Origin of the sequence: Nesterenkonia ebinurensis (assembly GCF_008711175.1) — a bacterium.
In the GTDB taxonomy this organism is placed as follows: Bacteria; Actinomycetota; Actinomycetes; order Actinomycetales; family Micrococcaceae; genus Nesterenkonia; species Nesterenkonia ebinurensis.
In genome coordinates this window covers 1-97,766 of record NZ_VWNF01000002.1, presented here as the reverse complement: position 1 = coordinate 97,766, position 97,766 = coordinate 1, and the positions used below count along the sequence as shown (strand labels likewise).

The 97,766-nt window shown below is 63.3% G+C and carries 95 protein-coding genes, 7 tRNA genes, 3 pseudogenes and 1 riboswitch; of the genes and pseudogenes, 31 read left to right on the top strand and 74 right to left on the bottom strand.

The features are described 5' to 3' along the window. Positions 1-326: 326 nt before the first annotated feature. Entirely contained in the window at positions 327-1,406 is a 1,080-nt protein-coding gene (thiL, locus tag F0311_RS01230) for a thiamine-phosphate kinase (protein ID WP_150460147.1), read from the bottom strand. A 50-nt stretch (positions 1,407-1,456) separates the two neighbouring features. Here thiL and F0311_RS01225 point away from each other — a divergent pair, with 50 nt between their 5' ends. The 3 genes from F0311_RS01225 to F0311_RS01215 are packed head-to-tail and all read left to right on the top strand — an operon-like array spanning position 1,457 to position 4,536. After that, complete coding sequence (locus tag F0311_RS01225; RefSeq protein ID WP_191089673.1) at positions 1,457-2,686, top strand: aminotransferase class I/II-fold pyridoxal phosphate-dependent enzyme; 1,230 nt, start codon at positions 1,457-1,459, stop codon at positions 2,684-2,686. A 5-nt stretch (positions 2,687-2,691) separates the two neighbouring features. Then, on the top strand, positions 2,692-3,855 hold the full coding sequence (locus F0311_RS01220; RefSeq protein ID WP_150460145.1) for a trans-sulfuration enzyme family protein: 1,164 nt from the start codon (positions 2,692-2,694) through the stop codon (positions 3,853-3,855). An 18-nt stretch (positions 3,856-3,873) separates the two neighbouring features. Next, on the top strand, positions 3,874-4,536 hold the full coding sequence (locus F0311_RS01215) for an alpha/beta hydrolase (protein ID WP_150460144.1): 663 nt from the start codon (positions 3,874-3,876) through the stop codon (positions 4,534-4,536). Positions 4,537-4,653: 117 nt separating this feature from the next. On the opposite strand, the gene F0311_RS01210 is transcribed toward F0311_RS01215, so the two are convergent. Continuing rightward, positions 4,654-5,625 (bottom strand): phosphotransferase enzyme family protein, encoded by a 972-nt coding sequence (locus tag F0311_RS01210; protein WP_150460143.1) that lies wholly within the window; start codon positions 5,623-5,625, stop codon positions 4,654-4,656. A 209-nt stretch (positions 5,626-5,834) separates the two neighbouring features. On the opposite strand from F0311_RS01210, the gene F0311_RS01205 reads away from it, so the two are divergent. Beyond that, complete coding sequence (locus F0311_RS01205) at positions 5,835-6,590, top strand: phosphotransferase (RefSeq protein ID WP_150460142.1); 756 nt, start codon at positions 5,835-5,837, stop codon at positions 6,588-6,590. Between the two features lie 140 nt (positions 6,591-6,730). Here the strand turns inward: F0311_RS01205 and F0311_RS01200 are convergent, their stop codons facing one another. Both F0311_RS01200 and F0311_RS01195 read right to left on the bottom strand, forming a co-directional pair. Further along, entirely contained in the window at positions 6,731-7,354 is a 624-nt protein-coding gene (locus F0311_RS01200) for a DinB family protein (protein ID WP_150460141.1), read from the bottom strand. A gap of 1 nt (position 7,355) precedes the next feature. After that, entirely contained in the window at positions 7,356-7,967 is a 612-nt protein-coding gene (locus F0311_RS01195; protein ID WP_150460140.1) for a uridine kinase family protein, read from the bottom strand. Between the two features lie 173 nt (positions 7,968-8,140). On the opposite strand from F0311_RS01195, the gene F0311_RS01190 reads away from it, so the two are divergent. The 6 genes and pseudogenes from F0311_RS01190 to F0311_RS01170 all read left to right on the top strand — a co-directional run bounded on the left by F0311_RS01190 (position 8,141) and on the right by F0311_RS01170 (position 11,038). Further along, on the top strand, positions 8,141-8,596 hold the full coding sequence (locus F0311_RS01190) for a GNAT family N-acetyltransferase (RefSeq protein ID WP_150460139.1): 456 nt from the start codon (positions 8,141-8,143) through the stop codon (positions 8,594-8,596). Between the two features lie 69 nt (positions 8,597-8,665). After that, on the top strand, positions 8,666-9,220 hold the full coding sequence (locus F0311_RS01185; RefSeq protein ID WP_150460138.1) for a pyridoxine/pyridoxamine 5'-phosphate oxidase: 555 nt from the start codon (positions 8,666-8,668) through the stop codon (positions 9,218-9,220). 120 nt (positions 9,221-9,340) lie between these two features. Then, entirely contained in the window at positions 9,341-9,766 is a 426-nt protein-coding gene (locus F0311_RS01180) for an NUDIX hydrolase (RefSeq protein ID WP_150460137.1), read from the top strand. 16 nt (positions 9,767-9,782) lie between these two features. Beyond that, positions 9,783-10,035 (top strand): annotated as a pseudogene (locus tag F0311_RS18885) (hypothetical protein); the annotation flags it as partial. A gap of 17 nt (positions 10,036-10,052) precedes the next feature. Further along, the gene (locus tag F0311_RS01175; RefSeq protein ID WP_150460136.1) at positions 10,053-10,445 is read left to right on the top strand and encodes a VOC family protein; all 393 of its coding nucleotides are present in this window, start codon (positions 10,053-10,055) and stop codon (positions 10,443-10,445) included. Positions 10,446-10,474: 29 nt separating this feature from the next. After that, entirely contained in the window at positions 10,475-11,038 is a 564-nt protein-coding gene (locus F0311_RS01170) for a dihydrofolate reductase family protein (protein ID WP_150460135.1), read from the top strand. Between the two features lie 16 nt (positions 11,039-11,054). Here F0311_RS01170 and gap read toward each other — a convergent pair whose 3' ends face one another. From gap to F0311_RS01125, 9 genes are all read right to left on the bottom strand, one after another. After that, positions 11,055-12,062: a type I glyceraldehyde-3-phosphate dehydrogenase gene (gap, locus tag F0311_RS01165; protein ID WP_150460134.1), complete on the bottom strand. Its 1,008-nt coding sequence runs from the start codon at positions 12,060-12,062 to the stop codon at positions 11,055-11,057. Positions 12,063-12,128: 66 nt separating this feature from the next. Next, the gene (locus F0311_RS01160; protein ID WP_150460133.1) at positions 12,129-13,172 is read right to left on the bottom strand and encodes an NAD(P)-dependent alcohol dehydrogenase; all 1,044 of its coding nucleotides are present in this window, start codon (positions 13,170-13,172) and stop codon (positions 12,129-12,131) included. Positions 13,173-13,540: 368 nt separating this feature from the next. Continuing rightward, complete coding sequence (locus F0311_RS01155; RefSeq protein ID WP_150460132.1) at positions 13,541-14,941, bottom strand: Nramp family divalent metal transporter; 1,401 nt, start codon at positions 14,939-14,941, stop codon at positions 13,541-13,543. A 93-nt stretch (positions 14,942-15,034) separates the two neighbouring features. Next, the gene (locus F0311_RS01150; RefSeq protein WP_150460131.1) at positions 15,035-15,388 is read right to left on the bottom strand and encodes a hypothetical protein; all 354 of its coding nucleotides are present in this window, start codon (positions 15,386-15,388) and stop codon (positions 15,035-15,037) included. 9 nt (positions 15,389-15,397) lie between these two features. Further along, positions 15,398-16,411 (bottom strand): FAD-dependent monooxygenase, encoded by a 1,014-nt coding sequence (locus F0311_RS01145; RefSeq protein WP_150460130.1) that lies wholly within the window; start codon positions 16,409-16,411, stop codon positions 15,398-15,400. Between the two features lie 113 nt (positions 16,412-16,524). Continuing rightward, a complete protein-coding gene (locus F0311_RS01140) occupies positions 16,525-16,989 on the bottom strand; it encodes a methyltransferase family protein (protein ID WP_150460129.1) in 465 nt (154 codons plus the stop codon). A gap of 7 nt (positions 16,990-16,996) precedes the next feature. Continuing rightward, positions 16,997-17,602: a cation transporter gene (locus F0311_RS01135; protein WP_150460128.1), complete on the bottom strand. Its 606-nt coding sequence runs from the start codon at positions 17,600-17,602 to the stop codon at positions 16,997-16,999. A 62-nt stretch (positions 17,603-17,664) separates the two neighbouring features. After that, complete coding sequence (gene cmtR / locus F0311_RS01130; protein ID WP_150460127.1) at positions 17,665-18,027, bottom strand: Cd(II)/Pb(II)-sensing metalloregulatory transcriptional regulator CmtR; 363 nt, start codon at positions 18,025-18,027, stop codon at positions 17,665-17,667. Between the two features lie 203 nt (positions 18,028-18,230). After that, positions 18,231-19,418, bottom strand: a complete 1,188-nt coding sequence (locus tag F0311_RS01125) for an MFS transporter (protein WP_150460126.1) — start codon at positions 19,416-19,418, stop codon at positions 18,231-18,233. Between the two features lie 271 nt (positions 19,419-19,689). On the opposite strand from F0311_RS01125, the gene F0311_RS01120 reads away from it, so the two are divergent. Together F0311_RS01120 and F0311_RS01115 are read left to right on the top strand one after the other, a co-directional pair. Next, positions 19,690-20,307, top strand: a complete 618-nt coding sequence (locus F0311_RS01120) for a class I SAM-dependent methyltransferase (protein WP_150460125.1) — start codon at positions 19,690-19,692, stop codon at positions 20,305-20,307. A gap of 121 nt (positions 20,308-20,428) precedes the next feature. Continuing rightward, on the top strand, positions 20,429-20,818 hold the full coding sequence (locus F0311_RS01115; RefSeq protein WP_150460124.1) for a nuclear transport factor 2 family protein: 390 nt from the start codon (positions 20,429-20,431) through the stop codon (positions 20,816-20,818). Between the two features lie 22 nt (positions 20,819-20,840). Here F0311_RS01115 and F0311_RS01110 read toward each other — a convergent pair whose 3' ends face one another. The 5 genes from F0311_RS01110 to F0311_RS01090 form a co-directional block, all read right to left on the bottom strand. Then, positions 20,841-21,473: a LysE family translocator gene (locus tag F0311_RS01110; RefSeq protein WP_191089671.1), complete on the bottom strand. Its 633-nt coding sequence runs from the start codon at positions 21,471-21,473 to the stop codon at positions 20,841-20,843. Positions 21,474-21,699: 226 nt separating this feature from the next. Beyond that, positions 21,700-21,996, bottom strand: a complete 297-nt coding sequence (locus tag F0311_RS01105; protein ID WP_223881051.1) for a MazG nucleotide pyrophosphohydrolase domain-containing protein — start codon at positions 21,994-21,996, stop codon at positions 21,700-21,702. Between the two features lie 245 nt (positions 21,997-22,241). Further along, on the bottom strand, positions 22,242-23,267 hold the full coding sequence (locus tag F0311_RS01100) for a nitronate monooxygenase (RefSeq protein WP_150460121.1): 1,026 nt from the start codon (positions 23,265-23,267) through the stop codon (positions 22,242-22,244). Positions 23,268-23,508: 241 nt separating this feature from the next. After that, positions 23,509-24,195 (bottom strand): LysE family translocator, encoded by a 687-nt coding sequence (locus F0311_RS01095; protein WP_150460120.1) that lies wholly within the window; start codon positions 24,193-24,195, stop codon positions 23,509-23,511. Positions 24,196-24,249: 54 nt separating this feature from the next. Next, entirely contained in the window at positions 24,250-25,152 is a 903-nt protein-coding gene (locus F0311_RS01090; protein ID WP_223881050.1) for a DMT family transporter, read from the bottom strand. Between the two features lie 55 nt (positions 25,153-25,207). Between F0311_RS01090 and F0311_RS01085 the strand changes: the two genes are divergently transcribed. Then, a complete protein-coding gene (locus F0311_RS01085; RefSeq protein WP_150460118.1) occupies positions 25,208-26,626 on the top strand; it encodes an aminotransferase-like domain-containing protein in 1,419 nt (472 codons plus the stop codon). 407 nt (positions 26,627-27,033) lie between these two features. Here F0311_RS01085 and F0311_RS01080 read toward each other — a convergent pair whose 3' ends face one another. Then, a complete protein-coding gene (locus F0311_RS01080; protein ID WP_150460117.1) occupies positions 27,034-27,438 on the bottom strand; it encodes a VOC family protein in 405 nt (134 codons plus the stop codon). A 120-nt stretch (positions 27,439-27,558) separates the two neighbouring features. On the opposite strand from F0311_RS01080, the gene F0311_RS01075 reads away from it, so the two are divergent. The 6 genes from F0311_RS01075 (at position 27,559) to F0311_RS01050 (ending at position 33,306) form a co-directional block, all read left to right on the top strand. Further along, on the top strand, positions 27,559-28,542 hold the full coding sequence (locus tag F0311_RS01075; protein ID WP_150460116.1) for a helix-turn-helix transcriptional regulator: 984 nt from the start codon (positions 27,559-27,561) through the stop codon (positions 28,540-28,542). A 173-nt stretch (positions 28,543-28,715) separates the two neighbouring features. Then, a complete protein-coding gene (locus F0311_RS01070) occupies positions 28,716-29,864 on the top strand; it encodes an ATP-binding protein (protein WP_150460115.1) in 1,149 nt (382 codons plus the stop codon). A 164-nt stretch (positions 29,865-30,028) separates the two neighbouring features. After that, the gene (locus F0311_RS01065; RefSeq protein ID WP_191089670.1) at positions 30,029-30,439 is read left to right on the top strand and encodes a hypothetical protein; all 411 of its coding nucleotides are present in this window, start codon (positions 30,029-30,031) and stop codon (positions 30,437-30,439) included. Positions 30,440-30,479: 40 nt separating this feature from the next. Further along, positions 30,480-30,725 carry a hypothetical protein gene (locus tag F0311_RS01060; protein WP_150460114.1) on the top strand — a complete coding sequence of 82 codons (246 nt, stop codon included), beginning with the start codon at positions 30,480-30,482 and terminating at the stop codon, positions 30,723-30,725. Further along, entirely contained in the window at positions 30,722-31,219 is a 498-nt protein-coding gene (locus tag F0311_RS18880) for an NAD(P)/FAD-dependent oxidoreductase (protein ID WP_150460152.1), read from the top strand. The genes F0311_RS01060 and F0311_RS18880 overlap by 4 nt, the downstream gene beginning before the upstream one ends. Before the next feature lie 332 nt (positions 31,220-31,551). Then, positions 31,552-33,306, top strand: coding sequence for an ABC-F family ATP-binding cassette domain-containing protein (locus tag F0311_RS01050; protein ID WP_150460113.1), 1,755 nt, complete (start codon positions 31,552-31,554; stop codon positions 33,304-33,306). 148 nt (positions 33,307-33,454) lie between these two features. Here F0311_RS01050 and F0311_RS01045 read toward each other — a convergent pair. The 4 genes from F0311_RS01045 to F0311_RS01030 form a co-directional block, all read right to left on the bottom strand. Continuing rightward, positions 33,455-33,527 (bottom strand) — tRNA-Glu (locus F0311_RS01045). A 98-nt stretch (positions 33,528-33,625) separates the two neighbouring features. After that, positions 33,626-33,697, bottom strand: a tRNA-Gln gene (locus F0311_RS01040). 66 nt (positions 33,698-33,763) lie between these two features. Further along, on the bottom strand, positions 33,764-35,299 hold the full coding sequence (gltX, locus tag F0311_RS01035; protein ID WP_150460112.1) for a glutamate--tRNA ligase: 1,536 nt from the start codon (positions 35,297-35,299) through the stop codon (positions 33,764-33,766). A gap of 65 nt (positions 35,300-35,364) precedes the next feature. Then, complete coding sequence (locus F0311_RS01030; RefSeq protein ID WP_150460111.1) at positions 35,365-36,138, bottom strand: fumarylacetoacetate hydrolase family protein; 774 nt, start codon at positions 36,136-36,138, stop codon at positions 35,365-35,367. Between the two features lie 78 nt (positions 36,139-36,216). Between F0311_RS01030 and F0311_RS01025 the strand changes: the two genes are divergently transcribed. Beyond that, positions 36,217-37,908 carry a DUF885 domain-containing protein gene (locus tag F0311_RS01025; RefSeq protein WP_150460110.1) on the top strand — a complete coding sequence of 564 codons (1,692 nt, stop codon included), beginning with the start codon at positions 36,217-36,219 and terminating at the stop codon, positions 37,906-37,908. A gap of 1 nt (position 37,909) precedes the next feature. Here the strand turns inward: F0311_RS01025 and F0311_RS01020 are convergent, their stop codons facing one another. Further along, positions 37,910-38,686, bottom strand: coding sequence for an SDR family oxidoreductase (locus F0311_RS01020; protein WP_150460109.1), 777 nt, complete (start codon positions 38,684-38,686; stop codon positions 37,910-37,912). A 139-nt stretch (positions 38,687-38,825) separates the two neighbouring features. Here F0311_RS01020 and F0311_RS01015 point away from each other — a divergent pair, with 139 nt between their 5' ends. Together F0311_RS01015 and F0311_RS18280 are read left to right on the top strand one after the other, a co-directional pair. Next, complete coding sequence (locus F0311_RS01015; protein WP_191089669.1) at positions 38,826-39,728, top strand: helix-turn-helix transcriptional regulator; 903 nt, start codon at positions 38,826-38,828, stop codon at positions 39,726-39,728. Continuing rightward, positions 39,646-40,293 (top strand): Atu4866 domain-containing protein, encoded by a 648-nt coding sequence (locus F0311_RS18280; protein ID WP_223881049.1) that lies wholly within the window; start codon positions 39,646-39,648, stop codon positions 40,291-40,293. Before F0311_RS01015 ends, F0311_RS18280 begins: the two co-directional genes overlap by 83 nt. 3 nt (positions 40,294-40,296) lie before the next feature. On the opposite strand, the gene F0311_RS01005 is transcribed toward F0311_RS18280, so the two are convergent. From F0311_RS01005 to F0311_RS00950, 12 genes are all read right to left on the bottom strand, one after another. Next, a complete protein-coding gene (locus tag F0311_RS01005) occupies positions 40,297-41,373 on the bottom strand; it encodes a branched-chain amino acid aminotransferase (RefSeq protein WP_150460108.1) in 1,077 nt (358 codons plus the stop codon). A 46-nt stretch (positions 41,374-41,419) separates the two neighbouring features. Then, positions 41,420-42,481, bottom strand: coding sequence for a 3-isopropylmalate dehydrogenase (locus tag F0311_RS01000; protein WP_150460107.1), 1,062 nt, complete (start codon positions 42,479-42,481; stop codon positions 41,420-41,422). Positions 42,482-42,584: 103 nt separating this feature from the next. Further along, on the bottom strand, positions 42,585-44,162 hold the full coding sequence (metG, locus tag F0311_RS00995) for a methionine--tRNA ligase (RefSeq protein WP_150460106.1): 1,578 nt from the start codon (positions 44,160-44,162) through the stop codon (positions 42,585-42,587). Positions 44,163-44,175: 13 nt separating this feature from the next. Further along, on the bottom strand, positions 44,176-45,768 hold the full coding sequence (serA, locus tag F0311_RS00990; RefSeq protein WP_150460105.1) for a phosphoglycerate dehydrogenase: 1,593 nt from the start codon (positions 45,766-45,768) through the stop codon (positions 44,176-44,178). 408 nt (positions 45,769-46,176) lie between these two features. Next, positions 46,177-47,202 (bottom strand): ketol-acid reductoisomerase, encoded by a 1,026-nt coding sequence (gene ilvC, locus F0311_RS00985; RefSeq protein ID WP_150460104.1) that lies wholly within the window; start codon positions 47,200-47,202, stop codon positions 46,177-46,179. A gap of 26 nt (positions 47,203-47,228) precedes the next feature. Further along, entirely contained in the window at positions 47,229-47,759 is a 531-nt protein-coding gene (gene ilvN / locus F0311_RS00980) for an acetolactate synthase small subunit (RefSeq protein ID WP_150460103.1), read from the bottom strand. 105 nt (positions 47,760-47,864) lie between these two features. After that, on the bottom strand, positions 47,865-49,688 hold the full coding sequence (locus F0311_RS00975; RefSeq protein ID WP_150460102.1) for an acetolactate synthase large subunit: 1,824 nt from the start codon (positions 49,686-49,688) through the stop codon (positions 47,865-47,867). A 358-nt stretch (positions 49,689-50,046) separates the two neighbouring features. Next, positions 50,047-51,798 carry a dihydroxy-acid dehydratase gene (gene ilvD / locus F0311_RS00970; RefSeq protein ID WP_150460101.1) on the bottom strand — a complete coding sequence of 584 codons (1,752 nt, stop codon included), beginning with the start codon at positions 51,796-51,798 and terminating at the stop codon, positions 50,047-50,049. A 107-nt stretch (positions 51,799-51,905) separates the two neighbouring features. Further along, entirely contained in the window at positions 51,906-52,301 is a 396-nt protein-coding gene (locus F0311_RS00965) for a hypothetical protein (RefSeq protein WP_150460100.1), read from the bottom strand. A gap of 56 nt (positions 52,302-52,357) precedes the next feature. Further along, entirely contained in the window at positions 52,358-52,591 is a 234-nt protein-coding gene (locus F0311_RS18875) for a LuxR C-terminal-related transcriptional regulator (RefSeq protein ID WP_150460099.1), read from the bottom strand. Between the two features lie 15 nt (positions 52,592-52,606). Continuing rightward, positions 52,607-53,134 carry a response regulator gene (locus F0311_RS00955; RefSeq protein WP_150460098.1) on the bottom strand — a complete coding sequence of 176 codons (528 nt, stop codon included), beginning with the start codon at positions 53,132-53,134 and terminating at the stop codon, positions 52,607-52,609. A gap of 4 nt (positions 53,135-53,138) precedes the next feature. Next, positions 53,139-56,747 carry an endo-1,4-beta-xylanase gene (locus tag F0311_RS00950; RefSeq protein ID WP_191089668.1) on the bottom strand — a complete coding sequence of 1,203 codons (3,609 nt, stop codon included), beginning with the start codon at positions 56,745-56,747 and terminating at the stop codon, positions 53,139-53,141. Between the two features lie 465 nt (positions 56,748-57,212). Here F0311_RS00950 and F0311_RS00945 point away from each other — a divergent pair, with 465 nt between their 5' ends. Beyond that, positions 57,213-57,575: a GntR family transcriptional regulator gene (locus F0311_RS00945; protein ID WP_150460096.1), complete on the top strand. Its 363-nt coding sequence runs from the start codon at positions 57,213-57,215 to the stop codon at positions 57,573-57,575. Continuing rightward, positions 57,572-58,588: a DUF1648 domain-containing protein gene (locus tag F0311_RS00940; protein ID WP_150460095.1), complete on the top strand. Its 1,017-nt coding sequence runs from the start codon at positions 57,572-57,574 to the stop codon at positions 58,586-58,588. The genes F0311_RS00945 and F0311_RS00940 overlap by 4 nt, the downstream gene beginning before the upstream one ends. Positions 58,589-58,692: 104 nt before the next feature. Here the strand turns inward: F0311_RS00940 and F0311_RS00935 are convergent, their stop codons facing one another. From F0311_RS00935 to F0311_RS00870, 14 genes are all read right to left on the bottom strand, one after another. Beyond that, positions 58,693-59,328 carry an ANTAR domain-containing response regulator gene (locus F0311_RS00935; protein ID WP_150460094.1) on the bottom strand — a complete coding sequence of 212 codons (636 nt, stop codon included), beginning with the start codon at positions 59,326-59,328 and terminating at the stop codon, positions 58,693-58,695. A 75-nt stretch (positions 59,329-59,403) separates the two neighbouring features. Then, complete coding sequence (locus F0311_RS00930; protein ID WP_223881047.1) at positions 59,404-61,500, bottom strand: DEAD/DEAH box helicase; 2,097 nt, start codon at positions 61,498-61,500, stop codon at positions 59,404-59,406. 181 nt (positions 61,501-61,681) lie between these two features. Further along, positions 61,682-61,764: transfer RNA gene (locus tag F0311_RS00925), tRNA-Leu, on the bottom strand. 132 nt (positions 61,765-61,896) lie between these two features. Beyond that, the gene (gene pyk, locus F0311_RS00920) at positions 61,897-63,429 is read right to left on the bottom strand and encodes a pyruvate kinase (protein WP_150460092.1); all 1,533 of its coding nucleotides are present in this window, start codon (positions 63,427-63,429) and stop codon (positions 61,897-61,899) included. A gap of 156 nt (positions 63,430-63,585) precedes the next feature. Next, a complete protein-coding gene (locus F0311_RS00915) occupies positions 63,586-65,049 on the bottom strand; it encodes a glutamate synthase subunit beta (RefSeq protein WP_150460091.1) in 1,464 nt (487 codons plus the stop codon). Beyond that, a complete protein-coding gene (gene gltB / locus F0311_RS00910) occupies positions 65,042-69,694 on the bottom strand; it encodes a glutamate synthase large subunit (protein WP_150460090.1) in 4,653 nt (1,550 codons plus the stop codon). The genes F0311_RS00915 and gltB overlap by 8 nt, the downstream gene beginning before the upstream one ends. A 209-nt stretch (positions 69,695-69,903) precedes the next feature. Continuing rightward, the gene (lgt, locus tag F0311_RS00905) at positions 69,904-70,962 is read right to left on the bottom strand and encodes a prolipoprotein diacylglyceryl transferase (RefSeq protein WP_191089667.1); all 1,059 of its coding nucleotides are present in this window, start codon (positions 70,960-70,962) and stop codon (positions 69,904-69,906) included. Between the two features lie 13 nt (positions 70,963-70,975). Further along, complete coding sequence (gene trpA / locus F0311_RS00900; protein ID WP_150460088.1) at positions 70,976-71,761, bottom strand: tryptophan synthase subunit alpha; 786 nt, start codon at positions 71,759-71,761, stop codon at positions 70,976-70,978. Further along, a complete protein-coding gene (gene trpB / locus F0311_RS00895; RefSeq protein WP_150460150.1) occupies positions 71,758-72,948 on the bottom strand; it encodes a tryptophan synthase subunit beta in 1,191 nt (396 codons plus the stop codon). Before trpB ends, trpA begins: the two co-directional genes overlap by 4 nt. Before the next feature lie 56 nt (positions 72,949-73,004). Next, positions 73,005-73,895: an indole-3-glycerol phosphate synthase TrpC gene (gene trpC / locus F0311_RS00890; RefSeq protein WP_150460087.1), complete on the bottom strand. Its 891-nt coding sequence runs from the start codon at positions 73,893-73,895 to the stop codon at positions 73,005-73,007. After that, positions 73,896-74,288, bottom strand: a complete 393-nt coding sequence (locus tag F0311_RS00885) for an HGxxPAAW family protein (RefSeq protein WP_150460086.1) — start codon at positions 74,286-74,288, stop codon at positions 73,896-73,898. Between the two features lie 450 nt (positions 74,289-74,738). Next, positions 74,739-75,146 carry a DUF4260 family protein gene (locus tag F0311_RS00880; protein ID WP_150460085.1) on the bottom strand — a complete coding sequence of 136 codons (408 nt, stop codon included), beginning with the start codon at positions 75,144-75,146 and terminating at the stop codon, positions 74,739-74,741. A gap of 37 nt (positions 75,147-75,183) precedes the next feature. Then, entirely contained in the window at positions 75,184-75,822 is a 639-nt protein-coding gene (locus tag F0311_RS00875; RefSeq protein ID WP_150460084.1) for an NAD(P)-dependent oxidoreductase, read from the bottom strand. Between the two features lie 77 nt (positions 75,823-75,899). Then, entirely contained in the window at positions 75,900-76,496 is a 597-nt protein-coding gene (locus F0311_RS00870; protein WP_150460083.1) for a TetR/AcrR family transcriptional regulator, read from the bottom strand. A gap of 105 nt (positions 76,497-76,601) precedes the next feature. Between F0311_RS00870 and F0311_RS00865 the strand changes: the two genes are divergently transcribed. Then, positions 76,602-77,384, top strand: coding sequence for an SDR family NAD(P)-dependent oxidoreductase (locus tag F0311_RS00865; RefSeq protein ID WP_150460082.1), 783 nt, complete (start codon positions 76,602-76,604; stop codon positions 77,382-77,384). Between the two features lie 109 nt (positions 77,385-77,493). Here the strand turns inward: F0311_RS00865 and F0311_RS00860 are convergent, their stop codons facing one another. From F0311_RS00860 to F0311_RS00760, 22 genes and pseudogenes are all read right to left on the bottom strand, one after another. Further along, complete coding sequence (locus F0311_RS00860; RefSeq protein ID WP_150460081.1) at positions 77,494-77,922, bottom strand: type II toxin-antitoxin system VapC family toxin; 429 nt, start codon at positions 77,920-77,922, stop codon at positions 77,494-77,496. Then, on the bottom strand, positions 77,919-78,125 hold the full coding sequence (locus F0311_RS00855) for a hypothetical protein (protein WP_150460080.1): 207 nt from the start codon (positions 78,123-78,125) through the stop codon (positions 77,919-77,921). The genes F0311_RS00860 and F0311_RS00855 overlap by 4 nt, the downstream gene beginning before the upstream one ends. A gap of 59 nt (positions 78,126-78,184) precedes the next feature. Beyond that, positions 78,185-78,505 (bottom strand): NIPSNAP family protein, encoded by a 321-nt coding sequence (locus F0311_RS00850; RefSeq protein ID WP_150460079.1) that lies wholly within the window; start codon positions 78,503-78,505, stop codon positions 78,185-78,187. A gap of 93 nt (positions 78,506-78,598) precedes the next feature. Beyond that, positions 78,599-79,093 (bottom strand): HIT family protein, encoded by a 495-nt coding sequence (locus tag F0311_RS00845; RefSeq protein ID WP_150460078.1) that lies wholly within the window; start codon positions 79,091-79,093, stop codon positions 78,599-78,601. Continuing rightward, a pseudogene (locus F0311_RS00840) lies at positions 79,090-79,403 on the bottom strand (HigA family addiction module antitoxin). The gene F0311_RS00845 and the pseudogene F0311_RS00840 overlap by 4 nt, the downstream one beginning before the upstream one ends. Next, a pseudogene (locus F0311_RS00835) lies at positions 79,390-79,533 on the bottom strand (type II toxin-antitoxin system RelE/ParE family toxin); the annotation flags it as partial. The pseudogenes F0311_RS00835 and F0311_RS00840, both read right to left, overlap by 14 nt. Next, entirely contained in the window at positions 79,493-79,636 is a 144-nt protein-coding gene (locus tag F0311_RS17865) for a hypothetical protein (protein ID WP_191089674.1), read from the bottom strand. The pseudogene F0311_RS00835 and the gene F0311_RS17865, both read right to left, overlap by 41 nt. A 60-nt stretch (positions 79,637-79,696) precedes the next feature. Continuing rightward, positions 79,697-79,987, bottom strand: a complete 291-nt coding sequence (locus F0311_RS18870) for a type II toxin-antitoxin system RelE/ParE family toxin (protein ID WP_150460077.1) — start codon at positions 79,985-79,987, stop codon at positions 79,697-79,699. A gap of 12 nt (positions 79,988-79,999) precedes the next feature. Further along, positions 80,000-80,299, bottom strand: a complete 300-nt coding sequence (locus tag F0311_RS00825) for a hypothetical protein (RefSeq protein WP_150460076.1) — start codon at positions 80,297-80,299, stop codon at positions 80,000-80,002. 211 nt (positions 80,300-80,510) lie between these two features. Continuing rightward, complete coding sequence (locus F0311_RS00820; protein ID WP_150460075.1) at positions 80,511-81,095, bottom strand: Trp biosynthesis-associated membrane protein; 585 nt, start codon at positions 81,093-81,095, stop codon at positions 80,511-80,513. Next, positions 81,095-82,657, bottom strand: a complete 1,563-nt coding sequence (gene trpE, locus F0311_RS00815; RefSeq protein ID WP_150460074.1) for an anthranilate synthase component I — start codon at positions 82,655-82,657, stop codon at positions 81,095-81,097. Before trpE ends, F0311_RS00820 begins: the two co-directional genes overlap by 1 nt. Next, entirely contained in the window at positions 82,657-82,974 is a 318-nt protein-coding gene (hisI, locus tag F0311_RS00810; RefSeq protein WP_150460073.1) for a phosphoribosyl-AMP cyclohydrolase, read from the bottom strand. The genes trpE and hisI overlap by 1 nt, the downstream gene beginning before the upstream one ends. Next, entirely contained in the window at positions 82,971-83,735 is a 765-nt protein-coding gene (hisF, locus tag F0311_RS00805) for an imidazole glycerol phosphate synthase subunit HisF (protein WP_150460072.1), read from the bottom strand. Before hisF ends, hisI begins: the two co-directional genes overlap by 4 nt. Positions 83,736-83,737: 2 nt before the next feature. Further along, positions 83,738-84,610, bottom strand: coding sequence for an ATP phosphoribosyltransferase (gene hisG / locus F0311_RS00800; protein WP_150460149.1), 873 nt, complete (start codon positions 84,608-84,610; stop codon positions 83,738-83,740). A 51-nt stretch (positions 84,611-84,661) separates the two neighbouring features. Then, positions 84,662-84,925, bottom strand: coding sequence for a phosphoribosyl-ATP diphosphatase (locus F0311_RS00795; protein ID WP_150460071.1), 264 nt, complete (start codon positions 84,923-84,925; stop codon positions 84,662-84,664). A gap of 115 nt (positions 84,926-85,040) precedes the next feature. Then, the gene (ribH, locus tag F0311_RS00790; RefSeq protein WP_150460070.1) at positions 85,041-85,538 is read right to left on the bottom strand and encodes a 6,7-dimethyl-8-ribityllumazine synthase; all 498 of its coding nucleotides are present in this window, start codon (positions 85,536-85,538) and stop codon (positions 85,041-85,043) included. Further along, positions 85,535-87,610 carry a 3,4-dihydroxy-2-butanone-4-phosphate synthase gene (ribB, locus tag F0311_RS18765; RefSeq protein WP_150460069.1) on the bottom strand — a complete coding sequence of 692 codons (2,076 nt, stop codon included), beginning with the start codon at positions 87,608-87,610 and terminating at the stop codon, positions 85,535-85,537. Before ribB ends, ribH begins: the two co-directional genes overlap by 4 nt. Next, positions 87,611-88,708 (bottom strand): bifunctional diaminohydroxyphosphoribosylaminopyrimidine deaminase/5-amino-6-(5-phosphoribosylamino)uracil reductase RibD, encoded by a 1,098-nt coding sequence (ribD, locus tag F0311_RS00780; protein WP_223881045.1) that lies wholly within the window; start codon positions 88,706-88,708, stop codon positions 87,611-87,613. It abuts the gene before it with no gap. A gap of 10 nt (positions 88,709-88,718) precedes the next feature. Then, a riboswitch (FMN riboswitch) is annotated at positions 88,719-88,844 on the bottom strand. 2 nt (positions 88,845-88,846) lie between these two features. After that, positions 88,847-88,920 (bottom strand) — tRNA-Gly (locus tag F0311_RS00775). Positions 88,921-88,943: 23 nt separating this feature from the next. After that, positions 88,944-89,015, bottom strand: a tRNA-Val gene (locus F0311_RS00770). Between the two features lie 21 nt (positions 89,016-89,036). Next, positions 89,037-89,107, bottom strand: a tRNA-Cys gene (locus tag F0311_RS00765). Positions 89,108-89,129: 22 nt separating this feature from the next. Next, a tRNA-Gly gene (locus F0311_RS00760) sits at positions 89,130-89,203 on the bottom strand. A gap of 122 nt (positions 89,204-89,325) precedes the next feature. Here F0311_RS00760 and F0311_RS00755 point away from each other — a divergent pair. The 5 genes from F0311_RS00755 to rpe are packed head-to-tail and all read left to right on the top strand — an operon-like array spanning position 89,326 to position 93,967. Further along, positions 89,326-90,168: a PD-(D/E)XK nuclease family protein gene (locus tag F0311_RS00755; RefSeq protein ID WP_150460068.1), complete on the top strand. Its 843-nt coding sequence runs from the start codon at positions 89,326-89,328 to the stop codon at positions 90,166-90,168. A gap of 31 nt (positions 90,169-90,199) precedes the next feature. Continuing rightward, positions 90,200-90,727, top strand: a complete 528-nt coding sequence (gene def, locus F0311_RS00750; protein WP_150460067.1) for a peptide deformylase — start codon at positions 90,200-90,202, stop codon at positions 90,725-90,727. Further along, positions 90,724-91,710, top strand: coding sequence for a methionyl-tRNA formyltransferase (gene fmt, locus F0311_RS00745; protein WP_150460066.1), 987 nt, complete (start codon positions 90,724-90,726; stop codon positions 91,708-91,710). The genes def and fmt overlap by 4 nt, the downstream gene beginning before the upstream one ends. Further along, positions 91,707-93,314, top strand: coding sequence for an RsmB/NOP family class I SAM-dependent RNA methyltransferase (locus F0311_RS00740; RefSeq protein ID WP_223881044.1), 1,608 nt, complete (start codon positions 91,707-91,709; stop codon positions 93,312-93,314). Before fmt ends, F0311_RS00740 begins: the two co-directional genes overlap by 4 nt. Continuing rightward, positions 93,311-93,967 (top strand): ribulose-phosphate 3-epimerase, encoded by a 657-nt coding sequence (gene rpe / locus F0311_RS00735; RefSeq protein WP_150460064.1) that lies wholly within the window; start codon positions 93,311-93,313, stop codon positions 93,965-93,967. Before F0311_RS00740 ends, rpe begins: the two co-directional genes overlap by 4 nt. A 79-nt stretch (positions 93,968-94,046) precedes the next feature. Here the strand turns inward: rpe and F0311_RS00730 are convergent, their stop codons facing one another. Continuing rightward, entirely contained in the window at positions 94,047-95,597 is a 1,551-nt protein-coding gene (locus tag F0311_RS00730) for an HNH endonuclease signature motif containing protein (protein WP_150460063.1), read from the bottom strand. A 247-nt stretch (positions 95,598-95,844) separates the two neighbouring features. On the opposite strand from F0311_RS00730, the gene galE reads away from it, so the two are divergent. Then, positions 95,845-96,795 carry a UDP-glucose 4-epimerase GalE gene (gene galE / locus F0311_RS00725; RefSeq protein ID WP_150460062.1) on the top strand — a complete coding sequence of 317 codons (951 nt, stop codon included), beginning with the start codon at positions 95,845-95,847 and terminating at the stop codon, positions 96,793-96,795. Positions 96,796-96,825: 30 nt separating this feature from the next. Here the strand turns inward: galE and F0311_RS00720 are convergent, their stop codons facing one another. Beyond that, positions 96,826-97,572, bottom strand: a complete 747-nt coding sequence (locus F0311_RS00720) for an ATP-binding protein (protein WP_223881043.1) — start codon at positions 97,570-97,572, stop codon at positions 96,826-96,828. Positions 97,573-97,766 lie beyond the last annotated feature (194 nt).

Genomic DNA, 97,766 nt, shown 5'->3' with positions numbered 1-97,766 from the left:
CAAAACCCTCACCCCCACCGACCTCAACCACCTCGTCGCCGCCAAACGCTTCATCGACGCCCGCAACGTACTACCAGCCACCGACTGGGAAAACGCAGGCTGGACCTTCACCCAACTCGGCCGCAAATACCAGGGCTAATGGCGAGTACTGACGCCTTCCCCACCCTCAATCGGGTCTCCGGTGACGCACGCATGTCGCACCGCCTCTCGGCCGGCTGCACGGGACCCTGACCTCCGGGACCCGCGCGGATCTTCGATCCATGCGGGCCTCGTCAGAGGGGCTGAGGCCTTCACTTCTCAAGACGGCACAGCGCTTGGCTGGCGCCTCATCTCTTGAGGGAGTCCCAGCCTTGGACAGAGGGCTCAGAGGGTACGACGACGCCGGGGCTGTCTCCATCCGGCAGCGCTTCGACTGTGCCCAACACCCGGAACCCTGAAGGCAGATCGGCCTCTGCGGGGAAAGTGACCAGCAGGCCGTAGTCTTCGCCCCCGGTGAGCACCCAGTCGCGGGCCGCTGGCTGGCTCAGCCCGAGGACGCCGGCCACCGGCACCAGCGGCTCAGCCTCGGCGTGCAGCAGGGCCTCATCGAGCCGGATTTGCACCCCTGAGGCCTTGGCCAACCGCCCGGCATCGCGCAGCAGACCATCGCTGAGATCCATCCCGGCAGTCGCCCCGGCGGCGAGCGCCGCAGGCCCGGCAATCAGCGGAGGCTCTGGGCGCTGCTGGGCGCGCAGGCATTCGCGAATGGTCTCGGCATGAACCTGCCCAAGCTGACGCTCTGGCCCCGGGACCGGCTCCGCCCCAGACTGTTCCAGCAGGGCCAGGCCGGCAGCGGCCCGGCCAAGCCTTCCAGCCACCGCCAGCATATTGCCGGCCCGGGCCTCGTCTCTGCGCAGCAGCCGCCCCCCTTGGACAGGTTCACCCACCGCAGGTTCACCCACCGCTGTGATCGTCACCGAGATCGTCTCCCCTGATCCCAGATCACCGCCGGCGATCACACAGCGTTCTGCACCGGGCTGCCTGCAGGCTCTGATCACCCCGCGGTAGAAGTCCCGGACCCAGCTCAGCGGTATCTCCGGCGGCAGGGTCAGACTCACCACCAGTGCGGTGGGCACAGCACCCATGGCGCTGATGTCTGAGAGGTTCTGCGCGGCCGCTTTGGTGCCCACATCCATCGGCCACTCGTGCCCATTCCCCCACCATTGACGACGGAAGTCCTGGCCCTGGCTCATCGTGTCGGTGGTGATCACTGCCTGTCCGCTGCCCACGGTCAGTGCGGCGGCGTCGTCCCCTGGTCCGATCTCCAATCCGGTGCGCCCAGCGTTGAACGGGTCGATCACCTCCCGCACCGCTGCCAGCACCGTGTCTTCCCCGGCCTGTGCCACGGTGCGCCGCTGATCAGTCATAGCGTCATCTTTTCACGGCCCCCCGGGTGATCGGGATTACCATGTGCAGTATGCCTACTCCGCCCTGGGCCCGGTCTGCTGCCGGTGCCAATACCTACGACGCCGCTACCGCCACGGTGCTGCCCACCATCTATGAGCGAACCACCGCAGCTGCGATAGCTCATGGTGGGATCAACCTGGGACAGGGATTTCCGGATGCGGAGGGACCCCAGTGGCTGCGCGATGCCGCGGCGGAGGCGATCAGCACCGATGCCGGGCCCACCAACCAGTACTCCCCCGGGCCGGGCTTCCCGTGGTTCCGAGAGGCGGTGGCCGCCCACCAGGAGAAGTTCTACGGCGTTCAGCTGGATCCTCAGGACCAGGTGCTGCACACCACCGGTGCCACCGAGGCGATCGCAGCCACCATTCTGGCCTTCGCCACCGCGGGCAGTGAGGTGGTGGCCTTCGAGCCGTTCTACGACTCCTACGGGTCCATGGTGGCGCTGGCCGGGGCGGAGCTGAAGACGGTGCCGCTGCGGGCTCCGGACTTCCGGCCGGATTGTGCCGCGCTGAGGGCCGCGGTGAGTGAGCGGACCTCGATGATTCTGGTGAACACCCCGCACAATCCCACTGGGGCGGTGTTCACCGGCGATGAGCTGGCGGAGATTGTGAGCATTGCCGCCGAGGTCGGTGCAGTGGTGATGTCCGATGAGGTGTATGAGCATCTCATGTTGGGAGAGGCAGACGCCCCTGCACACTCCACTATTCTGAGCATCCCCGGTGCTGAGGATGTGGCGGTGGCCGTCGGTTCGGCGGGCAAGTCTTTCAGTGTGACCGGATGGAAGGTGGGGTGGGTGACCGGCAGCCCACAGCTGGTGAATCAGGTGCGCGGGGTCAAGCAGTTCACCACCTTCTGCACCGGCGGGGCCTACCAGTATGCAGTGGCCCAGGGGTTGCAGGATGACCGTGGTTTCTTCGTGCAGAACCAGGCTGAGCTGCGTGCCGGCCGGGACCTGCTGGCGGAGGGCCTGGCTGCTGCCGGACTGCAGGCCTTCACCCCGGATGCCGGGTACTTTGTGCTGGCCGATGTGCGGGGGGTGACAGAGCAGACTGCTTCTGCCTTCGCCGCCGAGCTGGTGGCCCAGGCCGGGGTGGGGGCGATCCCGGTGTCCTCGCTGACCCTGCTGAGCACCCAGGAGAACCACGAGGACGAGCTGAACTATCTGCTGCGGTTCGCCTTCTGCAAACGCCACGATGTGCTGACACGTGCACTCACCCGCCTCAGTGACTGGTTAACCTAGTGGTGATGGCACAGAATCAGCGCACCCGAGTGGTGGCCGCCGGCCGGCCGCATGAGCCCAACTCCCCGGTGAACCCGCCGGTGGATTTCACCTCCACCTATGTTTACCGGCCCAGTGTGGAATACCCCCAGGTCTACGCCCGGGAGGGGATCCCCAGCTTTGAGCCCCTGGAGGGCCTGCTGGCCGAGCTGGAGGGCGGGGCCCACGGGCTGCTGTTCTCCTCGGGGCTCTCGGCGGTCTCTGCAGTGATTAACCAGCTGCCCATCGGCGGGCATCTGATCATCCCGCGTCACGCGTATATGGGGTTCTACTCGATGGCTGCTCAGCTGGCGGCCAAGGGGCATTTCACCCTGCACCGGGTGGATATCGCGGAAACCGAGCAGGTGCTCAGCACGGTGCGTGAGGTGGCGGAGACGGCTCGGGATCAGAGCACGCAGGCGCTGCTGTGGATTGAGTCGCCCACCAATCCGATGCTGGAGGTCGCTGATGTTCCCGCCCTGATCGCCGAAGCCAAGGAGCTGGGCGTTCTCACCGCGGTGGACAATACCTTCGCCACTCCGCTGCGGCAGAACCCGCTGAAGCAGGGGGCTGATGTGGTGGTCCATTCGGTGACCAAGTTCATCTCCGGACATTCGGATGTGATCATGGGTGCGGCGATCACCGCGGACCTGGACCTGAATGCGGCCCTTCATGGTCACCGGAATCTGCACGGCACCATCCCCGGGCCCATGGAGGTGTTCCTAGCGCTGCGCGGGGTCCGCACCCTGGCGGTGCGGCTGGATGCGGCGGAGCGGAATGCGGCGTTCTTGGCCGCCCGCCTTGATCAGCTGAAGGACGACGACGCCGTGTCCCTCACCTCGGTCACCTACCCGGGCCTGCCCAGCCACCCTCAGCACGGCCGGGCCAAGGCCCAGCTGGGCGGCTTCGGGGCGATCATCACCATCGACACCGGCAGCCAGGCTGCGGCCGACACAGTGCTGGAGGGTCTGCGGGTCTGGACCCCGGCTACCAGCCTGGGCGGGGTGGAGTCCCTGGCGGAGCGGCGTCGTCGTCATCCCGGCGAACCGGATACGGTGCCTGAAGGGCTGATCCGTCTCTCGGTGGGCATCGAGGATGCCGAGGATCTCTATCAGGATCTTGCCCAAGCTCTGCGCTCCGCCGCCTCCTGAGCCTCAGACCCTACCTGGATGAGCGCATACGATAGCCCGATGAGGCTCTACATTCCTGGGGCGGGCAGAACCGGGCGTGATGCCTGGCCGAAGCAGTCAGCAGACAACGCGGTCTTCGCCCAGTTTGTACCGCACACCTCCAAAGAGGAGCAGTTGCAGCATCTTGCGCAGATCGCACCTGATGGACCGGTGGATGTGGTGGCACACAGTCTGGGGGCAGAGCGCGCAGTTCTGGCCCTTGGCCGCGGGCTGTTCCAGGCTCGGCGACTCATTCTGCTGGAGCCGGCCCTCTATGACCTGGCCCGTGGTGATGAGCATATTGAGAAGCACATCAGCACGGTGACCCGCGCACACCAGCGGAGTTCGGCCGGAGAGCTCTACGGGTTCTGGGAGATCTTCCGTCCGCTGTTCTTCGGTGGGCCTGCGGATCCGGAGCAGTGGGACCAGGAAAAGGCTCTGGCCGAGCACTTCGCCTCGGTCTCTCCGCCGTGGGGTGACGGGGTGACCGGTGAGATGATCCCTGCGGAGGGCACCATCGTAGCCACCGGCAATTGGAATCCTGAGTACGAGGCGATCGCTGACGCGCTCTCCGCCTTAGGCGCTCGGCACATCCATGTCACAGGCTCACGGCACCGCCCCCAGGACCACCAGTACTTCGAGCAGGCCGTCTTCGGCGGGTGAAAGCTCACGACGCTGTGATGCTGTCAGCGGATCGTGATGACATCGGCAGCATGCCCAGGAGTGCATTCGAAGGTGGCTTCTATGGTGAACAGTGGAGATTCGAGCGTTTCGGCGGTGTCAGGCCACGGACTCATCCGGAAGCGGGTAGCTCTCTGGGGTGGTATGCGCGAGGTTCAGCAGGAAGGCTCGCTGCCGGGAATCTGCCCAGGCGGCGGCGTCGTTGTCCTCCAGCACCCAGGTTCCCTCCTCCCAGAGCATGTGGTCCAGCGCTGCGGACCAGAGTTCCCGCTCTCGGTCTGTGAGCTGGACATGCCGGAGATAGGCCCGGGAGAAGGTCTCCCACTCTGAGTCGGTGAAGAGTCTCCCCGGTGCGCCGTCGCCTTCATTGTGGAACAGCACCAAGGCCAGTGCCAGGTCGAATATCCGAGGCTCAACACCGCCATTGTCCGGGTCAACGAGTACCGGGCCACCCTCGGTGTAGAGGAGGTTATTGGCTTTGAAGTCGCTGCTGACCGCAGTGCGGGGCAGCTCGTCGTCGTGCTTCTTCAGTCCCGGCAGGGATTCCTGCCACCAGCGTCTGCCGAGTTCTCGAATGACCTCAATCGCCTCGGTATCGCCCTGGGAGGACAGAACCCCCTCGAGGGTGCGGCAGTCGGAGACCACCTCCGAGTAATCGGAGTCAGGGTAGCTGTAGGTCCGCATACCCTGGGTGGGGACCTCCACGGCATGCATACGCCCCAGGTAGTCCCCTGCCTGTCGGATCTGGCCCTCGGTGCCGGTGTAGGGCGCGCCGTCAATCCATGGGTAGACCACCCAGTGCTCTCCATGGATCTCCTGCGGGTTCGCCACGTCCAGACCGGCCGGGATCACCACAGCGATGCCAGCGTGATCGAGCGATCTGGTCCATCTCATCAGCGCCTCGGTCCGGCCAGCATCGCCCGGGGTTCGCTTGACCACAATGTCCTCACCTGCGGCGGTCTGAGCACGGTAGACCCGCGCGAATCGGGTCAGTGATTCGGCGTGCATGCCGCTCAGCCGGAAACCTTCAGCCAGTTCTCCAGTGGTTGCCTCAGAATCTGCGGTGTCCATGACTTCACCCTATAAGGCCTGACCACCATCGCCTGGTGATGTTCTTGCAAGGAGGTCTTGGACGGCCTGGGCGAAATCTCCAGGAGCGTCGGTGTTGAACTCGTGGCCGGCCCCGGGAAGAAAAGACGATAAGAGGCTTCATCCGACCAGGGGATGACTCCCAGGGCGGTGGTCAAAGGTCTTTGGGCTTTACCGCCTAGCCTTATGGTATGGAGAATGCTCTGCCCCTGACCGGCGGCAATGCCAGCGGCTGCGTTGTGCAGATCGGGTCCACGGTCCGGAAGCCCTGGACTGCGGGTACAACGAGTGTCCACAGTTTCATCTCCGCGGTCGGCGGGGCAGGGGTCGATGTTCCCGCTGTGCTGGGTCGCGATGATCAGGGCCGTCAGATCATCGAGTTCATACCTGGCCGGCTCGCGATGGAGACCGATCCCTTAGCTCCCTCAGAGCTCGCCCGCGTGGGCACACTGGTCCGAGCGATCCATGATGCCAGCGCCGCTTTCCGGCCTCCCGACCGATCACAGTGGGAGCCCGTCATCCCGGCTCCGGGCGAGGAGCTCATCTGCCACAACGACCTCGCGCCCTGGAACCTGATCATCGGGGATCGTTGGGTGTTCATCGACTGGGATGGGGCTGGACCGAGTACCCGGCTCTGGGATCTGGCCTATGCTGCCCAGACTTTCACGCTCAACGATCCTGATCAGAGAGCAGACGAGGCCGCACTCAACCTGGTGGCCTTTGTCGATGGGTACGGTGCCAGGGCCGAACTGCGCAGGAAACTTCCCCGAACGATGCATCAGCGCGCTTACGCGATGTATGAGCTGCTGAGCTCATCGGTGGACTCCGGGCGCGAACCGTGGAAGTCCATGTACGCCCAGGGCCACGGCGCGCATTGGCAAGCCGTGAGTGAATATGTGAAACGACACCACGAGGTGTGGGCGCAAGCGCTGAGCATACAAGCGTGAACACATGGACATTCACCTGGGCTGAGCCGTCATGCGGCCCAACCTATAGCCTGATGGGCGGAGAGCCCGGCTCAACAGCCCCATGGGCTCCATCGATCCGCTCCGGTGCGGGGAGATTCCGCTCTACCCAGCCGGGTTGCTCACGCACCTTGCCGGATAGCGGCAAGTTCACCTGGCTCGTGCCAGGCGAGGCGCCGCAGCAGCTTGGTCGAGGTCCATAACTCTCCGCCATTGCTCCGGCTCATATTCGGGAGCATGGTTCTGAGGGTCTTCTGCACGTGCTCAGCCGATTCACTAAGTTCAGCAACCAGGGTCTGAGCTCTGGGCTTGGACGGCAGCCCGAGTGAGGGCAGATAGTAGCGACTCTCTGTGTCAGCGATGTGCCAGGCGCGTTCGCAGATTGTGGACCAGCCAGCGAAATGTGCGTCCTGCGGGATGGGCCGGCCAAGGTCCGCCTCGGTGCTCTTCTGGAGAAGATGTAGCAGCTCAGCCCGAGCCTGGGTCAGGATCTCCAATGTACGCTCAACCTCGGCCTCAGTCGCGGGTTCCGTGTCGCGGTCGAAAGCGCCCTCATCTCCTTGGATGCGCTCAACGACGCTGAGTTCGGCCTCCCGCGGAAGAGCCATACTCAACTCCGCCAACGCCTCAGTCTCAGTCAGCCCCTGTCCGCAGAGCCCCCAGAACTCGACGTCGAACACCCAAGCCGCGGTCCCGGAGTCGTAGGCCATAGCGACGCCGCTCTCCACATAGACGTTCACCCGCATCTCACAGCATCCTCCCCGCCGGTCGAGCCCTCACCACAGGTCCCGCCGTAGAGAAGCGAACGTCGGCCTTCTGCGCTGGCGCGAACCTCTCCGCAAAATCTCGCTCGTTCGGTTCCCACACATCAAGCCACAGAGTGTCGTGCATGCGCCCTAATTCTCTGTCCCGCGCCATTCCCCTCTGGACCGCTGTCGACAGATCGATGTCGCACCACACGGTGATATCCAGATGCTCCAGCGCCTCAGGATGAAACAGCCCGATCAGATCAACGACAAGGACATCAGCGTCCGGAAGCGGTTCGGGGTCTCCGAGTGTTCTACAACTCCAGTCGAACCTCCGGAAAGTACCCGGCTGCTGCTCACGAATGGGTTTGAGCACTTCCTCTGTCAGCCGGATTCGCTCCACTCCGGCCCAATCTTGAGAGCGATGATGTGACAGAACTGGGTTCAGAAAGTCATCTCCGCGCACCCGCGCGGCGCCCGGCACCGCTTCGACAAGTCGCCGGGCCAGCGTGGACTTTCCAGAACCGGCGTATCCGGAGATCCCCACCACGATGGGACGGCTGGCGCTCTGCTGCGCTTGCGTGATGTGCTCAACCAGGCTGGTGAACTCCATCCACCGACGCTAACACCTCTTGGCTGGCGATCCCTGCACTCTTGCTCCGGCTGGGCTTCATAATGGGGCGCCGTTGGGAACCAGCCGTCATAATGACATGCTGGAGGGGTGAATGACGAGCATTCTCACACTGCAGCGCAAGGAGCCTCGGACCTGGTGGAGGAGATCTCTTGATGTCCACTGCTGTGAGGTTTGCTTCAGAAGCAGACCTCGATGCGCTCACACACCTCAAGGTGGAGTGGTCTCAGCTGCCAGCGCCCGCTTCGGAAGATGCCCTCTCCGCTCTGAAAGCAGAGCTCGCCCAGTGGCTGATCCCTCAAGGGACAGCGGTCTGTGCGGTGGCAGACACCGGGAACGACCTGGTGGGAATGGCATGGCTGGTGCTCTATCCGCGCACCCCGGATATCGACAGCCTTCACCGCTGGTCCGGGGACATTCAGTCGGTCTACGTGAAGCCCGACTATCGAACACGTGGGCTGGGGGCTGAGTTGGTCAGTCTCCTGGTCCAAGAGGCGCAGCAAAGAGGTGCCAGCCACCTGACCGTCAGCGCCAACGACGCCGCCCTGAACCTTTACGAGAACCTCGGCTTTAAGGCATCGCCGCTAGCTCTCGTACGGCGACTGGACTAGCAGCAGACCATGGCAAGCCCAGAGACATCGGCCCGTGGGCCTCAGCAGAGGGATGCGAAGATGGGTGGCATGGCAGACAGCATTCGTTCGATGCTCCGGGCAGTCCCCTCGCTCACCGGCACTGCACCACCGCTCAATACGAGCGCCCTGCCCGATGATCCGACCACCTTGTTTCTGATGTGGTTTGCAGAGGCTCTCTCCGTTGGCGTAGCAGAACCTCATGCGATGACTCTGTCCACCGTGGACTCGGAAGGTGTTCCCGATGCCCGGACGCTGATTCTCAAGGACCTCAACGAATCGGGCTGGGCATTCGCCAGCACGGGATCCAGCAGGAAGGCTTCACAACTCGATGCGCAACCGGCCGCAGCCCTGAACTTCTGGTGGCAGCCCGTCGCCCGAGCGGTGCGAGTCCGGGGAGAGGTCCGTGTGGCCAGCAGGGAGGAGAACATTGCCGATCTCCGTTCGAGGAGTCCCCAGGCCCAGTCCGACGTGGTTGAGGACGACTGGACTCTGTTCTACGTCCAGCCGGCGCGGGTCGAGTTCTGGCAAGGTTCTCCGGACCGCCGTCACACTAGGATCGTCTACACCGCGAACAACAGCACGTGGACTCGGGAGGTCCTGTGAACTCCGGCTCGATCCCTCATCCTTGTGGGTGGAACGAGAGGCGCGTTCACTCGGCGAGCGTCTTCCCCAGCTACGGCTGCAGCCCCATGACCGGAACATCTCAGCCGGTAAGCTCTCATCATGCCTTCTATCCGGAATATTGCTGTCGCGCTGCCCGCCAAGGATGGACACGTTCTCGTGCAGACGGGCTACGACTCGGTCAAGGGACAGCATTTTTACCGCGCCCTTGGCGGCGGCATTGAGTTCGGCGAGCTCGCCGCCGACGCGGTGCGCCGCGAGTTTCAGGAAGAGCTCGGAGTGGAACTCGATGACGTAGAGCTTCTGGATGTCGCAGAGAATATCTTCGATTATGAGGGCGCTACGGGCCATGAAATCGTCCACGTCTTCGCTGTTGGATCCGCTGCCTTGGCAAACATGCCGCTCGGAGAGACCCGTTCGATCCTCGACGAGCCCGACTCAACGGCTCTGTGGGTTTCCCTCGATTCGCTCCGGCGTGGCGAAGTTCCGCTCTTCCCAGCCGGGTTGCTCAAGCAACTTGTCGAATAACGTCAAGCTCACCAGGCTCGCTTCATCGGAGCAGAGGCACTTGGTAGCGGCCTGGGAGGTCGTCCGAGACGCATCCCGGAGCACACCCCGGCAACCTCCATGGCGTGTCCTCTGGCATTTCCGTAGTTCTGTGTCAACTAATGTCTACGGTCAGTACACCTAGCACCTTGATGGGAGTCACGGTACTCGGGTACGACGATCAGCTCGTTGAGATCGAGGCTATAGCTGCCGTGTCCGAGAGCGTGTCTGCTGATTCTCGGCAGCGCTGAACTGGCAAACTTGTGACATGGCAGGGTTTCATCATATCGAGTTGTGGGTCGCGGATTTCGATGAAGCACGCGCTGAGTGGGGCTGGCTTCTGTCACGGTTGGGCTTCGTCCTTGATACCGAGTGGCCAGGCGGGCAGTCCTGGTCTGCTGGCGGTGCGTATCTCACCCTCACTACATCGCCGAATCTGACAGCGACTGTCCATGATCGTCGACGCCCAGGGGTGAACCATCTCGCATTCAAAGCAGGGGCACCCGCCGAGCTCGATGCTCTCATGACGGATGCGCCCGCACATGGGTGGTCCCCGCTCTACCAGGAGCGTTATCCGCACGCCGGCGGAGAGGCTCACTATGCTGGCTGGCTTGAGAACTCCGCAGGTTTCAAAGCCGAGATGGTCGCTGATGCGTCGTGAATGTCCTAGGCATGGACTAGGCTCGCGCCATGAGCCGGGTCATCTATGAAACTGCCACAAGCTTCGACGGATACATCGCTGATGAGAACAATTCGCTGGACTGGCTATTTACTGTTCCCGGCGGGACCGAGCCCGACCCCGAGCTAGCGCCTCCCCAGGCTTCGATCCAAGTGATGGGGTCCACTACGTATGAGTGGGTTCTGAACCAGCTCAACGCCATCGATGCACCTGACGAATGGGCCAAGGCGTTCGGAAAGACTCCGGTCTTCGTCTTCACCTCTCGCCGTCTCCCCACTCCTGATGGCAGCACCGTCGGCTTCCTCAATGGAAAGATCTCCGATGCGCTGCCACAGCTGAGGGAGGCAGCCGCTGGTGGCGATATCTGGGTGGTTGGCGGTGGTGACCTCGCTGGGCAGTTCATGGATTCCCAGGCGCTAGACCGGCTTGTTTTCACGATAGCCCCGGTGGCGCTCGGCTCAGGGGCGCAGCTGCTCCCCCGTCGAGTCGAATCCGACCGGCTAACTCTCACCTCAGTCAAGCAGATCGGACAGTTCGCCCGGCTCAGCTATGAGGTGTCCTACAAGAACCACTGAAAGCCAGCAGGCTCATCTACAGCTGATTGCCGATGTAGACAGCTGTCTCCACCAGACGTGAGCTGTATCCGTATTCGTTGTCGTACCAGCCGAGGATTTTGACGGTGTTGCCGATGACCTTGGTCAGCGGGGCGTCGAAGATCACGGCATGAGGGTCACCGATGATATCAGTGGAGACAATCGGATCGGTGCTGTAGGCCAGCACTCCGGCCAGCGGTCCCTCAGCGGCCTGCGCAAATGCCTCATTGACGTCTTCTGCACTCACCCCCTCCTTGGACACTGTGACCGTGAGGTCAGTGGCAGAACCAGTGATCGTCGGCACCCGTAGGGCAAACCCGTCAAGCTTGCCGGCTATCTCGGGGATGACAGAACCTATGCCTTTGGCCGCGCCGGTGGAGGTTGGCACGATGTTCACTGCTGCAGCTCGCGCTCGGCGAGCATCCTTGTGCGGAGCATCATGGAGTCGCTGGTCCCCGGTATAGGCATGGATGGTGGTCATCAAGCCCTCGACGATGCCGAACTGCTCATCCAGCACTTTCACCAACGGCGCCAAACAGTTGGTGGTGCAGGAGGCATTGGACACCACGGAATGGCTGGCCGGGTCATATACGGAATCGTTGATGCCAAGAACCAGAGTGGCGTCCATGCCCTTTCCTGGTGCTGAGACGATGACTTTCTTGGCCCCGGCCTCCAGGTGCTTTCCTGCGGTTTCCTTGGTCCGGAAGAAGCCGGTGCACTCCAGAACGATATCCACGCCCAGCTCATCCCAGGGCAGAGTCGCCGGGTCCTTCTCGGCGAGCAGCCTGATGCGGCGATCACCGACAACCAAGTAGTCGTCTTCCAGTGATATCTCGGCCGGGAAGCGCCCCAGCACAGAGTCGTACTTGGTGAGGTTTAGCAGTTGCTCGGGACTGGCGAGATCGTTGATCGCCACCAGCTCGAGATCCTGCCCTTGGTCTTGGATCACCCGGAGAACGCTGCGTCCGACTCGGCCGAAACCGTTGATCACTATTCTCGCCGCCATATGATGCTTCCTTCCGTATCTTTCCGTATCTGACTGTCAAGCACGCTGGGACTGCGCTGGCGAGAACTATGGAACGATCACGGCCCTGCCGCGCAGTTCTCCCGCATGCAGTTTTCTGTAGGCCTCTGGGGCTTGGTCCAGCGTGAAATGCTCAGTGTCGACGCTGATCTGCCCTGTGCGGGCGAGCTCTAGGACTTCCATCAGTTCAGGCCGTGAGCCCCAGTAGGGGGCGCGGACCCTTGAGCCGAATGGCTGCCCCAAGAGGCCGACTGCGGTGTCTACTGAGCCAGCTCCTATCAGCACCAGGTCGGTGCGGGGGCCGCTGAGCGATAAAGCGATCTTCAGGACAGGTTCGTTGGTCACGAAGTCGAAGACGGCGGTGACTGGCTCTGGTCCTACTGCCTCGGCTATGCGTTGAGCAGCGTTGTCGTCCGAGAGGAAAGCGTGATGCGCTCCGACTTCGCGGGCAAAGTCCAGTTTGCTTTCGCTGATGTCCAGGGCGATCACCGTTGCGGAGGTCAGCGTTCTCAGGAGTTGGATAGCCATATGACCGAGTCCGCCGACGCCGATGACCACCGCTGTGCTTCCCGGGACCAAGAGGTCCAAGGATCCGACGATGGAGTGGTAGGGAGTCAGGCCGGCGTCGGTCAGTGCCACGCTCTCCACCGGATCGAGATCACCGAGGGGAATGAGAAGACGCGGATCACTCACGATCATGTATTCCGCCATCGCCCCGTCCGTGCCGAGCCCTGGTGGGTGAATCCCGCGACTGGCAGCGTGCGGACAGTAGTTCTCGACGCCCTGTGCGCAGGCGTGGCATCTTCCGCAGCCCTGAGGGCCATAGACCGCGACGGCCTCCCCGAGTTCAATCCCCTTGGCCCCTTCACCGAGCGCATCAACCACTCCGACGCCTTCGTGACCGAGCGTCATCGGCAATGGGTACCCGAAGGCGGAATACTGGTCCTCACTCAGGCTCATGACGAAGCTGTCCGAGTGGCAGGCCCCGGCGGCTGTGATCCTCAACCGCACTTCCCCAGGCCCAGGTTCAGGTGTGGGCACCTCGCGTACTTCAGGAGGCTGTCCGACCGTAACGTACTGAAGAGCTTTCATCGTTGAATCTCCCAGATGTGGTGAGTGTGCCTCTATCCTGCCACTACTTGCGTATCGATTTCCAGGGCGCGGGGAGCAACTGCTAAGAAGAGGTAACCAGCTCAGCGCCCGTACTGCACTTCATGGACTTCAGTGCGGAGCACACGTCGCTGCTTCTCATCTGCGCATCTCTGGGATCTCCCACTCGTTCGGAGACCATCGTGTCCTCACTGATATCTCTTTCACTGTCACAGGCGACGAATTGGTCGGACTGATCGGTGAGAACGGGTCCGGAAAGTGCAGCGGACATGGCAGCGAAGTGGGCCAGATCGATGACTCGGATGGCTGGTGCAGATCAGCGTTGAGACTGGGCTCCTCATTCTGGATGTTCAGGTGAGGACTGGGATCCCCGCCAGGTCGGCGAAGAACAGGAGAGCGAAGCCGGTGTAGAACACTCCGGCCAGCACCATCATGGTGGTGACCACCTTCCCCGGTGCGAGCTTCTTCGGTAGGTGTTTGTGATTGATGTAAAGAGTCAGCGCCACGAACACCGGGGTGTGAACGGCGGTGACGATCCCGCCGATCCCCAGGATGTCGACAGGGTCCTGCACCACCCACAGCACGGCCAGCGGGGCGGCAGTGACCGCGATGATGACGGCTCCTCGGTACAGGAAGGTGCGGTGACGGAACTTCGCGCGCAGTCCGGACTCGTGGTCGGAGGCTTTCCTCTGGAGCAGCAGGAGCGCATCCGCAAAGGTGCGCGGCCATCCATCCTGATTGGAGAGCACGGTCCCCCACAGTGCCAAGATGACGCAGACGATCAAGAACCAGAACCCAGGAGCGCCCCACACATCGGAGAGGAGAAGGGCAAGGTCTTCTGCGACATCACTGCCCTCAGGCATGATCCCCTCCGGCCGCAGTAACTCTGCGCCCAGCACCAGGAACGAGATGAGCACAACGCCGCCGGTGACCACGCCGATCAACGCCGTCTGGCTCATCATGCGCGTCCAGGACCGCAGTCTGCCGAGGCGATCGTCGTCGCGTTCTGCTTCTGTCTCTGGATCCCACGTCTCGGTGAACTCATCTTTCCCCTCGGCATCAAGGTCGGAGCCACCGAAGCCACGGGCGGCAATCCAGTAGGAGAACCAGAGGATGCCGCCGGAGCCGGCGAGGATGAACCCCAGCCACGGCATGAAGAACTGCCAGTCCATATCGGAGGGCACACGGGGAATCAGCCCAGCTCCGACTTCTTCCAGATTGGGCCCCACCACAATCGCGGTGGTCACGATGCCCGCCATCAGGACACCCCCCACCAGTGCGGTGACCTTCTCCACACCCCCGTAGCGCCCTACCAGCACCAGCACTGCTGAGCCGATCAGGATGATGGTGCCGTAGACGAGGTGGCTCCCCGGCAGCACCACCATGGCCGCGCTGCCGGCCAGCGCGGCGACCCCGGCGATGACCGAGACTCCAGCAGCCAGCCCCGGGACCAGCACCAGCCAGACCGGCCATTTACTGGGGCCGGGAACGTCGTGATAGCCGGTGAGGATGCTCCGCCCGGTGACCACGGTGTAGCGGCCGACTTCGTTGATCAGCACCCACATGAAGGTGATCGCGATCAGCGCTGTCCAGAGCATCTCGTAGCCGTACTGGGAACCCACACGAGGAGTGAACAGCACTGTCCCCGAACCGGTGGATGACACCATCCATACCAAAGCGGGCAGGTACCACCGGAACCGTTGAGGCCCCTTTGGTGATTCAGTGACGTCTTTTCGGATCAGATCCGGCATGGGGTATCAATCCTCGATGCAGGGGGTGGTGCCACTGGCCGTCGATCTCACGTGCCCCTCAGCTTATCAATGCTCGGGGCGGGACAGTGTAGCTTATCTGAGTTTGCTATGAATGCGCTTCCAGAACTCTTCCGAAGACATTTCATCGTCGGGGTTGGCTTCCAGATCCGCCAACCGCTCATCGATAACAGCGGCCTCATACGAGGTGACGACCTTGTCGCCGTTCACCTCATCAAACAGAGCATAAGCCAGCTCTCGCTTCTGCGCGTTGTCCAGCTGCTGGACCCTCTCAAAAGCTCCTGCTCGGCCATGCCTCACTAGTACGCCCCCAACTGGCAGCGAGCGACTTTCACACCAACGCGATAAATGGCCACCTATCAGGAACCAGGTGGAATAGGCTCTGCTGGTACGACGCTGGGCTGCTTCTTGGAGGCTTTCGGCTGCCATAGACCTGTCTCACGGAAGAAGTGTCAATACACGGTTCCTGAACCCCTCTCGCCGGGTCGAGGACATGCGGTGCACCATACGGGAGACTATTTTCATTCCCTGAGTGCGCAGGTGACGCTTCCGTTGGTAGACCTGAAATGCCTTCCCTGGTGGATACTTTGCCAACGCCTCCGCCAGTTCTTGAGCATCCAGCAAAGCTTCGTTGGCACCACGAGCGACGTTCGGGGCCATCGCATGGGCAGCATCCCCGACCAACACCGCATGCTCACGATGGAGCTTTCGGGTGAACCGCGCTTCCCAAAGTTCGTTGACCAATGTTAGCGCCGGATCAGCATGCCTTAGAACTTCATGCAGGGCCTCAGGTGCCTCACTCCATCTGCGGCTCAGCGTCTCAAGAGCAACCTGCCTGGTCTCAAAGTGTTCTTGAGGAACTGTGGCGAACCAATTAATTCCGCCTCCAGGTCTCGGCGTCATGCCGAACAGTCCACCGGCTGCCCAATACCCATCAAGCCCCTCCAGTCTTGGACCAGTCTCAGTAACTCCACGGACGACGGTGACATTGAGCTTTCGCGCATGGGCAGAAGAGCCCCAATAGCTCTTCCGGACCTCACTGTGCACACCATCTGCACCGACAACGATGGTCTCTGCACCTGCCTGCAGCGCTGTAGGACCTGAAACTTCCTCCCGGTGCACGGTGACATGTGAGGGAAGATGCCTCTGGAGCAGGTCGATAAGAGTGGTGTGGGGGACCATCCGCACCTCAGCCAACTTCATCGAGGTCAACAGCGTCCCGTCACCGGAGAAGATTCGTCCCTCCCCCACTGGAATCGACTCCTCGGTGAGATCGGAGAGCACACCTACCTGGTCAAGCACAGCCTGACCATCCGGGTAGATACCGAAGAGTGTGGGAACTCTGCGTTCATCCCACCGTGGTTCGTAGAGATGCACACCCCAATCAGAAGGGAGAAGAGAAGCGATCGTCAGTCCCGCAACACCACCACCGACAACATGAACCGCAACCATAGTCCGAGCCTACAGCTGCCTAGGGCGGCTTCCTTTTGCCTGCAGTAGACATGGCCACAAGCCATCAGCGAGAACAGAGCTGGGGTGCGCTGCGCTTCCATGGCCAGCCGAAGTCATGAGGATTTCACTACCCCAATCCACCTTGGAACACCAGACCGATAGTCCCGGTATGACTGACCGAAGTGTTCCTCCAGGGCGTTCTCCTCTGGTGGTATCTGTACACGGTCTATCCACCCATAGAACAGTGCTGCGGGGAAGACTGATCTCCATGTTCCGCGCCAGAGAGCATGTGCACAGAGCAGTCCGGTCATCCCCAAATACATTGGATTCCTGCTGATCGCATTGGGACCGTCTGTCACCAGCGCAGAAGCCTGCTCCGGGTTCACCGGGTTGACAGTGGTTTCATGCTGGCGAAACCGAGAGATAGATGCTCCCAGCATCCCAGCGGAAGCAACACCCATGATCGCTGCACCGACTCCCCTGAACAGGCGAACCGGCTTCTTCGGAACAAGGAGTTGAGCACCTCCTGCCGCAGCGAGCACCACGGCTGGGGGAATGTGCACCTGCTTGAGATTCATGTCGTTCTTACCTTTCGGTGGTCTCGTTCAGATCGTGAAGAACTTCAGTCGGAGACTCGAGGTCGCCACTCCAGGCTTCTATGCCCTCACGAACAGCAAGAGCAGCGATCACCAGTGCGGCAATAGAATCCGCCCACATCCAGCCCAGCAGACTGTTCAGCAGCAGCCCAAGGAGCACAGCACCGGAGAGGTAAACACATAGCAGCAGCTGCTTGGCATCAGCTTTAACACTGGCAGAGCCGAGTTCCTCTCCGGTCCTGAACTCAAACCATGCAAGAACCGGCATGACGATCAGGCTTAAAGCAGCGATCCCGATCCCGATGGGGCTGTGATCCACTTCCTCCACGCCAGTCAGCGTCAGGATAGCCTCGAACGTCACGTAGGCCGCCAAGAGGAAGAAAGCGACCCCAATGACACGGACGGTGGGCTTCTCCCACTTCTCAGGATCCTTACGGGTAAATTGCCATGCCACTGCTACAGCTGAGAGAACTTCAATCACTGAGTCCAGTCCGAAACCGATCAGTGCGGCTGAACCTGCCGCAGCCCCTGCTCCGATAGCAACAATCGCTTCAATGACGTTATAGGAAATCGTGAAAGCGACGATGAACCGCACTCGTCGGTGAAGCCGAGCTCTTCGCCCAGCAGAGACCTCAGAAGCAGAGGCTTCACTCCGACTCACGCCGGAGAGTCCTGGTCTTCGCAGCAACCCGGAACTGGGCAGGAGGGGTCGACACAAGCTGCGGCCTCATCGACAGCCAAAGTGGTTTCAACCAGGACGTTGAGCGCCTGAGCCAGATGCGCATCGGCGATCTCATACCTTGTCTGGCGCCCCTCTGGTTCAGCGACCACGATCCCGCAGTCCCTCAAACACGCAAGATGATTCGATACATTGGTACGGCTCAGGCCCAGCTCTCGAGCCAAACGCGCAGGGTACCCCGGTGACTCAAGCAAGGACAGCAGAATCCGAGAGCGAGTGGGATCAGCCATCGCACGGCCTAAACGGTTCATGACATCAAGACGAGAAGCAATAGTCAGCACACACTGACTATACATCAATCACTGACTAGTCAGTATCCAGTGCCATATCTAGTCGCAACGCTGAAACTCAGGGAAAACGACTCACATCTACTGCAAACATGCCCTTAACCGTATCCCCATGGCGAAAAACTCATCGCCGAATCAGAACATCCCAGCCGCCTAGTCTTCCGACTCACAGCCCAAGGACTGATACAGCGAGAGTCTCAGGCTCGAAGCGTGCTGTACCTCGCTGCGATCCAGATGCTTCCCAGTGCCAGAGCTAAGACCGGGACCAACAGCACGGCATGTGCACCGATGTGATCGGCTAGCAGTCCTGCCGATGCGCTCCCGACAGAGTGCGATATAAGTGTCACTGCCACTAATGCAGAGTAGCTCCGGGCTAGGTGACCCTTCGGCATCACCTCATCCAGTAAGGACGACTGCAGAATCGACACAGGTGCTCGCATTGCTCCTGCTATGAACATCACGAGGACCAGAAACCAAGGCTGTGCTGCGATCACAAAAATGAGCACTGCGATGATCACAACCATAGACTGCGAAACCAGCAGCTGAGTAGGCCTCTGTCCACGCCACGTGCGTGCACCGAACCCCAGGGCAGCAAGCATCTCACCGAAGGCAAGAGCGCCGAACGCCACTCCGGCCATAGCAGCGACACCAGCTGAGGTCATGACTCCTGGAATGGCAACAGCGGTCACTCCGACAGCGAACCCAAGCAGCCCAGCGGAGACGAGAAGAGTCCACAACCCCGGAGAAAGAGAGAATCTGGGACGCGGCTCTCCTGTCATCGGAGCAGCTTCCCTCTGAATCCCTCTCCGCCCAAGGAACGAAAATATGCCGGTAGCGACAAGGATCAGACCAGCAGCGAGCATCACAGCAATCTCGGCTCCATACAGAAGCATCGAAGCTGATACCAGCAGTGGACCTATGGTCACGGCTCCTCGGAACAATGCGGATAGCAGAGCATAGGACGTTGCGCGAACAGTATCCTCCGAGAACACTTCTGGGAGCCAAGACCTGACTGCCGTAGTGATCGCGGGGACTGAGACTCCAGCTGCTGTAACCACTGCTGCTGTGCTCCACAACGGAGCGTCAAGAGCTCCTAATGCGACAAAGCCAAACAGAGTCAGAGTGCAGGCACTGCCAAGTGTCAGGACAACTTTGTGTGCACCATATCTGTCAATGAGTGGCCCTTGAATGCTGAGCCCCGCAGCGTTACCGGCTCCGAAGAGGCCACTGAGTACACCGGCCGCGCGTAATTCTCCAGTCCAGCCTTGAACGCAGAGCACGATGGCCAGGGAGAGCATCCCCAGCGGCATCGAACTAAGAAAAACAGCCGCAAGACGGGACCGAACATGCGGGGTGCCCAAAATGTGTAAGTAGGCTCGGAACATGGCATACCTCCATGAGTATGCCCACCCACCCGGGAGCCGAACTCCCACACGAGACCCATCTGCCGCACGGCGAGAGCCTACTTATTGAGACTAGCAGGTGCGAGCAATCAGGGGTCAGCTCCCGCGTTAACACCCTCGAGAGAAGACCCGACAAAGGTGTCGATGCATTGCTCTATAGTCATTTCCCAGCCAAGTCCAGCACCTTCGTCGCCAAAACCTGATTGACTATCGGTTCAGAATCCACCAACAATTCAGAAGGCGGCTTCCGAAGGTGACCACTAAGTGCCGGTGGAACCACAACATCCACTACCATCCCCTGCTTCTCGATGTCGTACCCCCACATGCACACTCAGCCCTCGATGTGGGCACAGGCAATGGTCTGCTCGCCGCAGATCTCACCAAGAAGGTTCCAGACGTTGTGGGAATCGACATAGATCAAGATGTCCTAGAGTCGGCTCGCACTGAATGCAGCGATGTTCAGTGGATCCAGGGAGACTTCATGACATACAGCTTTGATCGCACTTTCGACCTCGTAACCTCGGTCTCTACCCTGCACCACCTGCCCGACCTGGAGGACTCTTTGCACCGTCTAGTCGAACTCACATCTCCAGACGGATATATAGCGGTCATCGGGATGGCCCAAGCCACAAGCCTCCGAGAGAAGACAGTTCATCTATTGGGAGCAGTGCAGCATCAATGGTTGTCACGGCGGCGGGGCTATTGGGAGCACACTGCCCCGACCAGCTATCCACCTGCCCACACCTACTCTGAGGTCAAGACGGCTACGCAGAAAGTGCTTCCAGGAGCAGAGTGGAAACAACTGCCGCTGTGGAGGTACTCCCTTATCTGGCACAAACCCTCGAAGAGCCGAGCAGGCAGCACAAAGTAGAAGGTAGCTCTCTTGCTGAAGACCTTCCTGTAGCAGACAGGACCGTCAACACCTGATCGCAGTAGAGGGTTGCCACCAGAGCTACTCTCAGGAGATAGAGGTGCACGTTAGTCTCAATGACATGGATTCACCACACCTTCCAGCAATGGTCCTTCCCAAGTACATGGACGCTTGGATTGCAGGAAGCCCCGAGCGAATTGCTGACCTCCTTACCGAAGATGGTGTCGTCATTGAGTGTTATGGTCCCGTCTATCGCGGTCGAGAGCGTGTCCTGCAATGGGCAGAAACCTGGCTCTGCAACGGTGGAGTAGTCCATTCCTGGGACATCATCTCGTCCTTCGCAACCAACGGACGCGAAGCAACAGAGTGGGTCTTCGACTTCACCTGGCAAGATCGACGTCGCTCTTTCGAAGGCGCAACCATCGCAGAAATTCAGGACGGCAAGATCGCGTCCTTGAGGGAGTACCGGACCACCGGCGAACTCTACGACTGGACAGGCACCTGGGACTGAGCTTTCAGCCCCAGCACATCAGCTAGGCCGCCTCGCGGAAAGCATCGGCGGCGACCCGGATGCTGAGGAACCCCAGTACCGCTCCGGTAGCGGCATCGAGCACGCGGCGGACGGAACGGCGCTGCCACCAGGTGGCTGCCCTATCCACCAACGTCGCAATGATCAGCAGAGGCACCGTGCCCAGGACAGGCAGTGTCATCGTCAGCAGCGCAAGCGCCCAGAAGCTCATCCCCGGAGTCATGAACTGCGGGAAGAGCGCGAGGAAAAACATCAGCACCTGGGGATTGGTGAGATTCGTCAGATAGCCCTGGAGGAACCCACGCCGCCTCACCGCAGCCGACGGCAGTGCAGGCCGCGCATACTGGCCTTTCCACGCCGAGCGCAACGATTGGAAGGCCAGCCATGCCAGATACGCTGCTCCGACCCAACGGATGACCTGCAGCGCGGTCTGCGACTGCGCCACGATGATCCCGAGTCCCACTGCGGCAAGCACGGCCTGCGTGCTTCCAGCCAGGAACACGCCCATTGCGGTAGCAAGCCCTCCGCGCCGCCCGCCCATCAGCGAATTCTTGAGCACCACCGCGGTGTCCGATCCGGGGGTCAGCGCCACGGCAACCGCGATCGCCACAAAACTGAGATACAGGCTCCATTCCATAAGCTCAGTATCCACCAATTCGGTTGGCTTCATGAGCCACTGTTACATCTGTCACTCGTGAGGCCGCCTGTGGAGGACCTTGCATCTTCGACTCAGTTGGCTGCACTTCGACGTGAGAAGGCTGCTTGCGGGTTCGAACATCCACAGATCTCACCACAGATCACACCGTATTGAGGGTGTTGACTTCGGTACGGGATCAGTCCCGCGCCTGAGTCCGACAGACGACTTACGACCATTTCAGCCATTTTTTCTCAACGGCAGCATCCAGATCGACTTCATGGTGACGGGCGAGCAAAAGCAACTGCCCCAGCACATCAGCGAGTTCATCCTGGAATGCTTGTTTCTTCTCCGCCTCAGTAGCACCACGATCACGACCCATCCCATGCAGGTCGATGAACGCCTGGACAAGCTCCCCCACCTCTTCTTGAAGCTTCAACATGAACCACTCGCTGCTGCGCTCGATGCTGTACAACTCGGCATAACGAGAGGAAATCGACTCAAGAGACGCAGAAAGCTCACCCATATGCATTGCTCCACAGTATCCACAACGTCTCTTTGAACAACACAGCACTCACCCTAGATAGGGTCGTGATGTGTTTTTACCTGTCCCAAGACACACCAAACTCTCCACAAAACAGAGCGGTTCAGGCATCGGCGCCCTGGGGGACTCAGTCGTCGGCCACTTCGCTGCCTAGGTGTATGAGGACTGGGCGTTGGTGACACCAGCCCGGAGTCGAGACGCCGGAGGCCGTGAAGCAGCGACGATGCTCACAGGCTTTCTGCCAGCCAGTCGATGACCGAGGCGGCGGAGCCGGTCGGGGCGTTTCGATAGCCGGTTCCTGCCCACAAGTGTAGTCGGTCGGCGTCACCGGCCTTGCCTGCCGCCTGGCGCAGCGTCTTGGTGAGGTGGTGGACCGCAGGGTAGGCCACAGGTGCTGTGGCCTGGTGCCGGTCGATGAACCCATTGCGCAGCGCCCGTGCTGGCCTCCCGGTGAAGGCACAGGTCAGCATCGTCTCAGAAAACAAGGGGTCTCCCAGAGCAGCCCGATGGGTGGCAGATGTTCCTGCTTCATCGGTGCGCAGCAGTAGCGTTCCGAGGGCTGCAGCCTCCGCCCCAGCGTCCAAGATGCGGCAGACTGATTCCGGCCCGTCGATACCTCCGGCGCCGATAACAGGCAGCGGCACTGCTTGGGCAACCAGCTTCACCACAGCGGCAGTGTCGGCTATCTCAGGTATTCGTGTGGGGTCATGGGTGGCGCTGTGGCCACCGGCCCGAGGCCCCTGGACCACCAGACCATTAGCTCCAACCACCTGTGCAGCTCTGGCCTCTTCAACAGTGGTGACGCTGATCAGCACGGTGGTCCCGACCCCCTGGAGACGTGCCACCTCTTCCTGGCCGGGGAGGCCGAAGGTCAGTGAGACCACCGGCACGGGGCGCTCGGTGAGCAGGTCCAGCTTCTGCTGCCAGTGGTCTTCATCGATGACGGGCTCAAGATTGAGTGTGACCCCGTAGGCCTCGGCTTCTGGCTGTAGCTCGGCGGCGTAGGCGTTGAAGGCTTCTCGGTCCACAGGGCAGCCCTCGGGCACAAAAAGGTTCACCCCGAAGTCCACACCGAGGCCTCTTGCGGCCTCTACCTGTTCGCCCAGCGCCTCTGGCGTTTTATATCCCCCAGCCAGGAAAGGGAATGCTCCGGCTTCGGAAACGGTTTCGACCAGGGCCAAGCTGGTTGGCCCACCAGCCATAGGCGCTGCCACCAGGGGCAGCTTAGACCGAAGTAACGTCTGACTTGCCATAGAAAACTCCTTCTATCGGACCGGGGCGGATGCGAAGAACATGCTTAACTCTGATCGAGGAACCTCTGGACTGCGCATTGAGAACTTCCCTGAAAGCCGCATGGACCCAACTGCGGCTGGTAATACTGTCTGCGCTGGAGAGCAATCGCATCCACGGAGCCCCCTCTCGGTAGATGATGACGCCGAAGTTCGCACCCGGAGAACCTTATATACCCCAAAGAAGTGACCCTCTCCCCTGAATCTAGACGTAGACAGGTCCACGAAGTCGCTGGCGCTGGGTTGAGGACTCTGGTGGGTCCAGGAACATCAGAACAGCTCCGAAGACGATGAGCAGGCTTCCAGAGATCCGGTCAATCAGCGTGCGGAAGCGTGCATGACCAAGCATCTTCTTGAACATAACCACCCCGTAGACGAACCCGATCCACCACACCACACCGAGCAGAATGTCGAGCACTCCCAGCAGCAGGATCTGAGCAACGACATTCTGACCTGGTGAGATGAACTGCGGCAGCACTGCGACGAAGAACATGGCAGCCTGCGGGTTCAGTACGTTCGCGGTGAAGGACTTCCAGAACACGTCACCGGTACTCTCGCGTGGTTCTTCTTCATCGAAGTACTCCCGCACCTGCTGAGCAGTTTTTCGGGACCGCCACAGGCTCTGAGCCCCCAGAAAGATCAGATAGGCAGCACCTGCGTACTTGAGGATGGAAAACGCAGTAGCGCTGGCAAGAACCACAGCTGTCACACCTACAGCTGCAGCAACCATGTGCACTGACAACCCAGCCTGGACTCCCAGAGCAGAGACGAAACCACTGCGCCGTGTCGAGGCGGAGTGGCGCATCACCACAAACCAGTCTGGTCCCGGAGTGATGTAAGCGATCATACAGACCCCGAGGAAGACCAAGATCGTCTCAACGCTGAGAAGCATGTTCCCTATGCTTGCACAGTGCCGGAAGCACGATGACGCTCAATGAACGATTTTCTACTTCTTCTCGTTTGGGGAGCTTGGCGTGGTGTTCTTGATGCGTACGTGTACGGCTGAGGCTGCGCAGAGGATCACTGCCAGTCCTCCCATGATGGTCATAGTTGTCAGGGGTTCTCCCAGAATGATGGTTGCCCAGCAGATGCTCATGACGGGTTGAGTGAGTTGGATCTGGCTGACTTGCGCCATCGGACCAATGGCCAGCCCTCGGTACCAAGCGAAGAACCCCAGGAACATGCTGATCACACACAGGTAGAGAAAAGAGGCCCACTGCGACGGCTCAGCCGAAGGTGTTTCCTGATACACGCTGTAGGCGGTCAGAGCTGCCATCAATGGTGCTGAGAGCACTAGTGCCCATGAGACGGTCTGCCAGGCTCCCAACTCGCGGGAGAGCAATCCTCCTTCGGCGTAGCCGAAAGCTGCTGTAAGCACTGCACCGAAGAGCAGAGCATCCGACCAGTGGAAGTTCCCGATGCCGTCTCCGTGAACTCCGGTAAAGATCACTGCTGCGATGGCTCCGAAGGCGGTCAGCATCCAGAAGAGTCGTGGAGGTCTTTCTCTTGTGCGTGCAACTGCCACCACAGCAGTAGCCGCAGGCAACAACGCAATGACTACTGCTCCATGATTCGCAGTGGATGAAGTCAGAGCGAACGAAGTGAACAGAGGGAAGCCGATCACAATGCCGCCAGCAACGATGGCGATCCGGACCCATTGGCGACCCTGCGGCAGCCTCTGCCGGGTGAACAACAGGGCTGCTCCGGCTAAGAGCGCAGCCACCACAGCACGTCCAGCACCAGTAAAGAGGGGACCGAGCCCATCACCGTCAACGGCTACACGAGTCAAGGGGACAGTGAACGAGAAGGCTGCGACTCCGAGCAACCCCCACCAGAGCCCCGACTTCATTGAGGTGTACAGTAACGGTTGAGACGTATTGACGGTAACGTTATTCTTAGTTTTCATGACCCAGGATAGCACTGAGCGTATTCGAGAGAAGCTCCAAGAGCTGGTAAATGGGTCGCATCCTGGGACCAAACTGCCCAGCAACCGAGCCCTGGTGAAGCAGTACGGGGCCAGTCCAGTAACTGTCCAAAAGGCGATGAGTCTTCTGGCAGCACAGGGCATCGTTGAAAGCCGCCCCGGTGTAGGCACATTCGTTCTCAGCTCCCGGAGTCATCGAGGTGCGCCAGCCAATGACTACCGTTGGCAAACCGGAGCATTGAGTTTCTCCCAGAGTCGGCTTCCCAGCTTCTCCACGGCGTTGAAGGCCCCTGGCAACGATGTGATCTCTCTTCACTCTGGATATCCGGCTCCAGAACTCCTACCTACGCAGCTGGTGCGTACAGCTTTCAGTCGGGCAGGCCGCTCCGAGACCTCTACAACACGTTCTCCTTCTGCAGGGTTACCAGAACTTCAAGCATGGTTCGCCAACGAACTGGCGGAGCATGTTCCCACTGATGGTGTTCCACCTACTGCCAGCAACGTGATCATCGTTCCAGGGAGCCAGAGCGGACTGAGCATGATTTTCCGCGCCTTGGTGGGACCAGAGAGACCACTTCTGACGGAGTCTCCGACATATTGGGGTGCCATACTCGCTGCTGCTCACACCAACACGTCTCTAATCCCGCTTCCCAGTGATGCCCACGGCCCAGATCCTGACGAGTTGGATGCCGCCTTTGAGCAGACAGGTGCCCGAGCTTTCTATGCACAACCAAATTACGCAAACCCCACTGGAGCTCAGTGGAGCCTCACTCGTACTCATTCCATCATGGAGGTCATTCGCCGTCACGGAGCTTTTCTCATCGAGGACGACTGGGCGCATGATTTCGGCATTACCACCCAGCCAACACCTGCAGCAGCCTTCGACCGCGACGGACACGTGGTCTACGTTCGTTCCTTGACCAAGAGCGTCTCCCCGTCAGTGAGGGTAGCCGCCGTAATTGTTCGTGGACCTGCTCGGGACAGAATGCTAAGAGTCAGCCAAGCCGAATCTATGTACGTCAGTGCCTCTCTGCAGAGCATTGCGCTGGACGTTGTTAGTCAACCCACTTGGCGCACCCATCTGCGGGGGCTCAGGACGCAACTGTGTGACCGTCGTGATCTCCTGGCGTCATCGCTTCATGAGCACCTCCCAGAAGCTAACATCGATGCCATTCCCACTGGTGGACTGAACCTCTGGGTTCGATTGCCAGACCTCGAGGATCTCGAGGAATTTGTCCGCCGATGCGAGATACACGGGGTCATCGTCGCCCCTGGGGACGAGTGGTTTCCCGCCGAACCGCCAGGATCCTATCTACGACTGAACTACTCCGGACCTCGGCCTGGCGAATTTCCAGAGGCTGCACGACTCATCGCAGAAGCACTCTCCGACTGCATCTGATCCAACAACACCATCTCCACCCAATAACCCGCGATGACTCCGACACAGTGGGGACGACTACACCCCCTGCCGGATTGCTCTGACAAAGGGCTTTGCAGTTTCGAGCACAGAAACCAGCCACTCTCAACACCCAAATCGCACTGAGCTCCATCACTGAAGACCCGCGATCCACTCGCCGGGAGACGCTATTTGGTTTCAGCTGGGCCAGCTAACTCACTTCACACGTCACCGTCAAATCCAGAAGCACCTGTCTGCAGCAGACCGAATGGCTGGTTTTCATCCAGAACCAGCCATTGCACATGTGACATCGAAGTTCGCACACGGAGAACTCGCTCTGGCCCTTCCTGGGGATCAGAAGAGCCAGAGCGATGCATCATCCTCTGCCGGTTCCGGCAAAGGTTTCTGCTCTAACGTGCGGTGATGTTGAACATCCAGTTAATGCCGAACTGGTCAATAAGCGAGCCTGCTTCGTCTCCCCATGCCTGAGTTTCCAGGGGCATGGTCACGGTGCCACCAGCGGAGAGTTTCTCAAAGTAAGTGCGCAACTCAGTGTCACTGCCACCGATGTAGATGGCTACGTTGTTTCCCTCCTGGTAAGGCATTCCCTCTGGTGCATCCCAGGCATTGAGAACATACCCTTGCGGAGTCTCGAGCATTGCATGCATGATCTTGTCTGCTGCTACGAGGTCTGGTGAACCGAAGTCAGCAGCGGTCCCCATTTCTAGTTCACCGCCGAAGACTTCCCGATAGAACTCCATTGCCTGCCGCGCGTTGCCGTTGTACATGATGTAGGGGTTCAGCTGAGATCCCACAGAGTGCTCCTTACTATTCATCGAATCAGTGGCTGCACCTGCCCTGATGAGCAGGTCACGAGTAAGAGCTTGCCAGCGAATCACGACACCCTCTGTCACGTATCTCTGTAGAGTTTTTCCATGCGTGCTGATCGTCTGGTCTCCTTGGTGCTACTCCTGCGTCAGCGCGGACGACTCTCAGCATCTGAGTTGGCCGAAGAACTAGAGGTCTCTACCCGCACGGTCCAACGCGATATCGAAGCACTCTCCTCAGCCGGAGTCCCTGTTTACGCAGAACGGGGGCGACACGGCGGCTTTGCCCTACTGCCGAATTTCCAGACCGACCTCACCGGGCTCAACCATGAGGAAGCCGTTGCCTTGCTGGTCGCAGGATCACGGCCTGGAGTTCAGACACTGGGACTGGGGCCAGCTCTTGCTTCTGCGATGCTCAAAGTCATCGACGCCCTGCCCACCCAGCATCAGAGCACAGCAACACAAGTAAGTCAGCGGTTCCTTATCGACCCTGCCACTGACCTCCTAGCTCGTCCCATCGCACCAGAAGAGGTACCGAACAAGATCAGCTCTGAGATCACCCGCGCTGTCCTAGCAGAACACCAGCTACGGATCTTCTACGCAGCTAAGAACGAATCTCCAAGGTGGCGAACCGTGAACCCCATCGGGCTGGTAACTGTCCGTGAGACTGGCTATCTACTCGCCACCAGGGACGGCAATGAGCGTACTTACCGGCTCTCCCGCATCAGTCAGGCAGAAGCACTCCCCCAGCCAACTGAACGCACCGAAGACGTGGACCTAGAAGACCTCTGGCAACAACACATCAACCAGTTCCGCCATAACCGTCAAACAAACGCCCGTGTCACCGTCCGAGTACACCCGGACCACCGGTCAGAACTCACCGAAACCGCCCTAGAGATCCACTCAGAGGAACTCGAACCCGATAAGTGGCTGCGCGTAGAACTCACTTTCCATGACCATTTACACGCTGAATGGGCACTCTGGAGACTCGGGAACCTGGTGGAAGTGCTCACCCCCAACGACCTGAAGAACAGCTTGTATAACCGCGCCCTCGCGATGACCCATCAGTACACGCCGGGCCAGAGCGCTTGAACTCCAGAGCAGGACCATACCACGTGTCGTGTTTGACACCACTAGATCGTGATGAAGCTACTGGCTGAAGAGCGTCCTCAGCTCCATGTAGTGGCGCCGCGCCACCCAAATGGTCAGACTAGTACCCGGCAAATCAGCATGCAGCGTGCGGATTTGCCGGGTATAGTAGAGGCATGATAGACCGACCTGACGCTGAGGCTGCGCTCCACCGGGCGCTTCGACGGGCTCCCGTGGTGCTTCTCGTGGGTGCCAGGCAGGTCGGGAAGACCACACTCGCTCGCACGATCGTGCCACCGCAGTCGGAGAACTACTTTGACCTTGAGGATCCCACCGACCTCGCCCGGCTCGAACAGCCGATGCTCGCCCTCGGCGACCTCACCGGAACCGTGGTCATCGACGAGGTCCAGCGACACCCCGAACTCTTCCCTGTGCTCCGCGTACTCGCCGACCGCGCAGGGACGCCTGCGACCTTCCTGGTGCTCGGCAGTGCCTCCCCCATGGCTCTACGTCAGTCGTCCGAGTCGCTGGCCGGTCGCGTGGAGAGCATTGAACTTCCCGGCTTGGGGCCAGCGGATACCGCCGACGCTGATACGGTCTGGCTGAGAGGCGGGTACCCTCGCTCGCTGTTGGCAGAGAACAACGATGACTCACTCGCGTGGCGTCGTTCCTATCTGCGAACGCTGGCGAACAGAGACCTGGCCGAGTTCGGGTTCTCGCTGCCGTCCTCCACCCTGGAACGATTCCTGGGGCTTGTCGCGCACCAACACGGCGGTCCGGTCAATGCCTCCACGATTGCCAGCAATCTCGACATCGGAGAGTCGACCGTTCGCAAGTACCTCGGAGGGTTACAAGATGCACTGCTGATACGCTCACTCCCGCCGTGGCACAGCAACCAGGGGAAGCGACTGGTGAGGACCCCGAAGACCTACTATCGAGACACCGGACTGCTACATGCCCTCTGGGGGAACGTCGTCTCCCGCACGACTCTCCTCGGCCACCCTGCCGTGGGCAACTCCTGGGAGGGGTATGTCATTGAGGAGGTCCTTCGTCGTGCCGCAGGCGAACGCCCCTACTTCTGGCGGACCAAAGACGGAGCGGAGCTGGACCTGCTTCTGGACGGGCATCGCCGCCTCGGCTTCGAGGTGAAACGAACGGACGCACCGAGACTGACTCCGTCAATGCGTTCCGCAACGACCGACCTCACCCTCGAAAACCTGTGGGTCATCTACCCTGGAAACCGCAGATACCGCCTGTCGGAGACGGTCACCGCCCTGCCGTTCCAAGACCTCATCTCACTCAACTCGGTCAACGAACTCTCATAAGCACCAAGAACTGGATCCAGCATTACCATCTGTAGGCGCGGGTGACACGAACCGCCGACACGCCGCCCTGAAATAGGCTAGAAACCAAAGAAGACCGCCGATCAAGACGCAATTGCCTTGCTCCCCCACAGCGTTCTCAACTCGGTGTAGTACAGCATCGGTAGTTGAGTGAGCCTGTCACAACACGGGCTCTACCGTGTGCCAGACATCCCCCGACCGCCTATGATCAGTTCGCCGAGGCGCTCCTGCGGGCAGGCGAGGCAGCGTACCTGCACGGCGAGTCGGTGCTCGCTTTGTTCGGTCTCGCTAACGTGAACCCTCGGCAGGTCAAGGTAGCCGTCCGCCGCCGCGCTCGCCCCAAACTGCCGCCGTTCGTCGAGCTGACTCAGGTAATAGATGAGGCACGCATGACGGTCTACGAAGGACTGGCGACGCAGCCGGTCGCCGATGCCATCCTTGAGTGTCGCGGTCGCATCGAGACCGAGCGTCTACTGGACGCGGCCAAACAGGCGCGTGGCGAAGGGTTGTTGACCACGACCGAGTGGCAGCGGGTGAGGAAAGGTCTTCGCTCGTGAGTTACACAGGTACGCCGACGAATGTGCGCTCCCTGGAGCAGTGGATTCGCAATTTGGGGGCAGTGACGGGCTGGCCCTGCGGCGTCGTGTCGGTATGGCACTGGTCGTCGTGGATCAGATGCTCCCCGAAGGGGCAATCAAGGGCGGAAGCGCGATGGCGCTGCGCAAGGGGCGCGGCACGAGGTTCACCCAAGACCTCGACGCTGCACGAGTCCAGTCGCTTGCCAGATTCCGCAGTGACTTCAGCACGCCCTCCAAAGCCTTGAACCGGGAAGCCGAGTCATAGTCATCGGAGGAGGCTTCACCGCTGTCGAAATAGCAGCAGAAATTGCCGAGCATCATCCCCACCTGGATGTCTCCCTCCGCACTCACGGGACGCTGGCCGTCACGCTTCCTGTGAAGTCACAAACCCGCGCCAGAAAAGTACTGGAGTCCCTTTCAGCGGACATCCATGAAGAGGAAATAGCCTCGGCGGACGCATCCTCTCCTCACGAGGCCGACCTCGTCATTTGGTGCACGGGCTTCACGGTCCCCCGGTTAGCGAAAGAAAGTGGACTCGATGTGGAGGCCGATGGCCGTCTGCGAGTTACCGACATCATCGACAAAGCTGTGCCTCCGCAATGCCGATGGGTGGTCACGCCGCTGACACTATCCTTGCCACTCTCAACGGCGAAGACCCTCGTCCTCATTCGCACGGCTATCTCGTCCAATGCCTCAGCCTCGGACGCAAGAGCGGCCTCATCCAGTTCGTCCACAGCAACGACCAGCCCCGCTCCCTGACCCTCAACGGGCGGCTCGGAGCATGGACCAAAGAAACAGTCTGCCGAACGACACTGCGTTGGATCCTGGGAGAACGGAAGAAGCATCAAAGCTTCTCCTGGCCCAAAGGTTAAAGAAGCTCTGGCGTCTGTCACCATCACCGCTGGATTGCGAGACTGCCTGCGGTAGGCATGACAACAAGTCAACAATGAGGGGAGGACTTCTTCCGCAAGTCGGCTCTGAACGTCACTCTGCTAACCTTGCTGCTATGACCGACAAGTGATCTTCGTCAGTTCCCACGCCTGGAGGCGCTATGCGCCCGGTGGGAAGCAACATCACTTCGAAGGTCTCGCATGTCTACCCCCTCTTCTTCTCACACTTCCTCGCACCTCAAAGTTTCCAGAGTCTCCCATTCATTCGGCAACCACCGGGTGCTGACTGATATCTCGTTCTCAGTCACCGGTGGAGAGCTCGTTGGTCTCATCGGTGAGAACGGTTCCGGTAAAAGCACTCTGCTGCGCATCATCGCAGGACTCATCGATCCAGACGGCGGAGAAGTTCGCCTCAGCATCCCTGGTGTTCAGTCCCCTCGTATAGGTCTTCTGCATCAAGAACCGCCTTTCTCCCCTGCGGCTACTGTCTCAGAAGCCATCGAACAGGCTGTGTCCCCTACCCGGCGTGCTGCTGCAGCAGTAGACCAGGCAGCACAGCGCTTGGCAGAGCATCCCAATGACCAGAAACGTGCTGAGGATTACACAAAAGCCCTCGAATACGCAGAGCAGATGGACGCATGGTCCATTGACTCCCGGATCTCTCAAATGCTCTCAGGTCTCGGGCTAGCGGAGATCCCTCTAAATCAGCTCACTGGTCAGCTCTCCGGTGGGCAACGTGCACGGCTTTCCTTGGCCTGGGTGCTGTTGAATTCCCCGGATGTGCTCCTCTTAGACGAACCTACGAATCATTTGGACGACGAGGCGACCTCCTACCTGGGGACGTTGCTTTCGCCATGGCGGGGACCAGTGTTGCTCGCCAGCCACGATAGAGCCTTCCTGGACGAATCTGTCACGTCATTGGTCGACCTCGACCCTTCTCCCATCCCTCATGAAGTTTCTGCACCTCTTCTGCAGAATGGTGATGGCACAGGGATCAGCGTCACCAGATTCAGCGGCACCTACACTGATTACCTCAATGCTCGACTAGACGCCAGGCAACGTTGGAAACAGCAGTACCGGGATGAGCAGGCAGAGCTGAAACGTCTTCGTGCCTCTGTGCGTGAGAACCAGACCGTTGGACATGACGATTGGAGACCGCGCTCTGAGGTTCGTATGGCGGCGAAGTTCTACGCCGATAGGAACGCCAAGACCGTAAGCCGCCGTGTCAACGACGCCCGAGCACGCCTGAAGGAACTCGAAGAAACACAGATTCGGAAACCACCCCATGAATTGAGGTTCCAGGGGCTGGCTGTTGCTGCCTCTGAGAACCAGCATCAACGCGGCACTCAGAGTCCCCTCTTCTCAGTCTCTGAGGTGAGAGTAGAGGATCGCCTGGCTCCTGTCTCCTTTACCCTCGCAGCTACTGAGAAGCTCCTTGTCACGGGAGCTAACGGCTCAGGAAAATCCACTCTGCTCTCTGTGCTCATAGGTGACCTGGAGCCTACTGCCGGGAATGCCCAGATGGACAGCAGTGTCCGAGTAGGGATGCTTCGCCAAGAGGTCCATCTACCCGACCCGAGGGGACGCGGGGCAGAACGAACGGTCCAGCAAGCCTATGAAGACCTCGTGGGAGAACACAGGATGGATGAAGTGCCACTGTCTACTTTCGGTCTCATTCACCCCAGGGACTACCAGCGTCCTGTCGAACAGCTCAGCACAGGACAACAACGACGTCTTGAACTCGCCGTACTACTTGCTGATCCCCCGGAAATTCTGCTACTCGATGAACCAACCAACCACTACTCCCTCATGCTGGCAACTCAGCTGGAAGCAGCCATCCCCAAATACCCCGGCGCGGTCATCGTCGCTTCCCATGACCGGTGGCTCCGACACACATGGAAAGACAACCATCTACACCTAATCAAGGAGCCAGTGACTTCGAATGGCTGGTCCTGAGCGGCGTTTTTTGTCAGCAGAGTAGCGTCACAACGGAACCAGCCAAATAACCAGCCATTCGGCGCTCTTCGCCAGATACACGAAAACCCCAGATCTGGCGCTGACCTGGGGTTTTGCATGTTTTATTTGTGTCTAAATTTTGACTTTGTGACCCCAGCGGGATTCGAACCCGCGTTACCGCCGTGAGAGGGCGGCGTACTAGGCCGCTATACGATGGGGCCATATTCAGTTGCAAGACTTGCGTCTCATAAGTAATGCTCCCGTCTCCGAGAGCTTGGATAGCCTATCAGGCCATCAGTTCGATCCGCAAGCCGAACCGCTGGGCTACTAGGACTCGAACCTAGAATAACGGTACCAGAAACCGTCGTGTTGCCAATTACACCATAGCCCATTGCTCGCCGGCCCGGCCGGGGCAACAGCAGTAAATCCTACACCACACTCATCCCCGGCAACAAACTCAGCTGCGGGCCTCCACCAGGCCTCGGAAGCGGGCCAAGCGAGCTAGCGAAGACTCCCGGCCCAGCAGCTCCATGGACTCGAACAGCGGGGGCGAGACCCTCCGGCCGGAGACTGCAGAGCGCACCGCGCCGAAGGCCTTCCGCGGCTTCAGCTCAAGCCCCTCAATCAGGGCCTCCCGCAGCGCAGTCTCAATGTTCTCGGTAGTCCACTCAGAGTCCCCTATGCTCCGCAGAGCCGAGGTGGCGGCGTCGAGCGTCTCCAGCACCTGGTCCCCCAGGCCGCTGAACGCCTTGTCCTCAACCTGAAGCTCATCGTCAGCCACGAACAGGAAAGCCATCATGTCCGCACCCTCACCCAGCAGTGCGATCCGCTCCTGGACCAAAGGTGCCGCACCGTCCAGCAGGTAGGCTTCCCGCTCAGAGAGCTCCTGACCCACCAGGCCCAGTGCCTGCAGGTAGGGCACCAGCCGGTCGCGGAAATCACCGGCCTCCAGCCGCCGGATGTGCACACCGTTGATGGCCTCGGCCTTCTTCACATCAAACCGGGCCGGGTTGCCGAGCACATCAGCAATATCGAAGTGCTCCACCAGCTCATCCACGCTGAAGATGTCCTCATCGGCACTCAGCGACCAGCCCAGCAGGGCCAGGTAGTTCAGCAGTCCTTCACGGATGAAGCCGCGGTCGCGGTGATGGAACAGATTGGACTCCGGATCCCGCTTGGAGAGCTTCTTGTTCCCCTCCCCCATCACATAGGGCAGGTGGCCGAAGGCTGGCATGTGCTTAGCCGCCCCTACCGCATGCAGCGCCCGGTAGAGGGCAATCTGGCGGGGCGTGGAGGACAGCAGGTCCTCACCACGCAGCACATGGGTGATCTCCATCAGCGCATCATCCACCGGGTTGACCAGAGTGTAGAGCGGCTGACCGTTGGCGCGGACCACCACAAAGTCAGGGGTGGAACCGGCTTTGAAGGTGATCTCTCCGCGCACCAAGTCGGTAAAAGTGATGTCCTCATCCGGCATCCGCAGCCTCAGCACCGGCTCACGACCCTCCGCGCGGAAGGCCGCTACCTGCTCCGGGGTCAGATCCCGGTCAAAGTTGTCGTAACCGAGCTTCACATCGCGCCCGGCGGCCCGATGCCGGGCCTCGATCTCATCCGGAGTGGAGTAGGACTCGTAGATGAACCCAGCATCCTTCAGCTTGGCGATCACGTCCTGGTAGATCTCGGCGCGTTGGGACTGCCGGTAGGGCTCATGCGGCCCGCCGGTCTCCACACCCTCGTCCCAACTGATGCCCAGCCAATGCAGACCCTCCAGCAGCTGGAGGTAGGACTCCTCGGTGTCGCGAGCGGCATCAGTGTCCTCGATCCGGAAGATCAGCTTTCCTCCGGTGTGCCGGGCGTAGGCCCAGTTGAACAGGGCGGTGCGGATCAGCCCCACATGCGGAGTGCCGGTGGGTGAAGGACAGAACCGCACGCGCACATCGGTGGTCGCGTCAGCAGCGGGAACATCAGCGGGAGCAGCAGTGGGGGTGCTCATAAGTGGTGAACGAGTCTCCTGGTCAGAAATGGTGGCTTAGGCGGCGTGGTGCTCTGCACCGAGAATCAGGCGCGGAAGGTGTTGCGCAGCACTCCGATGCCCTCCACCTCAGCCTCGAAAGTGTCGCCGTCAGAGAGCAGGCCGACCCCAGCGGGGGTGCCGGTGAGGATGACATCGCCGGGCAGCAGGGTCAGCGCCTGGGAGATATAGGTGATCAGCTCGGGCACCCCGAAGATCATCTGGGAGGTGTTGCCGTCCTGGACCAGCTCTCCGTTATGGGTGCCGGTGATGCGCAGGCCTTCGGGGTCAAGCTCGGTCTCGATCCAGGGTCCCAGGGGTGCGGAGCCGTCGAAGCCTTTGGCGCGGGCCCACTGGTTGTCGGTGCGCTGGGCGTCGCGGGCGGTGAGGTCATTGGCTACCGTGTAGCCGAAGATCACCTCATTGACCCGCTCCAGGGGCACATCCTTGCAGATCCGCCCGATCACCACGGCCAGCTCGGCCTCATAGCTGACCTCCTCGGAGAAGCTGGGCAGGCTCACCGGCTCGTTGGGCCCGACCACCGCGGTGTTGGGCATCAGGAACAGCAGCGGGGAGGCCGGGGGTTCGCCGCCCATCTCCTTGGCGTGATCGGCGTAGTTCTTGCCCACCCCGATGAGCTTGGAGCGCGGGATGATCGGGGCGACCAGCCGCACATCCTCCAGCTTATGACTCTGCCCGGTCTCCTGGATGCCCTGGTAGAAGGGATCACCGACCAGCTGGCTGATGGTCTCCTCGCCGGGCTCACCGGTAACTACTCCGTAGGCAGGATCGGAATCAGTGACGAAACGTGCAATGCGCATGGTGACACTCTATCGCTCTGGGCCGCGCGGCGCCGGGGTGGATTTGATCACGACGCCGCCCATGACAAACTAGTTGCTATGAGCAACCATTTTTCTGTCTCCACTCCCCGTCAGCTGGCCGATGCGTTCGTCCATGAGCTCGCCGAGCTGGAGCCCTCAGTGGCCACCATGCTTGGCCTGAAGCCTGGCGATGACCGGATGCCCGACTACTCCCCTGCCAAGTCGACGGCCCGGGCTGAGCTGGGCGCCAAGGTGCTGGCGGACCTGGATGTTCTCCAGGCTGCCTCCCCCGAAGGTTTCGAGGAGGTCGAAGCCCGGTGTGCGGCTCTGCTGCGGAACAGGATCGGGGTGGAGCTCGAAGCCCACGAGGCCGGGGAGAACCTGCGGGTGCTGCGCAATATCGGCTCCCCGGTCCATGCGGCCCGGTCGCTCTTCCTGCTGATGCCGCAGACCACTGAGGAGGACTGGACGGTGATCGCCCGCCGGCTGGCCAAATTCGGCGACAGCTACGCCTCGCTGCAGAAAACTCTGGACGAGGGACGACGCCGCAGCATCACTTCCGCACCGCTGCAGGTGGAGACGGTCATCGAACAGCTGGGCGAGTGGCTTCAGGGCGAGCAGTCCTGGTTCAACCAGTTCGCGGCCAAGGGCCCGGAGGCTCTGCAGGCTGAGCTGGCTGCGGCCGCCGACGGCGCTGCCGAGGCTGTGGCACAGATGCGCCGCTACCTGAAGGAGGAGTATCTGCCCGATGCTCAGGGCACCCCAGATGCCGCAGGCCGGGAGCGTTACCTGCTGAGCACCCGCCGGTTCATGGGGGCCAGCATCGACCCCGAGGAGGTCTATGCCTGGGGCTGGCAGGAGTTCACGAGGATCGACGCCGAGATGCGAGAACTGGCCGAGCAGATCAGGCCGGGCGCCACCCCGGTGGAGGCCATGGCCTGGTTGGATGAGCACGGCCGCCGGGTGGAGGGTGTCGAGGAGGTCCGCGACTGGCTGCAGAACATGATGGACAACGCCATCGCCGAGCTCGACGGCACGCATTTCGACATCGCCGAGCCGATCAAGGAGGTGGAGGCGATGATCGCGCCCTCGGGCTCAGCGGCTGCCCCGTACTACACCCGCCCGTCAGTGGACTTCTCGCGCCCGGGCCGCACGTGGCTGCCCACGCTGGGGCGGACCGTGTTCCCGATCTACGACCTGGTCTCCACCTGGTATCACGAGGGCGTGCCGGGCCATCACCTGCAGTTCGCCCAGTGGGCGCATGTCTCCGGGGAGCTTTCCATCTACCAGACCACCCTGGGTTCCTCCTCCGGGATGACCGAGGGCTGGGCGCTCTATGCCGAACGCTTGATGGACGAGCTGGGATATCTGGACCCCGAGGAACGGATGGGGTACCTGGACGCCCAGATGATGCGCGCCATCAGGGTCGTGATCGACATCGGCATGCACTTGGAGCTGAGAATCCCGGAGGACTCCCCGCTCGCCGCAGGACAGACCTGGACCCCTGAGCTGGCCGGAGACTTCTTCGCCATGCATTCCGGGCGGCCGAAGGACTTCATCGACTCCGAGATTGTGCGCTATCTGGGCTGGCCCGGTCAGGCAATCAGCTACAAGCTCGGCGAGCGCGCCTGGCTCAACGGTCGTGAGGCCGCTCGCGCGGCCTATGAGTCACGCGGGGAGGACTTCGATCTGAAGGCCTGGCATATGAAGGCGCTGAGCCTGGGAGCCCTGGGCCTCGACGATCTTGAAGAGGCTCTCGCTGAGCTATAGCTCACGGCCGCTGCCTGACCGGACGCACGATGATCTCATTGACGTCGACGCTCGGGTCAGCGTTGATCGCATAGCTGATCGCCTCGGCGATCGCTGAGGCAGGAATCGCGTTGGCGCGGTATTCTCGCATCGCTTCACGTGCCTGCGAGTCCGTGATGGTCTCCGCAAGTTCCGATTCGGTGACACCCGGGGTGATGGTGGTGACCCGAAGCGAAGGGTCGGATTCGATCCGCAAGCCTTCGCTGATCGCCCAGGCGGCATACTTGGTCGCACAATAGACCGCTCCTGTGGGGACTACCTCATGCGCTCCGACTGAGGCCACGGTGATGATGTGGCCTGATCCCTGGGCGTGCATGGCAGGCTGCGCGGCAGCGATCCCGTGAAGCACCCCGCGGATGTTCACATCGATCATCCAATTCCATTCCTCGACTCTGTTCTCAGCCAGGGTGGACAGTGGCATGACCCCGGCGTTGTTGATCATCACATCCAGCCGGCCATGCCGAGCAAGGACCTCATCAACGGCCCGCTGAACGCTGTCAGCATCTGTGACGTCAAGATGAAGGGCCTCGGCTGTCCCGCCAGCCTCACGAATCCGGTGCGTCAGCTCATCAAGCCGGTCGGTACGACGAGCGCCGAGGACTACAGTGTGCCCGTCCTGGGCAAGCTGTTCGGCGGCAGCGGATCCGATGCCGCTGGAAGCTCCGGTGATGAGCACGGTCTTCGTTGTGTGAGCAGTATTTCCGGTCGCGGTATTTCTGGTCGCAGGATTTCTGATCATGGCGTTCCTTTCTCGGTGGGACAGGCCCCACAATTCCGGGATCATCGCAGCCGGACCAGGCCGCACTCCACCTGGCTGCGCGAGAGGGGCTGTGGCAGGGCCAGGCTGATCGCCGTGGTTCTGCCTAAGCTTGGTGAGCATGGAGATCGGTGAGTACTTGCGCAGCCTGCGCGCACGGCTGGCGCCTGAGGCCCTCGGGCTGCCAGGGACCGGGCACCGCCGCGTGACCGGGCTGCGTCGCGAAGAAGTCGCTGTGCTGGCGGGCATCAGCGTGGACTACTACCGCCGGCTGGAGCAGGGCCGGGAGCGAAATCCCTCCGTTCAGATCGTCGAGGCCCTGGCCCGGGGCCTGAACCTCTCCACGGAGGAACGGCGGCATCTGTTCAGACTGGCTGGCTATAGCCCGCCGGTCCAGGCAGCGGTCGACACGGTCCGGCCCGAACTCGCCCGGCTGCTCAGCCGCTGGCATGACCAGGCGGCCTTCGTACTCACGGGGACCCTCGATGTGCTGGTGCCGAACGCTGTAGCCCAGATGCTCTTCCATCCGCTGTCACAATCGAAGAATCTGGCCCGGATAGTATTCCTGGACCCGGCAGCCCAGACGTTCTACCTGGATTGGGAACATGTCGCCCAGGACACCGTTGCAGTGCTGCGGCACAACTCCACCTTGGTCCCGGCAGCCAGCTTCGAGCCACTTGTTGAGGAGCTGAGCACAGCCAGCGATCACTTCCGCACGCTGTGGTCGCGCCAGCAGGTGCGTGGCAAGACCCATGCGGCCAAGCGGATGCGACACCCTGAGGTCGGCGAGCTGACCTTGGAGTTCACCGCCCTGGACATTCCAGGCACTCCGGGGCATCAGGTGGTGATCTATGACGCCGAACCGGGTACCTCCTCCGCAGAGTCCTTCGCCTTACTGCGGCTTCAGGCACACAGCACACATCTAGGGAGCACCGAGACCATTGACCTCTGCGCTGAGCATCACCGGAGCCCACGTCCACACCAACGCTGGGCAGACCAGCACAGGGCAGAGAGTTCAGACTGATCTGCAGGTAGTAGGAACCCGCATCTCAATCCATGAGATCTCGCAGGATTCTGCATATCTGATCAATGCCGCAGGAGCCTCAGTGGTGCCACTACTGGTCAACACCGTTTTCGAGGATCCTGAGCCACCGGCGCCGGACGCCTTCGATCTGAAGCCCGGCAGGCCCGCAACCTTCGCAGTGGTCAGGGGCAGGGTCAGCAGCGCCCAGATCACACAGATGCTGGTGGTCCAGCCGCAGGACCTTGTGGCCCTCGTCATCGACGGAGAGCTCATCGCCTTCGCTGGCGCACCACAGAGGGCAGCGGGCACCGACAGGCTGGACACCGGCGATCCGCGGCTGGGTCCGTGGACCGACAGGCGACGTGCAATGACCCAGTATCTGACTCAGGACGGACGCTACACCGAAACGCGCAATGGGCGTCGCCATGCCTACACCGGACACTTCTGGCTCAACGGGGATCGCATCACCTATCTGGACGATACCGGGTTCTGGGCATTCGGCCAGTATCACCGAGGAGTGCTACACCACGCCGGATATATCCTGCGCCCGGGTGAGTCAGGATAAGACTCAACCCAGCTTGTGCAGCCAGTTGTGCCGATCCTCCACCGTGCCGGTCTGGATGCCTAGGAGCTCCTCACGAATGGACTGGGTGATCTCTCCGGTGCCGGTGGAGGCGATGACCTTGTCTCCGTCCACCAGCTCGCCGATCGGGGTGACCACTGCGGCGGTGCCGCAGGCGAAGACCTCGGTGATGGTGCCATCACTGACACCGCGGTCCCATTCGTCCAGAGTGATGCGGCGTTCTTCCACTTCAAGCCCGCGGTCCTTGGCCAGCTGGATGACTGAGGAGCGGGTCACTCCCTCCAGGATGGTGCCGGTCAGAGCCGGAGTGAGCAGCCGGCCGTCATTGGTGACCAGGAAGACGTTCATGCCGCCGAGCTCCTCGATGGCGTTCTCGTGCAGCGGGTCCAGGAACAGCACCTGCTGGCAGCCGTGCTCGGTGGCCTGCTGCTGGGCGACCAGAGAACCGGCGTAGTTGCCGCCGGTCTTGGCATCGCCCATGCCGCCGGGGGCTGCACGCACATAGTCCCGGGAGACCCAGATCCGCACTGGCTTCAGCTCCCCGCCGAAGTAGTTGCCGGCCGGGGAGGCGATCACCCGGTAGGTGACCTCCTTTGAGGGACGGACCCCTAGGAATGACTCGGTGGCGAACATGAAGGGCCGCAGGTAGAGGGCCTCCCCCTCGCCGGTGGGCACCCAGTCGGCATCGGCTGCGACCAGCTCTTCCAAGGACTCCACAAAGGCCTGCTCGTCGAGCTCGGGCAAGGCCAGCCGACGCGCAGACTTGCGCATACGCTCCGCGTTGGCGAAAGGCCGGAAAGTGTAGATTCCGCCGTCGGCATGCTTATAGGCCTTCAGGCCCTCGAAGATCTCCTGGGCGTAGTGCAGTACGCTCGCTGCCGGGTCCAGGATGATCGGTCCGTAGGCCTCCACCCGCGCGTTGTGCCAGCCCTCGGACTCGCTCCAGTCGATCACAGTAGTGTGATCGGTGAAATTGGTGCCGAACCCCGGGTCCTTGAGGATCTCAGCGATCCGCTCTTTGGACGTGGGGCTGGGGTGCTTGGAGTGGGAGAACTTGGTCATGCTCGGTGTCCCTTCGTGAAGCAGCTTCGCAGGTGTGCCGTTCAGTCTAACGGGCCACGGCGGCGGCGTAGGCCTGGCCCTTCTCCTCGGTGCTCAGTGAAGCACCGGTGCCTTGCTGCGCCCATTCGGTGAGCTGGGTGAGTACTGTCTGCTCAATCCGTGTGGCGGCGTCGTGCTCTCCTAGGTGGTCAAGCATCAGGGCGGCTGAAAGCACTGCGGCGGTGGGATCAGCGATGCCCTGACCGGCAATGTCCGGGGCGGAACCGTGCACCGGCTCAAACATGGAGGGCGCAGTGCCCGCACCGTTGATCGAGGCCGAGGGCGCCAGCCCGATCCCCCCGGAGACAGCTCCGGCCAGATCGGTGAGGATATCGCCGAAGAGGTTGTCGGTGACGATCACGTCGAAGCGCTGCGGGCTGGTGACCATGTGGATGGTGGCCGCATCAACATGCATATAGTCCCAGGTCACCTGCGGGTAGTCAGCGGCGGCGGCTTCCACGGTGCGCCGCCAGAGGCCGCCGGCGTGGGTGAGCACGTTGTGCTTATGCACCAAGGTCAGGTGCCCGCGGCGGGCCTGGGCACGCTCAAAAGCATCCAGCACCACCCGGTGCACCCCGTAGGCGGTGTTGACCGAGACCTCAGTGGCAATCTCCTGTGCGGTGGCTTTCCGCAGACTGCCCCCGTTGCCCACATAGGGCCCCTCGGTGCCCTCGCGGACCACCACGAAGTCGAAGCCCTCCGCTGAGGCCAGCGGGGTGCTCACTCCGGGATAGGTGCGGGTGGGACGCAGGTTGATGTAGTGGTCCAGCTCGAAGCGCAGCTTCAGCAGCAGGTCACGTTCGATCACTCCGGAGGGGATGCGCTTGTCCTGCGGGTCGGCGCCGACCGCGCCGAAGAGGATCGCATCGTGGGTGCGCAGCCTCTCCAGGGTCTCGTCGTGGAGGGTCTCCCCGGTCTGCACCCAGTGCTGAGTGCCCAGGCTGTATTCGGTGTATTCCAGGGTCGCGGAGTCCTCGGCCAGGGCGGCGTCCAGAACTCTGCGTGCCTCAGCGGTGACCTCGGGGCCGATGCCGTCTCCGCCGATCACCGCGATGCTGAATGTCTGCACAGAGCTGCTCCTTTACGTCTGTCGTTCGAACCTCCACGGTGTCTTAGGCTTTCCACGCCCACTGGCGCTATGGAAGTGTCCTATGCTGTGGAAGTTCCGGTGGTCAGTCTTCGTGTCTCGGGAAGATGGGCTGGGGCTTGTCGATCGGCGTGCCGGGGGCCAGTGGTTCTCCGAAGGCGGCGAAGGAGCGCGGTCCGTCGTTGGAGGCGTTGGTACGTCCCGCATCCCCTCCGATCTCCACGCCCAGGGCATCGAGCAGCTTGGACGCCGATCCAGGGATCACCGGCTGGATGAGCAGCGCCACCTTCCGGATGACCTCAGCGGTGACGTAGAGCACCGTGCGCATGCGGGCCTCGTCGGTCTTCTTCAGCTGCCAGGGGGCCTGGTCGGCGAAGTATGCATTGGCCTCGCCGAGCACGTACCAGGTGCGCTCCAGGGCGCGGTGGAACTCTTGGACCTGGTAGGCCTCCCGTGAGATCTCCAGCAGGGAGTCGGTCTGCTCCAGGATCGCCTGATCAGCCTCGGTCAGCTGCCCCGGTTCCGGGATCACACCTGCACAGTTCTTCGCGATCATGCTCAAGCTGCGCTGGGCCAGGTTGCCCAGGTTGTTGGCCAGATCGGAGTTCTTCCGGCCCACCACGGCATCGTGGGTGTAGGAGCCGTCCTGGCCGTAGGGGAACTCGCGCAGCAGGAAGAACCGCACAGCGTCTAGCCCGTAGGTGTCCACCCAGGCACCGGGCGCGACGACATTGCCCACCGATTTGGACATCTTCTCCCCTGCGTTGTGCAGGAACCCGTGGATGATGACCCGCTTGGGGAGCTCAATGCCTGCGCTCATCAGGAACGCCGGCCAGAAGATGCAGTGGAACCGGGAGATGTCCTTGCCGATCAGGTGCAGGTCAGCGGGCCAGAACTTTCCGAAGGCCGCGGAGTCGGTGTCCGGGAATCCCACACCAGTGAGGTAGTTGGTGAGGGCATCCACCCAGACGTACATCACATGCTCTGGATTTCCCGGCACGGGGACGCCCCAGTCGAAAGTGGACCGAGAGATAGACAGGTCATTCAGCCCGTCCTCTACGAAACGGATGACCTCGTTGAACCTGCTGCGCGGGCCTCCGAAGTCGGGATTCTTCCGGTAGAAGTCCAGCAGCGGCTGCTGGTACTTCGAGAGCCGGAAGAAGTAGGATTCCTCCTCCACCCAGTGCACTTCGGTGCCGGTCTCGATGCTGTACCGCTCCCCGTCCTGACGGACCTCGGTCTCAGACTCTGCGTAGTAGGCCTCGTCGCGGACCGAGTACCAGCCGGAGTACTTGTCCAGGTAGATGTCTCCGGCCTCCACCATGCGCCGCCAGATGTCCTGGGAGGCCTGATAATGGTCGGGATCGGTGGTGCGGATGAACCGGTCGTAGGAGATGCCGAGCACCTCGTCGTCGACCTGTTTGAACACCGCGGTGTTCTTATCGACCAGCTGCTTCGGCGTCAGTCCCTGGGCTTCGGCGTTCTGCTGCACCTTCTGGCCGTGCTCATCGGTGCCGGTGAGGAAGAAGGTCTCATAGCCGTCGAGCCGCTTGAACCGGGCCATCACATCGGCGGAGATGTACTCATAGGCATGACCGATATGCGGCACACCATTGGGGTAGGTGATCGCGGTGGTGATGTAGTAGGTGGGCTTGTCTGCCATGAAGTCCAGTCTCTCAGTTCTCTTCGAGGTCCACTTCGGCGGCCAGCGCGGCGTCGACCTCGGCGGCGATGGCCTCCAGCACTCCGGTGGGCAGGGCGGAGTCGATGGCCAGCACTGACAGCGCCCGGCCCTCCTTGGTGTTCTGGCTGACCTGCATACCGGCGATGTTCACATTGTGCTCGCCCAGGATCCTGCCCAGTGCGCCGACCACACCGGGCCGGTCGGCGTATTCGAAGACCACCAGGTGGTCGGTCAGGGTGATCTCCAGGTCGTAGCCGTTGATGCCGACGATCTTCTGGATCTGCTTGGGCCCGGTGAGCGTGCCGCGCACCGAGAGGTTCTGTCCCGAAGAGGTGGAGGCACGGATGGTCAGCGCGTTGCGGTAGTCCTCCACATCGGTGGTGGTGGTCAGCCTGGTGGAGATGCCGCGCTGCTGAGCCAGCACCGGGGCGTTGACGTAGCTGACCGGGTCGTTGACCACATCGGTAAACACGCCCTTGAGGGCAGCCAGCTGCAGGGCGGAGACGTTGAGCTCGGCGATCTCCCCGGCAGCCTCGGTCTCGATATCGGTGAGCGCCTCAGAGCTCAACGCGGTGAGCACCCGGCCCAGCTTCTCAATGAGCGGGATTCCGGGGCGGACCAGCTCGTCGATGGCACCGCCTGCCACATTGACCGCATCCGGGACCAGCTCGCCGTCCAGGGCCAGCCGGACCGAGCGGGCCACCGAGACCCCGGCCTTCTCCTGCGCCTCTCGGGTGGAGGCTCCCAGGTGCGGGGTGATCACCACGTTCTCCCGGGGGAAGAAGGGCAGGTCGGTGGAGGGCTCGGTAGCGAACACATCGACTGCGGCCCCGCCGACGGTGCCGGCGGCAAGGGCCACCTCGAGGTCTGCTTCATCGATCAGTCCGCCGCGGGCCACGTTGACCAGATACACCGAATCCTTCATCTTGGCGAAGGCTTCCGCGTTGAGCATGCCCACCGTCTCCGGGGTCTTGGGCATATGGATGGTGATCACATCGGCCTTGGCGTAGAGCTCCTCGAGGGTGACCAGCTGGGCGCCGAGCTGATGCGCTCGGGCCGAGGTGACATAGGGGTCATAGGCCAGGATCTCCATGCCGAAGGCGGACATCCGCTCAGCGACCAGTCCGCCGATCCGGCCCAGTCCGATCACCCCGAGGGTCTTCTCGGACAGTTCCACGCCGGTGTACTTGGACCGCTTCCACTCCCCTGCCTTCAGCGCTTGATGGGCCGGGGAGATGTTCCGGGCCAAACCGAGGATGTGCGCGCAGGTCAGCTCGGCCGCGGAGATGATGTTGGAGGTGGGCGCGTTGACCACCATGACACCTGCGGAGGTGGCTGCGGGGATGTCCACATTGTCCAGGCCCACCCCGGCGCGGGCCACCACTTTGAGCTTCTTGGCGTGGCTGAACACCTCGGCGTCGACGGTGGTGGCCGAGCGGACCATCAGTGCCTCAGCATCGGCGATATCGGCGAACAGCCGTGGCCGGTCGGTGCCGTCGGACTGACGGATCTCGAAGTCGGGCCCCAGGGCCTCCACGGTAGCCGGTGAGAGTTCTTCGGCAAGAACAACTACAGGTCTAGTCACGAATTCCCTTTCAGTTCGAGACCGCGGTCTTCAGATGCGAGGGCCGCGGCAACGCGGCCGAGAGCCGAACGCGGCGTGAACGCGTCGGCGGGACCAGCACTGGTTCTTCGGCTAGGACTACGACAGGGCAAGTGCTCACAGGTTCCTTCTTCTCGAATCACTGGTAAATAGCGAGTGGGGGCCGATGACGACGCCGCCGCCTGGCCCCCACTCACTTTAGTACGACTTCCGGTGCCCGCTTCAGGCCGTGAGGCCCGAACGAAGCCTCCGGGCCGACTTCAGGCGTGAAGTCAGCGGTTCCGCCGGCCGAGGCGGAGCATTGACGTTGGGGACCGGTGCAAACGCGTAGCGATTGTGCGGGCCACGTCAGGAACTGAGCGGGGTCCCCCGTCGGCGGGACCAGCACTGCTAGCGCGCGGCAGTGCCCTCGGTGTAGTCGTCGTCAGTAGGGATCCAGCTGAAGAGCTTGCGCAGCTCACGGCCGGTGGGCTCAATCGGGTGGTTCTGGTTCTTCTCGCGCAACTGCTGGAACTCCTTGGCGCCGTTGCGCTGGTCGTTCATGAACCGCTCGGCAAAGGCCCCCGACTGAATATCTGCCAACACGGCCTTCATGTTCTCCTTGACCTCTGGGGAGATCACCCGCGGGCCGGAGACATAGTCACCGAACTCGGCGGTGTCGGAGATGGACCAGCGCTGCTTGGTCAGCCCGCCCTCAACCATCAGGTCCACAATCAGCTTCAGCTCGTGGAGCACCTCGAAGTAGGCGATGTCGGGCTTGTAACCGGCCTCAGTGAGCACCTCGAAGCCGTACTGGACCAGCTGGGAGGCGCCGCCGCAGAGCACGGCCTGCTCGCCGAACAGGTCGGTCTCGGTCTCCTCGGTGAAGGTGGTCTCGATCACCCCGGCGCGGGTGCCGCCGATGCCCTTGGCGTAGGCCAGGGCCAGCTCCTTGGCCTGCCCGGAGGGGTTCTGCTCCACAGCGATCAGGGCGGGCACGCCACGGCCTGATTCATATTCGCGGCGCACTACGTGGCCGGGGCCCTTGGGTGCCACCATGGCCACGTCCACCTCTGCGGGGGGCTGGATGTATCCGAACCGGATGTTGAAACCGTGGCTGAAGAAGATCGCGTTGCCTGGCTGGAGATTGGGGGCGATCTCCGCGGTGTAGACATCGGCCTGGTACTGGTCAGGCACCAGGATCATCACGATGTCGCCGGCCTTGGCAGCCTCAGCCACCGTGGCGGTCTTCAGGCCCTGCTCCTCAGCCTTGGCACGGGATGTGGAGCTTTCCTTCAAACCGACAACAACGTCCACACCTGAGTCGCGCAGGGACAGGGCATGGGCGTGGCCCTGGGAGCCGTAGCCGATGATGGCCACGGTCTTGTCAGACAGCAGGCCCAGGTCGGCGTCGTCGTCGTAATAGAGGTCAGTCACTTGAGTTCTCCTCGAGGTGGGGGTTCTTATTTGAAAGCTTTGTCGGTCATGGACTTAGCACCGCGGCTGATCGCCAGCGAGCCGGAGCGGACGATCTCGCGCACCCCGAAGGGCTCGAGCACCGAGAGCAGCGCATCCAGCTTATCGGCGGCCCCGGTGGCCTCCACGGTGAGCGAATCGGTGGAGACGTCCACAATCTTGGCGCGGAAGAGCTCCACCGCCTGGGTAACCTGCAGGCGGGCGGCGGCATCGGCCTTGACCTTGATCAGCAGGTGCTCGCGCTGCACGGAGTTGCCGGGCTGCAGCTCGATGATCTTGATGACGTTGATCAGCTTGTTCAGCTGTTTGGTGATCTGCTCAAGCAGCTCGGCGTCGGCGTCCACCACTACGGTGATCCGGCTCAGGCCCTGGATTTCGGAGGGGCCCACGGCCAGTGAGTGGATGTTGAAGGCGCGGCGAGCGAAGAGCCCGGCGACTTTGGCCAGCACGCCGGGGACGTCTTCGACCAGAACCGAGAGGGTGCGACGGGCGACGCCGTAAGCTGGGGTGGTTGCCATGGCTTCAGTCATCCTCTCCGTCGAAGTCCTGGGTATGCGTTCGGTCACTTCCAGCACCCTGCTTCTGCACGGTGCTGGTCCCCTGCTCGCTCTCTTGCGGGTGCCTCATTCTTCCCCCTCAAAATCTGGAGTCAGTCCCCTTGCGACTTGGATATCGCTGTTGGAGACCCCTGACGGGACCATCGGCCAGACCATGGAGTCCCGGGAGACCACAAAGTCGATGACCACTGGCCGGTCGTTGATCTGAAGAGCCTGCGCGATCACCGAGTCGATGTCCTCATCGCGTTCGCAGCGCAGGCCCACGCAGCCGTAGGCCTCGGCGAGCTTCACGAAGTCCGGGATGCGCACCACCTCCTCGCCGGAGGGGTTCAGCGCGGTGTTGAGGTCGGTGTTGGAGTAGCGGGATTCGTAGAACAGGGTCTGCCACTGGCGGACCATGCCCAGGGAGGAGTTGTTGATCACCGCGACCTTGATCGGGATGTTGTTGATCGCACAGGTGGCCAGTTCCTGGTTGGTCATCTGGAAGCAGCCGTCGCCGTCGATGGCCCAGACCGTGCGCTCGGGGTTGCCCACCGCCGCTCCCATGGCGGCCGGCACGGAGTAGCCCATGGTGCCCAGCCCTCCGGAGTTCAGCCACTGGCGGGGGCGTTCGTAGCCGACGAACTGGGCGGCCCACATCTGGTGCTGTCCGACTCCGGCCACGTAGACGGCCTCTGGCCCGGAGGCTGCGCCGATCTTCTGGATGACCTTCTGCGGGGCGATGGCACCGTCCTCGGGCTCGGTCCAGCCCAGCGGGTAGGTGCTCACCAGCCGGTTCAGCCGGGTCCACCAAGGATTCAGGTCCGGCCGGTCGGTGCTGGCGAAGACCTCCTGCACGGCTGTGGTCAGCTCGGGGATGATGGACTTCAGGGACCCGACGATCGGCACATCGGCGAACCGGTTCTTGGAAATCTCGGCGGGGTCCACATCGGCGTGGATGACTTTGGCCTCCGGGGCGAAGCTGTCCAGCTGCCCGGTGACCCGGTCATCGAACCGGGCGCCCAGGGTGATGAGCAGGTCGGACTGCTGCAGGGCGGCCACTGCCGACACCGAGCCGTGCATACCGGGCATGCCCACGTTAAGCCGGTGGGAGTCGGGGAAGGCGCCGCGGGCCATCAGGGTGTTCACCACAGGTGCCCCGACCTGCTCGGCCAGGGTCCGGAACTCCTCGGCGGCCTCGGCTTTGATGAGTCCCCCGCCCACGTAGAAGACCGGACGGTGGCTGGCGGCGATGAGTTTGGCGGCCTCGCGAATCTGCTTGGGGTGGCCCTTGGCGGTGGGCTTGTAGCCGGTCAGTCCGATCTGCGGCGGCCAGCTGAAGGTGGTCTGCGCGGCCTGGGCGGATTTGGTGATGTCCACCAGCACGGGCCCCGGGCGGCCGGAGGAGGCGATGTGGAAGGCCTCGGCCATCACCCGTGGGATCTCATCAGCATCGGTGACTAAGAAGGTGTGCTTGGTGATGGGGGTGGAGATGCCTACGATATCGGCCTCTTGAAAGGCGTCGGTGCCGATCACTGCGGCGTTGACCTGCCCGGTGATGGCCACCAGGGGCACCGAGTCCATATGGGCATCAGCGATGGCGGTGACCAGGTTGGTGGCGCCGGGGCCGGAGGTGGCGACGCAGACCCCTACCTTTCCGGTGACCATGGCGTAACCCTGGGCGGCGTGGCCGGCGCCCTGTTCGTGGCGGACCAGGATGTGGTTGATCTTCTCGGAGTCCATCAGGGGGTCGTAGGTGGGCAGGATTGCTCCACCCGGGATGCCGAAGACGTCGGTGACGCCGAGTTCCTCCAAGCTGCGGATGATGGCCTGGCTGCCGGTGACCTGTTCGGGCGCAACGATGTGCCCTGGCCCGTAGAGCCGCGTCTCAGCTGTTGTTGTGGTCAGCATGTCCAATCCCTTATCTGCCCCTGCACAGACGAAACCCCGGCCGCCGGAGTCCCTTGTCAGGGGCCCTCGTGCCGGGGTGATCGATCGGTTCGCGTCAGCTTGTCATGGTGAGCAGACCGTTCATGCCCCGGCGGGGGCAATGACGGGTACTACTACCACTAGCATCTGGCGCATATGACTATGTTTTCGTCTCGCGTGATCTGCGTCAACTCACACCCCACCCGTCTCACTATTTGAACTGACTACCGGGTGCTCCAGCCATCTACCCAGCGTTTGTTTCACCGGTAGGCCAGAATCATCCATATATGAAACAACGGCAGGGTAAAACCGAGAGGTTGACCAGGACCCGCACTGGCGCTCAGCCGCAGTAGGCGCCTTCGGCGGCGGAGCGGACCAGTTTGGCGTACTTGCCCAACACCCCGGTGGTGACATAGGGCGGCAGCGGCTTCCAGTCGGGGCTGGACTTCCGGGCGGTCAGCTCCCCCTCATCGACCAGCAGGTCGATGGTCTTGCCGGCGATGTCCACCCTGATCCGGTCGCCGTCAGCGATATAGGCAATGGGTCCGCCGTCCACCGCCTCGGGGGCGATGTGGCCGATGCACAGTCCGGTGGTGCCGCCGGAGAATCGGCCATCGGTGATCAGCAGCACGTCTTTGCCCAGGCCGGCACCCTTGATGGCACCGGTGATGGCCAGCATTTCGCGCATGCCGGGCCCGCCCTTGGGGCCCTCGTAACGGATGACCACCACGTCGCCGGGCTGAATGACTTCGTCCTCCAGGGCCTTCAGCGCGGCCTGTTCACGTTCGAAGACCCGGGCGGTGCCCTCGAAGATCTCGGCGTCGAAGCCTGCCGACTTCACCACGGCTCCCTCCGGTGCCAGCGAGCCGCGCAGCACGGTGATGCCGCCGTTGTGGTGCATGGGGTTGTCCAGGTGGCGGATGATGGTCCCGTCGATGTCCGGCGGGTTGATCTCGGCGAGGTTCTCGGCCACGGTCTTGCCGGTGACGGTGAGCGCATCGCCGTGCAGGAGTCCTGCGTCCAGCAGGGCGCGCATCACTACGGGCACTCCGCCTACCCGGTCCACATCGACCATCACATGCTTGCCGAAGGGTTTGAGGTCGCCCAGGTGGGGGACCTTCTCACCGATCCGGTTGAAGTCCTCCAGCTGCAGGTCCACCCCGGCCTCACGGGCAATGGCCAGTAGGTGCAGCACCGCGTTGGTGGAGCCGCCGAAAGCCATGGTGACCGCGATGGCGTTCTCGAAGGACTCCTTGGTCAGAATCTCCCGGGTGGTGATGCCTTTGCGCAGCAGCTCCACCACGGCTTCGCCGGACTTGCGGGCGTAGGCGTCGCGGCGCCGGTCGGCCGAGGGCGGGGCGGCGGAGCCGGGCAGCGAGAGGCCCAGCGCTTCGCCGATGCAGGCCATGGTGTTGGCGGTGTACATGCCGCCGCAGGCGCCCTCGCCTGGGCAGATGGCACGTTCTATCACCTCCAGATCTGCTTCACTGATGGTGCCGCGGGCGCAGGCCCCGACCCCTTCGAAGGCGTCGATCAGGGTGACCTCGCGCTCAGTGCCGTCGGAGAACCGGGCGATGCCGGGCATGATGGACCCGGCGTAGAGGAACACAGATGCCACATCCAGCCGGGCGGCGGCCATGAGCATGCCAGGCAGGGATTTGTCGCAGCCGGCCAGCAGCACGGTGCCGTCCAGCCGCTCGGCCTGCATCACGGTCTCCACCGAGTCGGCGATGACCTCGCGGCTCACCAGGGAGTAGTGCATGCCCTCATGCCCCATGGAAATGCCGTCGGAGACGCTGATTGTGCCGAACTCCAGGGGGTATCCCCCGCCGGCGTGCACGCCCTCCTTGGAGGCCTGGGCCAGCCGGTCCAGGGAGAGGTTGCAGGGGGTGATCTCGTTCCAGGAGCTGGCGATGCCGATCTGGGCTTTGCCGAAATCCTGGTCGTCCATGCCGACTGCGCGCAGCATGCCGCGGGCCGGGGCCCGGGTGTATCCGTCGGTGACCTGCCAGGATCGCGGCTTCTCCGGGTTGGAGGGTCCGGTGACTGCCTTGGGCGGGGTGTGGGTGGTTTCCTCAGTGGGGGCGGACATGTGCTCCATATTACGACGCCGCCTCCTCACCCCAGTCTGCGCCCCGGCGCCGTCTCACAACGTGGTCAGCTGTGCGACGGCGCCGGGTCAACGGTGCAGACCTTCACTCAGGCGGAGCCTGGACCTGGTGCCGGGTTCTCGAGTTCCGCCTTCCTAGAGAACCTCCACTCCAGGAGCAGACCTGACGCGAGAATACCCAGAGCCATCACAAATGCTTGGATTACCGCCAGATCAAGGGCAAGGAAGGCAACCACAGCGAAGTTCAGGGAGAAACAGCCGGTTGCATAGCAGAAGCCGCGTAGCACACGCGCACCTGCCGAAGGCTCATCAGTAACCCGCCAGCCGACCCAGATCCCCAGGAACGTTCCGAGAACAGAAGGGAGAAGGACAATAAAGATAGTGTCCAACGTGCCAAGCAGGAGCAACCCCACGGCCTCTGACAGCGGCGCGCCATGCGCAAGGTGAAGCGCCAGGACAAACAGTACACTCAGGCCTGCCGCCACTGCCCCTAGGATCATTCGCACTCTGCGCGCAACTTCCTGTCCGGCGCACATCCGGACTACCCAAACCTCACGTTTTCAGCGAATTGACGCCACATCTCATTGGCCTGCCCCCTAGTCAGCAGTCCCCGAAGGAAAACCCTGCGGATCTCCACCAAGCCTTGTCGAACTCCCTGCACCAGCGTATTGTCACGAGTTCCTGTAGACCCAAGCTTCTGACCTGCTCTGGAAAGATACGACTTCACCGTCCCCTCGGAGAGGTACATCGCTTTGGCAATCTGTTGATTACTCATCCCTTCAGCCAGGCTTCAAAGCACCTGCAGTTCACGGGTTGAAAGCTCCACAGTATCCCCAAGTTCTCGAAGAAGCGTCACGCGGGATTCGAACGGCAAGTCACGCCCAACTTGGCTATTTATCTGCCTACGGACCGAATCACTGAGAACCAATTCTCCGGCGTATGCTTTCCTGATCCCATCTGCGATCTCTGAAACCTCAATACCCTTGACCAGATACCCCACTGCGCCAGCTCGTAAAGAATGAGCAACATGGCCCACACTCATATCGCCCGAAATCATCAGCACCGGTAAGTTCGGGTCCACAGCAGTGATTCGGGCAGTGGCTTCAATGCCATCTACGGGAAACATCACAACATCCATCAGAATCACATCCGGGTGATGGCGCTCAGTCATGACCACAGCCTCGGCTCCGTCCTCAGCCTCAGCGACAACGGATAGATCTTCCTGATCTTCGATCAGGCCACGGAGTCCCGCACGCAAAGCCGGGTGATCATCGACCAGAAGAACCTTGATTTCTTCCCTCATTGGATGGTATTTCAAGCCGTCAGTCTACCTCTTCTTGTGTACAGCGGCGAGAGGTTCTCAGGATAAGGGTGCCTGCCCCGAGCAGGATCAGCGCGCCGAGCAGGAGGGCGCCGATGGTCGCACCGGTGATGGCCAGGCCGTCCTCGTCCTCATCAGGGGCGGGGCTCTCGGTGGGCTGCTCCGTCGGAGTGGGTGAGGGGGCAGCGTCGTCATCTGCTGCCACTATGGTGATCTCGGTCCAGCCCAGCAGCTCCCCCTCGGGGGTGTAGACGGCGAATCGGTGGTCGCCTGCACTGTCTGCAGGCAGGGTCACGGTGATCACGGCATCGGCGTCAGCTGTGGCCGAACCCAGGTCGGCGGGGTCGGAGAACAGCCAGGTGCGGACCTCTTGGTCAGCATTGTCCTCACCGATGAAGGCCTCGATGTCCTCCCCTTCCACAGCGGGGTCGGTGAGGATCTCCACTTGCCCGCGGTTGTCCTCGCTCAGCTCCTCCGGGTCGGGGGGCCAGATCTCCTCGCCCGGGTCGGTGGGGTCGTCCCCCGTCTCGGTGACCAGGCGCAGCGTGCCCCAGCGCTCGGTGTCCTGGTAGCCGTTGCCAGTGGGGTCAGCCCAGGTGGTGACCAGGCGGGAGCCCTCATGAGAGTCGTTGACCTGGACGTCGAAGCCGTGGATGGACCCGGCTCCGCCGTACTCGCGCAGGCTGATGGCGGCCTGGACGATATAGCCGTCCTCGGTGGTGGAGGTGGCGGACTGAAGCTGCTCGAGCTGGAACTGCTCATCACCGGAGCCCACCGAGACTTCGTTCTCCGCGGAGATGCGGAACTGGAAGTCGTACTGCTCGGAGAGCAGGTGGTGGCCGTCGCGGGATGCGGTCCGGTAGGGACCGTTGCGGTGGTTGCCCAGGTCCAGGAAGAACTCCACGGAGTCCTGCACCCACGGGTCGGAGGCGGAGACGTCCACATCCGGGTCGGTGACATCGGCCAGCAGGTGCAGGGTCTCGCCCTCCCAGAGGGTGTAGACCTCGGCAGTGGCACCCTGGCGGGGACCGGTCTCGATCTCAACCCCGGTGGTCAGCGTGGTGGCATCCGCCCAGGCATCGGTGAGCTCGGCATTCAGCTCAGGGGCCTGCTCTGCCTCAGGCGCCTGGTGGTAGCTCAGCGGCTCAACCAGGGTCAGTGTGGCGTTGAGCCAGGAGTCGCCGTCTGCGTGCAGGTCCACAGCGAGGCTGTCGCCCTGGCTGAGGCCCTCGATCTCGGCCAGGCTCTCCCCCTCAGGGCTGAGCTGGTAGGTCTGCCCCTCGTGCTCCACGGTGACTGAATCGGCCGCGGACTCCACGTAGAAGACTAGGCCGTCCTCGGACCAACGCAGCTGGAATTCGGCGACTCCCTCTTCTGTGGTGTGAAGGGGCAGCTGGGTCCAGTAGTTCTCCGGGTCTGCCGCGGCAGTCTCGTCGTTATGGGCGAAGACCACCGCACGGTTCTCCCGCGGGGGCAGCTCCCCGCCCACAATGCCGGTGTAGGCCAGCTTAGGGCTGAAGTCATCGTTGAAGATGAGCGGAGCCTGAGCTGAGCGCCAGCTGCGACCGTCATTGAGGCCCCAGACTGCCACCGCATCCAGTTGATTCTCTGCTGACCACTCGCGGAAGAGAGCGAAGGCGTCCCGGTAGTGGTAGGCCTGGTCGATGAGCGCGCCCTCGGTGACACTGTCTCCCACGGTGATATCCAGCTCAGTGACCAGCTGCGGCATACCGGGGAGGGCAGCCTCCACGTCCTGGAACGCCTGGCGCAGGTTCTCGATGGGCATCGAGAGGTTGAGGTGGAACTGGTGGGCGAAGCCGTCCACCGGAGCACCGCGCTCGACCAGCCGCTCGGTCAGCGCGATCATGCGGCTGCGCTTGGCCGAGAGCTCGGTGTTGTAGTCGTTGATGTAGAGCGCCACCGGACGGTCCACATTCGGGTCGGCGTAGACACCGTTGAAGTAGTGCTCGGCGTATTCGAAGGCGGCGTCCACATAACTCTCATCACCCCAGGCCTGGTACCAGTTGGAGCGGCGCATGCCGTCCTCGTAGGAGGAGCCGTCGTCGATGACCTCGTTGACCACATCCCAGGCCACCACAGGGTTGGTCTCGGAGCCGAAAGCCCCGTACTGCTCGTAGATGGCCTCGGCCACCGAGCGGATGTGGAACTCCATGCGCTCATCCATTTCGGCCTGGGATGAGACCTCGAAGAACCAGGCGGGCGTCTGGGAGTGCCACACCAGCACGTGCCCGTAGACGCCGAGGTCATTGGCTGCGGCGTAGTCCAGGATGGCCTCAGCCTGGGGGTGCATGCCGAAGGTGTCGAGCCCCTCGCCGGAGTACCAGGCCTCGGGCTTCATGTGGTTCTCGGCGGTGATCCGGTCGAAGTGGTGGTTGACCACCTGTGCTGCGGTGCCGGTGGTCTCGCGTTCGTCGATGGCCACGCCGAGCGGGAAGCCCACGGTGTCCTTCAATGGGGTGAGATCGGAGTCGTAATCATCCTCAACGCGGGTGATCTGGATGCTGTCGATGTAGAAGTTGGAGGTGACGCCGGGGTTGTCATTGTCCCAGGTGGTCTCGAAGTAGATCTGCAGCTCATCAGCGCTGGGAGCGGTGAACCGCTGCTCGATCTGGACCCATTCGGTGTCGGAGAGGCCGCTGAACTGGCCCAGGGTGGAGTAGCTGGTGGAGCCGTCGGCGGTGCTGGCCGCAGAGAGCCAGATATTGTCGGTCTCCTCACCCTCGGCAAACTTCACCCAGGCGCTGAGGTCGTACTGCTGGCCGGCTGCCAACGCCTCGCCGGCCTCTGCGCCGATGCCCTGGCCCTGGTGGGTCCGGTCGGTCACAGCTGCGGAGTAGGTGCCCTGGTGGGCTGCGGCGTCGGTGACTTCCACGGTGTGCTGCTCCTCGCTGACATAACGGGGACCCCAGGGGCCCAGCTCGCCGTCCTCGAAGTCGTGGCTGAGGGCTTCGGGGCTGTCGGCGATGTCCTCCTCGCCGTCGCCCTCATCCCCATTGCCAGGGTCTGCCTCACCGGTGTGCTGCAGGATCAGGGAGGCGGAGCGGATGTAGTAGGTGTAGTCCTCCAGGCCGTTCACATCCGGCAGGCCGGTGTAGGCGCGGAAAGCCTCCAGGTCGGTCTCCTCAGTGATCTCGAAGCTGGAGGTCACCTCGGTCCAGTCCTCGGCGCTGACCTCCGTGGCCTGGCCCCACTGGTAGTTGTGGCCGGCGCCGTCGTCGTGGGCGACCCAGCGCGCATCGGCGGTATCCTCCACCTCATTGCTGAGCCGGATCTCTGCGGTGTAGACCACGGTGTCGCCGGGGACCACCTCGAGGCCCTCATCGGCCAGCAGGCCATGCGGGGACTGGATGCCCTGGTGATCCTGCGCTCGGTCGACAGCCAGGACGGTCTCACCGTCCACCTCGGGGAAGTCGATCCGCTCCGCGGCGTCGTTGTCCCACCATTCTGCGAGCTCCCCGCTGCTGAACTCGGTGTTGAGCAGCTCGGTCTCGGTGGCGCCCTCGTCTTCTGCTGCGGCCGGTGCTGCTGCCAGTGTGCAGCCGGCCAGTGCGGCGGCGGTGGCCAGGGCGAATGGTCTGCGAGTACGCATAGTGTCCCTCACGGTTCGAGTGATCTGTTGCCTGTTCATGCCGAGCCGGGCAAACGTTTACCAGGTTCTTGACCCCGATCATAGTGTGATTGGAGTCACAAGTTCAAGTGCTCGCGCGCGCTAGAACAACACATCACGACGACGCCACGCCTCACCGCGCATCTCTCAACCCCACGCCCCGAACAGCCTGCCGCCACGCCACACCACGCATCTGCCGACCCCACGCACCGCACAATTCACCCTCCACCCTTCCACCCCCGCCCGGCCCAAAAATCAGGTGCTTATTGGAATGTCTGCACCTCATGAAGGGCAGACATTCCAATAAGCACCTGAAAACGCGAAAGTGCACGCGGTGGTCCGCCTAGCCCCACCCAAAAACGCGAAAGTGCACGAAGCCGTCCGCCTAATCTCAGTCAGCCCGATCACCAATTGTTCTAGTTCAAATAGAGCAAGTAAACTAGGTGTATGCTCTTCCGGATCGCCCCCAGCTCTCAGCGGCCGCTGTTCGAACAGCTGGCAGCCCAGGTGCGCCGTGCCGTACTGACCGGGGAGCTGGCCGACGGCGAGCGCCTGCCCGCCGCACGCGAGCTGGCCGAGTCCCTGGAGGTCAACCAGCACACCGTGCTGCACGCCTATCAGATCCTGCGCGATGAGGGCCTGGTGGAGCTGCGCCGCGGCCGCGGAGCAGTGGTGACCGCCCAGTCGGCCCAACAGTACCGGCAGCTGCAGCAGGCTGTTGCTGCCGTGCACACCGAGGCGCGCAAGCTCGGCCTTCCGCTCCATGCAGTGGCCGCAATGATCGAACAACCTGTGGAGGAGACCGCATGACTGCTGGCGCTGCTGAGCTGAGGCCGCCTATCCCCTACCGTGGGCGCAGAGTCCTGTGGGGCGTCGTCGTCCCCTTTGCCATCACCGCTGGAGCGTTTGCCCTGCTGCTCAGCTGGCTGCCGCGGCTGCCTGACCAGGTGGTGCTGCAGTGGGGGCCGGAGGGGACGCCCAGCCGGCTCGGCTCGGTGTGGGAGCTGATCGGGATCAGCGGCAGCTTCGCGGTGCTGAGCTCCCTGGTATTAGCCGGATGCGCGCTGTTCACCGGGCGCACCGGGTTCATCCGGCGGATTGTGCTGGGCCTGGCCACCGGGCAGTCACTGCTCTTCGCCGGGATCATGGTCGATCCCCTAGCCCACCAGCTGGACCTGCCCGAAGGTGATGCTCCGGCGTACAGCGAGTGGGGCCTCCTGATGGTGCTGACAGTGGCGCTGGCCGGGGGAATTCTGGCCGCGACGTTGGCGGGGGCGGATCCGCGGCAGCCCTCCGATCGCCCGGTCACCGGTGAGCAGGCTGAACTGGCACCGGACGAGCGCGCGGTGTGGGTCAAGGGCCTCACCCCGGGAGGAAGGTTCCTGAGCGTGTTCGCCGCAGTAGCGGTGGTGTATTTCTCGCTGATGGGCGCGATGGCATGGTGGGCCCAGTCGTGGTTCACCCTGCTGGTCTCACTGCTCCCGGTGCCCTTGACTGCGGTGATGTTCGCCTGGCGGGTGCGGGTGGACTCGCGCGGGCTGACCGCCTCCAGCGCACTGGGCTGGCCGAAGCTGCACGTGCCGGCCGACGAGGTCGAAGGCGCCGAGGCCGGCCGGGTAGAAAGCCCGATGGGTGAGTTCGGAGGCTGGGGTATCCGCAGCTCGCTGTCTGAGCCGGACGGGACCGTCGGGGTGGTGATCCGCGGCGGCGAGGCGCTGGTGGTCTCCCGCTCGGGCGGCCGGAAGGTGGTGGTCACCGTCGACGACGCCGCCACCGCAGCTGCCCTGCTCAACACCAAGGCAGCTCGCGCCCGGCAGAGCTAAAACTCCCGCTGAGTGCATGATTTGTGCAGTTTTTCGGGCGTGAAACCGGCCAAACCGCTGCACAGATCACGCACTCAACGTATGAGGGGCTGGGACCGCCTCGCTCAGCCCATCTGATCGACCACGGTTTCGGCGACTTCGCGCATGGTCAGGCGGCGGTCCATGGAGGTCTTCTGGATCCAGCGGAAGGCCTCCGGCTCGCTGAGTCCCATCGTGGAGATCAGCAGGGACTTGGCCCGGTCCACCAGTTTGCGGGTCTCGAACTTCTCGGCCAGGGATGAGACTTCCTGCTCCAGGGCGCGCAGCTCTTCGAACCGGGCGGCGGCCACCTCAATGGCAGGGACCAGATCGTTCTCCCCGAAGGGCTTGACCACATAGGCCATCGCACCGGCCTCACGGGCTGACTCGACCAGGTCGCGCTGGGAGAAGGCGGTGAGCATGACCACCGGGGCGATCTTCTCCTCGGCGATGGTCTTCGCCGCGGTGATCCCGTCCATCACCGGCATCTTCACATCCATCACCACCAGGTCGGGCTGGTGCTCCCTGGCCAGCTCCACGGCTCGTTCGCCGTTTTCGGCTTCACCGACCACCTGGTAGCCGGCGCCGGTGAGGATCTCGACGATGTCCAGGCGGATCAGGGTTTCGTCCTCGGCCACCAGCACCCTTCGCTGCTCACCGGCAGTGCTGCCGGAGGCGTCATGGGCTGCTTCCAGGTTCTCCTCGCTCACAGGGCTCCTCATCAGGCTGCGTGGGTGCGGCGCAGCTGCGCCGCGGATTATCAGTCGCCCTGATCCTACAGTCACCGGCGCCGCTGGTCACTCCAGCAGCCCACGGATATCCTCTGCGGTCAGCTGGGCCGAGTCGGTCGCACCGGCACCGTCGAGCACCCGGTTGAACAGCTCCAGTTTGGACTCTTTCAGCGTCATCACCTTCGATTCGATGGTGTCCTTGGACACCAGTCGGTAGACCATCACGCGGCGGGTCTGGCCGATCCGGTGCGTCCGGTCGATGGCCTGCTCCTCCGCAGCTGGGTTCCACCAGGGGTCCAGCAGCACCACGTAGTCGGCCTCCACCAGGTTCAGGCCGAAGCCCCCGGCTTTCAGGGAGACGAAGAAGACCGGCACAGCACCTGCGCGGAACTGCCTGATCACCGACTCCCGGTCAGTGGTGGAGCCATCCAGATAGGCGCTGGGGATGCCGGAGGACGACGCCGCCTGGCGCGCCTTGGTCAGGAACCGGGTGAACTGGCTGAGCACCAGCACCTGGTGCCCCTCCCCGACCACTTCGCCCAACAGCGAGGACAGTGCCTGAAGTTTGACCGAGGGGGCAGATTCTTCCTCCACGAGCGAGGAGTCCAGGGCCAGCTGTCTCAACAGGGTCAGTGAGCGGAAGATCTCGAACCTGTTGGCGGCCATATTATCCACCAGACCCAGCACCTTCAGCCGCTCCCGCTGCAGTCTGCGGTCGTAGATCCGGCGGTGCTCGGGGTCCAGCTCAAGCTCGAGCACCTGTTCCTGTTTGGGCGGCAGCTCGGCTGCCACCTCCTCCTTCTTCCGCCGCAGCAAGAAGGGGCTCAGCCGCCGCTTGAGTTGGGCGAGCCGGGCAGCGTGCTGTTCTTTCTCGATGGGATTGCGGTAGACCCGGTTGAACTGTTCTCGGCCGCCGAGCAGGCCGGGACAGGTGATGGAGAACAGGGCCCACAGCTCCTGCAGGCTGTTCTCCATAGGAGTTCCGGTCACCGCCAGCTTGAACGGGGCGGAGAGGTCGCGGGCCGCACGGTAGCCCCGGGAGGTGTGGTTCTTGATCATCTGCGCCTCGTCCAGAATCAGTCCTGACCAGTCCAGCTGCTGGTACTGCTCGGCCTCCATCCGGAACAGCGAATAGCTGGTGATCACCATGTCAGCACCTGCCACCTCAGCGCTGAGGCTGGTTCCGCGGCGGGCTTGGGTGGCGCTGATGGTGGTGATGCTAAGGTCCGGGGTGAACCGGGCGGCCTCTGCTGCCCAGTTGCCCACTACGGAAGTCGGCGCCACGATGAGGAATGGGGAACCGGGGCGCTCCGGATCCGGGGCGGTTCGGGCACGCTGCACCATCGCTAGGGTCTGCAGGGTCTTGCCCAGCCCCATGTCATCGGCCAGCACTCCGCCCAGGCTGTGGTCGTAGAGGAAGCTCAGCCAGCTGTAGCCGTAGCGCTGGTAGTCGCGCAGCTCCGCCTGAACCTGTGCGGGAGGATCCAGGTGCACCAGCTGTGCCTGCTCGCTGAGCTGGGCCAGGTTCTGCCACCAGGCCTCGCGCTTAGCCTGCACGTTGTTCAGCCCGCTCAGTTCCTCCCACAGATCCACCTGGTAGCGGCTGATCCGCAGGCTCCGGCCCCGGGGGTCGTTGAGCTCACGGGCTTCGCCGATGATCCGGCGCAGCTGCTCCAGCTCCGGGGTGATCAGCGGAAAGTAGGTTCCGGAGGGAAGCACAAATATCTGCTCGTCACGTACCAGGGCGGCGAAGAGTTCCTCGAAGTCGACCTGTTCGCCCTCGATGCTCACTTTCACCTGGAGGTCGAACCAATCGCCCTCGGCGCTGGAGGCACCGATGTTCAGCGAGCCCTCCTCTGCAGTGCCTATCTGGATCTGTGGAGCTTCCTTAGCGCGGCGGTGGCCGGGGCCCAGCGGAGGCAGGGCCAGTCCGGCGGCTGTCAGTGCTGCCTGGGCGTGGGCGCACTCGGCACCGGCATCGGCTGGTGAGTCCGGGCAGCTGCAGGTGATGGCGGACTCATCGACTGTGGAGAGCACGACGACGCGCTCGTACCATTTTCCGGAAACACCTGCGGCCACCACCGCTTCGATACGCTCACCTGCCCCGGAGGGCTCACGGCTGACGATGAACGCCGCATCGGAGAGGTCTATCTGGTCGGTCACTGGTATTGGAGATCCCCTAAGCTGCGAGCGGAGTAGGGCCCCTGACGTCGGTGGCCCGAACACACGCGAAGCGGTTGTGCGGGCCCCGTCAGGGAGCAGCGGCTTGAGGCGCGAAGGCCGGCGCCGCTGCTGCCGGCCGAGAGGCGAGCGGGGCGTGAACCCGCCGCCGGGGCCAGCACTGTGCCCGCGGTGAGATTCGAACTCACACGACCTTGCGGTCGGCAGATTTTGAGTCTGCTGCGTCTACCATTCCGCCACGCGGGCCTTTCAGGCACCGGCCAAGTCTACCCGGTGAGCAGCCGCAGCGACGACTTCAGACGTGAAGGCCCGGGCAAGCCGGCCGAGCGACCACCGGGGGTGTGAACCCGCGGCCGGGACCAGCACAGTCTCTCGGTTCTACAGCGCGGAGTGGGCGCTGACCGCACTTGAGGCGCTGGCCGAGGGCCAGGGACCCACCGGTTCCTTGATGGGCAGGTCCTCGCCGCGGGCCAGAGCCTCGACAGAGACCCCGCCGTCAGGCAGGTCGCCGATCCGGTGAACCTTGACCATATTGGTGGTGCCGGCCTGTCCGGGGGGTGAACCGGCGGCGATGACCACCAGGTCGCCGTCGGAGGCGATGCCCTCTTCCAGCAGCAGCTTGTCCACCTGGGCTGTCATCTTGTCGGTGTGTGAGGCGAACTCCACCCAGCGCGGCTGCACCCCCCAGCTCAGGCAGAGGATGTGATGGGTGTGCTCCACGTGGGTGAAGGCGAAGATGGGCTGCTTGGGGCGCAGCCGGGAGAGCCGGCGCGCGGAGTCTCCGGAGCGGGTGAAGGTGGCCAGGTACTCCACCTCCAGCTGCTCGGCGACCTCATTGGCGGCCCGGGTGATCGCCCCGCCGCGGGTCTTGGGCTTAGTGCCCAGTTGGGGGATCCGCTCCAGGCCCTTGACCTCGGTGGCCTGGATGATCGAGGCCATGGTCTTGACTGTTTCGGTGGGGTATTTGCCCACCGAGGTCTCCCCCGAGAGCATCACGGCATCAGCACCGTCGAGCACGGCGTTAGCACAGTCGGAGGCCTCAGCCCGGGTAGGCCGGGGGTTGTCAATCATGGACTCCAGCACCTGGGTGGCCACGATCACCGGCTTAGCCCAGCGGCGGGCCAGCTCCACAGCGCGCTTCTGCACCAGCGGGACCTCCTCGAGGGGAAGCTCCACGCCCAGGTCGCCTCGGGCGACCATCACAGCGTCGAAGGCGTCGATGACATCCTGCAGGGCGTCCACCGCCTGCGGTTTCTCGATCTTGGCGATCACTGGGACCCGGCGGCCCTCTTCGTCCATGATCCGGTGCACCACTTCGATGTCTGCGGCATCGCGGACAAAGGAGAGGGCGATCATGTCGAAGCCGGTGCGCAGCGCCCAGCGCAGATCCTCTTGGTCCTTCTCGCTCAGCGCCGGTACCGAAACGGCCACCCCAGGCAGGTTGATGCCCTTGTTATTGGACACCGCACCTGGCACCTCGACCTCTGTGAGCACGTCGGTGTCGGTGACTTCCAGGGCTTTGAGGCTGACTTTGCCGTCGTCGATGAGCAGAGTGTCGCCCACCTCGACGTCCGCGGTGAGGGTCTTCAGGGTGGTGGAGCAGATCTCCTGGGTGCCTTCCACCTCCCGGGTGGTGATGGTGAACCGATCGCCGACGGCCAGGTAGTACGGGCCTGCGGTGAACCGGCCCAGCCGGATTTTGGGGCCCTGCAGGTCTGCGAAGATGGCCACTGCGCGGCGCATGTCCTTGGCCACCTCACGCACGGTGCTGTAGGTGGCCTCGTGAACGGAGTAGTCGCCGTGACTCATGTTGACCCGGACAACGTCCACCCCAGCCTCGATGAGCTCGCGGGTCTTCTCATAGCCTGCGGTGGCGGGGCCGAATGTGGCGACGATCTTGGCGTGTCTCATGCCTACCTTCACTGGTTGTGGGGTGGAAAATTCATGGCACGACTTTGGGCCGGCGGCGCTGGTTCCGGCGGCGGGCATATCTCCCGCTCACCTCTGGCTCGGCCTACGCCGAGCTTCACACCTCAAATCGGCGCATCCGCTTCGCGTTGCGCCTCATCAGCTCAAGCTTATCGCACGATCGCTGGGTGCCACCGGGGCGGGCAGCCGGGTGGATCCTTCGAGGTATTCATCCACTTTGGCGGCCACAGCCCGGCCCTCGGCGATTGCCCAGACCACCAGGGAGGCGCCGCGGCCGGCATCGCCTACGCTGAAGACTCCTTCTGCAGTGGTCTGGTAGTCCTCGGCACGGTCCATGTTCCCGCGGGAGGTGAACGCCACGTCCAGCTGCTCGGTGAGGGTCTCCTGCTCGGCCCCGGTGAAGCCCAGGGCCAGCAGCACCAGGTCTGCGGGGATCTCCCGCTCAGAGCCGGGCTTGGGGGTACGGGTGCCGTCCTGGTTGTACTGGGTCTCAGCCACCTTCAGGGCACGCACCTGGCCGTTCTCATCGCCTAAGAACTCCACTGTGGAGGCCAGCCATTTGACCTCGCCGCCCTCCTGGTGGGCGCTGGATACCTCGAAGACCCGTGGGTCCATGGGCCAGGGCTCATACTCGGGGCGCTGAGCGGGCAGCTCTTTGCCGATGGCCAGGGTGGTCACCGACTTGGCCTGGTGACGGTGCGCAGTCCCGATGCAGTCGGCGCCGGTGTCCCCGCCGCCGAGGATCACCACATGCTTGTCCTTGGCGTGGATCTGTTCGGGCACGGAATCCCCGGCCACAGCCTTATTGGACTGCACCAGGTACTCCATGGCGAAGTGGATGCCGCCCAGGCCGCGTCCGGGCACGGGCAGGTCACGGGGAACCAGGGCGCCGGTGGCGACGATGACCGCGTCGTAGGATTCACGCAGAGTGTCCCAGCCGATGTCTGAACCGATCTCGGTGGAGGGGTAGAACCGAGTGCCCTCGGCCTCCATCTGGGTGATCCGGTTGTCCACCAGCCCCTTCTCCATCTTGAAGTCCGGGATGCCGTAGCGCAGCAGCCCGCCCAGCCGGTCCTCACGCTCGTAGACGGCCACCGTGTGCCCGGCACGAGTCAGCTGCTGGGCCGCGGCCAGGCCGGCCGGTCCGGAGCCGACCACCGCCACAGTCTTGCCGGTGAGCCGGTGCGGCGGGATCGGCTCGACATAGCCGGCTTCCAGAGCCTCATCGGCGATCTCCACCTCGGACTGCTTGATGGTCACCGCAGGCTGGTTGATGCCCAGCACGCAGGAGGTTTCGCAGGGGGCGGGGCAGACCCGTCCGGTGAACTCCGGGAAGTTATTGGTCATATGCAGCCGTTGGGAGGCCTCTTCCCACTGGTCGCGCCAGATGAGGTCGTTCCACTCAGGGATGAGGTTGCCCAGCGGGCAACCTGTGTGGCAGAACGGGATGCCGCAGTCCATGCAGCGGGATGCCTGGGTCTGGGTCACGCTGCGCTGCTGGCGCTCGTAGACCTCTTTGAAGTCCATGATGCGCACCGGAACCGGTCGGGACGGCCGGTCCTGGCGTTCGCGGTGTTTGAGGAATCCGCGCGGGTCAGCCACTGGTCACCTCCAGAATCTTCTGCCATGCGGCGTCGCCGTCGGGGTCCAGCCCCTCGTCGAGGGCGGCGCTGCGCGCGGCCAGCACACGGTCATAGTCGCGGGGCAGGATCTTGGTGACCCGGCCCAGGGTGTCCTCCGGGTTCTCCAAGAGCCCGGCGGCCAGCGCAGAGCCGGTCTCATCCTGGTGGCGGCGCAGCAGGTCAAGCACAATCTGCTTGTCCTCCTCGTCCAGGTCCAGCAGCAGCAGCTCCCCGGCCTTGGCGGCCTGGGTGTTGAGTTTGGCCGCCTGGAAGTCCAGGGCGTAGGCGGTGCCGCCGGACATGCCGGCCCCGAAGTTCCGGCCCACCGGGCCCAGGATGAGGGTCTGGCCGCCGGTCATGTATTCGCAGCCGTGGTCGCCCACACCCTCGACCACGGCGGTGGCCCCAGAGTTGCGGACCAGGAACCGTTCGCCCACCTGTCCGGAGAGGAACATCTCTCCGCCGGTGGCGCCGTAGCCGATCACATTGCCGGCGATCACGTTTGCTGCGGCGTCAAAGGGGGCCTGAGGCTCGGGGGCGATGATGATCCGCCCGCCGGAGAGGCCCTTGCCCACGTAGTCGTTGGCGTCCCCGGCCAGCCGGATGGTGATGCCCTGGGGCATGAAGGCGCCCAGGGACTGGCCGGCCTGTCCGGTGAGGTTCAGCTGGATGGTGTTCTGCTCCAGGGTGGACAGTCCCAGCGCCTTGGTGACCTCGTGACCGAGCATGGTGCCCACCGCCCGGTCGGTGTTGACTATGCGGGCCTCAACGGTGAGCCGCTCGCCGTTGTGGATGGCGTCCTGGGCCTTTTCGATCAGAGTGATGTCAAAGTGCTTCTCCAGTTCGTGGTCCTGCTCGGTGGTGCGGCGCAGCTGGCGGGCGGTGTTCTCATCGTTGGGGTCCCAGCCGGTGAGCACCCGGGTCAGGTCCAGCCCTTCGGTCTTCCAATGCCGCTTGGCATCGTCGAGGTCCAGGGCGTCAATGTGCCCGATGGCCTCGTCCAGGGACCGGAAGCCCAGCTCGGCCAGGTACTCGCGGACCTCCTGGGCGATGAACTCGAAGAAGTTGACCACATGGTCGGCCTTGCCGGTGTAGCGCTCGCGCAGCACCGGGTTCTGGGTGGCCACACCCACCGGGCAGGTGTCCAGGTGGCAGACCCGCATCATAATGCAGCCGGAGACCACCAGTGCGGAGGTGGCGAAGCCGTACTCCTCCGCGCCCAGCAGGGCGGCGATGACCACATCGCGGCCGGTCTTCAGCTGGCCGTCCACCTGTACGGTGACCCGCTCACGCAGCCCGTTGAGCATCAGGGTCTGCTGGGTCTCCGCCAGCCCGAGCTCCCAGGGGGTGCCGGCATGCTTCAGCGAGTTCAGCGGGGAGGCGCCGGTGCCGCCGTCGTGCCCGGAGATGAGCACGACGTCGGCGGCAGCTTTGGCCACCCCGGCTGCCACAGTGCCCACCCCGTGCAGGGAGACCAGCTTCACGTGGACCCGAGCACCAGTATTGGCGCGCTTGAGGTCGTAGATGAGCTGCTTGAGATCCTCGATGGAGTAGATGTCGTGGTGCGGGGGCGGGGAGACCAGGGAGACTCCGGGGGTGGAGTAGCGGGTCTCAGCCACCCAGGGGTAGACCTTCTTGCCCATCAGCTGACCGCCCTCGCCGGGTTTGGCGCCCTGGGCCATCTTGATCTGCAGGTCAGTGGCGTGGGTGAGGAACTGGCTGGTCACGCCGAACCGGCCGGAGGCGACCTGTTTGATCGCCGAGCGCCGCTCAGGGTCCACCAGCCGGGCTGGGTGCTCCCCGCCCTCACCGGTGTTGGAGCGTGCGCCTAGTCGGTTCATGGCGATGGCCAGGGTCTCGTGGACCTCCTGGGAGATGGAGCCGTAGCTCATCGCCCCGGTGTTGAACCGTTTGACGATCTCGCTGACCGGCTCCACTTCGCTGATCGGCACCGGTGTGCGGGTGCCCTTGAGTTTGAAGAGTCCGCGCAGGGTCATCAGCGCTGATGACTGATCGTCCACCGCCTTGGTGTAGGACTTGAAGATGTCGTAGCGGCGGGTCCGGGAGGCGTGCTGGAGCTTGAACACGGTCTCCGGGTTGAACAGGTGCGGGGGACCTTCGCGGCGCCACTGGTACTCGCCGCCGACCTCCAGCTCGTTGCCGCGGCCCAAATCGTTGCCGTCTGCCGGGTAGGCCTTGGCGTGCCGGGTCATCGCCTCTTTGGCGATCACATCGATCCCGACGCCGCCCATCAGGGAGTGGGTGCCGGAGAAGTACTGGTCCACCACGTTCTGGGCCAGGCCTACGGCCTCGAAGGTCTGGGCACCGCAGTAGGAGCCTACGGTGGAGATGCCCATCTTGGACATGATCTTCAGCAGGCCCTTGCCCAGGGCCTTGATGAGGTTGGCCACCGCCTGTTCCTCGGTGACATTGGTAATCTCTCCGCGGTGGACCATCTCCTCGGCGGATTCGATGGCCAGGTAGGGGTTCACTGCGGAGGCGCCGTAGCCGATCAGGCAGGCCACATGGTGGACCTCACGGACGTCGCCGGCCTCCACCAGCAGGGAGGCCCGGGTGCGGTTGGCCGACTTCAGCAGGTGGTGGTGGATGGCGGAGACCAGCAGCAGGGAGGGGATCGGTGCCCACTGGGCGTTGGAGTCCCGGTCGGAGATCACAATGTAGCCGACCCCGCGGTTGACTGCGGCGGAGACCTGTTCGCACAGGGTGCGCAGGCGCTGACGGAACTCATCCTCGGTGGAACCCACCCGGAACAGGCCCCGGACCCGCAGGGCGGCTTTGACGCCTGTGCGGCCGCTGCCCCCGGAATCCTGCGGATTCTGCGGGTCGGCTGCGTCCTCTCTTGCGTTGCGGTGGTTGGCGATGCGGGCCAGCTGGTCGTTGGTCAGCACCGGGAAGTCCAGCTGGATCTGCTTGGAGCGCACCTGGCCGGTAGCCAGCAGATTGCCCTCGGGGCCCACATGGCGGCCCAGGGAGGTGACCAGCTCCTCGCGGATGGCGTCCAGCGGCGGGTTGGTGACCTGGGCGAAGGTCTGCACAAAGTAGTCGAAGAGCAGCCGGGGCCGGTCGGCCAGCACGGCGATGGGGGTGTCGGTGCCCATCGCGCCCAGCGGCTCAGCCCCGGTGGCGGCCATCGGGCCGATGAGGATCTTCAGCTCCTCGTGGGTGTAGCCGAAGGTCTGCTGGCGCAGCCGCACTGATCCTGCTGGGTGCTTCACGTGCAGGCGTTCGGGCAGCTCGTTCAGGGTGATGCGGTTCTCCTCCACCCATTCGCGCCAGGGTTGTTTGGAGGCGAAGTCGGCCTTGATCTCCTCATCCTCGATGATCCGGCCCTCTTTGGTGTCGGCCAGGAACATCATGCCGGGGGCTACCCGGCCCTTGCGGACTACCTTGGCCGGTTCGATCTCGGCGACTCCCACCTCGGAGGAGAGCACTACCAGGCCGTCCTCGGTGACCCACCAGCGGGCTGGGCGCAGGCCGTTGCGGTCCAGGACTGCACCGAGCTGGTTGCCGTCGGTGAAGGCGATCGCGGCCGGCCCGTCCCAGGCCTCCATCATGGTGGAGTGGTACTCGTAGAAGGCTCGAAGGTCCGGGTCCATGGACTCGTGGTTCTCCCAGGCCTCGGGGATCATCATCCGCATGGCCTGGGACAGCGGCCGGCCGGAGAGCATCAGCAGTTCAGCGGCCTCGTCGAAGCTGGTGGAGTCGCTGGCCCCGGGGGTGCAGATCGGGAAGAGGTACTCGGGGTCATCACCGAGCACCGGGCCGGACATGGTGGCCTGCCGGGCGCGCATCCAGTTCCGGTTGCCCTCCACGGTGTTGATCTCCCCATTGTGGGCCATATAGCGCAGCGGCTGGGCCAGCGGCCAGGAGGGGAAGGTGTTGGTGGAGAACCGGGAGTGCACAATGCCCAGGGTGGACTTGTACCGCTCATCGGAGAGGTCGGGGTAGAAGGGCTCCAGCTGGGCGGTGGTGAGCATGCCCTTATAGGTGATGGTCTTCGAGGACAGGGAGGCGAAGTAGACGCCTAGCCGCACCTGGGCGCGTTTGCGCAGCCTCCAGGCCCGCTGGTCCAGGGTGCCCTCGGCGGACTCCTGGTACTCGATGGAGTCCTCATCGGCCAGGGTGAGGAAGACCTGCTTGAAGAAGGGCTTGGCGTCGCGGGCCAGGCTGCCGATCATGGAGTCGTCCACCGGCACATCGCGCCAGCCCAGCACTACCAGTCCTTGTTCGGCGGCCATCTGCTCGAAGCTGACGATGAGCTCTTCGCGCTCCTGAAGCTCGGTGGGCAGGAAGGCGGTGCCGGCGGCGTATTCTCCGGCCGCAGGAAGATCGAAATCAACGACGTCGCGGAACAGGTCGTCGGGGATCTGGGTGAGGATTCCTGCCCCGTCGCCGGTGCCTACGTCTCCACCGACCGCGCCGCGGTGCTCGACGCAGCGCAGCGCGTGCAGCGCGTGGTCCACAATGTCATGGCCGGGCTCGCCGCGCAGGGTGGCGATGGCGGCCATACCGCAGTTCTCATGCTCCTTGGCCGGGTCGTAGAGCCCGGTTTTGGCGGGGAAGGCGGCGAAACGCTCGTAGGGGGAGATCACCTTCTCAGGCATCACAGGCGTCGGTTCCTTCCTCGAGAGGGGGCACAGCGTCTACACAGCGTTCTGGCCGCTGACCAGATGTGACGGCGTCGTTATGACATCAGCACCATGGGTGGGTACTTGTGTGGAACCCCTGGCTCATTCGTGGGTGCGAGCTGCAGGCGACCAGTTTTCTATATTGCGCCTGTGACTGACCAGGTGCAAGTCCGTGACTGAAGGTTTCAGTCTTTGGACGTGGTCTCCTCATCCGGTTCTGAGTCCTCCGGGCTGTTGGTTTCGGCTTCGGCAGCCACGGTCACCGCGTCGTCGTCGGTCTCTGTCTCTTCAGGCGGCCCTGCCCGGTGGGGCGAGTCTGGGGTATAGATCTCAGCCTCCTCGGCGATGGCCTCCTCGGTGACTGGGCGCTTCTGGAAGAGCCAGACCAGGGCGACTACGGCCACTACGAAGATGATGAAGGCGATGATCTGGTTGAGCCGCCAGTCCAGTCCCAGGTCGGCCAGCGGGTACTGGGTGGACTTATTGAACTCGTCGATCCGCATGGATTCGATCCAGAACCGGCCCAGGGCGTAGTAGGCCACATAGGTCCAGGCCACCAGTCCCTGGCGGAACTGGAAGCGGCGGAAGAGGTAGAGCAGAGCAGCAAAGCCGATCAGGTTCCACACCGATTCGTAGAGGAAGGTGGGGTGGAAGGTGGGGTCCTCCATGGTGGTGGCCGGCAGCGGCTGGTGCTGCTGGTCGGTGTCGATGCGCAGGCCCCAGGGCAGGTCGGTGGGCCGGCCGAAGAGCTCCTGGTTGAACCAGTTGCCCCAGCGGCCCACAGCCTGGGCCAGGATCACCCCAGGCACCACCGCGTCGGCGAAGGCGCCGAATTTGATGCCCTGTTTGCGGCAGAAGTACCACACGGCCAGGGAGCCGGCCATCACCGCACCGATGATGGAGAGTCCGCCCTGCCAGAGCTGCGGGATACGGGTGAGGTCCCCGCCCTCGCCGAAGTAGCCGTCCGGGGAGCTGATCACGTGGTAGAGGCGTGCGCCGACGATGCCGATGAGCACCGCCCAGAGCATCGCGGAGAAGACATCGTCGCTGTTGCCGCCGCGAGACTTCCACAGTTTGGTGGCCACCACTACGGCCAGCACGATTCCGGCGATGATGGCCAGGGTGTAGAAGGCGATGAAGAAGGGGCCGGGCAGGTCGATGCCGCGGGCCGGGGGCGGGGGGAAGCCGGCGAGTGCACCGGCAGCAGTGGTCGCAGCGGGACTGGTCAGAGCAGAAGTCAACACAGCAGGCACCGTATCAGGAGTTTCCGGAGAGTTCCGAAGCAAGCTGTCCCACAGCCTCTGGACCGCCCTCACGCAGGGCGGCGACCAGGGCGGTGCCCACGATCACTCCGTCGGCATAGCTGCCGATCTCCTCCACATGGGCGCGGGTGGAAACGCCTAAGCCTACGCAGACCCGTTGGGCTCCGGCGGCCTTGGCGGCGGTGACCACTTCTTGGGCTGCGCTGGAGACTGCTGCCCGCTGGCCGGTGACCCCCATCAGGGAGACCCCGTAGACGAACCCGCGGGAGGCGGAGGCGATGGCGGCCAGCCGCTCGGCACTGGAGGTGGGGGCGGCCAGGAAGATCCGGTCCAGGCCGTACTTTTCAGCGGCGGTGATCCAGGGCTGGGCCTCATCGGGGATCAGGTCAGGGGTGATCGCGCCTGCTCCCCCGGCCTCGGCCAGGCGGCGGGCGAACTCCTCAGCGCCCATCCGGTCGATGAGGTTGTAGTAGATCATCACCACCACGGCCGCCTGGGTGCGGGAGCTGACTTCGCGGACCACCTCGAAGAGCTGGTCCATCCGGAAGCCGCCCGCCAGGGCCTCAGTGGTGGCCTGCTGGATGACTGCCCCGTCCATCACCGGGTCGGAGTAGGGGGCGCCGATCTCGATGATGTCGGCGTGCTCGGCCAGGGCCACGGCCGCCTCGATGCTGGTCTGCTGATCCGGGTAGCAGGCCGGCAGATAGCCCACGAAGGCGGCACGTCCCTGGGCCCTGGCGGCGTCGATGGCTGCTGCTGTTTTGGATGCTTCGGCGCTCATGCCTGGACGCCTTCCTGCGGAGCCTCGGTGTTCCCCTCTGCCGGGAGCAGGTCGAACCATTTGGCGGCGGTGGCCACGTCTTTGTCGCCGCGGCCGGAGAGGCTGACGATGATGAGCCGTTCGGCGCCGTCCTCACCCCAGGCGGCGGAAAGCCGGGCGGCTCCGGCCAGGGCGTGGGCGGATTCGATGGCGGGGATGATGCCCTCGGTGCGACAGAGGGATTCGAAGGCGGCCATGCATTCGGCATCGGTGACCGGCTCGTAGGTGACCCGTCCGGCATCGGCCAGGTAGGCGTGCTCGGGACCTACCGATGGGTAGTCCAGTCCGGCGGAGATGGAGTGTGAGTCTACGGTCTGGCCGTCCTCGTCCTGCATCAGGTAGCTGCGCGCCCCGTGCAGCACCCCGGAGCGTCCCAGGGTGATGGCTGCGGCGTGCCGTGAGGTCTCCAGGCCCTCCCCGCCGGCCTCATAGCCGTAGAGGGCAACACTGGGGTCGTCCAGGAACCCGTGGAAGATGCCTAACGCGTTGGAGCCGCCGCCCACACAGGCGGTGACCGCATCGGGCAGCCGGCCGGTGGCCTCCAGGATTTGGGCGCGGGCCTCCTCGCCGATGACCTGGTGGAACCAGCGGACCATCTCCGGAAATGGGTGCGGGCCGGCCACGGTGCCGAGTACATAGTGGGTGGTCTCCACTGAGGCCACCCAGTCGCGCAGCGCCTCGTTGATGGCGTCCTTGAGGGTCTGTGCCCCGTGTTCCACAGGCACCACCTGGGCACCCAGCAGCTGCATCCGGGCGACGTTGAGTGCCTGACGACGGGTGTCCTCAGCGCCCATGTAGACCATGCAGTCCATGCCGAACAGGGCGGCTGCGGTGGCGGTGGCTACCCCGTGCTGGCCAGCTCCGGTCTCAGCGATCAGCCTGGTCTTGCCCAGCCGGCGGGCGATCAGCGCCTGGCCCAGCACATTGTTTATCTTGTGACTGCCGGTGTGGTTGAGGTCCTCCCGCTTCAGGAACATCCGGGCCTTACCGGACTCGGCGGCGAAGCGCGGCACCTCGGTGAGCAGGGAGGGCCGGCCGGTGTACTCACGGGACAGCCGCTCGAACTCCTCGGTGAACTCCGGATCGGCCTTAGCTTTGCCGAAGGCATCGGCGAGCTCGTCCAGGGCGGCGACCAGGGATTCTGGCATCCAGCGCCCGCCGTAGTCCCCGAAGTAGGGTCCGGATGCTTCACGAAAGCCTGTGCTCACACTGTCTCCTCTGCCAACGACGACCGATTGAGCCGAGCGGAGACCGGAGCTTGTTCCGAATCTCCTGAGGCGATTGAAGGGCGTGAGTCAAGCGAGGTCGCCCGGAACTCCTTGACTGCCAGCTCCGGATCACCGTGCCGGACCAGGGCTTCGCCCACCAGCACGGCATCGGCACCCTGTGCGGCGTAGTCCCGGACTGTCTGGGGGCCTTCGACTCCGGACTCGGCGATCCGCACCACATGCTCAGGCAGGTGGCGGGCCATGGCCGCGTAGTGCTGGACGTCTACATCCAGGGTCTTGAGGTTGCGGACGTTGACGCCTACCAGCTTGGCGCCGACTGCCGCTGCGCGTTCGATCTCCTCGATGGTGTGGGCCTCCACCAGGGCATTCATGCCCAGCTGGTGGGTCAGGGCCAGATAGTCGCGCAGCTGGGCATCGTCCAGGGCGGCCACGATGAGCAGCACCAGATCAGCACCGTAGGCCCGGGCCTCGTAGAACTGGTAGTCATCGACCATGAAGTCTTTGCGCAGCACCGGGATGTCCACTGCTGCGCGGACTGCCTCCAGATCGGCCAGTGAGCCGCTGAATCGGCGGGCCTCCGTGAGTACGGAGATCACGCTGGCTCCGCCGGCCTGGTAGGCGCGGGCCAGCTCGGCGGGGTCGGTGATCTCCGCCAGGTCACCCTTGGAGGGGGATTTGCGTTTGACCTCGGAGATGATTCGCACCCCGGCGGGATCGCTGCGGCCGCCGGCTAGGACGGCATGGGCGTCCAAGGGGGCTGGCGTGGTGGCGATCCGCTGCTCAAGCTCATGCAGCGCAACGGCGGCTTTGCGCCCGGCGAGGTCTTCGCGGACCCCTTCGATGATGGAGTCGAGGACGGTGCTCATTCAGCTCTGACTAGGTTCGCGCTTCTGCGCGCCGCCGGAGGTGTTGTCCGGGGTGGCCGGACCGGAGTGGGCGCGCGGGTCAGCACCCTGCTTCAGCACGGCGTCGGAGTCCATTTCCACCCCGTAGCCGGCCTTCTTCAGCACGATGCCCATGATGAGGGCCAGCGGCACGCAGGCTGCACCGATCCAGATGGCGATCCACCAGGCGTCAGACCAGTAGAGCCCGATGAAGCCGACCCCGGCGACCACGCTGCCGGTGATCAGGATGATCGACAGCGTCCAGGCAGCCGGGGTGGAGCCGTGGCCGATGTGGTCGTAGTGGATGAATTCATCGGCTGATGCGGGCTGCTGCTCCACATCGCGGACTGCAGTCTGGCTCTGGGCTGTGGCCATGCGCGAGGCTCCTTCTACACAGTGTCGAAGTTCTTCTGCTCTATTCTGCCAGATCCGGGTGTTCAGTCTGTACCCTCACGCCTGACTCTTATTCGCCAATCCTGCCCAGCAGGGTCAGAATCTTTGCGGCTAACACCAGCTGACCGCGTCATGGCCTTGGGCCAGCATCATTTCGGTCTCCATCGACTACCTCGCCGAACGAGAACCCGAGATCATCACCGGCGACACCGCTTTCGCTTCCAGTCACGCCCTGGACGCAGGGGCCCTGGCGTGGCTGACGGCAAAAGGTGACCTGACCGCCCGGCGGAGACCCACCGACGGACAACGACTTTGACCTGTACGCCGAGAACCTCGTCGAGTTCAAAAGCGGAATAACCTCTGGTGGCCGTAAATAGCCTAGGCAGGCTTGGGCAAGAGGCTCCTCCCTGAACTTTCGACAGTCGGAACCCGTTACGACCCTGTGGATCGGGCGTTTCCGATGAGGCCGAGGTGGGTGTGAGTGAATGGGCCGAGTTTCAGCCCGAAGCCCAAGGCGCGGTCAACAGCGACATGGAAGCCCCAGCAGGCCGCAAGCACCATCATCCACTCAGCGTTCACCGCACGGAGGCTCAACGCTGCCCAGCCTGCCATGAGGAGGGCCGGAGCAGTGTAGTTGTGCACCAGGTTGTAGCAGAACGCTCCCACCCGCTGGTTGACCATATAGCCCAGGGCAGAGAGGTCGAAGACGAGGAAGGCCAGTAGCAGCACCCACCATGACTGGCTCCAGGCGATCATGGCCAGGAGGATCGCAGCAGCGATCAGCGCGTTTTCCGACCGCTGCCAGCCATATGCCTGGGGTTGTGAACTCTCTGCAGGCATGTTGTGCCTCTCTGTTTCGTGGTCAATATTCCCGCGCTTACCGTGATCTCGTGGTGAGGACGGCGATGCGTTTGTTCCATGTGGTGGTGGTCGCGGCAGTCAGGAGGAAGTCGGCGACGTCAGCCCGGGCGATTCGGGGCATGCCTTTGATCTTGTCGATGTCATCGAGGTTGGTGGCTCTGACTTGTTTGGTGCCCGGGCCCTTGGTCAGCACTCCGGGGTAGGCGATTGTCCAGTCCAGGGTGGAGGCGCGCAGGAGCTGTTCTGCGCGGGCTTTGTCACGGAACACCTCGGGTGCTGCTCGATAGCCCAGGCGCATCAGCAAGGAAACCTTGGGGTAGGACTCGCCCACGCCGAGGGCTGACTGCCACACGATACGTTGTAGGCCAGTATGAGCCGCGGCGTCGATGACCGCTCGCGTGGCATCGTGAATGAGGCTGTCCGGTTGTCGGGTGTTCCCGACTCCGAGAGTACTGATGACCGCGTCGGTTCCATCCCCGGCGTGTGCGATCGCCTCGGTGTCGCGGACGTCGCCAGAAACGACCTGGAGGCCCTCGCGTGCGGGGAGTTTCTGCGGGTTGCGCACCAGTGCGACCACTTGATGGCCAGCGACGATGGCGGTGTCGGTGAACAGCGTACCGGTGGCGCCTGTAGCGCCGAGAACGAGAAACTTCATGTGATTCCTTTTCTATGGAGAGGCCAAAAGCCCAAGCAGGATTGGGTAAGAACCGCTGCCGCGACTTCGTCGCAGTCTCAGCTCCCGGACGCCTCGGTGATGCCCTGTGCCCAGGCTGTGGCTGTTGAGCTGGCGAGTTCGCTGATCTGCGTGTCAGGTACTAGATGCTGCATGTTCTCTCCGATAGCCAGGGTGGCTGCACCATGGGCAATTGACCAGAGTTCGGCTGAGTATCGTCGGATGGACTCTGTGGGCTGCAGATGCTGGGCCAGTGCAGCTTCAAAGCGCTCTTGGACCCGGAAAGTCTGCTGGAGCAGGTCGGCGTGCTTGGACTTGTCGATCCCGTGGGCGAACATCATCTCGAACCGGGAGGGGTCCTCGCGTGCGAAGCGCACATATTCGGCGGCGATGTGCGCTGCTGTGTCCGTGAACGTCTGCACAACGGGCAGGCTCTCGAATCGTTCTTCCAGCTCAACGAAGCCTGTCAAAGCTGCTGCGGCGAGCATCGCGTCACGATCGGGGAAGTGACGGTAGGGAGCGGAGGAGGAAACCCCGACGCGCCTGGCGGCCTCGGACACGCTGAACCCCCGGGCGCCGCGCTCACGCACCAGTTCCGATGCAGCAGCCAACAGCGCGTTGCGCAGATTGCCATGATGATAACCACGTCCAGACATCGTCAAACCTCCTATGTTGCAGTCTCTCACATTGCTAGTCTACTCTAATGTGTAAAGCTCTCACATTGAGGGAGGCGGGCAGGCTTGCTGAAACGAGAGGTTCACATGAAGTACGAAGGAACCACAGCCCTGGTGACCGGGGCGAGCTCAGGTATCGGTGCTGAATTCGCCCGCCGCCTGGCCCAGGAAGGAGCCGACGTCGTCGTGGTAGCGCGGCGGGCAGCCACGCTCGAAGCGCTGGCCGTCGGCATTCGTGCTGCCACCGGCAGGCAGGTGCACGTCGTTCCACTCGACCTGTCAGCTGAGCGGGCGGGCTTTGTTTTGGCCGAGCAACTGGCGGAAGCTGGGATCGTGATCGACGCCGTCATCAATTGTGCCGGGGTCGGGGTGACTCGCAGCTTCGGGAACTCCACAGACGAAGAGATCGAGCGGCAGCTGCGGGTCAACATCATTGCCACAGTCGATATCTCTCATGCTTTTGTGCCTCAGCTCTTGGAGTCTGGGCGGGGTGCACTGGTCAACGTCGCCAGTCTGACTGCGTATATGCCGGTGCCAGGTATGGCCGTATACGCAGCGTCAAAGGCGTTCGTGGTGCGGTTCACCGAGGCGCTGGCTCATGAAGTGCGCTCAACCGGCCTCACTGTTATGGCGTTATCTCCTGGACCTACCGCGTCAGAGTTCTACAGCGCCTCCGGCACTTCCGAGAGCGGAGTGCGGTTCCAAACTCCGGAGGATGTCGTCACCACAGCACTGCGTGCCCTGTGCCGAAAGAATCCGCCGCACAGCGTCATCTCCGGAGGGCTTAACCGCTGGATCAAAAGACTGGTGGCAGCACTGCCGAGATCAACTGTGCTGCGCCTGATGGAGACTCGCCCAGCTCAAACGTAGACGCAGCCTCGGCGGACTAGGCACCCCTGAAATCGGTCGAGTTCAAAAGCGGATTAACCTCTGGTGGGCGTAAATAGCCTAGGCAGGATTGGGCGGGTCCCGTCGGGTGCTATGACGCCAGGGCCGGTAGAAGCGTGAATGACGGCGTATGCCGTGGCCGGACCACGGAGAAATGGCGGTGGTCCACTGTTGCTATTTCCGAACTGTCCACCCGTTCGGCCACAGCCACTAGCGAGGCGTCTGTTCCGCCCAGGGGAAGGTCACCGTACTGCGAGACGAGCTGGCTCATCCTGCGCAGATCTGCAGACGTAATGTCGAGCAGTTGTCCGTAGGCTCCGTTGGCCAAGTCCTGCAGGAAAGCAGCTTCCACCGCTGGGCCCTGGAGTAGGGCAATCATGTAGCAGGCTTCTGCAATGATCGATGCTGGGACACGTAGCCGGGATCTGTCTGTGGTGGAGAACCATTCTCTGCACCGTCTGTGATGATCGTCGGATTCGCTGACCAAGGCGACTAGGAGCCCGGTATCAACAAGGATCAACGGCCGAAGCCTTTGGCCAAATGCTCATCCACCCGTTCGGAGGCTTTGGGGTCGGCGGCTTTGACCATCCCCAATGATTGGGGCCAAGGCGGTGAAACCTGTGGCGCCGAACTACCTGTCTGAAGTGTGCGGGCAACCCGCTCCAACTCATCGGCAGGCAATCTGTCGATGAGGTCGTGAAGCTCTTCACGGGTTACTGTCATGGGCCCAGTTTACCCCGGGCCGGGCACTGCAAATAAGTGCCTGTGGAAAATGGAGACGCTCAGGATGCTGAAGTATCTCCGAAGAGTGGGGCAAGGAATCGGCGCTCATATCGGCGGATACACTTCGTCTCCTGTGAGAACTCGTACGCGGTGATGCACTCTTCATCCTGCGCGGCCTCAATCCGGTACTGCTCGTAAGCGGCTAACGAATCGAAGCTGAAGAGGGCGAAGGCTTCGTCATTGTCACCTTCGCTGGGCAGGAAGTAACCGTGGTGGGTGCCGCCGAACTTATTGACCAGCCGAATCCATCGCCTGCCGTACTCGGCGAACTCCTCGATCTTATCCGGATCGATCTCATAACGCAGATGCACAGTAATCATCCACTGAGCTTAGTCCGGTGCTCGGCGACTCCGCACCGGTTAGAGAGGGCAACCGGTCGAGTTACATGCCAAACTGAGTGCCTGATCGGTGATTCAGACGTGGAATTGGAACTCGATCGAGTCTCGAAGCCGAGCAACCTCTTCTGTCAGCGCCGCGCGAAGGTCGTCATGTTGGGTGCGGAGCGCCTTGGCGGGATCCTTCCAGTATTCGTGCGGATAGAGCCAGACAGGCTTTCCGATGATCTCTGGGGGTTCCCAGTCGTATCGCGGCCAGATATGAGTGTGCAGGAAGGCATCCGTGTTTCCCAGAATCTCCACATTCACTCGGCGATAGGCGCTGTCGAAGCGAGCGCATACCGTCTCTACGGCCGCCGCAAGGAGGTCGACGTCTGCAAGGTAGCTCAGCCGTTCAGCCCGTGGAAGATCCGAGAGGCGATCAACGCCAGGCACCTTCGTCAGTGCCAGGCTGTAGCCAGGCAGGAACTGAACGTCCCCAATTACGGCAAACGCGGCATCTAACTCTGCTACTACGGTGGGATTACGTCCTTGAAGCGCCGCACCCACACGGTCGCCACGCCAGTCACTCATGCTACCTCCAGAGGCCGGATGGTCTGGATCTGCTCGGCGGCCACGTCCTCTGCAACGTCGAGGTCATAGTGGGTCTGGAGATTGAGCCAGAACTGGGCAGAGACGCCGAAGTACTTTCCCAGCCGTAGTGCAGTATCAGCGGTGATGCGCCGCTTATCGTGGACGATCTCATTGATGCGACGCGGTGGCACACCAATGTCTATACAGCCAGCTTGTGCTGCGTGATGCCGAACCCCTCCAGGAAATCTTCCATGAGAACTTCCCCGGGGTGGATAGGTACCAACTTGTCCATGTGGTCAGTGGTAGTCAACGATCTCAACCTCCTCAGGACCGGCTGCGGTCCACACGAAGCAGATCCGCCACTGGTCATTGATTCTGATGCTGTACTGTCCCGCCCGGTCACCCTTCAGCCGTTCCAAGCGGTTCCCCGGAGGCAGCCGGGGTGGAGCCGTGGCCGATGTGGTCGTAGTGGATGAATTCATCGGCTGATGCGGGCTGCTGCTCCACATCGCGGACTGCAGTCTGGCTCTGGGCTGTGGCCATGCGCGAGGCTCCTTCTACACAGTGTCGAAGTTCTTCTGCTCTATTCTGCCAGATCCGTAGTCAGTCCCTCAGCTTTGCTTCCCAATCCTGTCTGGTGCTGTACACGCCGAGCACTTCCACTCGGGAACCGCGGACTCGGTAAATGACTTTGACCTGCTTCCTGAAAGTCACGGTCCTGTACCCAGGACCGAGATCTTCACGCTGTCGGTATGAGCCAGCCGAGTAGGTCAGCTTGTCGCAGAAAGTGCGAAACTTAGCTTCCCACGCATCAGCAGCGCTGATCCCACCTACGTCCGCCACATAGCACCAATGGTCAAAGATATGATTCTCGGCACGGAGCGACCAGCACAAGGTCGTATTCGCTCATGTCACTTCGGCGCGGCGCGCAAGCAGCTCACGCTTACGCTGCCCTACGCGAGCAAAGACCTGCTCAGTGGTAAGCCTAGCGTCGGGGTCTTCATCCAGTTCCTGAGCAGCAGCATGAACTTCAACCTCAACGAACCTGGTGAACCCCGGGGTGTCTCCTGCTTCCTCCAGCTCGTGGTCCACACTTTGACTGATGGCATCGTTGATGTCGGCATAGACACCCGCACGTACGCATTCCTCCAGGGCTTCGGCCACTTCTGCACTCAAAGTCACCGAGTACTGGCGCCTCGCAGTCATTTCAGACCTCCTATGGCTGATGACCTCAGTCTACTACTCTCCTAAGATTCCATACCCGGAAGCTTTGCAATAATGGGCCGAAAGCTGAGTCTCAGCTACTCCTTGTCAGCGGGTCGGCCCACCCTAGAAGTTCCATCGCCTCCGCAGGCTGACCCGGCCAGGCTTTAAACAGGTTCCGATGGAAGTTCCCACCTGGCCCCTGCCCGAACAGCTACTTCTTATCGGTGGGGTCATCGCCGTCGGAGAGGTCGTCCCACATGTCGATCTCATCGGGGTTCTCGGCCTGGGCCTCCCCGCGGGAGTACTTCTTGGTGGTCTTCTCATCGGACCAACCGGGTGAGAACAGCAGCATGGCCAGTGAGCCCAGGCTCAGCAGCCCGGAGCCGGCTAAGCCCATCCAGACCGCCCAGCCCACTGAGTACTGCCCGGCACGCTCGGTGGTGCCGGTGTGCTCGGCCAGGGCGGAGGCGGCGGCATCGGCCGGTGAGATGATCGCACCGAAGGTGCCGAACAGGGCCATCACCCCGGCACCCAGCAGCACTGCGGCGATCAGTCCGCGCACCCAGCGCCGCGCAATGCTGGCGGCCACGCCTCCGGCCACACCCACCAGACCCATGGTGCCCAGTGCTGGCGACATCTCCGCGCCCACCAGGGAGACTGAGCTGGTGGTGGCAGTCTCCGGCAGTCCGGTGACCCGCACCCAGGTCAGGGCGGTGGAGACCAGCAGCAGGATGGCGCCGAGCTGCACGACCAGGATCGTGTTGCGGCGCTGGAAGAAGTACGCGAGATAGCCCATTAGCCCACTAATCTATCAGCGGCCAGAACCGCTCTGAGCGGGGCAGCGGCCTTGTTCACGGTCTCTAGGCGTTCGGACTCATCCACGGAGTCGGCTACGATCCCGCCGCCGGACTGCACATAGGCTTTGCCGCCGGTGAGCACTGCGGTGCGGATCGCGATGGCCGCATCCATCCGTCCCGAGAGGTCAAAATAGCCCACCACTCCGCCGTAGACCCCGCGGGTGTGCGGCTCCCATTCGTCCAGCAGCTGCAGGGCCCTCGGCTTGGGCGCCCCGGAGAGGGTGCCTGCCGGGAAGGTGGCTGCCAGCACGTCATAGGGGGACGACGACGCCGCCACCTCCCCTTGGACATGGCTGGTCAGGTGCATCACGTGGCTGAAGTGCTCCACGGCCATGAACTTGGTGACCTCCACAGAGCCGGGCACACACACCTTAGCCAAATCGTTGCGGGCTAAGTCCACCAGCATGATGTGCTCAGCGCGTTCCTTCTCATCGGCCAGTAAGTCCTCGGCCAGCTCCACGTCCTCGGCGGGAGTCTTGCCGCGCGGCCGGGTGCCGGCGATCGGGTGGGAGACCACCTGCCGGTCAGCATCCAGGGTGACCAGGGCCTCTGGGGAGGCGCCCACCACCTGGTAGGGCTGCCCGGTGGGAGTCTGGAAGTGCATCAGGTACATATAGGGACTGGGGTTGAGCAGCCGCAGCATGCGGTACACGGAGAGCGCATCCACCGAAGTGGCCACCTCGAACCTGCGGGAGACCACAATCTGGAAGACCTCACCGTCCACAATGGCCTGTTTGGCCTTGCCCAGGGTGGCCAGGTATTCGTTCTGGCCCCAGCTCAGCTGCACCTTCTCCTGCAAGTCTTGTTCCACCTGCTGGGTCCAGTCGGGTTCAGCGGCGGCCAGCCCGGGTTCCACCGGGCGGGAGAGCTTCTCGCGCATGGCCCTCAGCCGGGCCACCGCGTCGCGGTATGCTCTCTCGGCCCCGGTGGGCTGACCATCCTTGTTGATGGCGTTTGCGATCAGGGTCACGGTGCCGTCACGGTTATCGTGCACCGCCAGATCGGAGACCAGGTTCATGGCCAGCTCGGGCAGCCCCAAACCGTCTTCCGGTGGGTTCGGCAGCTTCTCCCACTGGCGGACCACGTCCCAGCCCACATAGCCCACTAATCCGGAGGCCAGGTGCGGCAGTTCCTCTGCGAAGGCCCGGCTGCCCAAGAACTCCAGGGTCTGGCGCAGCACCTCAGCGCTGGGCCCCTCGGTGGGGGCCCCGGCCGGCGGGGTGCCGATCCAGCGGGCCTGCCCGTTCTGCTCACTCAGCGTGGCCAGGGAGTTCACCCCGATGAAGCTGTGCCGGGACCAGGCGGCCCCGGGGGCGGCGGACTCCATGAGAAAGCTGCCGGGTTTGCTGCCGCCGGTCTCATCGGTGGCCAGCGCCCAGTAGATGCTCAGCGGGGTGTGCCTATCGGCCAGCAGGGTCATGGTCACCGGAATCACCCGGTGCGCCCCGGCCAGCTGGAGGAACTCCTTCTGGGCGGGCACCACAACGCCTAAGGACTTCATCAGCTGATCTCCCCCTCTGTGAAGCAGGTGGGCTGACCGGTGTGGCAGGCCGGTCCGATCTGTTCGACCTGCAGCAGCACGGTGTCAGCATCGCAGTCCAGGGCCACCGAGCGCACGTGCTGAATGTGCCCGGAGGTCTCACCCTTGACCCATAGCTGGTTGCGCGAGCGTGACCAGTAGGTGCCGCGGCGGGTCTCCAGGGTGGCGGCCAGCGCCTCGGCGTTCATCCAGGCCAGCATGAGCACCGCGCCGGTCTCAGCATCCTGGGCGATGGCCGGCACCAGGCCCGCACTGTTGTAGTTGACTTCTGGGATCACCTGACCGGGTACCCCGCTTTCCGGATCTCGTCTTTTACCCGGGCGATCATATCCACCGGGCCGAAGTGGAACATACTGGCGGCCAGCACCGCATCGGCTCCGGCTGCGATGGCCGGTGGGAAGTGCTCGGGCTCACCGGCCCCGCCGGAGGCGATCAGCGGCACCCGGGTCACCGCCCGGACCGCGGCGATCATCTCCAGATCGAATCCGGACTGGGTGCCGTCGGCATCAATGCTGTTGAGCAGGATCTCCCCCACCCCACGCTGGCTTGCCTCGGCGATCCAGTCCAGGGCGTCGATACCGGTGCCCTTGCCTCCGCCGTGAGTGGTGACCTCGAACCCGGATTCGGTGTTCAGGCTGCGCCGGACATCAGCAGAGAGCACCAGCACCTGGTTGCCGAACCGGGCGACGATCTCGTTGATCACCGCCGGCCGGGCCACCGCAGCGGTGTTGATGGAGACTTTATCCGCACCGTGCTTGAGCAGCCGGTCCACATCCTCCACGCGGCGCACTCCCCCGCCTACGGTCAGCGGGATGAACACTTCCTGCGCGGTGCGGGTGACCACCTCGTAGGTGGTCTCACGGCTGTCGGTGGAGGCGGTGACGTCTAAGAAGGTCAGCTCATCGGCCCCGGCCAGGTTGTAGCGCTGGGCCAGCTCCACCGGGTCCCCGGCATCGCGCAGCTTCTCGAAGTTCACGCCTTTGACCACCCGGCCGGCGTCCACGTCTAAGCAGGGGATGACTCGTACGGCAAGGCTCATCGCTATACCCGGCAGGCGTGGATGGTGGTGACCAGGATGGCCCGAGCGCCGAGGTCGTAGAGCTCGTCCATCAGCTGGTTGGTCTTCTTGGCCGGGACCATGGAGCGCACCGCCACCCAGTCCTTATCGGCCAGCGGCGAGATGGTGGGCGATTCCAGGCCGGGGGTGATGGCTGCTGCGGCCTCCAGGTCGGTGCGGCGGATGTCATAGTCCATCATCACGTACTGGCGGGCCACCAGGACCCCCTGGAGCCGGCGGATGAGGCGGCCGGTGGCACGCTCAATAGCCTCGGCGTCGTCGTTCTGGGCGCCTTTTCCGGAGATCAGGATCGCCTCTGAGAGCATCACCGGGTCCCCGAAGGTCTCCATCCCGGCGGCCTTGAGCGTATTGCCGGTCTCCACCACATCGGCGATGGCATCGGCCACCCCGAGCCGCACCGCGGACTCCACGGCCCCGTCCAGGTGGACCACGTCCACATTGGGGATGCCCTGGGTCTGGAACCAGTGGGTGAGCAGGGCGTCATAGCTGGTGGCCACGCATTTGCCGGCCAGATCAGCGGCTGTGCTGAACTGTCCGCGGGGTCCGGCCAGCCGGAAGGTAGAGCGGCCGAAGCCCAGCCCCATGATCTCGCTGGCACCGGTCTCCACCCGGGCGTCCTGGAAGAGATCGCGGCCGGTGATGCCCACATGCAGGATGCCGGAGCCTACGTAGACGGCCACATCGCGGGGGCGCAGGTAGAAGAACTCGATGCCGTTCTCATCGTCCACCAGCACCAGTTCTTTGCGGTCGCGGCGCTGCAGGTAGCCGGCCTCGGAGAGCATGGCCATGGCTGCCTCGGAGAGCGCGCCCTTATTGGGTACGGCCACCCGCAGCATGTCCCCGTTGCGCGGTGCCATCAGTGGTTCAGTCACAGGTGCGGGCCTCTCTCAAAGGTAGCGGTAGACGTCGGCGGGGCTGATCCCCTTGGCGAGCATCATGACCTGCAGATGGTAGAGCAGCTGGGAGATCTCCTCGGCGGCGGCGGCCTCCGATTCGTATTCGGCGGCCATCCAGACCTCGGCGGCCTCCTCAACGATCTTCTTGCCGATCTGGTGCACCCCGGCATCCAGGGCTGCGACAGTGCCGGAACCCTCCGGGCGTTCGGCGGCCTTGCGGGCCAGTTCGGCGTAGAGATCCTCAAAACTTTTCATTGTCACTAGCTTATCTCCCCCGGCGGAGCCGGTTTGAGGCGTGCAGGTCGGCGCCGGTGCAGCCGGTCGGCGCCGGTGCGGGCCTGGCTCGGGGTCACCTGCGGCCGGGACCAGCTCAGCGCAGTCTGGCCAGTTCTGCCGCGGCGGCGACTGCGGCGTGGGCGGCCTCGTAGCCCTTGTCCTCCTTGGAGCCTTCCAGTCCGGCCCGGTCCAGGGCCTGGGCCTCATCATCGCAGGTGAGCACACCGAATCCGACCGGGGTTCCAGTCTCCACCGAAACAGTGGTCAGCCCCTGGGTGGCCGCCGAGCAGACGTAGTCGAAGTGCGGGGTGCCGCCCCGGATCACCACCCCCAGGGCGATCACCGCCTCATGGGTCTTCGCAGCCCCGGCTGCCAGGACCGGCAGTTCGAAGCTGCCGGGGGCACTCAGGTGGGTGAGGGCGTCCTCGGGGATGCCGATCTCTGCCAGGAACCGGCGGGCACCGGTAGTAAGCCCGTCCATGACCTGGGTGTGCCAGCGGGAGGCGACGATGGCGACCCGGAAGTCTTGGGCCGCCTGCCGCAGCCGGGTCAGCTCGGCGGGGTCGATGGCGAGGGCTCCGGCTCCGCTCATGGCTGGGTTTCTCCTTGTTCGTTGAGGACCAGGTGATCGAGCATATGGGCCATCCGGTCACGTTTGGTGCGCAGGTAGCGTTCATTGTGGGGCCCGACGGCGCCGCTGCTGGGCAGTTGTTCCACAGCCAGCCCGGTTGCCGCCAGGGCTTGGACTTTGGCCGGGTTGTTGGTCAGCAGCTGCAGGCTGGTGATTCCGGCTGAGTGCAGGATGGCAGCGGCTCCGGTGAAGTCGCGCAGCTCGGCGGCCAGGCCCAGCATCTCATTGGCCTCCACCGTGTCTGCGCCCTGCTCCTGGAGCTTATAGGCGCGCAGCTTATTGGCCAGTCCGATGCCTCGGCCCTCGTGCCCACGCAGGTAGAGCAGATGGCCGCCGTGTTCGTGGATGGTCTCCAGTGCGGAGGCCAGTTGGGAGCCGCAGTCGCAGCGGTGGGAGTGCAGCACATCGCCGGTGAGGCATTCCGAGTGCAGCCGGACCAGGGGTTTCTCCGGGTGCCGGGCGGTGGGGCTTGCGGCAGTCCGGGGCGGGGCGCTGAGCAGCAGGTGCTCATGCCCGGTGGTGTGCTCGGTCCAGACCTGGGCGGTGAAGATGCCGAAGTCGGTGGGCAGGGTGACCACCGGGCCGCCGGTGACCAGTTTGGCGGCCTCCTGCTTCGGTGCCTCCCAGGAGGTGAGGTAGGACTCGCGGACCGCCTGCGGGCTGGGGGTGCCGCCGCGGTACTCGATGAGATCGGCGATGCTGATCAGTGCCAGCTCGTGGGTGTCGGCGAATTCGCGCAGGGCGGGCAGGCGCATCATGGATCCGTCGTCGTGGACCAGTTCGGCGATGACTCCGACCTCCGGGTGCCCGGAGAGTCGGCAGAGGTCTACGGCGGCCTCGGTGTGCCCGTCACGGCCCAGCACTCCTGCGGGGTCGGCGATGAGCGGGAACATGTGTCCGGGCCGGGTGAGGTCGGCTGCTGCGGTCTCGGGGTCTGCGAGCGCGCGGGCGGTGATGGCCCGGTCAGCGGCGCTGATCCCAGTGGAGGTGACTGCGGCGGCGTCGCAGCTGAGGGTGTAGGCGGTGCCCTTGGGGTCCTGGTTCTCGGTGACCATGGGCGGCAGGTTCAGGTGGCGGGCCCGTTCGCCGGTCATCGGCAGGCAGATCACCCCGGAGCTGTATCGGATGGTGAAGCCCATCAGTTCCGGTGTGGCTGCTGCGGCGGGGAAGATCAGGTCGCCTTCGTTCTCCCGGTCGGCGTCGTCCACCACCACTACGGGGCGGCCTGCGGCCAGCTGGTTCAGGGCGACTTCCACCGGGTCCAGGATGGGCGCGGGGGTGCGGGGTTGGGGCACCACAGGCAGCTGCACAGCGGCAGAATCTTCGGAGTACCCCGCGTTTTCGGAATCACTACGGGCGATCAGACGGTGCAGTTCCGAAAAGTCCGGGAAGCTCGGGGATGGCTGGGCATTCGGCGCCGAGCTGAAGCCGAGCATCCGCTTGACATACTTGGCCAGCACATCGACCTCGATGTTCACGTTGCTGCCGATCTGTTTCTCTCCCAGGGTGGTCTCGGCCAGGGTGGCGGGGATCAGGCCCACCTCGAACCATGCGGTGCTGGTCCCGGCGGTCTGATCTGCTCCGACCGCGGTCACCGTCAGGGAGACGCCATCAATGGCGATGGAGCCTTTCTCCGCGATGTACCCGGCCAGATGGGCTGGCACGCTGAAGCGATGGCGGCCGTCGTTGAGGTCCCGGTCGGTCAGGGCGCCGATGCCGTCCACATGGCCTTGGACCACATGTCCGTCCAGCCGGGCGCCGGCGGGCAGGCAGCGTTCCAGGTTGACCCAGTCGCCTGCGCCCAGCTCGCCGAAGGTGGTGCGTTTCAGGGTTTCGGGAATCAGCTCCACGGTGAGCTGCTCGCCGCTGATCTCCACCGCGGAGACGCAGACCCCGTTGACTGCGATGGATCCGCCCAGGGCGAGCTCTGCCACATGCCCGGGGGCTTGGAAGCTGAGTCGCTCCACGCCTTTGGCCGGGTCGGGGCTGCGTTCGATGATGCGCCCGGTGCCGGTGATGATGCCGGTGAACATTCAGCGGGCTCCTTTCGGGTCTGGCTGAAGGTGGATGCAGACGTCGTTGTCCATGATGGTGGTGGGTCCGCCATCGGCGGTGTCCAGGGCGAACTGCCGGGCCTCGGCCAGGGTGGTGACCCCGATGTCGCCCAGGCTGGCCCGGCCTGCGCCCAGGATCAGCGGGGCGGTGTAGAGGAAGATCTCGTCCACCAGATCTGCGGTGAAGAACGCGGAGAGCACCGACTGGCCGCCCTCCACCAGCACGTGTTTGACCGGGTGGCCGTGGTGGCTGGTGCCGGCCAGGGTCTGCAGGGCCGTCAGGGGGTCACGGGTGCGCAGCTGCAGCCAGCCCTGCCCCTCAGCCTGCCCCTGTTTCAGCTGGGCGGTCTGGTGGATCTCCCGCAGGCCCATCACGGTGCGCAGCGGCTGGTGCTCGGTGGGGCTGCCGTTGGAGTCCCGTGCGGTGAGCCGCGGGTCGTCAATCTCGGCGGTGTTGGTGCCCACCAGGACGGCGTGCACCCGCTGCCGGATGCTGTGGGTGTGCTGTCGGGAGACTGCCGAGGTGATCCACTGGCTGGTGCCGTCGGCGGCGGCGATCCGCGCGTCGATGCTCTGGGCCAGGTGCACGGTGACGAAGGGGCGGCGCTGGGCTGCGGCCCGGTTCCACCGGTGGTTGAGCTGGGTGCATTCTTCCCCCAGTACCCCGAGGGCGACCTCTGCTCCCCTGCCGCGTAGCAGCTCGGCTCCGCCGCCGTTGGGTGAGGGGTCGGTGGCCCCGACCACCACCCGGGGGATTCCGGCCTGACTGATCAGGTCGGTGCAGGCCGGTTGGCGCCCGTAGTGGGTGCAGGGTTCCAGGGTGGTGTAGAGGGTGGTGCCGGAGAAGTCGGTGATCCCGGCCGCCTGTGCCTTGGTGAGGCAGTCGCGTTCGGCGTGGAAGGTGCCGGCACCCTGGTGGTATCCGGTGGCCAGGACGCGCTGGGGTGAGCCGGCGCCGTCGTACTCTGTGTGGTCCACCAGCACGGCGCCGACCAGAGGGTTCGCTCCGCGAGGGCCGGCCAGGGCTGCGTTGAGGGCAGTGGCCATGATGGCGCTGGATGTCTGGGCGGGGCCCACTGCAACTCCTTCTGCGCTACTCCCATCCAGACTGTGACTGTCGGTGCTGGAGTTCCACCAGCTCAACCCCTCGGACGGCGAGGGGGTCGCGGACTGTGACCGCCGGTTCGGAGTTTCACCGATCCCGTAGCGCTTGCGAGCGGATGACGAGATTCGAACTCGCGACCCTCACCATGGCAAGGTGATGCTCTAGCCAGCTGAGCTACATCCGCGTGGTTCCTCTTGCGAGGTTCCGTGCGTGATACTGGGATCGAACCAGTGACCTCTTCCGTGTCAGGGAAGCGCGCTACCGCTGCGCCAATCACGCCTTAAGGCCTGTTGAGCCTCGAGGTGAGGACGGGATTCGAACCCGCGTATACGGTTTTGCAGACCGCTGCCTAACCACTCGGCCACCCCACCATATTGGGATTCGTGTCCTTCGAGCGGATGACGAGATTCGAACTCGCGACCCTCACCATGGCAAGGTGATGCTCTAGCCAGCTGAGCTACATCCGCATGTTGTTGAACCGTCTGAAGCGCCGGTTCGACGACATGACACTCTAACCCAGGTCGGCTCGAATGGTCCAATCGCAGCAGCCAGGTTCCCGTCTCCTGAGGACATGTCAGACTGTTTCACTATGACTGACCCGCAGCTTGCCCATGCCACCGAGTTCGGGCGGATGTATTCGCGTTCGCTCTCCACTGCCCCGGAGGTTCCCTCGATCACTACGGTGATCGCCCAGGAGGCTCAGGATATGACCGGTTGGGCGGGGCATATGGCCGCCACTGAGCTGATCAATGACACCCGGCTGAACGGGGCCTCTCCCACGGAGCTGCGGAACCTGGCCCGCCAGGCCTCCTCGGCTGCGGAGCGGTTCCGGGATGCCGCCGCGGCCCGCGGGGATCGGGTGCATCACTATGCCGAGCAGGTGGCGCTGGCTGCGTTGGGTCAGCAGAATGATCACGACACCGCCCGCGCTACCTTGGCAGAGCACGGAGAGTCCGGTTTCGCTGACCGGTTTGATCAGTGGTGGGAGCTCTTTGGTGTGCGGCCCTTGGCCGCGGAGGTCACTGTCTGGAACCAGACGGTGGGCTATGCCGGGACCCTGGACCTGGTGGCTGAGATCGGTGGGCGCAGGTGCATCCTGGATTTCAAGACCAAGGGGGTGGGCCGGGACGGTCGGGCCAAGCCGGTGCGGGATTCGGTGGTGATGCAGCTGGTGGCTGGGATGCGCGCTGAGGAGCAGCTGGTTGATGCCGCCTCCGGGGCGTGGGAACCTTGGCCCTACCGAGAGGGTGATCAGCCGGTGCTGCTGGCGGTGGCGATCTCCGAGGCCGAGGTGGTGCCGGTACAGGCTGATCCGTCCTGTCTGCGGGCCCATTGGCGGAAGTTCTGGGCGCTGCGCCAGGTGTGGGAGCATTCGCGCACGGTGACCGAGCAGGGCCGGGCGCTGCGTCCGATCGGTCCGCCGCCGCAGTGATGCCGGTTGCAGTGATGACAGAATGAAGACCATGCCCGTTCTTGATATCCGGCAGATCGGCGATCCGGTCCTGCGCAGTCCCGCCTCCGAAGTCCCTGAGATCGATGGGCGCATCCGTAAGCTGGTGCAGGATATGTATCTGACCAATGAGAAAGCCGGTGGGATCGGCATTGCTGCACCTCAGGTGGGGGTCGGGCTGCGCATCTTTACCTGGGATGTAGAAGGCAGCAGGGGTGCGGTGATCAACCCGCGTGTGGAGCTCTCCGGAGACCCCGGATTCGTTCCCCGTCCCCGGGATCAGGAGCCGGATGCAGTGCTGCGTGAGGGTTGCCTCTCGGTGCCCGGCCACATCTATGGCCCGGTGGCCCGCTGCCCGCAGGCGGTGCTCACCGGTCTTAGGGAGGATGGCAGCCCGCTGCGTGTGGAGGCCACCGGATTGCTGGCCGCCTGTTTCCAGCATGAGCTCGACCACCTGGACGGCAAGCTGTTCCTGGATCGGCTGACCGGTGAGCATAAGAAGCAGGCTTTCCGCGCCCTGCGGAGCGGGGCCGCGGTATGAGCAGATTGAAGCCTTTGAACCGGATTGTCTTTGCCGGCACCCCGCAGATTGCTGCCGATGTGCTCCATGAGCTGATCACCGCCATTGCCAGCGGCAATGTGGACGCCAGTATCGCCGGGGTGCTGACCCGTCCGGATGCCCCGGTGGGCCGCCGCCGCACCCTGACTCCTTCCCCGGTGGCGCAGGTGGCCACCGATGCCGGGCTTCCGCTGATCAAAACGGCATCAATCGACGACGGCGTGCTCGCTGCCCTGCGTGCCCTCAAACCTGAGCTGGGGGTGGTGGTCGCCTATGGTGCCCTGCTCCCGCAGGCCGCACTGGCTGTCCCGTCCCGCGGCTGGGTGAACCTGCACTATTCGGATCTGCCTAAGTACCGGGGGGCGGCGCCGGTGCAGCATGCGATTCTCAACGGGGAGCCGACCACCGCGGCCACTATCTTCCAGCTGGAGAAGGGCATGGACACCGGTCCTATTCATGCTGCACGCACCTATGAGATTCCGGAGCTGACTTCGGCTGGTGAGGTGCTGGAGGATCTCACCTCCTTGGGCTCACGGATGCTGCAGGAGCTGATCCCGAACCTGCTGGACGGCTCGGCACAGCCGGTGCCGCAGACCGGGAAGCCGAGCTTCGCCCCGAAGCTGCGCCGGGAGGATGCCTTCATCGATCCTGCTCAGCCTGCCGAGCAGGTGGTGAACCGGATCAATGCGACTATCCCCGAGCCCGGCGCCTGGACGCTGAACGGGCAGAGCCGGATCAAACTGGGTGTGGCCCGGATCTTCCACGGCAGTTTGGAGACTCAGCCGGGAGCTGTTCAGCTGATCAGCTCAGACCGGCACTCTGGGGAGCAGGTTGTGGTGATGACCGCCGGCAACGGCAAGGGTGCTGCACTGACCCGGGTGCAGCCGGCCGGCAAGCAGATGATGCGTGCCGTTGACTGGCTGCGCGGCCAGCAGGGCGATGTGCGTCTGGGAGGCATCGGGTGAGCGGGCAGCAGGGCCGTGGGGAACGCAGCCAGGACCGGCGCAATGCCAAGGGCCGCCAGAGGAACCGCGGTGGTAAGCGTGACTTCAGCCGCTCTGCGCCTTCTCAGCGGACCCGGCGGGCTGATCCGGCCCGGTTGGTGGCGTTCCGGGTACTGCGGGCTGTGGCGATGGATGATGCCTACGCCAACCTGGTGCTGCCCCATGAGATCCGCAGAGCGAAGCTCGATAAGCGCGATGCTGCTTTCGCCACTGAACTGACCTATGGCGCACTGCGCGCCCAAGGCACCTATGATGCGATCCTGACCCAGAATGTGGACCGCGAACTGGCTGAGTTGGATCCCCCGGTGCTCAACGCTCTGCGGCTGGGGACTCATCAGCTGCTGGCGATGCGGGTGGATGATCATGCTGCGGTCAATGAGACCGTGGGCCTGGTCCGCGACCAGGTGGGCACGGGCCCTTCTGGGCTGGTCAACGCGGTGCTGCGCAGGGTCAGTGAGAAGAGCCTGGAGGGCTGGCTGGATCAGCTGACCGCTGAGACTGGGGAGGTGGATTCCCTGGCACTGCGCTATGCCCATCCGCGGTGGGTGGTCCGCGCCCTGCGCCAGTCGCTGAAGCTGCACGGCCGATTGAGCCAAGACAAGCCCGGAACGCATTCTGAGTCTTCCGAGGTGGCTGAGGGCAGTGAGCACAGTGCCGGCCGCAGCGATGATCTGGAGCAGCTGCTTCAGGCCGACAATCTTGCCCCTGTGGTGCATCTGGTGGGTCTGCCCGGTCAGCTGCAGCCCGGGGGCGGAGAATCCTTGGAGCAGGCCGCTGAGGCTGGGGCCAAGCCTTCGGAGCTGATTGAGGGTGCGGCGATGTTCCGCGGCGGCGATATCGGCCGGCTTCCCGGGGTGGCTGAGGGCACTTTGCGGGTGCAGGACATCGGTTCCCAGTGGATCGCCCGGGCACTGGCTGAGCCAGCGGTGGCCCCTGATGAGCGGTGGCTCGATCTCTGCGCCGGTCCTGGCGGCAAGGCTGCTCTGCTGGCTGCCCTGGCCGCGGAGTATCAGGTACATCTGCTGGCCAATGAGCCGGCACCGCACCGGGCGGAACTGGTGCAGAAGGCACTGGCCCCTATCCCGCAGGAGGCCTGGAGTGTCCGCGTTGAGGATGGCCGCAGGATCAGTGAGTATGGCCCCAGCTTTGATCGGATCATTGTCGATGCCCCTTGTACCGGTCTGGGTGCGCTGCGGCGTCGTCCTGAATCCCGCTGGCGGCGGCAGCCTGGTGACTTGGCAGAGCTGACTGTGCTGCAGGAGCAGCTGCTGGATGCAGCGGTCTCGGTGCTGGCCGAGGATGGTCTGCTGGCCTATGTGACCTGTTCTCCGCATGCCGCTGAGACTCTGGTCCAGGTGGAGGACGCGTTGAAGCGGCATCCTGACCTGGAGCTGTTAGATGCTCACGAGCTGATGGAGAATGTCGCCTTACCTGCCGGCCAGGAGCTGATCCGCTCCCGGCCTGAGCCGGTTGGTGAGATCGTGGCCAAGACTGTCCAACTCTGGCCGCATATCCACGGCACTGATGCCATGTTCTTTGCGCTGTTCAGGAGAGAGGCACCATGACGGCTATCCATCCGAGTATCCTCAGTGCTGACTTCGCCAACCTGGCCGCCGAACTGACCCGCATCCCTTCGGCCGATGCGGTCCATGTGGATGTGATGGATAACCATTTTGTACCCAACCTGACGATCGGGCTGCCGGTGGTGGAGGCGATCCGCAGGGTCACCCACCTGCCGCTGGATATCCATTTGATGATCGAGGACGCCGACCGCTGGGCTCCTCAGTACGCCCAAGCTGGTGCTGAGTCGGTGACTTTCCATGTGGAGGCTGCGGCCAAGCCTGCTCAGGTGGCCCGGGATCTGCGCTCCAATAGTGCCAAGTCAGCGATGGCGGTCAAACCGGGCACCGAGCTTGAGCCGCATCTGGGTCTGCTGGGCGAATTGGACATGCTGCTGATCATGACTGTGGAACCGGGTTTCGGCGGGCAGAGCTTCATTGATGAGATGCTGCCTAAAATCGCCGCTGCCCGAAAGGCCTCCGACGATCTCGGCGGCCGGATTGCCGTGCAGGTGGACGGGGGCATCAACGCGGAGACCATTCGCCGTGCTGCCGAGGCTGGGGCGGATACCTTTGTGGCCGGCTCCGCGGTCTATGCCGCAGATGACCCCGATGCCGCCATCGCTGACCTCCGCGGCCTGACTGGTGAGCTGAGGTGACCAGCTGGCACCCATCCCCTGGCAGCCGGTGGCGCCCGCGTTCTGGCGCCCCACCACTGGCTGGTGGATGCGCCCAGCTTCAGGCTGCATCTGAGCAGGTGGCATCTGCGGTTGCCCAGGCAGGCGGCGGGTCTGGTGATGTCTGCCCCAAAGAGTGACTGCCGGCGTCGGGCGCTGGCTGGGCCATTTGCCCCGGCGGGTCGGGGCCGGCTTCCGGCAGCAGGCCGTGGCCTTTCAGCTCGTGGTGGGTGTGGCAGAGCACCCAGGAGTTCTCTGCGTCAGTGGCCCCGCCGGTCTCGTGACTGGTCTTGTGGTCTACTTCTGCTCGGAATCCAGGTTCTGTGCACCCGTGGGCCTGACACTGTTTGTCTCTCAGAAGTATTCCGGTGCGCAGGTTGCCGGTGACGAATCGGGCGGTGGATGAGGTCTCCAGCAGGTTCGGGAGGGCAAGAATCTGCTCCGCCAGTTCAGAAGTGGCAGATGCGTGAGCTTCGGTGCCCTCTGTCAGACCGGTGAGTGGGTTCTTCTTGCCGACCTTCACGATTCGTTCCGCCCGTTGGGCGCCGCCGGGGTTTGCGGTAGTGCCGGTGAGGTAGTAGGTGTTCTTCGCGGCCGGGTCGGTGGCGATGCGGCGTGCCTCGGCGGCGGGAATGGTGAACCGCCCGTCACTGGCAACCGCAGGTGCTTCAGAGGCGCCGGTGAGAGTATCCAAAGGCACTGTGATGTTGATGGTGGCTCCTACCCGGACGGGGATGGCGCCTTCTGCGCAGCTGGTCTCGCCTGTGGACCCGGCTTCTAACCATGCTGTGAGGATGTCTGCCATGCGATTGGGGTAGCTCGCTTCCTCAGTCCCGGACCGCTCGGAGACCTTGACATCCTCCTCACCGGTGTAGGTTCCGGTAGCGAGTTTCTGCTTGCGCGGCATAGTCTTTGCTGCGGCGTGGAGGTCCTGCTCCAGTGGGGCCAGGGTCATGGTGGGAAGCACTGCCCGCAAAGTGGACAAGCCGTTGTCATGATGGATGATGTCCACCCTGCGGTGATTCTTTGCCCGCTCATAGCGGCGCTGGTGCCCTTCTGGGTCTTGATGGGCAACGAAGTCTCGGATCTGCTGGGCCAGGGTGTTCTTATTCTCTCCGGGTGCCACCGGAGCAAAGTGGGCATCCAGCTCTGCGGTGAGCCCACGTTGTGCTTCAGGGTGACCAGAGCAAGTTTCGATGAGGTCACCTGCCCCGGCGGCGATCTTCTGCACCCGGAGGAAGTCAATCTGTCCTGTGCAGTAGGTTTCCCACACATGGGGAAGCCATTCCCGTGCGGTACTCGCGGTGCTGAGCATTCGGCGCACTTCATGATCGGTGACTCCGAGAAGCACTGCGGCCTGGTGATGGATCGCTTTCAGAGCTGCTTCGCGTGTGAAGGTGTGCTGTAAGCGTTGTTCATCCTCGGCCAGGCGCCGGTCCCGGTACTCCAACAGGTGGGTGATCTTCTGCGCTTCGGCCTGTCGGCTGGCAGTCTCCGCTTCCCAGGCCGCGGCAAGCTCTGGCTGCGCTGCCAGGGATTCGTAACCTTCAGGCAGCACTCGCGGCTGGTCGGTTGTTGCCGACGCCTCAAGGAGTGCTGGGTTCGCGCTCATAGTCTAATTCTATCCTTCTAGTGACCACAATTCAAGGTTTTATGCGAATATCTCTTCGGTTATTCATTCCACCCATGCTGTAAACCTTCGTTATGTTCTTCTGTGGTTCACACTACCGCAAGGGTCGGAAATGCTTCCGATCCAGCAGACAGAAGAGAAACGAACTGCCGGGCCGCACAGCCTCTGCCCAGCCAGTTCAGCGGCTATGCTTGATCAGGAAGCAGTCCCGAACAGTTGGAGGATCCTGTTGAAGGTTTTGGTCACCGGCGGGGCCGGGTACATCGGTTCGGTGGTCACTCAGCAGCTGCTCCGGCGGGGGCACCATGTGGTGGTTCTGGACAACCTCGCCAAGGGGCACCGCGACGCCGTCTCATCAGAGGCTGAGTGGCACCAGGGAGATATCACCGATGCCGGCCAGGTCCTCGACTCCAGTTTCGATGCGGTGGTCCACCTGGCTGCCAAATCACTGGTGGGCGAATCGGTGGCCCACCCTGAGCGCTACTGGCACGGCAACATCGTGGCTACTTTGAAACTGCTTGATACCGTGCGTGAGGCCGGTGTGCCCCGGTTCGTGTTCTCCTCAACGGCTGCGGTGTACGGCAATCCCCTGCCGGATCTGCCCGGCGGACTGATCACTGAAGAGCATCCCACCATGCCGATCAACCCCTATGGGGCCTCCAAGCTGGCCATTGATCATATGCTGGCGGCCGAGGCCCAGGCTCACGGGCTGGGGGCGGTGAGCCTGCGCTATTTCAACGTGGGAGGCGCTTCGGGCCGGCTGCGTGAGCGCCATGATCCGGAGACTCACCTGATTCCGAATCTGCTCAACACCCTGCGCCATGGCGGCGAACCTGCTCAGCTGTTCGGCACTGACTATCCCACCGCAGATGGCACAGCGATCCGCGACTACATCCATATCCTTGACCTGGCTGAGGCTCATCTGCTGGCTTTGGAGTGGGTCGCACCCGGAGGCCACGAGGTGTTCAACCTGGGCACTGGCACTGGCTCCAGCGTCCGGGAGGTGATCCAGGCTGTGCAGCAGGCTACCGGTCGGGAAGTGCCTGTGGTGGAGAAGCCCCGGCGTGCTGGTGATCCGCCGGTGTTGGTGGCGTCGGCGGCAAAGGCCGGCAGGATTCTAGGCTGGTCTCCTCAGTACACGCTTCACGAGATCATCACCCACGCCTGGTCGGCTGAATAAGCTCGAAGACCACGACGCCGCCCCACGCACTTACCCAGCTCCTAGTTCCCAGAGTGCACTCATCGGTAGGGCTCGGTAATTAGGGCCGAATGGTAGCGTCTGAGTTCCGGTGTAGAGGACCACTCCGGCAAGCAGGTCATCGCCGATGCGTTCGTGCAGGTGCTTGATCCCGGAAAAGTCCTGACCTCGAACCGTGGATGAAGACTTGACCTCGATCGCCACCACTTGGCCACGTCTGTTCTCCAGCACAATATCGACCTCGACATTGTCCTTGGTCCGGTAGTGGAACATCTCCACCCGGGCCTGCGACCACTCCAACTGGCGAGCGATCTCCATAGCTGCGAAGTTCTTCATCAGCCCACCAAGCTCCTTGTCCTGCCGGCGCAGACCCCGCACATCGAGGTCCAGGAGATTGGCAGCCACGCCCGTGTCTACAAAAGCCAGCTTCGGCGTACGTACAGCCCGTGCGCTGATGCTGCGTGACCACGCCGGAATACGTTTGATCAGAAAGACTTCCTCCAGCAGAACGATGTAGCGGTCCACTGTACTTTTGGGCAAACCCAGGTCTGAGGCCAAGCTTCCCGGCACCAGGATCTGGCCTGCCCGTGCTGCGAGCATCCGCACCAAAGCCCGCATTTCTGGGCCTCGCTGTATCTCGGAGATCTGAACCACGTCACGGTTGATCAGGTCTGAGACATAATCATCCAAGAACCGAGCACGGCGACGGCTGCTACGTCCCACTGCCTCGGGGAACCCTCCCCTCAGGATCCGCTCCAAGTAGCCGTCCTTAGTCTCCTCAGCCTCATACTAAGACACGTGTAAGTATGTCGACTGTTTGAGGGTATGCTCTGGGAGACTGGAGTATGCGCAATAACGATGGCCGCAAGATCGATCATCACACCCTGGAGGTGCTGCGGCTTCGGGCTATCGACCAGGTCGCTGAGGGTCAACATCCTGAGGAGATTGCCGCA

Excerpts from the sequence above, each read along its gene's own strand:
- F0311_RS00935 (WP_150460094.1), bottom strand. The coding sequence starts at position 59,328 with ATGAGGAGCCCTGTGAGCGAGGAGAACCTGGAAGCAGCCCATGACGCC.
- F0311_RS01170 (WP_150460135.1), top strand. The coding sequence starts at position 10,475 with ATGAGCCGGGTCATCTATGAAACTGCCACAAGCTTCGACGGATACATC.
- F0311_RS01215 (WP_150460144.1), top strand. The coding sequence starts at position 3,874 with ATGAGCGCATACGATAGCCCGATGAGGCTCTACATTCCTGGGGCGGGC.
- F0311_RS01185 (WP_150460138.1), top strand. The coding sequence starts at position 8,666 with ATGGCAGACAGCATTCGTTCGATGCTCCGGGCAGTCCCCTCGCTCACC.
- ribH (WP_150460070.1), bottom strand. The coding sequence starts at position 85,538 with ATGAGCGGAGCCGGAGCCCTCGCCATCGACCCCGCCGAGCTGACCCGG.
- F0311_RS01225 (WP_191089673.1), top strand. The coding sequence starts at position 1,457 with ATGCCTACTCCGCCCTGGGCCCGGTCTGCTGCCGGTGCCAATACCTAC.
- F0311_RS01180 (WP_150460137.1), top strand. The coding sequence starts at position 9,341 with ATGCCTTCTATCCGGAATATTGCTGTCGCGCTGCCCGCCAAGGATGGA.
- trpA (WP_150460088.1), bottom strand. The coding sequence starts at position 71,761 with ATGAGCGCCGAAGCATCCAAAACAGCAGCAGCCATCGACGCCGCCAGG.
- trpB (WP_150460150.1), bottom strand. The coding sequence starts at position 72,948 with ATGCCAGAATCCCTGGTCGCCGCCCTGGACGAGCTCGCCGATGCCTTC.
- F0311_RS01025 (WP_150460110.1), top strand. The coding sequence starts at position 36,217 with ATGAGCAACCATTTTTCTGTCTCCACTCCCCGTCAGCTGGCCGATGCG.
- rpe (WP_150460064.1), top strand. The coding sequence starts at position 93,311 with ATGACGGCTATCCATCCGAGTATCCTCAGTGCTGACTTCGCCAACCTG.
- F0311_RS00875 (WP_150460084.1), bottom strand. The coding sequence starts at position 75,822 with ATGAAGTTTCTCGTTCTCGGCGCTACAGGCGCCACCGGTACGCTGTTC.
- gltX (WP_150460112.1), bottom strand. The coding sequence starts at position 35,299 with ATGAGCACCCCCACTGCTGCTCCCGCTGATGTTCCCGCTGCTGACGCG.
- F0311_RS01195 (WP_150460140.1), bottom strand. The coding sequence starts at position 7,967 with ATGGAGTTCACCAGCCTGGTTGAGCACATCACGCAAGCGCAGCAGAGC.
- F0311_RS00885 (WP_150460086.1), bottom strand. The coding sequence starts at position 74,288 with ATGGCCACAGCCCAGAGCCAGACTGCAGTCCGCGATGTGGAGCAGCAG.
- F0311_RS01140 (WP_150460129.1), bottom strand. The coding sequence starts at position 16,989 with ATGAATCTCAAGCAGGTGCACATTCCCCCAGCCGTGGTGCTCGCTGCG.
- metG (WP_150460106.1), bottom strand. The coding sequence starts at position 44,162 with ATGGCAGACAAGCCCACCTACTACATCACCACCGCGATCACCTACCCC.
- F0311_RS01200 (WP_150460141.1), bottom strand. The coding sequence starts at position 7,354 with ATGCGGGTGAACGTCTATGTGGAGAGCGGCGTCGCTATGGCCTACGAC.
- F0311_RS01110 (WP_191089671.1), bottom strand. The coding sequence starts at position 21,473 with ATGGAATGGAGCCTGTATCTCAGTTTTGTGGCGATCGCGGTTGCCGTG.
- F0311_RS01115 (WP_150460124.1), top strand. The coding sequence starts at position 20,429 with ATGGATTCACCACACCTTCCAGCAATGGTCCTTCCCAAGTACATGGAC.
- trpC (WP_150460087.1), bottom strand. The coding sequence starts at position 73,895 with ATGAGCACCGTCCTCGACTCCATCATCGAAGGGGTCCGCGAAGACCTC.
- F0311_RS00820 (WP_150460075.1), bottom strand. The coding sequence starts at position 81,095 with ATGGGCTATCTCGCGTACTTCTTCCAGCGCCGCAACACGATCCTGGTC.
- gltB (WP_150460090.1), bottom strand. The coding sequence starts at position 69,694 with ATGCCTGAGAAGGTGATCTCCCCCTACGAGCGTTTCGCCGCCTTCCCC.
- F0311_RS00855 (WP_150460080.1), bottom strand. The coding sequence starts at position 78,125 with ATGACAGTAACCCGTGAAGAGCTTCACGACCTCATCGACAGATTGCCT.
- F0311_RS01015 (WP_191089669.1), top strand. The coding sequence starts at position 38,826 with ATGGAGATCGGTGAGTACTTGCGCAGCCTGCGCGCACGGCTGGCGCCT.
- F0311_RS01145 (WP_150460130.1), bottom strand. The coding sequence starts at position 16,411 with ATGGTTGCGGTTCATGTTGTCGGTGGTGGTGTTGCGGGACTGACGATC.
- F0311_RS18875 (WP_150460099.1), bottom strand. The coding sequence starts at position 52,591 with ATGAGTAATCAACAGATTGCCAAAGCGATGTACCTCTCCGAGGGGACG.
- F0311_RS00975 (WP_150460102.1), bottom strand. The coding sequence starts at position 49,688 with ATGCTGACCACAACAACAGCTGAGACGCGGCTCTACGGGCCAGGGCAC.
- hisG (WP_150460149.1), bottom strand. The coding sequence starts at position 84,610 with ATGCTGCGGGTGGCCGTACCCAATAAGGGCGCGCTCTCCGAGGCAGCC.
- F0311_RS01020 (WP_150460109.1), bottom strand. The coding sequence starts at position 38,686 with ATGATCAGAAATCCTGCGACCAGAAATACCGCGACCGGAAATACTGCT.
- ilvD (WP_150460101.1), bottom strand. The coding sequence starts at position 51,798 with ATGTCCGCCCCCACTGAGGAAACCACCCACACCCCGCCCAAGGCAGTC.
- F0311_RS17865 (WP_191089674.1), bottom strand. The coding sequence starts at position 79,636 with ATGGCCACAGCCCAGAGCCAGACTGCAGTCCGCGATGTGGAGCAGCAG.
- F0311_RS01205 (WP_150460142.1), top strand. The coding sequence starts at position 5,835 with ATGGAGAATGCTCTGCCCCTGACCGGCGGCAATGCCAGCGGCTGCGTT.
- F0311_RS01210 (WP_150460143.1), bottom strand. The coding sequence starts at position 5,625 with ATGGACACCGCAGATTCTGAGGCAACCACTGGAGAACTGGCTGAAGGT.
- F0311_RS01075 (WP_150460116.1), top strand. The coding sequence starts at position 27,559 with ATGCGTGCTGATCGTCTGGTCTCCTTGGTGCTACTCCTGCGTCAGCGC.
- F0311_RS01190 (WP_150460139.1), top strand. The coding sequence starts at position 8,141 with ATGTCCACTGCTGTGAGGTTTGCTTCAGAAGCAGACCTCGATGCGCTC.
- F0311_RS01160 (WP_150460133.1), bottom strand. The coding sequence starts at position 13,172 with ATGAAAGCTCTTCAGTACGTTACGGTCGGACAGCCTCCTGAAGTACGC.
- pyk (WP_150460092.1), bottom strand. The coding sequence starts at position 63,429 with ATGAGACACGCCAAGATCGTCGCCACATTCGGCCCCGCCACCGCAGGC.
- F0311_RS00755 (WP_150460068.1), top strand. The coding sequence starts at position 89,326 with ATGACTGACCCGCAGCTTGCCCATGCCACCGAGTTCGGGCGGATGTAT.
- F0311_RS01070 (WP_150460115.1), top strand. The coding sequence starts at position 28,716 with ATGATAGACCGACCTGACGCTGAGGCTGCGCTCCACCGGGCGCTTCGA.
- F0311_RS00850 (WP_150460079.1), bottom strand. The coding sequence starts at position 78,505 with ATGATTACTGTGCATCTGCGTTATGAGATCGATCCGGATAAGATCGAG.
- fmt (WP_150460066.1), top strand. The coding sequence starts at position 90,724 with ATGAGCAGATTGAAGCCTTTGAACCGGATTGTCTTTGCCGGCACCCCG.
- ilvN (WP_150460103.1), bottom strand. The coding sequence starts at position 47,759 with ATGGCAACCACCCCAGCTTACGGCGTCGCCCGTCGCACCCTCTCGGTT.
- thiL (WP_150460147.1), bottom strand. The coding sequence starts at position 1,406 with ATGACTGATCAGCGGCGCACCGTGGCACAGGCCGGGGAAGACACGGTG.
- F0311_RS01220 (WP_150460145.1), top strand. The coding sequence starts at position 2,692 with ATGGCACAGAATCAGCGCACCCGAGTGGTGGCCGCCGGCCGGCCGCAT.
- F0311_RS01085 (WP_150460118.1), top strand. The coding sequence starts at position 25,208 with ATGACCCAGGATAGCACTGAGCGTATTCGAGAGAAGCTCCAAGAGCTG.
- hisF (WP_150460072.1), bottom strand. The coding sequence starts at position 83,735 with ATGAGCCTTGCCGTACGAGTCATCCCCTGCTTAGACGTGGACGCCGGC.
- F0311_RS00825 (WP_150460076.1), bottom strand. The coding sequence starts at position 80,299 with ATGACTGCGAGGCGCCAGTACTCGGTGACTTTGAGTGCAGAAGTGGCC.
- def (WP_150460067.1), top strand. The coding sequence starts at position 90,200 with ATGCCCGTTCTTGATATCCGGCAGATCGGCGATCCGGTCCTGCGCAGT.
- F0311_RS00865 (WP_150460082.1), top strand. The coding sequence starts at position 76,602 with ATGAAGTACGAAGGAACCACAGCCCTGGTGACCGGGGCGAGCTCAGGT.
- trpE (WP_150460074.1), bottom strand. The coding sequence starts at position 82,657 with ATGAAGTCCTTAGGCGTTGTGGTGCCCGCCCAGAAGGAGTTCCTCCAG.
- F0311_RS01005 (WP_150460108.1), bottom strand. The coding sequence starts at position 41,373 with ATGACCAAGTTCTCCCACTCCAAGCACCCCAGCCCCACGTCCAAAGAG.
- F0311_RS00795 (WP_150460071.1), bottom strand. The coding sequence starts at position 84,925 with ATGAAAAGTTTTGAGGATCTCTACGCCGAACTGGCCCGCAAGGCCGCC.
- F0311_RS01155 (WP_150460132.1), bottom strand. The coding sequence starts at position 14,941 with ATGCCGGATCTGATCCGAAAAGACGTCACTGAATCACCAAAGGGGCCT.
- ribB (WP_150460069.1), bottom strand. The coding sequence starts at position 87,610 with ATGTTCACCGGCATCATCACCGGCACCGGGCGCATCATCGAACGCAGC.
- F0311_RS00730 (WP_150460063.1), bottom strand. The coding sequence starts at position 95,597 with ATGAGCGCGAACCCAGCACTCCTTGAGGCGTCGGCAACAACCGACCAG.
- F0311_RS00845 (WP_150460078.1), bottom strand. The coding sequence starts at position 79,093 with ATGAGTGACTGGCGTGGCGACCGTGTGGGTGCGGCGCTTCAAGGACGT.
- F0311_RS01105 (WP_223881051.1), bottom strand. The coding sequence starts at position 21,996 with ATGGGTGAGCTTTCTGCGTCTCTTGAGTCGATTTCCTCTCGTTATGCC.
- F0311_RS01125 (WP_150460126.1), bottom strand. The coding sequence starts at position 19,418 with ATGTTCCGAGCCTACTTACACATTTTGGGCACCCCGCATGTTCGGTCC.
- F0311_RS01150 (WP_150460131.1), bottom strand. The coding sequence starts at position 15,388 with ATGGCAGCCGAAAGCCTCCAAGAAGCAGCCCAGCGTCGTACCAGCAGA.
- F0311_RS00880 (WP_150460085.1), bottom strand. The coding sequence starts at position 75,146 with ATGCCTGCAGAGAGTTCACAACCCCAGGCATATGGCTGGCAGCGGTCG.
- gap (WP_150460134.1), bottom strand. The coding sequence starts at position 12,062 with ATGGCGGCGAGAATAGTGATCAACGGTTTCGGCCGAGTCGGACGCAGC.
- F0311_RS00945 (WP_150460096.1), top strand. The coding sequence starts at position 57,213 with ATGCTCTTCCGGATCGCCCCCAGCTCTCAGCGGCCGCTGTTCGAACAG.
- F0311_RS00870 (WP_150460083.1), bottom strand. The coding sequence starts at position 76,496 with ATGTCTGGACGTGGTTATCATCATGGCAATCTGCGCAACGCGCTGTTG.
- F0311_RS01100 (WP_150460121.1), bottom strand. The coding sequence starts at position 23,267 with ATGGCAAGTCAGACGTTACTTCGGTCTAAGCTGCCCCTGGTGGCAGCG.
- F0311_RS01090 (WP_223881050.1), bottom strand. The coding sequence starts at position 25,152 with ATGAAGTCGGGGCTCTGGTGGGGGTTGCTCGGAGTCGCAGCCTTCTCG.
- F0311_RS01175 (WP_150460136.1), top strand. The coding sequence starts at position 10,053 with ATGGCAGGGTTTCATCATATCGAGTTGTGGGTCGCGGATTTCGATGAA.
- F0311_RS01095 (WP_150460120.1), bottom strand. The coding sequence starts at position 24,195 with ATGCTTCTCAGCGTTGAGACGATCTTGGTCTTCCTCGGGGTCTGTATG.
- F0311_RS01050 (WP_150460113.1), top strand. The coding sequence starts at position 31,552 with ATGTCTACCCCCTCTTCTTCTCACACTTCCTCGCACCTCAAAGTTTCC.
- F0311_RS00950 (WP_191089668.1), bottom strand. The coding sequence starts at position 56,747 with ATGCGTACTCGCAGACCATTCGCCCTGGCCACCGCCGCCGCACTGGCC.
- F0311_RS00940 (WP_150460095.1), top strand. The coding sequence starts at position 57,572 with ATGACTGCTGGCGCTGCTGAGCTGAGGCCGCCTATCCCCTACCGTGGG.
- F0311_RS01030 (WP_150460111.1), bottom strand. The coding sequence starts at position 36,138 with ATGCGCATTGCACGTTTCGTCACTGATTCCGATCCTGCCTACGGAGTA.